The organism is Chryseobacterium hilariae (assembly GCF_051400735.1).
Taxonomy (GTDB): Bacteria; Bacteroidota; Bacteroidia; order Flavobacteriales; family Weeksellaceae; genus Chryseobacterium.
In genome coordinates this window covers 114,914-224,828 of record NZ_JBLFFJ010000001.1, presented here as the reverse complement: position 1 = coordinate 224,828, position 109,915 = coordinate 114,914, and the positions used below count along the sequence as shown (strand labels likewise).

Annotated in this window: 94 protein-coding genes and 3 tRNA genes (1 of these 97 only partly in view); 34 read left to right on the top strand and 63 right to left on the bottom strand. The window is 37.0% G+C overall.

Going from position 1 to position 109,915, the window contains the following annotated elements; genetic code table 11:
* Nucleotides 1–3 precede the first annotated feature (3 nt).
* Together ACMGDK_RS01045 and ACMGDK_RS01040 are read right to left on the bottom strand one after the other, a co-directional pair.
* A tRNA-Met gene (locus ACMGDK_RS01045) sits at nucleotides 4–76 on the bottom strand.
* Nucleotides 77–115: 39 nt separating this feature from the next.
* Nucleotides 116–188: transfer RNA gene (locus ACMGDK_RS01040), tRNA-Met, on the bottom strand.
* A 102-nt stretch (nucleotides 189–290) separates the two neighbouring features.
* On the opposite strand from ACMGDK_RS01040, the gene ACMGDK_RS01035 reads away from it, so the two are divergent.
* From ACMGDK_RS01035 to ACMGDK_RS01015, 5 genes are read left to right on the top strand one after another with little or no spacing between them, the layout of a single operon-like run.
* Complete coding sequence (locus tag ACMGDK_RS01035) at nucleotides 291–902, top strand: L-threonylcarbamoyladenylate synthase (RefSeq protein WP_436806214.1); 612 nt, start codon at nucleotides 291–293, stop codon at nucleotides 900–902.
* Nucleotides 903–931: 29 nt separating this feature from the next.
* Nucleotides 932–1,633 (top strand): CPBP family intramembrane glutamic endopeptidase, encoded by a 702-nt coding sequence (locus tag ACMGDK_RS01030; protein WP_436806213.1) that lies wholly within the window; start codon nucleotides 932–934, stop codon nucleotides 1,631–1,633.
* A 5-nt stretch (nucleotides 1,634–1,638) separates the two neighbouring features.
* Nucleotides 1,639–2,397 (top strand): peroxide stress protein YaaA, encoded by a 759-nt coding sequence (gene yaaA / locus ACMGDK_RS01025; RefSeq protein ID WP_436806212.1) that lies wholly within the window; start codon nucleotides 1,639–1,641, stop codon nucleotides 2,395–2,397.
* The gene (gene prmC, locus ACMGDK_RS01020) at nucleotides 2,397–3,248 is read left to right on the top strand and encodes a peptide chain release factor N(5)-glutamine methyltransferase (protein WP_436806211.1); all 852 of its coding nucleotides are present in this window, start codon (nucleotides 2,397–2,399) and stop codon (nucleotides 3,246–3,248) included. Before yaaA ends, prmC begins: the two co-directional genes overlap by 1 nt.
* 9 nt (nucleotides 3,249–3,257) lie before the next feature.
* Nucleotides 3,258–3,620, top strand: a complete 363-nt coding sequence (locus tag ACMGDK_RS01015; RefSeq protein WP_436806210.1) for a DUF4180 domain-containing protein — start codon at nucleotides 3,258–3,260, stop codon at nucleotides 3,618–3,620.
* Nucleotides 3,621–3,678: 58 nt separating this feature from the next.
* Here ACMGDK_RS01015 and ACMGDK_RS01010 read toward each other — a convergent pair whose 3' ends face one another.
* From ACMGDK_RS01010 to ACMGDK_RS00980, 7 genes are all read right to left on the bottom strand, one after another.
* Nucleotides 3,679–4,653 (bottom strand): NAD-dependent epimerase/dehydratase family protein, encoded by a 975-nt coding sequence (locus ACMGDK_RS01010; protein WP_436806209.1) that lies wholly within the window; start codon nucleotides 4,651–4,653, stop codon nucleotides 3,679–3,681.
* Nucleotides 4,650–5,435, bottom strand: coding sequence for an SDR family NAD(P)-dependent oxidoreductase (locus ACMGDK_RS01005; protein ID WP_436806208.1), 786 nt, complete (start codon nucleotides 5,433–5,435; stop codon nucleotides 4,650–4,652). Before ACMGDK_RS01005 ends, ACMGDK_RS01010 begins: the two co-directional genes overlap by 4 nt.
* A 142-nt stretch (nucleotides 5,436–5,577) precedes the next feature.
* On the bottom strand, nucleotides 5,578–6,687 hold the full coding sequence (locus ACMGDK_RS01000; protein ID WP_436806207.1) for a helix-turn-helix domain-containing protein: 1,110 nt from the start codon (nucleotides 6,685–6,687) through the stop codon (nucleotides 5,578–5,580).
* A 33-nt stretch (nucleotides 6,688–6,720) separates the two neighbouring features.
* A complete protein-coding gene (locus ACMGDK_RS00995; RefSeq protein ID WP_436806206.1) occupies nucleotides 6,721–7,374 on the bottom strand; it encodes a rhomboid family intramembrane serine protease in 654 nt (217 codons plus the stop codon).
* 11 nt (nucleotides 7,375–7,385) lie between these two features.
* A complete protein-coding gene (locus tag ACMGDK_RS00990) occupies nucleotides 7,386–9,974 on the bottom strand; it encodes a DNA gyrase/topoisomerase IV subunit A (RefSeq protein WP_436806205.1) in 2,589 nt (862 codons plus the stop codon).
* Nucleotides 9,975–9,980: 6 nt separating this feature from the next.
* A complete protein-coding gene (locus ACMGDK_RS00985; protein ID WP_436806204.1) occupies nucleotides 9,981–10,397 on the bottom strand; it encodes a hypothetical protein in 417 nt (138 codons plus the stop codon).
* A gap of 81 nt (nucleotides 10,398–10,478) precedes the next feature.
* The gene (locus tag ACMGDK_RS00980; protein ID WP_436806203.1) at nucleotides 10,479–12,368 is read right to left on the bottom strand and encodes a DNA topoisomerase IV subunit B; all 1,890 of its coding nucleotides are present in this window, start codon (nucleotides 12,366–12,368) and stop codon (nucleotides 10,479–10,481) included.
* Nucleotides 12,369–12,585: 217 nt separating this feature from the next.
* On the opposite strand from ACMGDK_RS00980, the gene ACMGDK_RS00975 reads away from it, so the two are divergent.
* Nucleotides 12,586–15,444 carry a sensor histidine kinase gene (locus ACMGDK_RS00975; protein WP_436806202.1) on the top strand — a complete coding sequence of 953 codons (2,859 nt, stop codon included), beginning with the start codon at nucleotides 12,586–12,588 and terminating at the stop codon, nucleotides 15,442–15,444.
* Entirely contained in the window at nucleotides 15,413–16,144 is a 732-nt protein-coding gene (locus ACMGDK_RS00970) for a LytR/AlgR family response regulator transcription factor (RefSeq protein WP_436806201.1), read from the top strand. The genes ACMGDK_RS00975 and ACMGDK_RS00970 overlap by 32 nt, the downstream gene beginning before the upstream one ends.
* A 29-nt stretch (nucleotides 16,145–16,173) precedes the next feature.
* Here ACMGDK_RS00970 and ACMGDK_RS00965 read toward each other — a convergent pair whose 3' ends face one another.
* Nucleotides 16,174–16,665, bottom strand: a complete 492-nt coding sequence (locus ACMGDK_RS00965) for a DUF2867 domain-containing protein (protein ID WP_436807242.1) — start codon at nucleotides 16,663–16,665, stop codon at nucleotides 16,174–16,176.
* Between the two features lie 293 nt (nucleotides 16,666–16,958).
* Between ACMGDK_RS00965 and ACMGDK_RS00960 the strand changes: the two genes are divergently transcribed.
* Both ACMGDK_RS00960 and ACMGDK_RS00955 read left to right on the top strand, forming a co-directional pair.
* The gene (locus ACMGDK_RS00960) at nucleotides 16,959–18,200 is read left to right on the top strand and encodes a T9SS type A sorting domain-containing protein (protein WP_436806200.1); all 1,242 of its coding nucleotides are present in this window, start codon (nucleotides 16,959–16,961) and stop codon (nucleotides 18,198–18,200) included.
* 119 nt (nucleotides 18,201–18,319) lie between these two features.
* On the top strand, nucleotides 18,320–19,468 hold the full coding sequence (locus ACMGDK_RS00955; RefSeq protein ID WP_436806199.1) for a methionine aminotransferase: 1,149 nt from the start codon (nucleotides 18,320–18,322) through the stop codon (nucleotides 19,466–19,468).
* Between the two features lie 4 nt (nucleotides 19,469–19,472).
* On the opposite strand, the gene cls is transcribed toward ACMGDK_RS00955, so the two are convergent.
* The 3 genes from cls to ACMGDK_RS00940 all read right to left on the bottom strand — a co-directional run bounded on the left by cls (nucleotide 19,473) and on the right by ACMGDK_RS00940 (nucleotide 22,944).
* A complete protein-coding gene (gene cls, locus ACMGDK_RS00950; protein WP_436806198.1) occupies nucleotides 19,473–20,939 on the bottom strand; it encodes a cardiolipin synthase in 1,467 nt (488 codons plus the stop codon).
* A 209-nt stretch (nucleotides 20,940–21,148) separates the two neighbouring features.
* The gene (locus ACMGDK_RS00945) at nucleotides 21,149–21,913 is read right to left on the bottom strand and encodes an SDR family NAD(P)-dependent oxidoreductase (protein ID WP_436806197.1); all 765 of its coding nucleotides are present in this window, start codon (nucleotides 21,911–21,913) and stop codon (nucleotides 21,149–21,151) included.
* 92 nt (nucleotides 21,914–22,005) lie between these two features.
* Nucleotides 22,006–22,944 (bottom strand): helix-turn-helix domain-containing protein, encoded by a 939-nt coding sequence (locus ACMGDK_RS00940; RefSeq protein WP_436806196.1) that lies wholly within the window; start codon nucleotides 22,942–22,944, stop codon nucleotides 22,006–22,008.
* Nucleotides 22,945–23,089: 145 nt separating this feature from the next.
* Here ACMGDK_RS00940 and ACMGDK_RS00935 point away from each other — a divergent pair, with 145 nt between their 5' ends.
* Nucleotides 23,090–23,251, top strand: a complete 162-nt coding sequence (locus tag ACMGDK_RS00935; RefSeq protein ID WP_436806195.1) for a bacteriocin — start codon at nucleotides 23,090–23,092, stop codon at nucleotides 23,249–23,251.
* 124 nt (nucleotides 23,252–23,375) lie between these two features.
* On the opposite strand, the gene ychF is transcribed toward ACMGDK_RS00935, so the two are convergent.
* The 8 genes from ychF to ACMGDK_RS00895 form a co-directional block, all read right to left on the bottom strand.
* Nucleotides 23,376–24,467, bottom strand: coding sequence for a redox-regulated ATPase YchF (ychF, locus tag ACMGDK_RS00930; protein ID WP_111958334.1), 1,092 nt, complete (start codon nucleotides 24,465–24,467; stop codon nucleotides 23,376–23,378).
* Between the two features lie 189 nt (nucleotides 24,468–24,656).
* Entirely contained in the window at nucleotides 24,657–25,208 is a 552-nt protein-coding gene (locus ACMGDK_RS00925) for a ferritin (protein WP_436806194.1), read from the bottom strand.
* A gap of 312 nt (nucleotides 25,209–25,520) precedes the next feature.
* Nucleotides 25,521–27,131, bottom strand: coding sequence for a glycoside hydrolase family 10-like protein (locus ACMGDK_RS00920; RefSeq protein ID WP_436806193.1), 1,611 nt, complete (start codon nucleotides 27,129–27,131; stop codon nucleotides 25,521–25,523).
* Between the two features lie 78 nt (nucleotides 27,132–27,209).
* Complete coding sequence (gene purU, locus ACMGDK_RS00915; RefSeq protein ID WP_436806192.1) at nucleotides 27,210–28,043, bottom strand: formyltetrahydrofolate deformylase; 834 nt, start codon at nucleotides 28,041–28,043, stop codon at nucleotides 27,210–27,212.
* A 65-nt stretch (nucleotides 28,044–28,108) separates the two neighbouring features.
* Nucleotides 28,109–29,914, bottom strand: coding sequence for a translational GTPase TypA (gene typA, locus ACMGDK_RS00910; RefSeq protein ID WP_436806191.1), 1,806 nt, complete (start codon nucleotides 29,912–29,914; stop codon nucleotides 28,109–28,111).
* Nucleotides 29,915–30,099: 185 nt separating this feature from the next.
* Entirely contained in the window at nucleotides 30,100–30,363 is a 264-nt protein-coding gene (locus tag ACMGDK_RS00905; protein WP_436806190.1) for a DUF1294 domain-containing protein, read from the bottom strand.
* Nucleotides 30,364–30,624: 261 nt separating this feature from the next.
* On the bottom strand, nucleotides 30,625–30,708 hold the full coding sequence (locus tag ACMGDK_RS00900; RefSeq protein WP_436807241.1) for a GIY-YIG nuclease family protein: 84 nt from the start codon (nucleotides 30,706–30,708) through the stop codon (nucleotides 30,625–30,627).
* Nucleotides 30,709–30,840: 132 nt separating this feature from the next.
* Complete coding sequence (locus ACMGDK_RS00895; protein ID WP_436806189.1) at nucleotides 30,841–31,518, bottom strand: YceI family protein; 678 nt, start codon at nucleotides 31,516–31,518, stop codon at nucleotides 30,841–30,843.
* A 210-nt stretch (nucleotides 31,519–31,728) separates the two neighbouring features.
* On the opposite strand from ACMGDK_RS00895, the gene ACMGDK_RS00890 reads away from it, so the two are divergent.
* Entirely contained in the window at nucleotides 31,729–33,852 is a 2,124-nt protein-coding gene (locus tag ACMGDK_RS00890; RefSeq protein ID WP_436806188.1) for a Tex family protein, read from the top strand.
* Nucleotides 33,853–33,899: 47 nt separating this feature from the next.
* Complete coding sequence (locus ACMGDK_RS00885; RefSeq protein WP_436806187.1) at nucleotides 33,900–34,556, top strand: HAD family hydrolase; 657 nt, start codon at nucleotides 33,900–33,902, stop codon at nucleotides 34,554–34,556.
* Between the two features lie 291 nt (nucleotides 34,557–34,847).
* Here the strand turns inward: ACMGDK_RS00885 and ACMGDK_RS00880 are convergent, their stop codons facing one another.
* From ACMGDK_RS00880 to ACMGDK_RS00845, 8 genes are all read right to left on the bottom strand, one after another.
* Nucleotides 34,848–36,419 carry a M20/M25/M40 family metallo-hydrolase gene (locus tag ACMGDK_RS00880; protein ID WP_436806186.1) on the bottom strand — a complete coding sequence of 524 codons (1,572 nt, stop codon included), beginning with the start codon at nucleotides 36,417–36,419 and terminating at the stop codon, nucleotides 34,848–34,850.
* A gap of 175 nt (nucleotides 36,420–36,594) precedes the next feature.
* Nucleotides 36,595–36,771, bottom strand: coding sequence for a BF3379 family histone-like protein (locus tag ACMGDK_RS00875; RefSeq protein ID WP_040994607.1), 177 nt, complete (start codon nucleotides 36,769–36,771; stop codon nucleotides 36,595–36,597).
* Between the two features lie 252 nt (nucleotides 36,772–37,023).
* Complete coding sequence (locus ACMGDK_RS00870) at nucleotides 37,024–38,373, bottom strand: DUF3526 domain-containing protein (RefSeq protein ID WP_436806185.1); 1,350 nt, start codon at nucleotides 38,371–38,373, stop codon at nucleotides 37,024–37,026.
* A gap of 2 nt (nucleotides 38,374–38,375) precedes the next feature.
* Nucleotides 38,376–39,824, bottom strand: a complete 1,449-nt coding sequence (locus tag ACMGDK_RS00865) for a DUF3526 domain-containing protein (protein ID WP_436806184.1) — start codon at nucleotides 39,822–39,824, stop codon at nucleotides 38,376–38,378.
* 11 nt (nucleotides 39,825–39,835) lie between these two features.
* Nucleotides 39,836–42,310 (bottom strand): TonB-dependent siderophore receptor, encoded by a 2,475-nt coding sequence (locus tag ACMGDK_RS00860; protein WP_436806183.1) that lies wholly within the window; start codon nucleotides 42,308–42,310, stop codon nucleotides 39,836–39,838.
* Between the two features lie 9 nt (nucleotides 42,311–42,319).
* On the bottom strand, nucleotides 42,320–43,021 hold the full coding sequence (locus ACMGDK_RS00855; protein WP_436806182.1) for an ABC transporter ATP-binding protein: 702 nt from the start codon (nucleotides 43,019–43,021) through the stop codon (nucleotides 42,320–42,322).
* Nucleotides 43,022–43,092: 71 nt separating this feature from the next.
* A complete protein-coding gene (locus ACMGDK_RS00850; RefSeq protein ID WP_436806181.1) occupies nucleotides 43,093–43,422 on the bottom strand; it encodes a hypothetical protein in 330 nt (109 codons plus the stop codon).
* Nucleotides 43,423–43,679: 257 nt separating this feature from the next.
* Entirely contained in the window at nucleotides 43,680–45,101 is a 1,422-nt protein-coding gene (locus ACMGDK_RS00845) for an aminotransferase-like domain-containing protein (RefSeq protein WP_436806180.1), read from the bottom strand.
* Nucleotides 45,102–45,216: 115 nt separating this feature from the next.
* On the opposite strand from ACMGDK_RS00845, the gene ACMGDK_RS00840 reads away from it, so the two are divergent.
* The 3 genes from ACMGDK_RS00840 to ACMGDK_RS00830 all read left to right on the top strand — a co-directional run bounded on the left by ACMGDK_RS00840 (nucleotide 45,217) and on the right by ACMGDK_RS00830 (nucleotide 48,059).
* Nucleotides 45,217–45,732, top strand: coding sequence for a hypothetical protein (locus tag ACMGDK_RS00840; protein ID WP_436806179.1), 516 nt, complete (start codon nucleotides 45,217–45,219; stop codon nucleotides 45,730–45,732).
* 113 nt (nucleotides 45,733–45,845) lie between these two features.
* A complete protein-coding gene (locus ACMGDK_RS00835) occupies nucleotides 45,846–46,760 on the top strand; it encodes a helix-turn-helix domain-containing protein (protein ID WP_436806178.1) in 915 nt (304 codons plus the stop codon).
* Nucleotides 46,761–46,853: 93 nt separating this feature from the next.
* Nucleotides 46,854–48,059 (top strand): MFS transporter, encoded by a 1,206-nt coding sequence (locus tag ACMGDK_RS00830; protein ID WP_436807240.1) that lies wholly within the window; start codon nucleotides 46,854–46,856, stop codon nucleotides 48,057–48,059.
* Nucleotides 48,060–48,112: 53 nt separating this feature from the next.
* On the opposite strand, the gene ACMGDK_RS00825 is transcribed toward ACMGDK_RS00830, so the two are convergent.
* The 18 genes from ACMGDK_RS00825 to ACMGDK_RS00740 form a co-directional block, all read right to left on the bottom strand.
* Nucleotides 48,113–48,619, bottom strand: a complete 507-nt coding sequence (locus ACMGDK_RS00825) for a RidA family protein (protein ID WP_436806177.1) — start codon at nucleotides 48,617–48,619, stop codon at nucleotides 48,113–48,115.
* A 218-nt stretch (nucleotides 48,620–48,837) separates the two neighbouring features.
* Nucleotides 48,838–49,467 carry a TetR/AcrR family transcriptional regulator gene (locus ACMGDK_RS00820; RefSeq protein ID WP_436806176.1) on the bottom strand — a complete coding sequence of 210 codons (630 nt, stop codon included), beginning with the start codon at nucleotides 49,465–49,467 and terminating at the stop codon, nucleotides 48,838–48,840.
* 673 nt (nucleotides 49,468–50,140) lie between these two features.
* Nucleotides 50,141–51,307: an aminotransferase class I/II-fold pyridoxal phosphate-dependent enzyme gene (locus ACMGDK_RS00815; protein ID WP_436806175.1), complete on the bottom strand. Its 1,167-nt coding sequence runs from the start codon at nucleotides 51,305–51,307 to the stop codon at nucleotides 50,141–50,143.
* 21 nt (nucleotides 51,308–51,328) lie between these two features.
* Nucleotides 51,329–51,931 carry an acetyltransferase gene (locus tag ACMGDK_RS00810; RefSeq protein WP_436806174.1) on the bottom strand — a complete coding sequence of 201 codons (603 nt, stop codon included), beginning with the start codon at nucleotides 51,929–51,931 and terminating at the stop codon, nucleotides 51,329–51,331.
* 23 nt (nucleotides 51,932–51,954) lie between these two features.
* Nucleotides 51,955–52,560 (bottom strand): sugar transferase, encoded by a 606-nt coding sequence (locus ACMGDK_RS00805; RefSeq protein ID WP_436806173.1) that lies wholly within the window; start codon nucleotides 52,558–52,560, stop codon nucleotides 51,955–51,957.
* Nucleotides 52,553–53,722 carry a glycosyltransferase family 4 protein gene (locus ACMGDK_RS00800; protein WP_436806172.1) on the bottom strand — a complete coding sequence of 390 codons (1,170 nt, stop codon included), beginning with the start codon at nucleotides 53,720–53,722 and terminating at the stop codon, nucleotides 52,553–52,555. Before ACMGDK_RS00800 ends, ACMGDK_RS00805 begins: the two co-directional genes overlap by 8 nt.
* 1 nt (nucleotide 53,723) lies before the next feature.
* Nucleotides 53,724–55,049, bottom strand: a complete 1,326-nt coding sequence (locus tag ACMGDK_RS00795) for a polysaccharide pyruvyl transferase family protein (protein WP_436806171.1) — start codon at nucleotides 55,047–55,049, stop codon at nucleotides 53,724–53,726.
* Nucleotide 55,050: 1 nt separating this feature from the next.
* On the bottom strand, nucleotides 55,051–55,962 hold the full coding sequence (locus ACMGDK_RS00790; protein WP_436806170.1) for a glycosyltransferase family 2 protein: 912 nt from the start codon (nucleotides 55,960–55,962) through the stop codon (nucleotides 55,051–55,053).
* The gene (locus ACMGDK_RS00785; RefSeq protein ID WP_436806169.1) at nucleotides 55,959–57,125 is read right to left on the bottom strand and encodes a glycosyltransferase family 4 protein; all 1,167 of its coding nucleotides are present in this window, start codon (nucleotides 57,123–57,125) and stop codon (nucleotides 55,959–55,961) included. Before ACMGDK_RS00785 ends, ACMGDK_RS00790 begins: the two co-directional genes overlap by 4 nt.
* Nucleotides 57,126–57,473: 348 nt before the next feature.
* Nucleotides 57,474–58,571: a hypothetical protein gene (locus ACMGDK_RS00780; RefSeq protein WP_436806168.1), complete on the bottom strand. Its 1,098-nt coding sequence runs from the start codon at nucleotides 58,569–58,571 to the stop codon at nucleotides 57,474–57,476.
* A complete protein-coding gene (locus ACMGDK_RS00775) occupies nucleotides 58,559–59,986 on the bottom strand; it encodes an O-antigen polymerase (RefSeq protein ID WP_436806167.1) in 1,428 nt (475 codons plus the stop codon). Before ACMGDK_RS00775 ends, ACMGDK_RS00780 begins: the two co-directional genes overlap by 13 nt.
* Before the next feature lie 12 nt (nucleotides 59,987–59,998).
* Nucleotides 59,999–61,444, bottom strand: coding sequence for a lipopolysaccharide biosynthesis protein (locus tag ACMGDK_RS00770; protein WP_436806166.1), 1,446 nt, complete (start codon nucleotides 61,442–61,444; stop codon nucleotides 59,999–60,001).
* A gap of 58 nt (nucleotides 61,445–61,502) precedes the next feature.
* Nucleotides 61,503–62,795, bottom strand: a complete 1,293-nt coding sequence (locus tag ACMGDK_RS00765) for a nucleotide sugar dehydrogenase (protein WP_436806165.1) — start codon at nucleotides 62,793–62,795, stop codon at nucleotides 61,503–61,505.
* A 21-nt stretch (nucleotides 62,796–62,816) separates the two neighbouring features.
* Nucleotides 62,817–63,785, bottom strand: coding sequence for an SDR family oxidoreductase (locus ACMGDK_RS00760; RefSeq protein WP_436806164.1), 969 nt, complete (start codon nucleotides 63,783–63,785; stop codon nucleotides 62,817–62,819).
* 2 nt (nucleotides 63,786–63,787) lie between these two features.
* A complete protein-coding gene (locus ACMGDK_RS00755) occupies nucleotides 63,788–66,124 on the bottom strand; it encodes a GumC family protein (protein ID WP_436806163.1) in 2,337 nt (778 codons plus the stop codon).
* 3 nt (nucleotides 66,125–66,127) lie between these two features.
* Complete coding sequence (locus ACMGDK_RS00750; RefSeq protein WP_436806162.1) at nucleotides 66,128–66,835, bottom strand: polysaccharide biosynthesis/export family protein; 708 nt, start codon at nucleotides 66,833–66,835, stop codon at nucleotides 66,128–66,130.
* Between the two features lie 319 nt (nucleotides 66,836–67,154).
* Nucleotides 67,155–69,074 carry a polysaccharide biosynthesis protein gene (locus ACMGDK_RS00745; protein WP_436806161.1) on the bottom strand — a complete coding sequence of 640 codons (1,920 nt, stop codon included), beginning with the start codon at nucleotides 69,072–69,074 and terminating at the stop codon, nucleotides 67,155–67,157.
* 351 nt (nucleotides 69,075–69,425) lie between these two features.
* On the bottom strand, nucleotides 69,426–69,875 hold the full coding sequence (locus tag ACMGDK_RS00740; RefSeq protein ID WP_436806160.1) for an Hsp20/alpha crystallin family protein: 450 nt from the start codon (nucleotides 69,873–69,875) through the stop codon (nucleotides 69,426–69,428).
* A 331-nt stretch (nucleotides 69,876–70,206) separates the two neighbouring features.
* On the opposite strand from ACMGDK_RS00740, the gene ACMGDK_RS00735 reads away from it, so the two are divergent.
* Nucleotides 70,207–70,494 carry a hypothetical protein gene (locus tag ACMGDK_RS00735; protein WP_436806159.1) on the top strand — a complete coding sequence of 96 codons (288 nt, stop codon included), beginning with the start codon at nucleotides 70,207–70,209 and terminating at the stop codon, nucleotides 70,492–70,494.
* A gap of 359 nt (nucleotides 70,495–70,853) precedes the next feature.
* Nucleotides 70,854–70,925 (top strand) — tRNA-Arg (locus tag ACMGDK_RS00730).
* Nucleotides 70,926–71,129: 204 nt separating this feature from the next.
* On the opposite strand, the gene ACMGDK_RS00725 is transcribed toward ACMGDK_RS00730, so the two are convergent.
* The gene (locus tag ACMGDK_RS00725; protein ID WP_436806158.1) at nucleotides 71,130–71,972 is read right to left on the bottom strand and encodes a helix-turn-helix domain-containing protein; all 843 of its coding nucleotides are present in this window, start codon (nucleotides 71,970–71,972) and stop codon (nucleotides 71,130–71,132) included.
* Nucleotides 71,973–72,132: 160 nt separating this feature from the next.
* Between ACMGDK_RS00725 and moaA the strand changes: the two genes are divergently transcribed.
* Genes moaA through ACMGDK_RS00700 form a run of 5 tightly spaced genes read left to right on the top strand, consistent with a single transcriptional unit; the run spans nucleotide 72,133 to nucleotide 76,483 of the window.
* The gene (gene moaA / locus ACMGDK_RS00720; RefSeq protein ID WP_436806157.1) at nucleotides 72,133–73,119 is read left to right on the top strand and encodes a GTP 3',8-cyclase MoaA; all 987 of its coding nucleotides are present in this window, start codon (nucleotides 72,133–72,135) and stop codon (nucleotides 73,117–73,119) included.
* 8 nt (nucleotides 73,120–73,127) lie between these two features.
* A complete protein-coding gene (locus tag ACMGDK_RS00715) occupies nucleotides 73,128–74,321 on the top strand; it encodes a molybdopterin molybdotransferase MoeA (RefSeq protein WP_436806156.1) in 1,194 nt (397 codons plus the stop codon).
* An 8-nt stretch (nucleotides 74,322–74,329) separates the two neighbouring features.
* Nucleotides 74,330–74,806 (top strand): cyclic pyranopterin monophosphate synthase MoaC, encoded by a 477-nt coding sequence (gene moaC / locus ACMGDK_RS00710; RefSeq protein ID WP_436806155.1) that lies wholly within the window; start codon nucleotides 74,330–74,332, stop codon nucleotides 74,804–74,806.
* Nucleotides 74,787–75,389 carry an NTP transferase domain-containing protein gene (locus tag ACMGDK_RS00705; protein ID WP_436806154.1) on the top strand — a complete coding sequence of 201 codons (603 nt, stop codon included), beginning with the start codon at nucleotides 74,787–74,789 and terminating at the stop codon, nucleotides 75,387–75,389. Before moaC ends, ACMGDK_RS00705 begins: the two co-directional genes overlap by 20 nt.
* Before the next feature lie 23 nt (nucleotides 75,390–75,412).
* Nucleotides 75,413–76,483 (top strand): ThiF family adenylyltransferase, encoded by a 1,071-nt coding sequence (locus ACMGDK_RS00700; RefSeq protein ID WP_436806153.1) that lies wholly within the window; start codon nucleotides 75,413–75,415, stop codon nucleotides 76,481–76,483.
* A gap of 22 nt (nucleotides 76,484–76,505) precedes the next feature.
* Here the strand turns inward: ACMGDK_RS00700 and ACMGDK_RS00695 are convergent, their stop codons facing one another.
* The 7 genes from ACMGDK_RS00695 to ACMGDK_RS00665 are packed head-to-tail and all read right to left on the bottom strand — an operon-like array spanning nucleotide 76,506 to nucleotide 82,567.
* Nucleotides 76,506–77,423 carry a bestrophin family protein gene (locus ACMGDK_RS00695; RefSeq protein WP_436806152.1) on the bottom strand — a complete coding sequence of 306 codons (918 nt, stop codon included), beginning with the start codon at nucleotides 77,421–77,423 and terminating at the stop codon, nucleotides 76,506–76,508.
* 32 nt (nucleotides 77,424–77,455) lie between these two features.
* On the bottom strand, nucleotides 77,456–79,840 hold the full coding sequence (locus tag ACMGDK_RS00690) for an FdhF/YdeP family oxidoreductase (RefSeq protein ID WP_436806151.1): 2,385 nt from the start codon (nucleotides 79,838–79,840) through the stop codon (nucleotides 77,456–77,458).
* A gap of 28 nt (nucleotides 79,841–79,868) precedes the next feature.
* Nucleotides 79,869–80,219 carry a DUF7009 family protein gene (locus ACMGDK_RS00685; RefSeq protein ID WP_436806150.1) on the bottom strand — a complete coding sequence of 117 codons (351 nt, stop codon included), beginning with the start codon at nucleotides 80,217–80,219 and terminating at the stop codon, nucleotides 79,869–79,871.
* Nucleotides 80,216–81,091, bottom strand: coding sequence for a formate dehydrogenase accessory sulfurtransferase FdhD (gene fdhD, locus ACMGDK_RS00680; RefSeq protein WP_436806149.1), 876 nt, complete (start codon nucleotides 81,089–81,091; stop codon nucleotides 80,216–80,218). The genes ACMGDK_RS00685 and fdhD overlap by 4 nt, the downstream gene beginning before the upstream one ends.
* A gap of 45 nt (nucleotides 81,092–81,136) precedes the next feature.
* Nucleotides 81,137–81,553 (bottom strand): molybdenum cofactor biosynthesis protein MoaE, encoded by a 417-nt coding sequence (locus ACMGDK_RS00675; protein ID WP_436806148.1) that lies wholly within the window; start codon nucleotides 81,551–81,553, stop codon nucleotides 81,137–81,139.
* A 5-nt stretch (nucleotides 81,554–81,558) separates the two neighbouring features.
* A complete protein-coding gene (locus tag ACMGDK_RS00670; RefSeq protein WP_436806147.1) occupies nucleotides 81,559–81,801 on the bottom strand; it encodes a MoaD/ThiS family protein in 243 nt (80 codons plus the stop codon).
* Nucleotides 81,802–81,817: 16 nt separating this feature from the next.
* Complete coding sequence (locus tag ACMGDK_RS00665; protein ID WP_436806146.1) at nucleotides 81,818–82,567, bottom strand: sulfite exporter TauE/SafE family protein; 750 nt, start codon at nucleotides 82,565–82,567, stop codon at nucleotides 81,818–81,820.
* A 184-nt stretch (nucleotides 82,568–82,751) separates the two neighbouring features.
* Here ACMGDK_RS00665 and ACMGDK_RS00660 point away from each other — a divergent pair, with 184 nt between their 5' ends.
* On the top strand, nucleotides 82,752–83,702 hold the full coding sequence (locus tag ACMGDK_RS00660; RefSeq protein ID WP_436806145.1) for a Dyp-type peroxidase: 951 nt from the start codon (nucleotides 82,752–82,754) through the stop codon (nucleotides 83,700–83,702).
* A gap of 384 nt (nucleotides 83,703–84,086) precedes the next feature.
* On the opposite strand, the gene ACMGDK_RS00655 is transcribed toward ACMGDK_RS00660, so the two are convergent.
* Complete coding sequence (locus tag ACMGDK_RS00655; protein WP_436806144.1) at nucleotides 84,087–84,653, bottom strand: TetR/AcrR family transcriptional regulator; 567 nt, start codon at nucleotides 84,651–84,653, stop codon at nucleotides 84,087–84,089.
* Nucleotides 84,654–84,758: 105 nt separating this feature from the next.
* Between ACMGDK_RS00655 and ACMGDK_RS00650 the strand changes: the two genes are divergently transcribed.
* From ACMGDK_RS00650 to ACMGDK_RS00635, 4 genes are all read left to right on the top strand, one after another.
* Nucleotides 84,759–84,932 (top strand): NAD(P)-binding domain-containing protein, encoded by a 174-nt coding sequence (locus ACMGDK_RS00650; RefSeq protein WP_436806143.1) that lies wholly within the window; start codon nucleotides 84,759–84,761, stop codon nucleotides 84,930–84,932.
* A 28-nt stretch (nucleotides 84,933–84,960) separates the two neighbouring features.
* On the top strand, nucleotides 84,961–85,401 hold the full coding sequence (locus ACMGDK_RS00645; protein ID WP_436806142.1) for a nuclear transport factor 2 family protein: 441 nt from the start codon (nucleotides 84,961–84,963) through the stop codon (nucleotides 85,399–85,401).
* Between the two features lie 425 nt (nucleotides 85,402–85,826).
* Nucleotides 85,827–86,714 (top strand): helix-turn-helix domain-containing protein, encoded by an 888-nt coding sequence (locus ACMGDK_RS00640; RefSeq protein WP_436806141.1) that lies wholly within the window; start codon nucleotides 85,827–85,829, stop codon nucleotides 86,712–86,714.
* A gap of 94 nt (nucleotides 86,715–86,808) precedes the next feature.
* Entirely contained in the window at nucleotides 86,809–87,735 is a 927-nt protein-coding gene (locus ACMGDK_RS00635) for an alpha/beta hydrolase (RefSeq protein WP_436806140.1), read from the top strand.
* Between the two features lie 486 nt (nucleotides 87,736–88,221).
* On the opposite strand, the gene ACMGDK_RS00630 is transcribed toward ACMGDK_RS00635, so the two are convergent.
* Together ACMGDK_RS00630 and ACMGDK_RS00625 are read right to left on the bottom strand one after the other, a co-directional pair.
* On the bottom strand, nucleotides 88,222–89,991 hold the full coding sequence (locus ACMGDK_RS00630) for a TonB-dependent receptor (RefSeq protein WP_436806139.1): 1,770 nt from the start codon (nucleotides 89,989–89,991) through the stop codon (nucleotides 88,222–88,224).
* An 80-nt stretch (nucleotides 89,992–90,071) separates the two neighbouring features.
* Nucleotides 90,072–93,035 (bottom strand): tetratricopeptide repeat protein, encoded by a 2,964-nt coding sequence (locus ACMGDK_RS00625; RefSeq protein ID WP_436806138.1) that lies wholly within the window; start codon nucleotides 93,033–93,035, stop codon nucleotides 90,072–90,074.
* Between the two features lie 236 nt (nucleotides 93,036–93,271).
* Here ACMGDK_RS00625 and ACMGDK_RS00620 point away from each other — a divergent pair, with 236 nt between their 5' ends.
* From ACMGDK_RS00620 to ACMGDK_RS00610, 3 genes are all read left to right on the top strand, one after another.
* Complete coding sequence (locus tag ACMGDK_RS00620; RefSeq protein ID WP_436806137.1) at nucleotides 93,272–95,512, top strand: CocE/NonD family hydrolase; 2,241 nt, start codon at nucleotides 93,272–93,274, stop codon at nucleotides 95,510–95,512.
* A gap of 112 nt (nucleotides 95,513–95,624) precedes the next feature.
* Nucleotides 95,625–97,301 carry an APC family permease gene (locus ACMGDK_RS00615; RefSeq protein WP_436806136.1) on the top strand — a complete coding sequence of 559 codons (1,677 nt, stop codon included), beginning with the start codon at nucleotides 95,625–95,627 and terminating at the stop codon, nucleotides 97,299–97,301.
* 127 nt (nucleotides 97,302–97,428) lie between these two features.
* Nucleotides 97,429–97,782: an Mpo1-like protein gene (locus tag ACMGDK_RS00610; protein ID WP_436806135.1), complete on the top strand. Its 354-nt coding sequence runs from the start codon at nucleotides 97,429–97,431 to the stop codon at nucleotides 97,780–97,782.
* A 101-nt stretch (nucleotides 97,783–97,883) separates the two neighbouring features.
* Here ACMGDK_RS00610 and ACMGDK_RS00605 read toward each other — a convergent pair whose 3' ends face one another.
* Nucleotides 97,884–98,339: a lipocalin-like domain-containing protein gene (locus tag ACMGDK_RS00605; RefSeq protein ID WP_436806134.1), complete on the bottom strand. Its 456-nt coding sequence runs from the start codon at nucleotides 98,337–98,339 to the stop codon at nucleotides 97,884–97,886.
* A 142-nt stretch (nucleotides 98,340–98,481) separates the two neighbouring features.
* Nucleotides 98,482–100,503, bottom strand: coding sequence for a hypothetical protein (locus ACMGDK_RS00600; RefSeq protein ID WP_436806133.1), 2,022 nt, complete (start codon nucleotides 100,501–100,503; stop codon nucleotides 98,482–98,484).
* 139 nt (nucleotides 100,504–100,642) lie between these two features.
* On the opposite strand from ACMGDK_RS00600, the gene ACMGDK_RS00595 reads away from it, so the two are divergent.
* On the top strand, nucleotides 100,643–100,990 hold the full coding sequence (locus ACMGDK_RS00595) for a DUF4377 domain-containing protein (protein ID WP_436806132.1): 348 nt from the start codon (nucleotides 100,643–100,645) through the stop codon (nucleotides 100,988–100,990).
* A 58-nt stretch (nucleotides 100,991–101,048) separates the two neighbouring features.
* On the opposite strand, the gene ACMGDK_RS00590 is transcribed toward ACMGDK_RS00595, so the two are convergent.
* A complete protein-coding gene (locus tag ACMGDK_RS00590; protein ID WP_436807239.1) occupies nucleotides 101,049–102,404 on the bottom strand; it encodes a deoxyguanosinetriphosphate triphosphohydrolase in 1,356 nt (451 codons plus the stop codon).
* 70 nt (nucleotides 102,405–102,474) lie between these two features.
* Between ACMGDK_RS00590 and ACMGDK_RS00585 the strand changes: the two genes are divergently transcribed.
* On the top strand, nucleotides 102,475–103,209 hold the full coding sequence (locus tag ACMGDK_RS00585) for a DNA-formamidopyrimidine glycosylase family protein (protein WP_436806131.1): 735 nt from the start codon (nucleotides 102,475–102,477) through the stop codon (nucleotides 103,207–103,209).
* 137 nt (nucleotides 103,210–103,346) lie between these two features.
* Here the strand turns inward: ACMGDK_RS00585 and ACMGDK_RS00580 are convergent, their stop codons facing one another.
* Nucleotides 103,347–103,682, bottom strand: a complete 336-nt coding sequence (locus tag ACMGDK_RS00580; RefSeq protein WP_436806130.1) for a DMT family transporter — start codon at nucleotides 103,680–103,682, stop codon at nucleotides 103,347–103,349.
* Between the two features lie 1,152 nt (nucleotides 103,683–104,834).
* On the opposite strand from ACMGDK_RS00580, the gene ACMGDK_RS00575 reads away from it, so the two are divergent.
* Both ACMGDK_RS00575 and ACMGDK_RS00570 read left to right on the top strand, forming a co-directional pair.
* Nucleotides 104,835–105,554: an AAA family ATPase gene (locus ACMGDK_RS00575; RefSeq protein ID WP_436806129.1), complete on the top strand. Its 720-nt coding sequence runs from the start codon at nucleotides 104,835–104,837 to the stop codon at nucleotides 105,552–105,554.
* Complete coding sequence (locus ACMGDK_RS00570) at nucleotides 105,551–106,288, top strand: YggS family pyridoxal phosphate-dependent enzyme (protein ID WP_436806128.1); 738 nt, start codon at nucleotides 105,551–105,553, stop codon at nucleotides 106,286–106,288. The genes ACMGDK_RS00575 and ACMGDK_RS00570 overlap by 4 nt, the downstream gene beginning before the upstream one ends.
* 846 nt (nucleotides 106,289–107,134) lie before the next feature.
* Here ACMGDK_RS00570 and gcvP read toward each other — a convergent pair.
* On the bottom strand, nucleotides 107,135–109,915 hold the 3' portion of the coding sequence (gcvP, locus tag ACMGDK_RS00565) for an aminomethyl-transferring glycine dehydrogenase (RefSeq protein ID WP_436806127.1). Its footprint extends 78 nt past the window's final position; 2,781 of the gene's 2,859 nt are visible here — the last part of the coding sequence; the start codon falls outside the window, past its right edge — the gene reads right to left on this strand; the stop codon is at nucleotides 107,135–107,137.

Below are 109,915 nucleotides of genomic sequence, written 5' to 3'. Positions count from 1 at the left end.
TAGTAGCGGGAACCGGACTCGAACCGATGACCTTCGGGTTATGAGCCCGACGAGCTACCTACTGCTCCATCCCGCGGTGTATCTTTAGAGTGCTTACCGAAAGCACTTAACTTAGTAGCGGGAACCGGACTCGAACCGATGACCTTCGGGTTATGAGCCCGACGAGCTACCTACTGCTCCATCCCGCGATATTGTGAGTGCAAAGATACGGCTATTTTTTGAAAATCCTAATTTTTCTTTTAAATAAAGGACTTTTATGAAAACTATTTTATTATTTGTATCTTTGTTTTATGGCAAAAATATTGAAAATTTACCCTGAAAACCCTCAGGAAAATCTTGTGAATGAGGTTATTAAAACCTTGCAAAACGGCGGACTGATTATCTATCCGTCTGACACGATCTATGCCCTGGGATGTAATATTTTTGACATAAAAGCCATGGAAAAGCTGGCCCAGCTTAAGAAAGTCAAGCTGGAAAAGTCTAAGTTCTCCATTATCTGTAATGATCTGAGCCATCTTTCAGATTTTACAAGACCTATTGACACTTCAGTCTTCAGATTTCTGAAAAGCCATCTTCCCGGACCGTTCACCTTTATCCTGGATGCCAACAAGAGCCTTCCTTTGGCCTATAAAAATCATAAAACCATTGGTATCCGTGTTCCCGATCATCCGATTCCGCAGCTTATTGTTGAAAAATTAGGCCATCCGATTGCGTCAACCTCTATAAAAGATGACGACGAAATCATAGAATATTCTACAGATCCGGAACTGATCGCTGAAAAGTATGATCATCTGGTGGATATTGTGATCGATTCCGGATATGGTGATAATGTAGCCTCCACTATTGTGGATCTTACCTCAGGAGAACCCGAGATTATCCGTCAGGGAAAAGGAATTATTTAATCAGAAGAAGTCAACTGATCATTTGGATTATGAGTTTGTATGGTAAATATGCACTGGGAATTCTTTTTACCTTTGTGCTTCTTGCCGCAGTAATGCTTTATGCATTGCCGCTTATTTACTTAATTACAGGTACAAAAGGAATTACATCCGTTAATTTTTTTTATACAAGGATTGTTCTTTGGATGGTTCTTTTTTTTGTTTTTCTTTATAATTTTTTTGTAGAAAAAAATCCTTTCCTGTTACAGAAAGAAAAGAAGTATACTGTGTCATTCTATACAAGGTCAGTAATCCGTTTATATTTTACCTGTCTTATAGGAACTTTCATTATTGGTATAATTATCCAGCTTTTGACTCAGGAAGGCATGAGCAGTAAAATGGTTCAGATTTCTTCTGCTTTTAAAAATAATTATCTGCTGATGATCTTTATATGCCTTACTGCCGGAGTGGTAGAAGAACTTCTTATGAGAGGATACATTCAGCCAAGAATTGAAAGAATATACAATAATCAATATTGTGGTATTTTCATTTCCGCCCTATTATTTGGAATTCTGCACAGCACTTATGGAACAATTGGACAGGTAGTCGTACCTTTCTTTATCGGAACCGTTTTTGCTATGTTTTATAAACAATATTCGAACATTAAAATTTTAATCATCTGTCACTTTATGTACGACTTTGTGTCTGTGATGATCATGAATTTAATTGATACTAAACATTTATCTGCACTCTAAACATTATGAAAATTATAACTTCTCCAGCGAAACTGATGAACGTTGAGAATTCAACTGACTTATTAAGATCAACCACGCCAAAATTCATCGAAGAAGCTGCATTCATCCAGTCTTATTTGAAGCACAAATCTCCTAAATATCTTTCAGAATTAATGGAAATATCACCTAAGCTGGCCGACGAGAACTGGGAAAGAAACCAGAAATGGAAAGCTAAGCCAACGGCAAAAGAATCTGCTCCTGCCCTATTTGCTTTTACAGGGGAGGTTTACAGAGGACTGGATGCAAAAACTCTGGATAAAAATGCTGTTGATTATTTACAGAAAAATCACAGGATGCTTTCCGGATTGTATGGTCTGCTGAAACCTTCTGATAAAGTAATGCTTTACAGGCTGGAAATGGGACGTCATTTTGAATTCGATCAATACAAAAACTTATATGAATTCTGGAGAGAAAAGGTTACTGAACAGCTAAATTCCGAGATGAAAAAGGGTGAAATTCTTCTCCATCTGGCCAGCAATGAATACGGGAAAGTGATTGACAGGAAAAAATTAAACCATAAAGTTATTGATTTTGATTTCTATGAATTAAAAGACGGAAAACTGAAAACCATCGTTGTCTATACCAAACATGCAAGAGGCCTTATGGTAAGATTCTGTGCGGAGACCAACGCCAAGAGCCTGAATGACGTAAAAGCATTCAACTATGAAGGCTACTTGATCGATGAGGAAAAATCTACAGATACTAAACTGGTTTTCACGAGATAATGACAATATCAGCATTCAAAAAATATTTTAAAGCCGAGCTTTCTGAACTTTATAATGATTCGGAAAGTGCTTTTTTATGCAGTGTTTTTATACAGAAAATTACAGGCTTTGATTCGTTTCATCAGAGAAGACTAACGGATCAGGAACTTCTCATTAATGATGAAAAGCAGCTTATCCAGGCTGTTTCAGATTTAAAAACGGGAAGACCATACCAACAAATCCTTGGGGAAACAGAATTTTACGGAATGGTGTTTTACGTGGATGAACATGTCCTTATTCCGCGTCCTGAAACGGAGGAGCTGCTTGAGATGGCAATTCATGCCATTCAAAGTTCAGAATTAAATGTTCAGGGTTTAAAAATTCTAGATATCGGAACAGGAAGCGGTATAATTCCATTGGTTTTAAAAAAACATTTTCCAGGGGCGGAAATTTCATCCATTGATTTTTCTGAAAAAGCTTTGGAAATGGCCAAGCGAAACGCAAATCACCATCAACTGGAAATCAATTTTATTCATGCGGATTATCTCAACTTTGAATTAACGGAAAGCTATGACATTATTATTTCCAATCCTCCTTATATTGGGATTGAAGAGGAAAACGACATCTCTGATTCTGTCAAGGAATTTGAGCCCAAAATGGCACTCTTCTCCCCTGTTCAGGATGCTTTGATCTTCTACAGGAAAATTGCGGAAGATGCTCAACAACATCTTAAAGGCAATGGTTTTTTATTTTTGGAAATCAATCAGAAACTTGGTCCTGAAACCCTTGAATTGTATACCGGATATTTTTCTGAAGCCCAACTGATCAAAGATTTATCTGGAAATGACCGCTTTATTGCTGGAAAAAAATAAAATTGAATCATGGAAATTATCGCACACTCTGTCAATGAAATTAAAATAGCCGAAATTGTTTCCGCTGACATCATTATCCGGTCTGCTCAGGACGGACTGGATCTTCTTGGAGATATTTATTATCAGGGCTTCGATAAAGTGATTATTTACGAGAAGAACCTCACCCCTGAATTCTTTGATCTGAAAACCAAAATAGCCGGAGATATCCTGCAGAAGTTCTCTAATTACCGAATGGGCCTGGCCATCGTAGGGGATTTTGAAAAGTATCAAAGCAAAAGCATCAGGGATTTCATTTTCGAAAGCAATAAAACAAAACACATCAACTTCTCTGAAACGCTGGAAGACGCTTTGGAAAGACTTGGCGACAGATAAATGATTTCAGAACATAAAACTCTTATAGACAAACAGGCTTTTATACCTTCTGCTCATTTTAAATTTTATTGTTCTTGTTTTCAAAAAAGCAGATCGCATCTTCAACCGCCTTATCAACAGGTTGATACCGGATCCCCAATTCCTCTGAGGATTTCCGGTTGGAGTAATAATTATAGATTCTTAAAGCTTTCATATTAGGAGAACTCAGGCTGGTCTTTATCTTCAGTTTTCTCAGTATGTTTCCTATTATTCCGAGTACGATCAGCCCTGAGTTTGGAATGGGAATCATAACGGGAGCCTGTTCTGTTATGGCATTCACCTTTGTGAAAAACTCTTTGTAGGTGAGATTTTCGTTGGCCAGCAGATATTTTTCGCCGTTTTTCCCTTTTTCAACGGCTTTTATAATTCCTTCGGCCACGTCTTCGGCATGCACGAAGTTTTTTCCGCCTTTTGGAAAGAAAACAAGCTTCTTATTCCAGGTCCAAAAGATAATTTTCCCCGAACTTGGCTTACGGTCGTAGGCCCCGATCATGAAGGTAGGGTTTACAATAACTACTTTTGTTTCCTTTCTCTGCTGCAAAAGGTAATTCTCCGTTTCCAGTTTGCTTTTGGCATAATAGGAACGGGTAAAAGGATACAGCTGAGGAGCTTCTTCATTTCCCCAGGGAGCAGAATTTCCATAGCCTAAAGTATTGGCCGTACTTACGAACAGGAATTTTTCTACTCCCACTGATACAGTTTGAACAAACAGATGAACTACAGCATCATAATTCGTCTTTTTATAATCTTCATAACGCAACAGGTCCCGACTGGTTTCCGCCGCAATATGAATAACAGTACCCACATCCTGCAGATGCTCTGAAATATCCGAAAACAGGTCTCCCTCTATGAGTCTGAGATTTTCATTTTCTTCGCCCATCCAGCTGCTTTTCTTGCGCACCAGAGCAGTAACAGAATAATCATATTGTAATAATTTAATAATGGTATTGGTACCCAAAAGCCCTGTGGCTCCGGTCACAAAAACTTTTTTCATACTTCAATTTCTTTTTTTATGGCGCTGGTCATCAGAGGCAGTTTGATCCATATCGGCAGGATTTTCATAACCAGCCAGCTAATGGGATTCACCATAATAACGGAATCTTTTTTGAAAAGTTGCCTGATGCAGTAAGCTGCTACCTTATTCGGATCCAGGAGGGTAAGCTTTCCTAAAATACCCTGCTTTTCAATTCTTTTGCAGACATCAACATTGGTTTTCATCGCACCCGGATTCACAACGCTTACAAAAACATTAGTATCTTTCAGTTCTTCATGGAGCCCTCTGGAAAAAGAATGGATAAAAGTTTTGGAAGCCGGATACACTGTTTTGAAACCAATGGGTGAAAAAGCAGCCATGCTGGATACATTCAGAATATAGGCTTTGGGCTGTCTTAGCAGATTGGGCAGCAGCTGATGAGTGATGAGTGAAGTGGCGGCTACATTTACCTGTAAAATAGTATTGATATAAGATGGCGAAGCATCTACAAATTTCTTCGTGCCTCCAAGCCCTGCATTATTGATCAGGATATGAATATCGAAAGACCGGTTCAGCCATTCGGTAAGTTTCATAACATTTTCATTCACAGAAAGGTCTACTTCATAATAATGGGCTTTGATCCGATAGGTTTCTTCGAGTCGTTGAGTCAGTTCTTTTAAATGCTGGCCCGGAAGGCTTACCAGAACAACATTGATATTCTTACTGGCCAGATTTTCTGCAAATGCTTTTCCCAAACCCTGACTTGCTCCTGTTACTACAGCATATGATTCTTTGGTATCCATAAAACAATTTTATGATACAAAGCTATCCTGAAAAGGATCTTTAAATGTTCAGGGTTATCTGAGTGAACCTATTTTTAAATTAAAAACAAATCGATATAACATATTGAAATATAATGCATTAATTAAATTCGAACGTTAAAATTTATAAACCCGAACCATTTTTATACTCGGAAGGCGTCTGGTCGGTCAGTTTTTTAAAGGTAGTATTGAAAGAAGTTTTGGAATTGAATCCGGATTCGTAGGCGATTCCTAAAATTGACAGTTTGCTGTGAGAATCTTTAAGAAGTTTTTTAGCATATTCTATTCTGTATTCATTCACATACTGGAAAAAATTCTTTTTAAATCCGGTATTGATCACATATGACAGATGATGGGTAGAAATAGACAAGAGTTCAGAAAGACGGATCAGATTGAGTTCGCTGTCAAGATAAGGCTTTTGCTTCTCCATAATTTCTGCCAGCTGGCTTTTGATCTTCATCAGTTCTTCATCGGAGATCAGCTTTTTCTTAACTTCTTCCGTTGCTGGATCTTCATCAATAGAGATTAGTTCTTCGCGCTGCTTTTCTTCCAAGGGATAAATCTCTTTCTGCTTTAAAGAATAATATCCAACAAAATAAATAACCAGCAGAAAAGCTCCGTTGATAAAAAAATTCAGCGCAGTGGAGTCATAGGATAAGTTATAAACTACGTAAACGATATTGATAATGAAAATAATGACAGTAATATATTCCAGCCAGTTCAGGTTGATTCCTTCTGTATTTGCAGAAAACTGCTGGATCCTTTTTTTGTGCTTCCGTATGGTAAAGTATGAAAGACCTGTATAAAATAAGGCCTGGAAAAGGATTAACCCGATAAAAATAAAATTAAAAACAGTATTATCCTCAAATCCACCCAAACGCTGTAACAGGATATTGATCCAAAAAACAAAAGGAAGGATCAGATATTTCAGGTCTGAAATCTTAAATTTAAATGAAGGATTGGTGTAAAATAACACACTGAAATAAAATATGATTGGTGTCAGAAACTGGATTATCTGCACAGAAATGATGGAATGAACCTCTACCGGAGCCTCGTTCACCAGGGTAAGGACCTCATCCAGCCAGAAACTTGACCATAAAAAAAGAAAGATTCCAAACCAGAAGTTGGCCTTTCTGTTCACCCGCAGCGGATTGGAGAGTTTCAGTAAAGAAAGCAAGACCAGTGAACCATAGATTAATACAACGATGAAGCGGTTTAATTCTGATGTGTTCATTGGTCTTGATATTTTGATTAAAGATAAATCTTTTTATCCTATTCTTTTCCTGACGAAAATTTCGTAGCCCAGATAGATCAGCGGAATTGACATGATGCCCAGGTACAGCGCATTATGTATGGCGGCATCCGGAGCTATAGCCACTGCATAAACCAATCCGAAAAAGGCTCCTCCAAGGTGTGCAGCGTGGCCGATATTATCATGCTGCCTCGGATTCATCATCATATATACAGAATATCCGAAGTACAGCAGTCCGAAAATATATCCCTTAACCGGAATCGGAATAAAGAAAATATAAATTCCCATATCAGGGATCATGGCTATGGACGCAAATAATATTCCTGAAACCCCTCCACTTGCTCCTACTGCGGAATACCACGGCTGTTTCTGGTAAATGTAAAGCGAGAGAAAATTCCCAAGCAATATGGAACCCAGATATACAATCGTAAAACCGAGATTTCCGAAAGTCTGAATGACAATGGGACCAAAGAAATACAGCGTCATCATATTAAACACCAGGTGCATGATATCAGCATGCAGAAACCCTGATGAAAGCAGACGGATGTATTCTTTTCTACCCAGAATAGCTCCTACACTAAACTTATATTTCTCAGTGATACCTGGATTGTTGAAGGCAACAAAACTGATAATGGCTGTAATTATAATAAATAAGATGAGAATATTCATAATTTTAATTCTTAATTTTCTGGTTCACCGTTTTCAAACAGATCCCCGATGACAGTCCGGTCATCATCTACAATACCATCACCTGTTTCCGGTTCTTCGTAAACTTCCGGTTCTTCTTCCACAGGTTCAGGAATGCTGATATTGATTGTTTTTACTTTAAATTTTGTGAACTGGTTTCCAATTGCCTTTATTCCTTTTACGGCAATGAACTCGTCGATCTGTATGGTTTCCGGGTCACGGTCTTTGCCTTTATCTTTAGCAAAAATAATCTCTGCTGAGGCACCGTCTGCTACGATCACATTTTCAATAAACGATTTCGGGTGTTCAGAAGGCATAAAGGTCTGTATATTGGCTGTATTTTCCAGCAGGAATCTCTTGATAAAATACATTTCCTTCTCTCCGTCGTAGTAAATGCAGGTTACCGGCTGTTGCGGCTTCCATTTTTCCAGCACCAGATATTCATCATCGAAACGGTTCCCCAAGTCGAAAGAAACTAACTTCACTTCGCCATTGGTATTGATCGTCAGAATTTTGTCGTCTCCTTTAAAACTTCCCAAAAGAGTTCCTCTTGCATCAGCATTCAGCCTTCTTACCGTATCATCAAACCAGATTTTTCTGGGAGCCAGCGTAGAAACGCCTTCCTCTTTCATATCGACCTTTTTCACGGAATATTTGGTTACCAGATTTCCTTTGGAATCTCTTCCTTTGATGGCAAGTTCAGAGAAATCTATCTCCATTTTATTTTTTCTGATCCTCGGATTCGGTTTTAAAAGAACGGTTACTGTTTCCGCTTCCCCGTTAGGATTGGCCGAAAAATACAGTGTTTCCGAACCTTTTTTATCAGAAGCCAACGGATAATCCGTATTTCTTGTTACCGCGGTTACAGAAAAACGTTTCATATAGTATGGACCGTCTCTTCCCTCGCGGTAGATCATGTTGTAAACTGTTCTTTTATCATTCTTCTTCCATATGGCAACATGCAGGATATCTTTTCCGACGAATGTTTTGGCATCCACCTTTACGACCTTCATGGTTCCGTCTTTCCTGAATATGATGATATCATCAATATCCGAGCAGTCAAACAGATACTGGTCTTTTTTCAGTGAGGTACCGATAAATCCTTCTTCAAAATTGGCATAGAATTTTTCATTGGCCACTGCTACTTTTGTGGCATCAATAGTATCAAAGATTCTAAGCTCTGTTTTTCTCTGCTTGTCTTTTCCGTATTTTTTCTGGATATTTAAATAATACTCGATAGCATAAGCAATCAGGTTGGCAAGGTGATGTTTTACCTGTTCTATTTTACCCTCAAGAGCAGCTATATTTTCTTTAAATTTATCTAAATCGAATCTTGAAATCCTTTTGATCCTGATCTCAGTCAGTTTTAAAATATCCTCTTCTGTTACCGCTCTTAAAAGGTGTTTGGTATGAGGCTTCAATCCTTTGTCAATGGTTTCAATGACATCTTCCCAGGTCTTTACCTCTTCAATATCATGATAGATCCTGTTCTCGATAAAGATCCTTTCCAGTGAAGAAAAATGCCAGTTTTCCTGAAGCTCGTGAAGTTCAATTTCAAGTTCCTTCTTAAGCAATGAAACTGTATGTTCCGTATTCATTTTCAGGATATCGGAAACATTCATGAACATTGGTTTATCGCCTACGATCACGCATGCATTCGGAGAGATCGTTACCTGGCAGTCTGTAAATGCATAGAGCGCATCTATAGTTTTGTCCGGTGATACATCGTTGTGAAGATGAACAAGGATTTCTACGGTATCAGAAGTATTGTCTTCAATCTTTTTGATCTTGATCTTTCCTTTTTCATTCGCCTTTAGAATAGAATCAATCAGATCGCCTGTATTTTTTGAGAAAGGAAGTTCGGAAATTACCAGTGTATGCTTATCGGTCTGTGTAATTCTGGCTCTGGCTCTTACCTTTCCGCCTCTGTGCCCGTCATTGTATTCGGACACATCAAGGTAGCCAGCCGTCATAAAATCAGGAAACAGTTCAAATTTCTTTCCTTTTAAATGGGCAACCGATGCATTGATCAATTCATTGAAATTATGCGGAAGAATTTTTGTAGAAAGCCCGACACCAATTCCTTCAACTCCCTGTGCAAGCAGCAGCGGGAATTTTACAGGAAGATCAATAGGCTCATTATTTCTGCCGTCATAGGATTTTGCCCATTCCGTAGTTTTAGGATTAAAGACCACTTCCAGTGCGAAAGGTGTCAGCCTTGCCTCAATATATCTTGCCGCTGCCGCTGAGTCTCCGGTATAGATATTTCCCCAGTTTCCCTGGGTATCTATTAGGAGTTCTTTCTGGCCGATCTGTACCATGGCATCCGTAATGGAAGCATCCCCATGAGGGTGGTATTTCATGGTATTTCCTACAATATTGGCTACTTTATTATACCGGCCGTCCTCCAGTTCCCGCATAGAGTGCATGATTCGTCTCTGAACAGGCTTAAGCCCATCATAGACGGAAGGAATCGCTCTATCCAGAATTACATAGGAAGCATAGTCCAGAAACCAGTCTTTATAAAGTCCTGAGACTTTTTTCAAGCTCTCACCTTCGTGCGAGTTTTCTTCTGTCGTCATCTGTTTTTAATCGTTTTTCTCTTTATTAGTTTTTACTACTTTATTCAGAGAGAGTTTTAAATCGTTTACTTCTTTTCCGCTCAAATAAGATATTTCATATTTGAGGATGGTAGAACCACTGTTCTTACTTGAGATGGTAATGTATAGTCTTTTGACAAAAAAGACACTGACGATCTCGTAATTTATCAGTTTATATTTTGGAAATTCATCATGAAGAGGTTTATCCAAAAAAGGAATGATATTTCTGTTCTTAAAGTTCAGGGCTTCTCCATCACTGTCATATTCAAATATTTGTCTGCCGTTCAGGTGAAAAATCACCATCAGTATGATTGGAACAATAAGAAGAATATAACTTTCTTTTCCTACCGCATGAAACCTGTACTCATTCAACAAAAAGGCTGCAATTCCAAATATGACCATCATTATCAGTAATGTATGTACAAAATTGTAAACCGAAGCTTTGTTGCGGTTGCTGAGTCTCATTTGTGATATTGTGTTTATTGGTTAAATTTTAGTTTCTGCTTCATCCAGGATTTCTTTTTTATCAATATCCGGATCTTCCACTACAAGATTCTCCAGGATAAACACCTGCCTGTCCGGTGTATTTTTACCCATATAGAATTCAAGCAGCTGATCTATTGTCTGGTCTTTGCCTATCACTACAGGCTCCAGGCGGATATCTTTTCCGATAAAATGTTTGAACTCATCAGGTGAAATCTCCCCAAGCCCTTTGAATCGGGTAATTTCAGGGTTTTTCCCAAGCTCGTTCAACGCTTTTATTCTTTCCATTTCGGTATAGCAATATCTTGTCTCTTTTTTATTCCTCACCCTGAACAATGGGGTCTGAAGAATATAAAGATGTCCATTTTTAATCAGATCAGGGAAAAACTGAAGGAAAAATGTGATCATCAGAAGACGGATATGCATACCATCCACATCGGCATCGGTAGATATGATTACCTGATTGTATCTCAGATCTTCTAGACTTTCTTCAATATTCAAAGCAGCCTGAAGAAGGTTGAATTCTTCGTTCTCGTATACTACTTTTTTAGTCAGCCCGTAGCAGTTCAAAGGTTTCCCTTTCAGTGAAAATACGGCCTGTGTTTCTACGTCTCTTGATTTGGTGATAGATCCGGATGCAGAATCTCCCTCAGTAATGAAGATCTGGGTCTCTCCTTTTCTTTCATTCTTCTGGTCGTTGTAATGCTGTCTGCAGTCACGGAGCTTCTTATTGTGAAGGGATACTTTCTTAGCTCTTTCTCTTGCCAGTTTCTGGATTCCTGAAAGTTCCTTTCTTTCTCTTTCGGAGATAAGGATTTTTCTTTGGATCGCTTCGGCAATTTCAGGGTTCTTATGCAGGAAATTATCGAGTTTGCTTTTCAGAAAATCAATAATAAAAGTCCTTACGGTAGGGCCATTCGGTCCCATGTCATTGGATCCCAGTTTGGTTTTGGTCTGGGATTCGAATACAGGTTCTTCTACGTTGATAGAAATGGCTGCAATGATAGATTTTCTGATATCTGAAGCATCAAAGTTTTTATTGAAAAACTCACGGATTGTCTTTACATAAGCTTCACGGAAGGCATTAAGGTGCGTTCCTCCCTGCGTGGTATTCTGTCCGTTCACGAAAGAAAAATAGGTTTCTGTCTGCGATTTGTCAGAATGCGTGATGGCCAGCTCTATATCGGTATCTTTCAGGTGAATGATGGAGTACAGAATTTCGTTTTCCATTTCCTCTTCCAAAAGATCTTTAAGTCCGTTTTCAGAATAATAGGTCTCACCATTGAAAATTATTTTCAGGCCTGGATTCAGGTACGCATAGTTGCGCAGCATTTTTTCTATATATTCTTTCCTGTATTTGAAATGAAGGAAGATCTCTCCGTCAGGAACGAAGGAAATTTCTGTTCCGTTTCTGTCCGAAGTATCTTTTTCTTCATGGTTTTCTGTGATCAGTCCTCTGGAAAATTCCGCCATCTTCATTTTTCCTTCACGGAAAGACCTTACGCGGAAATACTCTGAAAGGGCATTAACAGCTTTGGTACCAACCCCATTCAATCCTACAGATTTTTTGAAGGCTTTGCTGTCGTACTTTCCTCCAGTATTCATTTTGGACACGGCATCTACAACCTTTCCCAGTGGAATTCCACGGCCAAAGTCACGGATGCTGACCTTACCGTCGTCCACTTTTATTTCAATTCTTTTTCCTGCTTTCATTCTGAACTCATCAATAGAGTTGTCCAGAATTTCTTTAAGCAGAATGTAAATACCGTCGTCCGCAGAGGAGCCGTCTCCGAGCTTCCCGATGTACATTCCGGGGCGCAGACGGATGTGTTCCTGCCAGTCGAGGGTTCTGATATTATCTTCGGAGTAGATTGGATTTATTTCTTGTGACATATATGATTTCAGCAAACATACAAAAGTACGAAATTGTACAAAATTATCCGAATTTTTTCGATTCGTTTTTTTTCAATATTTAACCTTAAAGATTGTATTATTATTAATCAAATTATATATTTACCACATTATTCAATATCCAGTGAAAAAAATTATACTTTTTCATCTATTCTCTTTTATATTGTTGTCGTCATTATTTTTTGCCCAGATCCCCGGAATGGTTAATTATAATGAAGAAGACGGTTTGAACAATTCGTATACCTACTCACTCAGCCAGGATAAGACCGGATTTGTATGGATAGGAAGTGATAACGGATTGTTCCGGTTTGACGGAAAGGAATTTAAACATTTCAACAATAAGCAGGGCTTAAAAAACATCGAAGCCCTGTCATGTATCCCTTTATCCAACGGAGAAATTTTTATTGCTCCTTTTCTGAATGATTTTGCGTACCTGAAAAACGGTAAGATTATCAATTCGGATTCTAACAGTGAATTACAAAAAATGCAGTTCACGGTTAATCCCGGCTATTATGTTGACAATGAATCTCTTTACCTGTTTTCCGCTTATAATCCGGACAATATTTACATGTATCACCATGAAAAGGTGAGCAGAATTCCTTTGGCAATCAAGAGCAGCCAGACAGATCCTTATTATGCTTTCGGCCTGAACATCGCTGATCAGATATTGTATCTGTTCCGTCAGGAAAAGAAGGAAAATATTCAGGCTTATAATATCATCACAAAAAAGAAAACAGCCTGCAATATTTCTATTAAGAAAAACACGGTCATATTAAGGAAAGGTGACATTTTTGTTTTCAGAAACAAAAGAACGATAGAAGTTTACAAACTTTACAACAAATTTTATTTCAAAAAACTTAAAAGCTATACCGCAAAGGAAAATATTCACCGGCTTGTTATAGACAATAATTACCGGCTCTGGCTATGTCCTGAAGAAGGCGGAGCTCTTTATTTTAAACAACCTTTATCTAATGACAGCAGGCTTTCCGATCCCGTGAGAATGATGGAAAACTATATTCTCAATGATATTTTAGTGGATAAAGACAACAATACCTGGTTTTCTACGCGGAATAATGGCATTTTTTTCATTGCTGACCAGTTTTTTAAAAATTATGTTCACTTTCCGATCAAAAATAATTCATCAAACATAAAGGCCATTGCCAAAAACAGCCATGGTATTTTTCTGGGGTATAATGAAGCTAAAAGCGGCATCTACCACAATGGGCAGGTAACAGACCTTGTTTTTGAAAAAAATATCAAAATAGAGCACAAAGCTATCTTTTCTGATGGAAACACAGTAATATTCGGGCTTACAAGGAGTCTTTTTCAGTATGATATCATGACGAGGGAAAAAAAATTTTTAAAGGATTATCTTTTAAAGAATATTGTGCCCTATACCCCGGGATCTATTATATTATGTACATCAGACGGGCTTATTGCTTATAATTATAAAACAGGCAGCTATACTGAGATCCTCAGCAAAGAAAGAATGTATACTGCTCTTCCCTATGCCAGGGATAGCTTGTTTGTTGGGAACTTTAAGGATCTTTATAAAGTGAATACTGTTTCTAAAAAGAAAAAACTGTTTCTGAAGGGATACTATTTTACAGACCTCAAGAAATTAGGTGATAATCTATACATCGGGGCTACCAACGTGAACGGGATTATTCTTTTTGATAACTTTAAGATCCTCAGGAAAATTTCGGAAAAAGCTGGATTGGTGATAGGGCAGATCAAAAAAATTGAAATAGAAAACAAAAATGTATTCTGGGCAAGTACTAATTATGGGCTCAGCAGGATTGAGCTTAAAGGATCTGATATCAGGATCAATAATTTCACACAGACAGATGGTCTGCCGTCGAATGCGGTGTCCGGATGTATTATTTCCGGTGATACCATCTATGCAGGAACCTCAAAAGGGTTGGGGATTCTTTCTATTAAAAATCTGATGAGCCAGAAGAAATTCATCAGCAAAAAAGTAATTATCAATTCAGTTGTCATTGGCGGCAGGGAAATTTTCGACATCAGCCAGCCGCTAACAGGCCAGACTCCTGACAATGACATTACCTTTAATGTAAGTTTTCCGGATTTTATTTCCCAGGGAAAGATAAGTTACCGGTATAAGATCGAAGGACTCAGCAATGATTGGCAAACAGGCACTTCCCAGAAAATCATTTTCTCTTCTCTTCCTCCGGGCAGTTATACATTTAAGATTTTCGGGATCGGCTATAATGGAAACCAGTCTTATAGCTCTACGAATCTTCAATTTGAAATCCTACCGAAATTCTGGCAAACCTTGTGGTTCAGGCTGATGATTATCAGCCTTGGTGCTGCCGCATTGTTTATTCTGATCAACTTTTATTTTCAGAAGAAGAGAAATAAGAAGCTGGAAACGTTGTACTATGAAAAAAAAATTGCCGAACTGGAACTGCAGGCCATTAAAGCACAAATTAATCCCCATTTCATTTATAACTGCCTCAATTCTATCCAGTTTCTTCTGTATAAAAAAGATTATAAAGAAACAGAGAATTATCTTGAAATATTTGCTCAAATGATCAGAAAGACTCTGCATTACTCCGAGAAAACATTTATGTCTATCAAGGATGAAGCAGATTATCTTTCATTATATCTGAATATGGAAAAACTCAGGTTAAAGCATCTGTTCGACTATAAAATTACTTTATCTGAAAACATCAACGAAAACTGGATGCTTCCTTCCCTGCTGATACAGCCTTTTGTGGAAAATGCCATCAAACATGGAATTGCAGGTTTAAAGGACAGAAAAGGAAATATACAGGTATCTTTTGACCACAATGGAACATCCATTTGTGTTATCATAGAAGATAATGGCACAGGCATTGGCAGCAAAAGGCAGACAAGCCCGGATTCTTTCGGGGTAAAATTATCTCAGAAAAGAATTGAAACATTCAGGCAGCTTTTTGAGACTCATATCATACTTGAAATCCATGATCTTTCCGAAAAAGAGCAAAGACCGGGAACCCAAATTAAACTTTATATAAAACCTTATGAAAACCAAAATACAGGCATGCATCATTGATGATGAACAGGATGGAAGAGATTATATTGCTCTTCTGCTGGAAAATGAATTTCCTGAGATACAGGTGGCATTTCAGGCATCAAGCGTGGAGGAAGCTTATATTTATCTTACTAAAAATTCCCCAGATATTCTTTTTCTGGATGTACAGCTGAAAGACGGTACTGCCTTTGACCTGCTTTCAAAGTTCAGAGAAATAGACTCCCGGATTATTTTCATTACGGCATTTGAAAATTTTGCCATCCAGGCTATTAAAAACAGTGCAGCAGATTATTTGCTCAAGCCTATCAAGAAAATGGATTTTATCATTGCTGTCAATAAAGTGCTGGAATCGATTAAAAAAAGTAAAATCCAGCCGGGCATTTCTTCCAGCGAGAACAAGATCAGCCTTCCTACCCTTCAGGGTTTCAAATTAACCAACATCAATGATATCATCCGCTGTGAGGCAGATTCCAGCTACACCACTTTTTATCTTGCGGATAAAACAAAGATCATTGTTTCTAAAACATTGCATGAATTTGAAGAACATCTTACAAAATATAATTTTTTCAGGATTCATCATAAGCATCTGATCAATCTTTTTCACCTTAAAGAATACATCAAAGGGAAAGGCGGACAGGTAGTAATGGCGGACCATTCTGTCCTGGATGTTTCTGTGCGTAAAAAGAATGATTTCTTAAACAAGATTGAAAATTTAGAATAAACTGTAGCCGAAATCATGTTTTCGTTTTGTTATCTGCCTTCCAGTTTTGCTATCATTTTTTTCAGCATTACCGGAACAATCAATTGGTGAAAAGGACGCACAGAAATGAAATACAGCATTCCCAGCCGGTTATGAGATTTCACAGTAGTTGAAATTGTTAAAAAACTATTTTCAGTGCCGTACTGTGTATTATCATAAAAAAGAGAAACCCTGAAATCAAGATGCTTATCATTCTCACCAATAATAATTTCGCAATCTGTCTTATCGAATATTTTGAAAATTCCTATCTGGTCTCCCACTTCAAGTTTAAAATCATCCGATGATAATGACTTACTTTTATCTGTTCCGGTTTTCAGTCCGAACATTTTCACGATACTGTTTCTAAAAGCAAACATTTTCTTTCCCCACTGAGGAGTGCTTGTGAAAAAAGTTTTGCCTATTTCCTCGGTGCTGATATTTCGTTTTCCTCCCAATTCTCCTTTAGAACTGTCTGTATAATCAAAAAATTTTCTTCTTTGAATTAAAGATCATTCCGGTATTGCAGTTTTTATAATTTTCAGGTATTAGAGTGGTTTTGGGTTCCATTCTAACAAATGTAACGGGCTTGCTGCAGAAAAGTCCTGAGCAACCTCAGCTTTCCTTTTTTTAATTACAATTAATAGCAGCAGGGCTTCACTTATTAGGAAAATGTATTCACTTATTAATTCACATTAAAGAGATTTTAAAAACTATTCTAATTTTAACCTATACACAAAATAAATATTAATTCTTAAAGTTTTTGTTGGTTTTTGATGTATAAAATCAATATAATATTATGGTAAGAATGTATTTTTTAACTATTTATCTTCTTTTAGGATGCCTTATGGTGAATGCCCAGGCACCATGTTCAGATTTTAATGACCCCAATAACCCTCCCGGACTTTGGACTCCTGCTCCTTATCCTAACGGAAACGTAGGCGTTTCTGCCGGTACCCCGAATACGCTGGATGGTTCCCAGTATATTATTCTTGATGATAAATCAGGCGGATCATGGTATATCAATCCTTCCGATTTTAAAAATTTAGGACAAAGATTTTTAGGCCAATGTCTTTATTTTGATTTCTATCTTGAAAAAGATGGCGGCTATGGTGCTCCTATTCACCCTACAATCTACATCATGTCCGGCAATCAGTACATTAGTTTTGTGGCCAATGTCACCGTAACTCCGGGAAGCGGATGGGTTCGTGTGCGTGCACCGATCGCTAATAGTACAGGAACTACCCTTCCAAGCAATTCGGATGGAACCTGGACGCTGGGCTCCGCAGCAACAACTGCTGATTTTAATAACATTATGAACAATTCCACGGCTGTTATGATATCTCCGGATTATACCTCAAACCCAAGCGAAAGAGTATGGTATGATAATATCTGTGTGAAATCATGTGACGGATGTACTGCAGATTTCAAACTTGACACTTCATTCAGTACCGTAACCAATGCGGCTACCGCTAACTTAACCCTGCTGAATCCTGTTCTGGTTTCTACACCTAACAATCCGGGAAGCACCTATACCGTGGCATGGGGCGACGGAACTTCTTCACCTTACATTACATCTACTCTAAGCCATACGTATACGGCTCCCGGAACGTATACGATCTGTGTGACTGAAAAGAAAGATAAAATGATCATATGTACAAGATGTTTTACATTCTGTTACTCAAAAAGAGACACTGTACCAACAAAAGAAGGCGGTGCAATCGCATTGAAATCTCCACTTTCCGATCTCGAGAGCATTGCTAAAACAGAACTTCAGGCAGCGGAACAAAGAGGAATTACCATGGTTCCTAATCCCGCTAAAAGCCATGTGGACCTACAGACCAACTTTTCTAAAAGAGAACTGGTGTCGGTAAGATTGATGGATCTTTCAGGAAAAGTTGTGCTTGAAAAATCTGAAATCCTCAACAGCGGGCCTCAGACCCTTACCCTGAATACTGAGAAGCTGGTGCAGGGTGCCTACATTGTTGAAGTTAAATCTGAACATACTACGAGTTCCCAGAAACTGCTGATTTCAAAATAAGCCCTCACGGAATGATACAACTTTAAAGGCTGTCCTTGCAAGGGCAGTCTTTTTTATGAAATTTCTGCTTCTGATTACAAAAAATGAATTAAATTCGAAGTAAGTAAAAAAGTCCTTTAATGATACAACTTCCATTATCCAAGCTTTCAAATGTAGGAACCACCATTTTCAGCCAAATGACACAGCTCGCCAATGAAAATGAGGCCATCAATCTTTCCCAGGGGTTTCCTGATTTCATGCCGGATGCTGAACTGCTGGATCATGTCAGTCATTTTATCCAAAAAGGATTCAACCAGTATGCTCCTTTGGGAGGAATGATGCCGCTCAAAGAAGAGATTGCCAGAAAAATAGAGAACAGCCACCAGGCAGTTTATCACCCAGATACCGAGATCACAGTTACTGCAGGAGGAACCCAGGCCATTTTTACAGCCATCGCCACTTTTGTTAAGAAAGAGGATGAAGTCATCATCTTTGAGCCTGCCTACGACTGTTATGAGCCTACAGTAGAACTTTTTGGAGGAGTTGTAAAGCGTTTTGAAATGAAAGCTCCGGATTATGAAATCGACTGGAATACCGTAAAGGATCTGGTGAGCGACAAAACTAAAATGATCATCCTCAATAATCCCAATAATCCTTCTGGGAAAATTTTAAAGGAAAATGATCTGCAGGAACTGATCAAAATTGTAAAAAACACTTCAATCCTTATCCTGAGTGATGAAGTATATGAAAATATTGTTTTTGACGGAAAGCAGCATCTCAGCATCTGCCAATATCCCGAGCTTAAAGAGAGAAGTCTTCTTGTTGCTTCGTTTGGAAAGCTTTTCCATGTCACAGGCTGGAAAACCGGTTATTGTGCTGCTCCTAAAAACCTTACTGATGAATTCAGAAAAGTCCATCAGTTCAATGTTTTCTGTGTCAATACACCTATCCAGCTTGCCCTTGCTGAATACATGAAAAATGATGAACATTACCTTAACCTGAACAGCTTTTTTCAGGAAAAGAGGGATTTTCTAAGAAAAGGTCTTGCAGGCACATCCTTCGGGCTTCTTGATTGTGAAGGAACCTATTTTCAAGGTCTCACGTATGATAAGATATCTGATAAAAATGATTTTGATTTCGCTTCGGAGCTAACGATCAATCATAAAGTGGCCAGTGTTCCTTTCTCTTCATTCTATAAAAACAAAAGAAATGATCACGTGATCCGCCTATGTTTTGCGAAAAAACAGGAAACACTGGAAAAAGCCATCGAAAACCTTTCCAGGCTCTAAGGCTTTATATAAGCGGGGAAAGCAATCTGGCCAGATGCTCAAAGAAGACTTTGTGCTTTGGTCTTTTCCGCCATGAATCAAGAAAAATTTCCTCGCTGTCATTCATATCTTCATGAAACAGGTTCTGAAGTTTTTCGTTGATTTCTTTATTAAAAACCAGTGCATTGACTTCAAAATTCAGTTCCTGGCTTCTTACGTCCATATTAGCTGTTCCCACACATGAAAAATGATCATCTATGATCATCGTTTTAGCATGGATAAACCCTTTTTTATAGAAGAAGATTCTTACATTATTTACCAGAAGCTCTTCGTAGTAAGAATATGCTGCCCCATTCACCACCATGGAATCACCGGATTTAGGAACCATAAGCCTTACATCTACCCCTGAAAGAGCAGCCTGCTTAATGGCATTCAGCACTGTTTCCACCGGAATAAAATAAGGAGTAACAATATAGATTCTTTTTTTGGCAGAAAGTACCGCCGATGTTGTACTCAGCATAATGGCTGGCTTGGTATCAGGACCGCTGGCAGCTGTCTGAATAAGTGAGTTCCCTTCCTCCTTATTCTTATGGTTAAAATAAAGCTGAGAGATTTCAGGAACCTTCTCCGTTGCAAAGATCCAGTTGCTGAAAAATAAAAACTGAAAGTAGAAAGACGCCCCTCCTTTGATATAAAGATGAACATCTCTCCAATACTGCTGGGGGTTAGGATTAATGTATTTATCAGAAACATTGATTCCTCCCGTAAAGACCTCTGCCCCATCCACAATGATGATCTTTCTGTGATCTCTGTAATTGACCCTATTGGCCAGCAACCTGAACGTAATTTTATTAACAGGTGATATTTCCACCCCACCATCTTTCAGTCTTTTCAAAAGATCGCGTCCTATTTTCCCGCTTCCCATATCATCATAGAGAAAACGGACGATCACACCTTCTCCGGACTTTCTGATCAGCAGGTCGGCAAGCCTGTTCCCTATCCCGTCATTATCATAAATATAGTATTCCATGTGAATATGATGGACTGCTTTTTCAATCACTTTAAAAACTTTTTCAAATTTACCTTCTCCATTGATCAGTATTTCTGCATGGTTTCCTTGCGACAGCGCAGAATGTCCGGCATTGTAAAGAAAATTGACTGTAGTTAAAAATTGTTCAATTTCATTTTTATGCGTTTCCAATGTTTTATGATGGGTTTCCCGGATATAGGTACTTACAGCTTGATAGATCTGTTCATTACGCTCAATTTTGAAAGTGTAGAATTTATTTTTACGGTAATTAACGCCAAATACAAAGTAGATAATAATTCCTAAAACCGGAAGGAAGATGATCAGCATAAGATACGCCAGAGTCTTACTTGTATTCTTGGTATCCATAATAATTTTACCCGCCAGAAAAATAATCCCGCCAAGATAAAGAATTTCAAGTCCTACAAGGATATAAGGAAACTGGTCAAAAAACTCTTTTATCATAGAAATGAAGTTTATGGATACTAAAGATAGGTAAATTTACCGGTTTAAAATCTGCTAAATTCACAACTGTTCTAGGTATTTAACCAATAAACAAAACCAGTTCTCAATATGAACTGGTTTTGTTTGGCTTAATTTAAAGATTCTTCATTACTCTACAGTCGCAATAACAAATGAAGGAATACATTTTCATTCATCTTTTCGCTCTTTTGCTATAAGAACATTCCTCCGGAAGCTTCTATTCTCTGGCCGTTGATCCAGCCTGCATCTTCAGTACACAGGAATGCCACTACCCCTCCGATATCATCCGGAAGTCCGGCTCTTCCCAGTGCTGTAATATTTGAAATCATTGAATTTACATTCTGATCGTCTCTTGTTCTTCCGCCTCCAAAATCTGTTTCAATAGCTCCCGGCGCTATAACGTTCGCCTTGATTTTACGGGATCCCAGTTCTTTTGCCATATATTTTGTCAGCATTTCTACACCGGCCTTCATAGAACCGTAAACAGAAGATCCCGGCAGGGCAAATCTTGCAAGTCCTGATGAAATATTAATAATTCCGCCACCATCATTAATGAAAGGAAGCATTTTCTGTGTCAGAAAGAAAACTCCTTTAAAATGAACATTTACGATGTCGTCAAGCTGTTCTTCCGTAGTTTCCATGATGGGAGCATATAAAGCTGTTCCTGCATTGTTGATCAGGAAATCGATATTTGGACTGCCTGTTTCAGTTTTCAGATGATCTGTAATGTTTTTCACAAATGCATCGAAGCTTTTGACATCCCTGGTATCCAACTGGTAAGCAGCAGCATTTTGGCCCAGTGCTTTTATTTCGCTGACTACAGCATCGGCTTCTTCACTGCTGTTTTTGTAAGTAATAATGACGTCTAATCCTTTTTGAGCAATCTTAAGAGCTGCATTTTTTCCAAGTCCGCGGCTTCCACCAGTGACTAATGCAATTTTTGTTTTTGTATTCATCGTTTTATATTATTTATTTTAATAATACAAAGTTGGAAAATTCTGCAGAAAAAGTGTTTGCCTGAATCAATCTGAAATTTGCAAAATTCAAATCATGCACGGAACTGCATCGGGGTAAATGAAGTCTTTCTTTTGAAAAAGTTAGAAAAATGGGCGATTTCTTCAAAACCCAGAGCATAAGAAATCTCAGAAACGTTCCATTTGGTTTGTCTTAAAAGAATTTTAGCTTCCTGGATCATACGGTCGGCAATAAATTCGGTGGTTGTTTTTCCAGTGCTTTCTTTTAATTTTTTATTTAAATAATTCACATGAACTGCTAATCTGTCAGCGTAATCTTTTGCCGTTTTCAGCTGTAATCTCTGATCTGAAGATTCTATCGGAAACTGCCTTTCCAAAAGTTCTATAAATAATGACACTACCCGTAATGAGGCATCATTTGAGGCAGAAAGCTTTGCAGCAGGCTGCAGCTTTTGTCCGTAATGGATCAGCTCCAGCACATAATTCCTGATCAGGTCATATTTGAAAATATAATCGGAATCTATTTCCTGTTTTATTTTTGTGAACAGAATTTCTATTTCGTCTGCCAGATCATCATCAATCTCGAACAGCGGAATATTTCCCGGCTGAAAAATCGGCAGGTCCTCCAATGAAAACCGGGATTGTGCCTTGATGAAGAAATCTTCTGTAAAAACACAGAAACTTCCCGACTGGTTAGGGTCTTCCGGCACCCAATGGTAGGGAACTTTAGGAGTAGCAAATAATAAAGCATTCTTTTTGATAGCTATGATTTTGTCTGCATATTCTGCCCTATTCTGTCCCCTGATCAGGCTTATTTTGTAATATTTTCTCCTGTTATAAGGCATTTCCGAAGTAGTTCGCGCTCTTTCGATAGTCTGCCTGATATCGAATACATTGAAATGTCCTATATCTTTATGAAGCCCTTTCGGAAAAATACTTTCAAGATCTTTTCCCAGTTTGGCGGCCATCTCTTTATAGAAGTCTTCAAGGGATGAATGAGCGATCTTTTCCATAACTGAACTTGTTTGTAAAATTCAAATATACAAAGTTAAAAGAATTTGAAAATGAAAAATATTTTACTTTTTTCTTCATGAAGTGATATACATTTAGATATTTTTCTTACCTTAGTTTTCAAACTAACTCACTAAAAATCAAAACATGAAAAATCAAGATTTACCAAAAGGGAAAAAACTGAACAAAAAACAATTAAGAAGTATCACCGGAGGATTAATGGACTGTATTGATCCTATGACCGGAGGCTGCAAAAAAATATCAATAGGCTGTGCACAGCTGCAATGTAGACCCGGAATAGAGCCTTAATAAGAATTAAAGCCGTTCATTAGTTGAACGGCTTTTTTTTAGTCCTTTATTAAATTTTACTAGAAAAAACGCTCCAGAGATGATCCCCGAAGCGTTTTCTATTATAACTAACTTTAATATATTCTTATACGTTGAATCTAAAGTGCATGATGTCGCCATCCTGAACGATATATTCTTTTCCTTCAACAGAAAGTTTTCCAGCTTCTTTAATTTTTACTTCGGAACCATAAGTGATATAATCATTATACTTGATTACTTCTGCACGGATGAAACCTTTTTCGAAGTCTGTGTGGATCACTCCGGCAGCCTGTGGAGCTGTCCATCCCTGTCCTATTGTCCATGCTCTTACTTCTTTTACACCAGCGGTAAAATAAGTCTGAAGCTTTAATAAGTCGTAAGCTTTTCTGATCAGACGGTTTACTCCAGGCTCTTCAAGTCCTAGTTCTTCAAGGAAAATCTCTCTTTCTTCGAATGTTTCCAGCTCATTGATATCTGCCTCGATCTGTGCTGCCAAAACAACAGTTTCTGCTCCTTCATTTTTAGCCATTGCATCGATCTTTTCTATCCATTCGTTTCCGTTTTTGATAGAGTTTTCATCTACGTTGCACACATATAGTACAGGCTTTTTGGTTAAAAGCTGAATGTCGTCTATGATAGGCTGTGTTAAATCATTTACCGGAAATTCTCTTGCGTTTTTCCCATCCTCAATGAATTTTTCAAGGTTCTGAAGAGTTTCATACACCAGGATATCATCTTTCTTTCCGGATTTGATGAACTTTTTAGCTTTTTCAACAGCTTTTCCTACTGTTTCAAGGTCTTTAAGCTGTAATTCGATATCGATAATTTCCTTATCTCTCATCGGGTCTACAGAGCCTTCAACGTGGATAATGTTACCGTTATCGAAGCATCTCAAAACATGGATAATTGCTTCACACTCGCGAATGTTGGCAAGGAACTGATTTCCTAGTCCTTCTCCTTTGCTGGCTCCTTTTACAAGACCTGCAATGTCAACAATTTCAACTACAGCTGGCAATACTCTTTCTGGATTAACTATTTTTTCGAGTTCAAAGAGTCTCTGATCCGGTACAGATACCGTACCCAGGTTCGGTTCTATCGTACAGAAAGGATAGTTTGCAGATTGAGCTTTAGCGTTGCTTAAGCAGTTAAAGAGGGTTGATTTACCTACATTCGGAAGGCCTACAATTCCACATTTCATATTGTAAAATTCAAAGTTTAATATTCAATGATGCTATTTAAGTCCGGGCTGGAATTCTGATGTTTAAATTCATACTCCGAACCACTGAACTTTCAGCCTGCAAAGATAGTGAATTTAAAGGGAGTTTCATAATAAAAAAATCTGCCGGGGTTTAGGCAGATTTTCAATAATTTTTTTCATCAATTGGTTTTATGGATTGTCACCTGTGGCATCCTGAGCCAGAGGAACATCATTCGGTGCTTCCTGCAATGTTTTATCTAAAGTAAATAAAGACTCATCTGTAGCACGGTCCCCGCCTGCAATTTTCAATTTATCAATCAGGTTGGAAGCCAGTGTTTCTTCTTCTATCTGCTCCTGTACGAACCACTGCATAAAATTCCATGTAGCCCAGTCTTTTTCTTCTAACGCCAGATCTACAATTCTGTAAATTGCTGTAGTATTGTCAACTTCATGTTTGAAGACACCGTCAAAACAATCTGTTAAAGATTCCGGATCGGCAGGAGGAGCCGGTATGGCATCTACTTTTGGTTTTCCACCTCTGTTCAGCACATATTCCATAAACTTGATAGAATGATTTCTTTCTTCTTGTGCATGCCTGTAAAGGAAATTGGCAATTCCCTGATATCCTTTATCATCTGCCCAAATCCCATACGATAGAAAAACGTGTGATGCGTGAATTTCTTTGTTCATCTGGTCACTCAGTGCTTTTTCAATAGTCGGGGAAAGTCTGTTGGTATTCATAATGCTATATTTTTGTGATTAGTTAATACTAATGCAAAAATAGTTCCGCCACTGTTTTATTTTCCTTCTGAAGAACTTCAATATACTTTTAAGTCACTGATATAAAGATGACTAAATATTTAATTTATAGCTATTCTAAAATAAATTGACTTCCTGTTTTTGAATCGGTTTTGTCTGAATATTAAAAAAACCAGCCCTCATTGAACTGGTTCTATTGTTTTCTTTAAAAATAATGATTTTTATTGCTTTTTTGAAGGTCTGTATAAATTTACTGAAAGATTAAAATCTTATAATAACTTTAACCTCCTTAAGTTATTTTATCTTTTTAGCCATATAATCACTTTCATTTCCGAGTCTGTCTACTGCTTTTATTGCAACTGCATTTAATCTTTTACCATCTTTAAATTTAGGAATATCTTTTGAAAGGGTATCCAATGTAAGGATTTCCGTTTCCCAAACTCCGTTGTACTGGCTGAAAAGCACCCATTGGAAGACATTTCCTATATTCTTTATACTCCAATTTGTTTGTACAAAACTTCCGTTATCAGCTATAAATAAAGTGGGAGCCTGTAATGGAACTGCTTTTATCCATGGTGTTTTCGGAACTAATGCTTTTTCGCTGTAAGGTCCGTTTTTCAGAGTAGGAAGCATGCCTGCATTTTTTGTTAATCCGGCAATGCTCCAATGAATTTCTCCGGCATTATTCTTCAGGACCTGTCTTGAAATTTCAATCTGATTTTTAATTTCCGAAGGGCGGTCTGATACTTTGATCTCAACGGTATTAAGGCCCGGCCAAAGATGGCGGTTCATTGTGTTTTCGGATTTCCACCAGTTCAGTAATGCTTCAAACCCCTGACCTTTGGCATCAATCGGCCAGTAAAGCTGTGGGGAGAAATAATCTACCCATCCTTTATTCAGCCATAATTTTGCATCAGCATATAGTTCGTCGTACTGAGAAGAACCCACAATTCCTGCAGGATATCCGGGCTTCCAGATTCCGAACGGACTGATCCCAAATCTCACATAATCTTTTTCTGCATGGATCTCTTTGTAAATTCTCTCTACAAATTTATTGACATTATCCCTTCTCCAGTCTGCTCTGGATAATGTTCCGCCGCTTCTCTGGTATTCATTCCAGGTTGTATTGTCCGGAAAGTCCGCTCCCCTGTTATAGGTGGCGTAAGGATAGAAATAATCATCAAAATGGATGGCATCGATGTCATATCTTTTCACAATATCTTTTACCACATTGGAAACATGCCCCTGCGTTTTAGGATTGGCAGGATCGAACCAGTACATGCCGTTTTTTAATCTTACCACAATATCAGAAAGCTTGCTCGCCATAGACAGGCTGTTTACAGCACCTCCGTTCGAATGATGGGCACGGTAAGGATTTAACCACACATGCAGCTCCAAGCCTCTTTTATGTGCTTCTTCAATCCAAAACTGAAGGGGATCATAATTGGGATAAGGAGCCATTCCCGTTTCTCCGGTCAGAAAGTATGACCAAGGTTCTATACTGCTTGTATATAGCGCATCGGCAGAAGGCCTGATCTGGAAGATCGCTGCATTGAAGTTGTTATTTTTCAGCATATCAAGCATGCTTATGGCTTCTGCTTTCTGCTGATCAACCGTTAAGTTATTTCTTGAGGGCCAGTTGATATTGGCTACACTGGCGATCCAGGCTCCACGAAATTCTCTTTTAACCTCCGGAAGAACGGTTCTGAAGTTCTCATCGGCTGAAGGAACTGCTGTTACAGGTTTTCCTGGGGTAACCGGATCTTTTGGTTTTATGGTATTGTTGTTAGGCTTTGCTGTATTTTTTGTCGGTGTTTGTTTTACTGTATTATTCTGGACAGAGCACGAACTAAATGATGCAAAAATTCCCAATAAAAGTACAGTCTTTAATTTATTCATTCTCATAGTCTGCAAAACTACATTAAATTATTTTTTTTGATTTTTAAATTTACTATAATAAATTACATTTTCAATTGAGAATTATCATTCAAAAATAATCGTCTTATTTCCATCAATAAAAACTTTGTCTTCAAAAACCAGTTTCAAAGCATTTGCCAAGACATTTTTTTCAACATCTCTTCCCAGGTTTGCAAGATCTTTTGCTGTTTTGGAATGACTCACTCTGATAATATCCTGATAGATTATTGGACCTTCGTCCAGATCATTGGTCACAAAATGTGCTGTTGCCCCAACAATCTTTACACCTCTTTCAAAGGCCTGTTTGTAAGGATTTGCACCAATAAATGCCGGTAAGAACGAGTGGTGTATATTGATTATCTTTCCTTTAAAATCTGCAACAAAATTGGGTGAAAGAATTCTCATGAACTTGGCTAAAATCAAATAATCGAATTCATAATTTTTAAGGGTTTGCTTGATTTGAATTTCATGTTCTTCTCTAGTGATATTTTCTGTAGAAATATAATGAAACGGAATATCAAATTTCTCTGTCAAATCTTTTAGGTTTTCATAATTCCCGATGACCGCCAGAATATTAAAATTAAGATCCTTAAAATGGTTTCTGATCAGCAGATCTGACAAACAATGATGTTCCTTTGTCACAAGAATAACAACATCCTTAGGCTTATTCTTACTTAGGTAGATGTCGCAGTTTCCCAATTGATCTTGGATTTGGGCCATCACTTTTTGCGGATCAGCAATTCCTGAAACCTCTGTTCTCATAAAGAACAATGACTTTTCGCTGTCTACAAATTCGTCATTTTTTATAATATTAAGCTTGTTTTCCAACAATACATCCGAGATTCTATATACCAACCCTTTTTGGTCTTTGCAGGCAATTTTAAAAGTAAAGTTCATCATTTGGTTTTGTTAAATTTAAAAATAAAAAAGTCCTCATTATTGAGGACTTTAAAAATTTATATGGATTATGCTTTCGCTGATCTGTCCATTCTTTTTCTTTCTTCTTCAGAAAGGATTTTTTTTCTCATTCTGATGAAGTTTGGAGTTACCTCAATTGCTTCGTCACCCTGGATATATTCCATACATTCTTCCAGTGAGAATAAGATTTTCGGTGCAACACCAGTATCTTTATCTTTTCCGGAAGCTCTCATGTTGTTCAGCTGTTTTGCTTCTACGATGTTTACAACCAAATCTCCAGGCTTGTTTTGTTCACCAATAATCATACCTGCATAAATTTCCTCACCCGGATCCACGAAGAACTTACCTCTGTCCTGTAATTTAGCGATAGAATATTCTGTAGCAGGACCTTGAGTTTTACTGATCAATACTCCATTGTTTCTTCCAGGAATAGATCCTTTGAAAGGCTTATATTCTGTGAAACGGTGTGCCATAATAGCTTCACCGGCAGTAGCAGTCAACATCTGAGAACGCAATCCGATCAAACCTCTTGAAGGAATTTCGAATTCCATATGCTGCATCTCTCCTTTAGTTTCCATAATATGAAGGTCTCCTTTTCTCTGAGTAGCCAAGTCGATTACTCTTGAAGCAAATTCTTCAGGAACGTCAACTACTAAAGATTCGTAAGGCTCACATTTTTCACCGTCAATTTCTCTCAGGATAACCTGTGGCTGACCAATTGTCATTTCGTAACCTTCTCTTCTCATTGTTTCAATTAAAACTGACAAGTGAAGAATACCTCTACCGAAAACAAGGAATGTATTGGCATCATCAGTCTGCTGAACTCTTAATGCTAAGTTTTTCTCTAATTCTTTCGTTAATCTCTCTTTCAGGTGATTAGAAGTAACAAATTTACCGTCTTTACCGAAGAAAGGTGAATTGTTGATAGAGAACGTCATGTTCAATGTAGGCTCATCAATGGCAGTTCTTGGCAATGGTTCCGGATTTTCAAGATCTACGAATGAATCACCAATCTGGAAAGCATCAAAACCTACAACAGCACAGATATCTCCTGCTTTTACTTCTGAAACTTTTTTCTTCCCTAACCCTTCAAAAACGTATAATTCTTTTACTTTTCCTTTCAGAACTTTACCGTCTGCCTGGGCAAGACCGATCCACTGCGATTCTTTAATTTCTCCTCTGATCACTTTTCCGATTGCAATTCTTCCCAAGAAAGAAGAAAAGTCTAAAGAAACGATCTGCATCTGTAAAGTTCCTTCAGATACTTTAGGTTCCGGAACATACTGTAAAATACCATCCAATAATGGTAAAATATCCTCAGTCTGTTCTAATGAAGTGTTGAACCAACCTTGTTTTGAAGATCCGTAGAACGTTGGGAAATCCAATTGCTCTTCAGTAGCTTCAAGGTTGAAGAACAAATCAAATACCTGATCGTGAACTTCGTCCGGACGGCAGTTTGGCTTATCTACTTTGTTGATAACAACTAATGGTCTAAGTCCTAATTCCAATGCTTTCTGAAGTACGAATCTTGTCTGAGGCATTGGTCCTTCAAAGGCATCAACCAATAGGATTACCCCATCTGCCATTTTTAGAACTCTTTCTACCTCACCACCGAAATCGGCGTGACCAGGAGTATCAATTACATTAATTTTAGTGTCTTTATAGGTAACAGAAATATTTTTGGATAAGATCGTAATACCTCTTTCTCTTTCAAGGTCATTGTTATCCATTATTAATTCTCCACTTTCCTGATTTTCTCTGAAAATGTTTGTAGCATGAATAATCTTGTCAACCAAAGTCGTCTTCCCGTGGTCAACGTGTGCGATAATCGCAATATTTCTAATGTTTTGCATGAATGATTTTTACGGGTGCAAAAATAGTGATTTCTAATGAATAATGAGCAAGAATATAAATTAATTAACAAATTCATAATGAGCAAGTTCACCATCAGGTCCCGTTAAAGCTTTAAAATTGAAGATTTTATAAATCTATTTGAATTGAAGTTTAAGAATCTACCATTGGGTTTTAATGATTAGGCCTACCAATATTTTTGTAAAAAATAAATACAAAAGACCTGAATTAAAATCATTGCTCCAAATTTCAGCAAAAATGATCTCTTTGAAATTTTATGCCTGAAAATCAGCATTCCTACAATTGCCCCTATAGTCCCTCCTATAAAGGTTGCCCCTAAAAGTGTACTCTCCGGAATTCTTCTTTTATGTTTAATTGAAAGTCTTTTATCCCAGCCGAAAATAATGAAAGTGAAAAAATTTATTATCAACAGAATGTATATCGTAATCATAGGGCAAAAGTAGTGAATTGAACGTTGGCTTCGAGTGTCTCAGCCATCTTATCTCTCAACCATTTAACTCTTCGGAAAGCAAATCCCTATATGCTACAGCTAATTGAGGAAGCAGCTCGGGGCATCTATTAATCAGTGCTTCTTTTTTCTTCCGACTCCATCCCTGTACTTGTTTCTCCCTGTAAAAAGCAAAATCAATACGCTCATATTCTTCATAATATATAAGCTAACAGGAAGTCTATTTTTCGTATGATTCGAACCTTAGCCTAATTGATTCTGAAGAATTCTACGTTCAAGATTATTTGTACTTCCGGTATAATAACTGCCGTCTGCACATAATAAAATGTACTCTCTCTTTCATATTTGTGTTTTCATAAATATAAAAAAGTTTTATCAATCCTCTAAATTTAATGCCTTAGCTCCATAAAAAAAGCTGCCCTCCTAAGAAAGCAGCTCTGAGTATTTGTATCTAACAAATTATTTTTTAGCTTTTACATCAACAGCAATTTCGATGTCTTTGCTGATCATCCACTCTGCTGGATCTGCTTCTGAAGTACCGAATTTGATTCCCCAATCTGCTCTGTTTACTGTAAATTTAGCCTGAACAGAAGCTGAACCTTCAGTAACATCCACTTTAGCAGGGAAAGTTACGTTCATTGTTTTTCCAGATAAAGTAAGGTTTCCGCTTACTGTTTTGTTTGCTCCTGCAACAGCATCTTTAGGTGCATCTTTCAGATCTGTAACACTTGTAATTTTAAAATCTGAAGTAGGGTTCTTTGCTGTATCGAAGAAATCAGGGTTTTTTAAGTGAGCTTCAAGATCTCCAGGTTTTTTATCTTTTTCTGTTACTGAAGCCGGATCTACTTTAATAGAATTCATATCGATCACAAAGTTTCCAGCAGTCAGTTGACCTCCTTCAACGCTTAAATCTCCTGATTTTACGTTAAGTGTCCCCCAACGAGGAGCCATACCTCCTTTGTGGAAAGCTTTCCAGTTTACCACAGAAGTAGCAACATCAACAGCTAAAACTTCACCTTTGCTCTCTGCTACTTTCTGCTCTGTTGCAGTTGATGCAGTATCTGCTGTTTTTTCTTTTGTACACGATGCTGCAAGTAATCCTATTCCTACTAACGCAATTACACTAAGTTTTTTCATATTGTTTATTTGTTTAAAAAATTGTTTAAAACTCTAAATTTAAGAATTTCAAAAATAGAAAACCATATTAATTATCAACTTAACATACATCAAGAAATGAAAGTTTCTGTTTTTTATGAGCTATTTTAAAAATGAAATGGCTAAAAAAGGACGATCCAAAATATTCCACTCTATACTAAAATTGCCTATTTTAGCTGTTTAAAATTTAGAATGAACGTTACAAGCTATATAAAACAGACACTCAATATATCCGAAAAGAGCATCAACAATACCCTTCAATTATTAGCAGAAGACTGCACTATTCCGTTTATTTCCCGCTATAGAAAGGACAAAACGGGAAACCTGGACGAAGTTCAGATCGAACAGATCTCAAAGATCAGCAAGCAGTTTGAAGAAATTGTAAAGCGAAAGGACAGCATTTTAAAATCAATTGAAGAACAAAATGCCCTGACAGCCGAACTGAAACAGAGAATTGAGGAAAGTTTCGATATTCTGGAGCTGGAAGATTTGTATTTACCTTTCAAAAAGCGCAGAAAAACAAAAGCAGATACTGCCAAGGAGAAAGGACTGGAACCTTTAGCCAAAATTATTATGAGTCAGAAAAGCAACGACCTGCAGTTTCTTGCCTCAAAATACCTGAACACTGAAGTTTCATCGGAAGAGGAAGCGCTTCAGGGCGCAAGGGATATCATGGCGGAATGGATCAATGAAAATATGTATGTCCGAAAAAACCTTCGCCGCCTGTTCCAGCGTAAGGCTGTAATCACTTCTAAAGCGGTCAAGGCTAAAAAAGAGGAAGAAGATGCACAAAAATTCTCACAGTATTTCGAATGGGAAGAGAATCTCAGCAGAACACCTTCTCACAGGCTTTTGGCAATGCTCAGAGCCGAATCTGAAGGTTTTGTGAAACTGAATATAGGAATTGATAAAGAAGAGGCCATTGATTTTATCGAAAAAGCCATCATCAAATCCAATAATGAAAGTTCGGATCAGATTGTCCTTGCCATTAAAGACAGCTATAAACGACTTTTAGAACCTGCGATTTCCAATGAAGCTTTGCAGGAAGCTAAAGAAAAGGCAGATAAAAAAGCTATTGAAATATTTTCTGAAAACCTGAGCCAGCTTCTTCTTGCCCCGCCTTTGGGCGAAAAAAGGATTTTAGCCATTGATCCGGGATACAAAAGCGGCTGTAAAGTAGTATGCATTGATGAAAAAGGTGATCTTCTCCATAATGAAACCCTCTACCCTCACGCTCCACAGAACGAAAGCGGAATGGCCATGAAAAAGATCCGTTCCATGGTGAATGCTTACAATATTGAAGCAATCTCCATCGGAAACGGGACGGCAAGCCGTGAAACTGAGTTTTTCATTAAGAAAATTGCTTTTGATAAGCCGATGCAGGTTTTTGTGGTTTCGGAAGCAGGAGCATCGGTATATTCCGCAAGTAAAATTGCAAGGGATGAGTTTCCTTCTTATGATGTAACGGTGCGTGGAGCAGTTTCCATCGGGAGAAGACTGGCCGACCCGCTCGCGGAACTGGTGAAAATTGATGCCAAATCCATCGGTGTGGGACAATACCAGCATGATGTAGACCAAACCCAATTGAAAAACGAACTTGATTCAACAGTTATGAAGTGTGTGAATTCCGTAGGAATCAATCTGAATACGGCAAGCAAATCACTTTTAAGCTATGTTTCGGGAATCGGAGAAAAGATGGCGGAAAACATTGTTAATTACCGAACAGAGAACGGTGCTTTTGAGGACAGAAAACAGCTTAAAAAGGTTCCGAGACTTGGTGAAAAAGCTTACCAGCAGGCTGCAGCTTTTGTAAGAATTTCCAATGCTAAAAATCCGCTTGATAATTCTGCCGTACATCCTGAAGCTTACGGAATTGTAGAAAAAATGGCCAAAGACCTTGGCATTAAAACCAATGAGCTGATTGCCAGCAAAGAAAAAACAGCTTTGGTAAAGCCTGAAAACTATATTACAGAAGAAATAGGAATTTTAGGAATCAAAGATATTTTAAAAGAGCTTGAAAAACCGGGATTAGATCCCCGAAAAGCAGCTAAAGTATTTGAATTTGATCCTCATGTAAAAAGTATCAGAGATTTAAAAGCCGGAATGATTCTTCCCGGAATTGTCAATAATATTACAGCTTTCGGGTGTTTTGTGGATATGGGAATCAAGGAAAGCGGACTTGTCCATATTTCCCAATTAAAAGATGGCTTTGTATCTGATGTGAATGAGGTGGTGAAACTTCATCAGCATGTCCGCGTAAGAGTGACAGAAGTAGATGAAGCGAGAAAAAGAGTGCAACTGAGCATGATTTTATAACGCATTAAAGATCGTTAAAATACCAACATATAAAAATAACAATACAATTGAGCTATAAGAATTTAATTTTCGACCTGGACGGAACACTTTGGGATCCAAGAGCCACAATCATCAAAGTATGGAATGAGGTCCTGATGAGAGATGATCTGATAAAAAAAGAAATGAAACCTGAAGATATGAACCAATACCTGGGTTTACTGGCAGACGATATTTTAAAAGATATCATTCCGGGAATTTCTGATCAAAAGGTTAAGGAAGTGCTTTCTGAGGTGGTACAGCGTGAAAGTAAAGTACTGCGCCTTCATGGCGGTATTTTGTATGAAGGAGTTTCAGAAACCCTGCACCATTTAGCAGGAAATCATCAGCTTTTCATAGTCAGTAACTGTCAGGACGGATATATTGAAGCATTTTTAGACTATTATCAGTTTAATGATCTGTTTACAGATATTGAGTGTTATGGCCGGACTCAAAAACCGAAATCGGAGAATATCCGGCTGATTATGGAAAGGAATGATTTAAGCCCTGAAAACTCTGTTTATATTGGTGATACGCAGACGGATTATAATTCTGCAAAAGCCAATGGCTTGCCTTTTATTTTCTGTGAGTATGGCTTTGGTGAATTGAGCACAAAAGATTATAAACCTTCTGTTTCGAAAATATCGGATTTGGAATCCTGGGTTTCATCTACTGTTTCTAAACTTTAAAATATTATTTAACCTGAATTCGGGATAAGGATTAAATTAAACGCAAAGATAGACAGAGCCGTTTCACTTATTGATAAATAATACAGGGAAATATATTGGTTTTACTTGCTGAATGGAATGCCCTTGTTTTCCTTATTAATAATTAATATGTCAAAAAATCTACCTTGTTTGCCTTTGCGATAAAAAACAAAGGCTGCACACTAATCTGCACAGCCTTTATTCTTGTAAGATTAATAAAACTAAATAATCTATATCCCGGGTTATAAATCTAATATCTGAAGTCTACCATCTCTACTTATAGTCCTTAGAATTCCTCTTCGGCTCTTTAGTTTCCGGCCAATTCATCGTTTCTCCTTTTTCATCCTTAGGTAATACTCTCCTTTCTCTGCTCGTAAATTCAGGATCTTCTGAGGCCATATAAGCCAAAGCAGCCGTTAAAACCACATTATTTTTAACCTCATCAAAAACGATCTTGTCATAGGTGTCTTTTGTGGTATGCCATGTATAACCGAAATATCCCCAGTTCAGAGAGCTTAAGGAAAATCCAGGCACTCCGGCTGCTACGAACGAAGCATGGTCAGAACCTCCGCCTCCGGGCATTCCCGGAAAATCTGTTTTAATGTGGTCTCTCACCGTTTTCGGAACTCCGGTTAACCATTTTCCGATATAGCTGTAAGAATTCACAAATCCCTGTCCGCTGATATTGATCACGCGCCCTGTCCCGTTATCCTGATTGAATACCGCCTGTGTTCCTTTCATAATCTGCGGATTATCTGCTACAAATCCTCTTGAACCATTCAGCCCCTGCTCTTCACTTCCCCAAAGTCCAACAACGATAGTCCTTTTATTGTTTGGGTAATATTTTTTCAGTATTCTCATGGCTTCAAGCATGGTAAGGGTACCCGTTCCGTTATCTGTGGCTCCCTGTGCTCCATCCCAGGAATCAAGGTGAGCAGAAAGAATCACATATTCCTCAGGCTTTTCTTTTCCTTTAATGATACCGATTGTATTAAAATTTTTTGCATCAGGAAGGATTTTGGACTGTGCTTCTACCCTGATCTTAGGTTTTGCTCCTTTTTCTGCCATTCTGTAAAGCATCCCGTAATCTTCTACATCAATATCTATCATTGGAATCTTTGACGTTTTCGCTCCGAAAATCCTGTTCGCTCCCATAATACCTGTCCAATTGGAAATAGCAATTCCTGCTGCTCCCGCTTTTTCCAAAGCTTCCGGAAGCGTATTGTTATCATAACCAATATTTTTTATATAATCGCGAAATTCTTTTCCGGCTTGCTCTTTTTCTGCTTTCAGTTTTTCATACAGTTCCGGGGTGGCAAATTCTTTAATCTGCTCGTCTGAACGGCCGATCTTCTGATATTGTGCCATAAGCACTATTTTCCCTTTTGCAGAAGGAAGCCATGCATCAAACTCAGTTTTGGAAGAAACTTTTGGAAGCACTATAACTTCGGCTTCTACTGCTTTTTTCGTTGCCGGACTCCACGCAAGCTGTGTTGCAGCCAATGATTTCACACGGGGATACACCATATCTACATGCGTAATTCCACGCTGCCATCCTTTCCATGTACCGAACTGCTGAAGGCTGGATTCTATTCCCCAGGAACTGAGTTTAGCGGCAGACCATTCATTAGCTGCCAGCATTTCAGGAGTTCCCACAAGACGCGGTCCGATACCGTCCAACAGCTCATACGCCATATTTTCCAGCTGGGAATTGTTATTGATTTCATCTACAAAGCTTTTCACAATAGGATCAAGCTTTTCTTTCGGATCTACCTTCACCTGAGCCCACGAGAACTGGGCGGCCAGCATAAGTACAGGCACAGCAAAAAATTTATTTATCTTCATAACATATATTGAATGTTTAAAGATAACAGAATTTGCTTGAATAAAGAAAAAAATACAGAAATTAAAGGGCTATTTGCTGATTTAGCAATTTGGCAATTTTGATCAAAACAGAATAATTTGACCAGTGAAATCAAGGCATAAAAAAACCGGCTCAGTGAGCCGGTTTGGGAACGAATTATTTTTTAGCTTCTTCTACAGAAACTTTTCTGAATTCTTTGAACAGTTTGCTAAGTTCTAAAGCTGATTTACGAGCTCTTGTACCTGCAGCTTTGTTTCCTTTTTCTGCTTGTTGGTTAGCCTCAGTTGCAAACGCTTCGAATTCAGCGTTGATTTTTTCAATTAGTTCTTTCATTATTTTTAAAATTTAGGGTGCAAATATAGGTTTTATGGTAATTCCAGCCTAACTCCGACTAAAAAATTTTAGGCCAAAATGCATTTTTTTTCTTCTTTTCCTCCACCAGGCTTTCTTTTTTTGTGGTTATAATAAAAATTCAGTGTTTTTATTGGGTCTATCGGGCTTGTAAAAGGATTATTAGAGTATTATATTGTCTTTTCATCCGAACATTTATTCTTATTCCAAAATTCTATCATAAAAAAGATAATCTTACAAAACCGTTTGTTTCTTAAAATTGACAGTTCCCAGATAATAAAACAGCAGACTAAACAGCAATAGCGGCCCCAGCATGGCTAACCAGTTGATTTTGCTCTGTTCATTATAATATTCCAGTTGAAATTGCTTCCAGTTAATACTTCCCGTCGGTTCGTTAGCAAAGATTTTAGGATAAAACAAAAGCCTTTTCCCTTCATGAAAATGTTCTGCAGCCTGTGTAAATCTCAACTGATCAGCCAATCCGGATCCTGTAAGATCACTCAACTGAAACTGCACGTGAAGCCCGGGCACAAAATAAGAAAGGATACGGCTCATTTCTTCTCTTTTCCAAAGTTTTGCTTTCAACTGATCAGACTGACTTTTAGACTCATCATCTCCCATCTGTTGCATCGCATAATACCAAAGCCAGTTAAAGCTTTCTTTAGGATAACCATACGATCTGAACTGCGGATAATGTCTGTAAAACTTCTCTATAGTTGGCTTCTGATCAGTATCCCATTTTTCGTGATAAGCTTCTCTCTGCTCAATTGCCGTATCCAATGCTTCCGGTAAAGGATATTTGCTTAAAATAAAATTATTGAGCATTGCGGGAAGAATAATAGTGAGCACAATCCAGAAACATAAAAGTCCGGCAGCACCTGCCCGGGAACTTTTATTCCAGGAAACCACCCAGAAACTTAAAGCAAACCAAACAATAATATAAAAGAGTGAGACCAAAACAAAAGCTGCCAATGCTCCATTAATTCTCAAATCCAGAATGGGAATTGACAGAATAATCAGAAACAGTAAAACTCCGGTAATCACTGCAAAACGGACCACGAATTTTTTAAACAAAATTCTGAAAGGCGCCTGAGCCTGTACGGAAAGCAGAATCCATGTACTTTGCTCTTTTTCTTCGGACAGAAGATTGTAACAATAGGAAATAATGACCAACGGGAAGAGGAAAATAATCACAAACCCCAGATCCAGACTGCCCAGAAGCAGACTTACAGGATTCTGAAGATCCGTATCATATTTCTGTCCTTCCAGATTTCTGATCGTTAGGCTCTGTATGGAAGGGTTTACGTCCCTCTGCCCTATTGACAGTGCATTCAGGTTGTCTGTTTTATTAACCAATCCAAATTTCAGATAATATAATAAGAGTCCGAGGTCATTTTCTATGTAGCCCGTATATCTTTCAATATGTTCTTTCTGATAAATAGCCGTATGTTCAATATTGGCTTTCTGCTTCTCAATAAACTGCCTGCCCACAAAAATACTGACCAGTCCTGATAACAGCAGGAACAGCATTCCCAGATAGGCAGACTGGGAACGGATGAAGTTCTTAAATAATAAAAGGTACATGATTAATTTATTTTTATTGTTTTAGACATAAAATGAAGGACGAAAAGAAGACCTAATGCCCACACAAGAAGGGAAAGCACAGAAGCCAACTCATTTTGAAACAGGGCTCTCTGCCCTATAAAACTGTATTGGAAATCAGGAAGCTCTTTCCAGTGATCCTTGCTGATTGTATAAGGCTTATCATTATCCTGCTGCTTTTTATTGCTGATATTTTCCATCTGCAGTTTGTTCATCAGCTGCGCCAGTTGATACCTGTACACTTCCACCTGCTCCTGATAACTGATATAGGAATTAAAATCTGAGCCGGTAAGTGCTGTCGACAGGTCTTTAACCGCCTGAAAAGGATTTACAAAAGCCAGAGAACGGTTAATGCTGTTCTGCTCCTCATAAATATCAAGCTGTTTTTGCCAATGTCTGTTGTAGATTCCGGAGCTGATTTTTTCTCCTTCGGCCATGATATAACCGCTGTAATTAAAAGGCAGCTCTTCCACGGTTTTCACCTGATAGGCCTGCAGAAGGGAATCTTTTATTCGTTTGTAATAGATGTCATTCGGATTGTGGCTGTCTCCGGTTTTCACCAGCTCGTTTTCCACTTTGGTATCAAAATCTATTTTTGATGGCGCCGGATGCAGATACGCACCGAACGCCTGGGCTGTTCTTGGAATAATAACGATAAACAGCAGCCACAAACCGATCAGCTTGACTAAAGAAGATCTTGAAGTCCTGCTTACTGCAGATACCATCACGCAAACACTGCAGACAATAAAAAAGTAGATCAGGTAAGCTCCGGCGATCCAGAACAGACGCAGAAGTTCATCAACCGTGCTTTTAAAGCCAGTCAGAGAAAACCACATGGCCACTGTCAGGATCATCACCGGAACAAAAACCAGCCCAACCAAGCAAAGCAACCCCAGTATTTTTCCGGCCACCAGCTCTTTCCATCGTACACCCTGACTGATCAGTACTTTCAAAGTATTATTCTCACGTTCTGCCGAAATACAGCTGAATCCCAGGAAAAATATAAATAATGGAATCAGGGTCTGCAGGATCATTGCCGTACTTACTTCTCCGAACCTCAACATTCCTGACGAAAATCCGGCCTCTGAGAAATTAACAGTATTCTGCTTATGGGCTTCCAGAAATACTGAATTTCCCATATATCGTTCCAAACCGTAATCAAAAAAACTTAAAGGATATCGTGCCCTGAAGATCAGATAACCGTAATGAGCCATTCTGTGCGGATGTTTATCCGGCTTCCCTTCCCATTGATGCCGTACATCCACCTGATGTTTTACCCTAGTGTCTTCCTGCATTTTATAGTCCTGCCAGCCTGTATAGGCAGCAAACACAAACAGAAGGCTGAGGATCAGCAGAAGAAAAATGACCGCCTTATTCTGTAATGACTGTTTCCAAAGCTGTATTGAAATCAGACGGATAATATGTATTCTCATAATCTTAAAATTTAAAATTTATAAACTGCCGTGAGCACTGCATTTCTTGGGGCTCCGGGAAACAGACGAAGGTAGTTCTGCGCACCCAGCCAGTAGGTTGTGTTAAAAAGGTTATTGACATTGAGAGAAATTCTTACGGGTCCCTGTTTTGGGGTGTAATAAACAGCGGCATCAAAGATTGTGTACTCAGGGACTAGGAATGAACGGTTATACATCGGAACTTTATTGCCGCTGTACTGAATACCTAATCCTATTGCAATATCTTTCAGAAAAGAAGTTTCTCCAAAACTGTATTTCTGCCAGATATTGGCACTGTGAAACGGGGTGTTCTGTTTTCTGGCGCCTATCAGCGCAGGATTGATATCGTCAATAATTTTTGCATCATTGTATCCGTAAGAAGCAAACACCTGCCATGCCCGCGATATATTTCCGATAACATCCATCTCAAAACCACGGCTGCGTTCCTGCCCTCTGGTTATCAGACGGTCCGGCTCGGCGGGATCATTAGCGTTCAAAAGGATATTCCTCTGGCGAATCTCATAAACGGCAACATCAATATGAATTTTTTTATTAAAGAAATCGGCTTTCATTCCAACCTCTTTGGACTGGCTTCTCAAAGGTTCAAAAGCTCTGCCTTCAGGAATAACTACAGGAGCCAGCGAAGCTGTATTTGATTGTGGCTGGAATCCTTCGATATAGGAAGCATAGACATTGATACGATCATTCACATTATAAGTAAGCCCGATTCTTGGAATCAGCTTGCTGTCTTTGACAACAATTTCATTATTTTCTTTATAACGAGTAATATCCTGAAACCATTCCTGTCTGAGGCTTAGGAATAAATTAAACCGGTTCCATTTTATCTGATCCTGAATGTAAATTCCATTAGACCTTATCAGAGCCGGTGGCAACGCAGTTTTTGAAAATACATACTCATCAGTATTTTTTATACTGTAGACAGGATTGGCTAGATTGAAATGCTCTACATTCGGTTTAGGCATGGTAATTCCATTGACCGTCACCATCTGGTAATCACCTGCGTTCTGTGGATTATAGGAAGAAGCTGTTTTCCCGTTGGTCAGAAGATATCCTCTTGCCGTGTTCTGTGCTCCGCCCTTGTACTTATGCGTGCTGATAAAATCGTAGCCTGTCAGAATTTTGTGTTCAATGGGACCTGTTTTAAGATTAAACACCAGATAAGCATTGAGATTATCCGTATTCCAGAACTGGTTTCTCTGGACCATCTGCATTCCGGCCAACGTTGGAATAGGCTTGTTGTTCACATCTACAGCAAAAGCATTGGTTGTTCTGTGTTCCTGAAGATCTTCCTTCCAGGTTTGCTTCATATATGATGCATTGATGCTGATCTTATCGGTAATCCTGTGCGTAAAATTGGACATAATGATTAGTTCCTTTGATTTAAAATAATCATTAATAGCTCCAAGATTAAAGCTTATCGGAGTGCTCCGCAGATCTGTCATCCCGTCTACCGCTCCGAAAATGGGCTGTCCTCTGTCTATCTTACCGTTCAAGTCGCTGTAGATCATTTCTACATTGATTGCGGTCCTGTCATTCGGGATATAGGAAATTGAAGGAGACACCAGAACACTCTTCTGTGACTGAATATCCCTGAAACTCTGGGCTTGCGAATAGCCTGCATTAAATCTGTATAAAAGTGTTTTCTCCTTGTTCAACGGTCCTGTAAAATCCAGGGAACTTCTTATGGTGCTAAAGCTTCCTACGCTCATGGTCACTTCCCGGCTTGGGGTTTTCAATGGTTTTTTAGTCACCAAAACAATGCTTCCTCCCGGATCCACACTGGAAAGAACGGCACTGGCCGGACCTTTTATCACTTCTATCTTTTCAAGACTGGTGGTAATAGGCTGCATAAAATAATACTGCCTGGTCCGCATTCCGTTGATGATTGTTCCTTCTTCGTTCTGCGCAATTCCGCGGATGCTGAATTGGTTATAATAACTCACAGGAGTTACGCTGCTGGCCATTTTGACAGCATCACCCAGTTGAAAAGCCTGCCGGTCGTTGATCAGCTCCTTGCTCACTGTGGAAATTGAAAAAGGAATATCCTTGTTCTGAACCCCGATTTTAGTGGCCGAGAAAGAATAATCACTTTGATATTTTTTTGATGCCCTGCCTAAAATCTCCACTTCCTGAATCGCTCCAACCTTATACAGATGAATGACCAGTTTTTTGGTTAAAAACGCACTGTCCGCTTCGATCTGTTCGGTATAAGTATCATAAGATTCGGCATTGACACTGATGTCATAGGTTCCTTTTCTGACATCCGGTATGCTGAAATTTCCGTCATTGGATGTCGTTTCATATCTGTTTTCGTTGTTTTTAATAATGATTCTGGCATTTTTAAGCCTGTGATGATTTTCGCCGATCACTTCCCCCGACAATGTTTCCTGCGCACAGACCTTCACACTGGCGGCTGCCAGTGCTGCTGTGATATACAAATATTTCATTACCGGTTTTTAAATAGTTTCTAAGTAAATTTTCTGTAGCTCATCGGCAGTCACAGATTTAGCATCAAGGGTATGAACCAGTCTTCCTTCTTTCATAATGCCGATCCGCGTTCCCACATTCACTGCATTGAAAATATCATGGGTAGCCATGATGATGGTTTTCCCTTTTCCAGCAAGGTATTTACAGATCCTGGTGAATTCTGCAGTAGCTTTCGGATCAAGTCCTGAAGTGGGTTCGTCCATTAAAATGAGGTCTGCACTTTTTGCAACGGCGATGGCAATGGCTACTTTCTGGCGCATTCCTTTGGAATAGGCAGCCAGCTTTTTGTTATGAGCTTCCTTCTGAAGACTTGTGTTCTCCAGCAATATTTCCAGCTCTTCTCTGGAATACCTGAAACCTGCCATCTGACTAAAGAAATCTAGGTTTTCAATCCCTGTAAGATTAGGATACAGCTGTACAACTTCCGGAATATAGGCCGTGAACTTTTTGGTGGTTTCCCCATTGATTTCTACCGGAACACCTTTAATAAGAGCCTTACCGGAGCTTGCTTTTAAGAAACCTAAGAATATATTGATCGTTGTGGTTTTGCCGGCTCCGTTTTGTCCGAGCAGACAGAAAATTTCTCCTTTTTGTACGGATATATTGAGTCCGCTTAGCGCAGTGACATTATTGTACTGCTTACTAAGCTCAATAGCTTGTAATATTGACATGAAAATGTATTATGTAATTAAATAATTAAAAAAAGTTCAGCCCGCAAAAGAAGGCATGGGATATTTAAAAATTATAATACAGCCGGCGGGCCTCTGTCCGAAAGGGAAAAAAGCGTGTAAGAAAATAGAAATTCGGGAGAAGAAAAGATCTTTCCCGTGATTTTTGATACAGAAAAAACAGCCGTGTAAATCTTTCCAATCCCACCTTCACCCAGCAGTTTATGGTGGCAGATGGGACACTTGGTATCACATGACGAAAAGGCCTTTTTGAAAATCTTTACATTCTCTCCTTTGGGCTGCTGAAAAGTATTTCCTGCATTCTGGCTGTGAAGAAAGTGATGGTGAAGATATTCCGCCGGAGAAACAGCAAAGGCATAAACGGCAATAAAAATTGCCGTCAAAAAGTTTTTAAAGTGCCTTGTGACTCTCAATGAATAGATTTGCTGATTGAAATTGAATGCTGCGAAATTAAAAAATATTTAATTAATATAGGGTTTTACTGAGATTAATTTCAAAAATTTTCCGGAAATGAGGTTGATTTTATCATTTTTAAGATTGTTAAATATACGCCCCTTATATAAATATATATTTGATGGTCTGCTTTTACACCATTACTCATCCTCAAATGTGTTTATCAATTCTCTTCCTGATTTCTTTCTCACCTCAACTCCTTTGCTCTTCTTCCTGCATTTTCCAGCAGGGCAAGACTTTCCGGCGTGACCCGGTCTGCAAAAACGATCCGGAAATGATGACTGTATTCATCTGTTAATGAAAATGTATTTCCAGGCGTGAACAGAATTTTATTTTTGTCACAATAATCAAAAAATCTCTTCATATCAGTTTGTTCCGGGAGCTTCCCCCAAATGCTGTAACCTCCTTCAGGACTGTGAAAATAGGAATCTTCGGGAAAGCAGTGTCGTAAAGCTCCCAGCAACTCAACGGCCTGTTTGTTCAGTTGTTTCCGGAATGACCGAAGGTGTCTTTCATAACTGGTTCCCTGAAGAAGCTTCAGCATCAGTTCCTGATAAATAGGGGCAACTGATCTTCCCAGGACAAACCTCGCTCTTTCCGAGCGGGCATAAAAACGTCCGGTATGCAGCCAGCCCAAACGGATACCCGGCGCCAGCGTTTTTGAAAATGAAGAATACGTCATCACCAGTCCTGAATCATCAAAGCTTTTGATGCAGCGTGGCCTTTTACCACCAAAGTAAAGATCACCGTAGATATCATTTTCAATAATCGGAACCTGATAGAGAGATGCGACAGACAAGAGTTCTCTTTTAGCATCATCATTCATTATGATACCTGTCGGGTTGTGAAAATTGGGTGTTAGCACCACGGCTTTTATATCATTCGAAGTACAGACTTTTCTGAAATATTCTGTATCAAAACCGTTTTCGTAATGTACAGGGATTTCGATTATTTTAAGGCCAAGGTTCGCCATAACCTCCAAAACGGAGAAAACACAGGGACTTTCAACAGCTACAATATCTCCGGGATCAGTTACCGCTCTTAATGCTATTGTCAATGCCTGCAGTGCACCATCCGTAATGATAAGTTCATCAGGATTCATTGAACATCCGTGAGCCGTCATGTGTTTGGAAATCTGTTTTCTCAGTTCATATAATCCATTTAACGGATAATAACGTAATAATGCAGCTCCTTTTTCGCGGATCACTTCCTGCATCGTTCTGAGGATGAGTTTTTGTGGGATCAGAAGATCTCCCGGTGCTGCCATATTGAAAGAACTGGATTCGGAAGGCTTGTTTCTGGCAGAAGTCAGCATCACATTTTTTGCGAATACAGCATCTCTCACAACAGGAATCAGCCCTGTTCTTGCTTTCGAAATACGGCCTTCTGCAACGGAGGTTACAAAATATCCTGAGCGTGGACTGCTTTCTATCAGCCCTTTCATCATCAGATATTCAAAACCGCTTTGAACGGAGCTTGTACTCAGCTGATATCTGTTTTTGATCTCGCGTACGGAAGGCAGACGTTCTCCTTTCAGCAAAATCTTACTTCTGATCTGTTCTTCAATAACCGATGTAAAAATTTCATATTTATAGGATCGCATCATCATTTCGCCAAACTGTACCGTACAAATTTATAAAATAAATCACTGTACCGATTAAATTAATGAAAACTGTATCCTTTTCGAATCCCAATAATCTTCTAATTTTGAATAAAAAAGATTCATGAATATAATTTCAAAATTTACGGTGGGTTCTGAGGAGGGAATTTCTGATCTTATAACCATTATTGATTCTTCAGTTTATGCTATGCACAGGGAATTGATTCCTGAGGAGGACATCAAAAAATATATTGAAACTGATATTGATCCCAGAAAAATGATCAATGACCTTAATGACCTTTCCAACCAGCTTATTATAGCGTATGCGGATGATCAGCCAGCCGGTTACAGTATTCTGAAAAGCGGTTCCGGACATCCTGCCCTGCCTGTAGAGAAAAAAGCTATAGAAATCAGCTTTGTGATCCTTTCGGAATTCGATTCTCCGGAAACGAGGGAATCGCTTTGGAAAAAATGCAGATCTGCAGCCAGCTTTACAGATATTATCTGGATTAATATGATGGTTCATGATCCGCTTTTAGAATTTTTAAAGGAAACAGGTTTTACCAATGTTGCTGATGCTGTAGCCGGACCTTTTAAACTTCCTTCTCAAATACTAAAATTCGAAATGATTAAAGGTTAGATTCTCACACAAGAAAAAACCTTAATGGTTCAATTTTTTTGTCATCTTTATAAAATCTCTTTTTTTGTATTAACAACGGATTACGTATCTTTGATTTTTATAATTTCTTTATCATGAGTGATCAGCTTGAAACTATTGAAGATTATTACAGACGCATCCGGAACAATCAGATAAAAATGTTTGATTCTGATGATTTTGAAACAGGAAAGTCGCATTTCAATGTTTCTCTGCGGAAGTACTGTAGTTTTAAAAGTCCATACAACCGCCGTGATTATTATAAGATAAGCTTTATTATTGGAAAGGGCACATTCCAATATGGATCACATGAGCTGTATATTGACCGCCCTGCCCTCTTTTTTCCTTCGCCTAACATCCCGTATTCATGGGAGTGTGACGGAGATCTTCAGGAAGGCTATTTTTGCCTGTTCAATCAGGAGTTTTTTAGTGGAAATACTGAATTCAACCTGTTTAAGAAGACCTCATTGTTTAAAGAATGGAGCAAGCCTATTGTTTTTTTAACGGATGAACAGACTCAGCTGGCTACTCTTTATTTTGAGCAGATGTATAAGCTGAATAACTCAGCATATCCGTTCCGGTGCAGCAGTATTAAAAGCCATCTGGCTTCTGTGATGCACCTCGCTTTAGAGAACCGTGTAGATGATATTAATCCCAATGAACTTCCGGCTAATATCCGTTTATACCGTCTATTTGATGAGCTGCTCAATAAGCAGTTCCCTTTGGACTCTCCTGCTTATCCGCTCACTCTGAAAACTGCCTCTGACTTTGCAGATCAGCTTAATGTGCATGTCAATCATCTGAATTCATCGGTAAAATCAGTCACTCAGCTTACCACGACTCAAATTATTAAAGAAAGGGTATTTGAGGAATCTAAAAATCTTTTGAAATATACTAACTGGGATATTGCTGAAATAGGATATACTTTGGGATTTGACCAACCTTCCCATTTCAATAATTTCTTTAAAAAACATGCCGAGGTTTCGCCCTTAAAATTTAAAAATGCATTTTAAATCTTTGATTTTTGCAATTTTTACTTTGTCTTTTAAAATTGTATTTCTGTATTTCCGGCTTATTTTTGCCTAGTAAAATAACGAACGAATATGTTGTTGAAAGAAGCATCTGAAAAAAGAATCAGATTAATCACCATTATGGCTTTTGTGTCGATTCCGCTTTCGGGATTTGTCACTGATATTTATTTACCATCATTCCCATCGATGGCAAAGGAGATGCAGGTCTCTGAAAAGGACATCCAGATCACTTTAACGTCTTACTTACTTAGCTATGGGATATCGCAGCTTTTTGTCGGGGGAATCCTGGACAGTATCGGGCGATACCGTCCTAAACTGATCGCACTGTTCTTACTTATCATCAGCAGTATTCTGATTACAATGACCGACAGTATTCTGCTGATCTGCCTGCTTCGTATTCTTCAGGGAGCTGCAGTTTCCGTACTGGTTGTTGCTACCCGGGCTATTTTTGTGGATCTTTATGATTCTGAAAAAGTAAAACACTATCTGAGCTATTTCACGATCGTCTGGTCGTGCGGGCCTATTTTAGCACCTTTTTTGGGCGGATATCTTGAAAAACTCTTTAACTGGCACGCCAATTTCCATTTTCTGGCTTTGTATGCGGGAGCCCTGTTTGTATTCGAATGGTCTTTCAGTGGTGAAAGCTTACCGGAGAGAAAGAAACTTAATCTTTCTGAAAACATCAGTCTATACAAAATGATGCTGAAAAACAGAATCTTTATGCTCGGAATTTTTATTTTAGGACTAAGCTACTCTATTGTGATGCTTTTCAATATTACAGGTCCTTTTATCATTGAAAATACGTTTCATTTTACCCCTGTAGTTATTGGATACTGTACCCTGATCTTAGGATTTTCATGGATGATTGGCGGTTTTATAGGAAAACGAAGACTGAAGCTTGATTTTAAAGAGAGGATTTTACAGCCTATCATTTTACAGCTAATCCTGATTACCGGACTTATTGCAACGAGCTTCTATGCGGAAAGTCTTTTCATTATGGTACCTTTTGCGTTTTTTATTCATATCTGTTCCGGGATTTTGTTTACGTCATTTTTTACAACGAGTATGCTTTATTTCCCTAAGAATGCCGGAACAGCAGGCGGACTGATGGGTGGACTGGTCTATGTGATCACATCTATTACAAGTTTTATTATTTCGGTCAGTGGAACCGTCACGGAACAGGATGGTCTTGCCTGGCGTTATCTGGCGATTGCCATTATACTTTTAGGAATTATTCTGGTTATGCACCAGGCCGTTAAAAAAGAAGAAGCAGAGAATTGATCTCTGCTTCTTCTTTTCAATAAAACCTTATCAAATGACTCATCCTCAGGATCTTACTTTTTAATAAAAGCAATGGCATCTACTTCTATCAGCATATCATCTAGTGCCAGCCTGGGAACCGGAATTAAAGTACTTGCCGGAAATTCGTTATTTTTCCATACTTTATGCATTTCCTCTGTCCATATCTTAAGTTTCTCCTGATCATGATCAACAATTAAAATCGTAATTTTAAGAACATCATTAACTCCTAACCGGTAATCAGCAAGTGCGGTTTCCAAATTTTTCAGGGAAAACCTAACCTGAGTTCTGAAATCTTTGGAAAGATGGTGCTCTAAGCCTTCCCCTCCACTTTGTCCGGATACAAACACATATTTTCCTTCAGCTTCATTTGTTGTAGCGTGAGAAAAAGCAAAAGGAGTCGGATCAAAAAGGCCTTTTGGATTTTTGTGGACAATAGTGGTTACATTGGTTGTTTTTTTTGATTTATGGTGATTTGTATTTTGTGAAAAAGCCAAAAATCCCATACAAAGGGTGGATAAATTAAATACTATACTTCTCATGATATCTATTATTTTATTCTGAAATATGAAGCAAATATAGATTTCAATATTTTCAGAAAAATAAACATATGTTGAAGTTTTTAGCTTTTATAGACGGTATATTTACCAGTTTTTTTTAGGAATAACGGTAATACATGATCTGGCATATATATTGGGTACGCTTCATAAATAAGAAGAGCAGTTTAAAGTAAAAAGCACAAATGCAATTTAACTAAATATTACAGATTCTCATAAGTCTGATCTATTAAAAAAGATACCGCTTTTTTGATTTTATCGCGGCCGTCATCAGTATTAAGATCTATACCGCAAAACACACTGCCATTTACGGAAGCATACATATTCAAGTAATAAAGGCCTGAAACTAAAATGGCCGCTATTGCACGGAAATCCTGCGAGCGTTCTCCGAAATGAGGATCAATAACTAACTTAAAAAGAGTTCCCCCGTTTTCTTCCTGCATATTAGTCAGCTTTGTCAGGGATTTGCGAGACTCAGACAAGCGCCACAATAAAAGTTTCTGCAGCTCCTTGTTGCTCTGCACGTAATCAAATTGCTGCAGTAACATTGCTTCAGTAAATGCTTTCCCTCCGTCTTTTGGATCGGGCATCATGGTTTCGGTGGTTACGTTGCTCCAGTAATCCTGGGACCGGATATATTCATCCATCAGGCCATCCATTCCGCCAAAATAGGTATAGATCATTTTTTTATCTACTCCGGCTGTGGCTGCGATATCGTTTATCTTCAATGCCGCATATCCTTTCGTTTTCAATATCTTTCCAACAGCATCCAAAAATTTCTTTTTACTGCGTTCCTTGTTCCGGACATTTCCTGCAGCTGATTTTCTTTCCATAGCTAAACATTCGATTATACAAGTTTAAGGAAATTTTAATTATTTTAGACACTGAATAGTGTCTTGTTTTGTATATTTGCGGAAACTAAACCATTCAATATATATTTAAACAGTATTTAGGTTGGAAAAACTAAAACAATTCAGGTCGTATCATTGTGTATTTTGGGCAAAAAGGATTTCAGATATAGAAAAAAGCGAGCTGATGATAAACACAGATTTCATCTTACATTCTCATTCCGGAAGGCTGTACAAATGCTGATTTTATACATTAACCGATCAGAATTCCAAATTTTGGACAGGTCAATCAATAAAAACTTCCCGGCAGCCAACTGCAGATAAAGTTAATTGAATGATCTTACCGTAAAAATGGAATCAGTTTATTTCCTCAGTTTAAGGAGGCTTTAGAAATAATGACAAGGTGAGATGATGAAGAATGATTATTGGATTACAACTGATGATGTAAAATTCGTTGTTCCTGTAACAAAAGATGATTTCGAATCTAACAGCTAAGGTAAAAACACTAAATGTAAAAGAGACTGCCTCACTTTTGAGACAGTCTCATTTTAATTATCTTAAGTCTGCTGGTGTGGTCAATTTATTAGGAAGTATACTTTTATATAAATGATTTGGTATTAATTTATTTATCCTACCACTACCACGGCACAAGCCAAAACTATCTCACCACTGAATATTCTTTCTTATTTGAAAGGACATCCAGCATTACTTTTGCAATTCTGGCTCTTTCAACCTCTGAAAGATTAGATCCTGAAGGCAGGCATAAGCTATTACCAAACAGGGTCTCTGCTACTTTTCCACCATAATACGGTGCGTCTTTAAATATAGGCTGCAGATGCATTGGTTTCCAGATAGGACGGGATTCAATGTCTTCTTTCAGAAATGCCAGACGCAAATCTTCATGGCTTTTTGATGATTTAGTCTTGGTATCATCAATTGTAATAACGGATAACCAGTGATTGCTGTAAAAATCTGAATCAGGTTCTGAAAATATTTTTACTCCTTCTATATTTTTACAAAGTTCTGAATAAAAACTGTGCATTTTTCTACGTCCCTCTACCCTCTCATTCAACACTTCCATTTGCCCTCTTCCGATTCCTGCGCTGATATTACTCATTCTGTAATTGTATCCAATTTGGGAATGCTGATAATGCGGGGCATTGTCTCTAGCCTGTGTAGAGAGAAATACAGCTTTATCTTTATCTTCCTGGGAATGGCATACCAATGCGCCACCTCCGGAAGTCGTAATAATTTTGTTCCCATTGAATGACAAGATACCAAAACGGCCAAAAGTTCCACAGGCTTTTCCTTTATATTTGGAGCCTAATGATTCAGCAGCATCCTCAATTAAAGGAATATCATACTCTGCAGCAATTGATAAAATTTCATCCATTTTTGCAGGCATTCCGTAAAGGTTAACGACAATAATAGCTTTGGGCTTTTTGCCTTTTGAAATTCTGTCTTCTATCGCCTCCTTTAAAGCCACCGGACACATGTTCCAGGTATCTTTTTCGGAATCTATAAAAACGGGTACGGCTCCCAGATAGACAATAGGATTAGCAGAGGCAGAAAATGTCATCGACTGACAGATAACCTCGTCTCCATGAGTGACATCGCACTCAATTAATGCTAAATGTAAAGCGGCAGTTCCTGCAGAAAGTGCAGCTACTTTTACATCTTCATTTAAGAATATTTCCAAATCTTGTTCAAAACCATCAACATTCGGTCCTAAAGGGGCTACCCAATTTGCGTCGAATGCTTCTTTAATGTATTTTAATTCATTTCCTCCCAAATGGGGAGATGACAACCACACTTTTGATTTCATATTTTACTATTCTAAATTTTACTAAATATTTAAACTTCTACTTTTTATTACTTTACCCGGATTTCCTACTACTGTAGCACCATCCGGTACATCGCTAATAATGACAGCTCCTGCACCAATGGTACACCACTTGCCAATTTCTATTCCCTGTATCACACTGGCCCCAATTCCAATATGAGTTCCTTCCCCTACGTATACGTTTCCGGCCAGCGCCACATTGGGAGATACGTGGACAAAATCTTCGATTATACAATCGTGATCAATAGAAGCATTGGTATTAATAATACAGTGCTTCCCTATCTTTACTGCTGCATTTATAGTAACACCGGGCATAACGATAGTTCCTTCTTCTATTTTTAATCTCTTAGATAGTATCGCCTTGGGATGAAGGAGGGTAACATAATTGAAATGCTCACCCCGATTAACTACTCTTTTCCGCAACCTGTTATTACCTATAGAAATAAGTACTTCTATATCATAGGGCGGAGCTTCGTGAATAACAGTATAATTCAACACTCTCTCCTTCGACGGATTTTCGTCGATATAGGCTTCAATATTATAACCGCATTCTTCGGCGATTTCAGCCACTACTTTGCCATGACCACTTGCTCCGTATAAATACATATTCTGTCTACATTTAATTTAAATTAATTATTTCCTGTAAAAGCTTCTACCGTAGCCTGATCAGCCTGGTTTATGCCTTCCTTTTTTATTACTTTTTTTAAAGTAAGGAACATTACTTTGCAATCTGTTGCAAATGATACATTCTCTATGTACCAAATATCTAATTCAAATTTCATCGTCCAGGAAATGGCATTTCTCCCATTCACCTGCGCCCAGCCTGTAATGCCAGGGCGTATATTGTGTCTTCGTCTTTGAGATTCATTATATAAAGTCAGGTATTGTGGCAACAGAGGTCTTGGACCTATAAGCGCCATGTCTCCTTTCAATACATTAATCAGCTGCGGAAGCTCATCCAGGGAAGTCTGACGTATAAAACTTCCAACACGTGTTAAGCGTTCCGAATCAGGCAAATAATTACCCTTTGCGTCTTTTTTATCATTCATTGTCTTAAACTTGATGATATTGAATATCTTCTCGTTTAATCCCGGTCGTGCCTGCAAAAAGAATGGTTTACCCTGATTTGCGAAATACAGAAGGACCATAACCACAATGAAAACAGGTGATAACAAGATTAGTCCTATTAGCGCAATCAGAAAATCTATAATCCTTTTAAAAAAAAATTTATACACGGTAATCTTTTTCTTTAATTAGTTTTTTGTATTCACTCAATAAAGCTTCCCAAATGACAGACTGCTCGTAACGAGATTCTATCATCGGCCGGGCATTCATCTTTAATTTCTGATAATAATCAGTGTCCGATTTCATTCTTTCCATTGCCTCACCAAGCTTCTCACTGTTTTTCACCGGAACAATTACTCCATTCTGGTCTTCTATAATAATTTCGTTGCATCCGTTGATATCAGACACTATACTCGGCAATTCCATCGCTCCCGCCTGTATCACTACATTTGGAAATCCTTCCCGATAGCTTGGAAAGACCAATGCATCAGAAATAGCAAAATAAGGACGGACATCTTTCTGAAAGCCTACAGATATGATATCCGGATTATTTTCAATTTCTTTTAATGTATCCGGATGCAGAGGATCCAGTTCCTGTTCCAGAGTACCAACCAGTAATAATTTGCAGTGGCGCTGTGGATTTTCTTTTTTGTTTATATGAGAAAAGGCTTTAACCAATTCATTAATTCCCTTATCTCCTACCAAACGTCCTACGAATACAAAAACAAAATGTGCATCTTCTATACTCAGTTCTTTTTTTAAAAGCGTTTTCTGTGCTTCGGTAATCTGGTTGGGCGAAAAATGTTTCAGATCGATACCGTTCACATTGCCATTTCCTATAACTTTTAAAGATTTTGAGGTGATTTTGTAATCAATTAAATCTTTTCTCACTCCTTCACCTTCCGGATAAATATGGGTGGCTGCCGAACATAATAGCTTATCCATACTGATGAGAAGTTTCTGCATCATCCCTTTTCTGGTCGGGAAAATAAGCCCGGTAAAGGTGTGGATACGGATCGGCACTCCTGCCATTTTCCCTGACAGCATGGTTAAAAGCCCGGCCTTGGGTGTTATGGAATGTACAATGACCGGTTTTTCTTTTTTTAAAATTTTATATAATTTATAGAGAGAGGTAAGGTCTTTTAAAGGACTTATTCCTCTTTCCATATTTACTTCAATCGTTTTTATACCTTCTCTCTGTTTTACTTCGTCAAGAAGCTGGCCTTCTGAAGATATACCTATAATATCATAAAATTCACTTAAGAACTTCAATTGCCCTTTTAATAAAACATTCAAAGACAATGGTATTGTTGATGTCCGAATTATTTTCATATTAGTATAAGGATTGAATATCTTTTATTAATCTGTTCCTGCTGTCTGTCACCAGACTCATGGATTGTTCCAGCTGTGATTTTATATCATCATATTCTGAAATAGCTTTATCAAATTTGTTAATCAGCCAATCCGACTCTACATCCTGAATCTGAACCACATAATCATCCAAATTAAAATCTCCCATTATGCCCAGAGCTTTGTTACCTCCATATCCGATAGCAATGGAAGGAACCAGAGATGTCAATGAAAATATAATGGAATGAAAACGTGTGCCTATGAAAAAGTAAAAATTAGAATAAACCGCTTTCAATATATCACATGATAAATTTTCGTTGATCCAGATGATATTAGGATCCTTAATCTTTTCCAACAAATCTTTTATGGCATTACGATCGTCTTCGTGGGAATTCGGCCCTAATGACTGATTACATAAAGCGACCTTATACCCTTTACTCAACAGATGCTTTGTAAGATCTGCAACTGAGTCGATGTATTTTTTGTACAGTTCTTCCGGGTTTGATAAGCCGGGAAAGCGCCAGGGACGGATCGTCACTCCTACAATTTTATCTTCTGGTGTTAAGTTATATTTCTGTAATATCTTCAGGGCTTCTTCCTGGCTTCCTTTTTCTAAGAAGAACCCAAGATCCATTTCTACCTGAATATTTTTTTCCAATAACTGGCCTAAGCTTTTTGAAGAAACATTCTCACGTGCATACACCAAATCCAGTTGATTGAATACTGTACGTACCTGCTGCTTAACCGTTAATCCTATAAACGGGCCATATGAGTTGGGTAAAAAGACAACTTTCTTCCCCAACGCTTTAGCTAACCTAACATAGAATAAGAAATACCACATTAAGTAAGGTGCCGTTTTTTCACCGTAAGCATGAATAAAGCCTCCTCCTTTTACAAAAATGGTTTTTGCCTCATGAAACTGCTTAACGGTTTGATAGGTTTTATGATCAAAGGATTTCTTTACTTTCTCGAGGTCATTGCATATTTTAATTAAATGCCTTGTGTTTTTAAAGTCCAGCCCAGCATTTCTAATCTGCTTTAAAAGTTCAAATTTTGATTCTTTAATATGCTCTCCTGATTTATGCTGCCCTCGTCGGGGGTGTTTTAAAATATTATCTAATAATTTAAAGCCATGTTCTTCGGACTGTTTACACAACAATGCTCTTTCTTCGTCATTTTCACCGGCATCCAGTATATATACTTCGTCATACAGCCCTGTATCTTTGGCCAGCCTCCAGCTTTCCCAAACCAACGCCTGATCTCCCTTATTTAAATCTGTTACTCCTGGTACTATTATAGCATTATTCATTCTATATCAATTTTCCTTGTTTAATCCTGTGTGTGTTTTGCTTTACCTTACGGTTTATGTATATATTCAGTGCTATTCCAAAGGGAATTGCGATGAGGGTATATAGCTTATTGGGAGAGCCTTTAAAAAAATTCCATTTTTTAGCAAAAAGGCACGAAGATATATAGTGTACTGAGTTCTTTAGCACTATTTTTTTGTTTATCCCATACTTCATTTTCATTTTCCTGTATTCAATAAATGAGTTGGGACTGTCTTTATATCTCTTGTACAGTCCGTTGGATAATCCATCTTGCTGGTATTCTATGATACAGTAGATCTCGTTTGAGAGGAGAAATTTATAGTCCTGATCTATCAGTGTAAATATCCAGCTTACCTCATGAAAAATTTCATTTTCAAAATAAGGGTATGGCAGATACTTTTTATATATTTCCGTATCAAAAATATATTTCTTGTCCCCTTTGATTTTATAGTGATCTACTAATTCAGAATAGGTAGATTCCTTTATATCTGGTAAATGTTCTCCTGCTACGGAACCGTCTTCATAGGCATCCAGACCAATAATTCCTGCGGAATTGCTTTTTCTATTGGCTTTCCAGAATTTTAATATTTTTTCAATGCCGTTATCAGGAAGATAATCATCAGAGTCTATACAGGTAAATAACTCAGTATCTATATAGTTCAGAGCTAATATCTGGGCTGCCAGCTTCCCTTTATTCTTCTGATAATAATACTGTATTTCGATTCTGCCTTCTTCTATCCATTTTTCAACCTGTGCGGAAGTATTGTCGCTGGAACCATCGTCTACAATAATCCACTTAAAATCCAAACTGCTTTGGTTGCACAAAGAATCATAAAGCCTGATCAGCGTTTTTTCTCTATTAAAGGTTGGCGTAAAAACAGTAATTGATTTCATGATTTACCCAATTTTTTAAAGATTTTATCAAATTCTTCCACCTGGTTTCTTTTACCATAATTATTGACGATCAATGATTTCCCATTGTTGGCAATAAACTGGTAAAGCTCTTTGTCATTATAAAGTTTACAGATATATTCATAATAGTCATCTACATTATTGTGAGTGGCAATATATCCAGTAAAATTGTGAAGGATATAATCTGTAACTCCTCCTACCGGATTGGCAATAACAGGTATTTCAAATGCCAAAGCTTCCATGATTACACGAGGTAATCCCTCTGTATCGGAAGGGTGTATTAAAATATCGCTGTTTTTGAAAATGCTGTAGGGATCTTTTTGATTGAGCAAGATCTCTACATGATCATCAAGCTTATATTGATTGATCTCACGACGGATTTTGTTTAAAAAAATCTCTGAAACAGGGCTATCATAAACAGCTCCCATTAAGATTAATTTAAAATTAATGTTATTATCTTTTAATCTCCTGGCTAAAGAAATTGATAAATCCTGCCCTTTTGCCGGTAAAAAACCACCACAATGTAAAATCACCATGGGATCAGTATCCTTCCTTTCTGTTTTTTCTTTTCTGTACTGATCCACTTTTGCTAAATCAATAGCATTCGGCACTACAAAAATTTTTTCTAAAGGGGCCAACCCTCCTGTATAAATAGCCTGTCTTGTGGATTGGGAAACTCCGATAAAATAATCGGAATTGTACTTAAACATCAGCTTTTTAAGAAAACCTATAGAGTTGTAAGCAAACCAGCCCCGTGCAAAATAAGCTATCTTATAGTCTTTCCCTTTCTTTAAAATGGAATTGGTTTTAATGTTATTGACAATAATTACATCCGGCTTAAAAGTATTTTGAAATTTTTTGAATTCTTTTTTCAGCCTGATCCAGTCTAATAAAAATAAAGTGATATTTATACTTATTTTAAAGGGATTTCTAGTACTGAAAATCGCAATAGGGCTATCATTTTTCTTTAAAATCTTTATCGGGATTTTATTGGCTTTTACATCTTCAGTAAATTCATTGCAACTACCCCAGAAATCTACGATCACCGAATTATGCCCCTCTTCATTTAGTCGTTTTGCCAATTCAATCGTACTCTTACGGGCACCACCATGAATTTGAACGGCTTCAAGGAAAATTATGTTCATTTTTATATCACTTTCATTATATGATTAGATAAAATTCGGTTATTAGTTTTTAGCTGAGTTTTAACTTGAACAAAACAACTACAATATTTCAGTGCTATAAAGCCTAAAATATTGTCATTATTCTCAATAATAAAAATGATTTTTTTTCAGATCTGTGTGTTCAGATATCAAATAGTGTTGTAGTAAATTTTATCTTTAAAATAATATAATTATGTGAACTATTTGTTACAATAATTGAATTATTGATGAATTTTTCACTACATAATACAAATATACAAAAAAATAATATGTCACGAATCTTTGAATCAAAGTTTATATTTTATTAACTTTTAAATAGAAAAATTCCGTTTATTTTACATCGCTACTTTTATTATTATTATAATCAGATAAAAATTGATTTAAATTAGTTGTAGACATTCTTGAAGTAGTTGATTTATTAAACTTCATATCCTCTAACGTTAAGCTTACATTGCTTTTTTTACCTTCATAGTTTCTGATAAACACCTTATTTGGTGAGGTATAATTGGAATTACTTATTACAATTTTACCTTTAATCGGTTGTGCATAATTTAGTTTATTTCTAGTAATGCTAAGACCTAAAGCAATTCCTGAACTAATATCAGAATGATTATTTATTTTAATTGAAATAGGCTTACTACTGCCATTTAAATTACCTGTTGAAATAACAATTCCATGCACCGCATTATTTTTAGTGATAATATTGTCCAATATCACATTTGTTATTTCATTATTACCTGAGTTCGGTTCAATATCAATACCACTTTGCGGATTATGGCCACTTGTATTGCTTATCGTAGTATTTTTTATGGAGATATTAATTCCTGATATGATAGAAATTCCATTTCTTCTGTTATCATTTATAATTCCTCCACTTACAGATATATCTTTTGGAGCAGTAGTTTCTTGGCCAATATAAATGCCATCACCCCAAAATTTTGAAATCATAGGTTTAAACAAGTGAATATTACTGCTTGATTTTATTGATACCCCATTCCCCCATTCACCTTCTTTTGACCGATGGGTATATTTATCTCCCTCTATATTTAAAAAAAAGATATTAACATTAGTAACGTTATTTATACTAATTGCTTTATAAGCTGGTTTACTACTGCTCTTCAGAATAATTTTTGAATTCGGCTGAAACAAAATATTTTGGTTCGAGCGTAAATTAATTCCTTTATCAGAAATCAGTACCGGAAAATTTGGAAATATCAGCTTTGTATTCTCGTCAAGAGCTTTCTGAATCAAATCCGTATAATCCGTTCCTCCTTTTCTATCCAGATTTTTGGGTAGTGAACTTTCAATATTAAATGCGTCTTTAAAGTATTGATCTTTAATACTCGCATATTCCTTAGTATTTGTATTTTGACTGAAACAGAAAAAAAATTGAAATACCGTAAAAAATATTATAGTTAGTTTATCCATTTTTTAATTATTTTTCTATTTGACGCTAATGTTAAAACATAAAAAAACAACACATAGGTAAGTTTAGTTAAGGGAACTACAATGTTACTTCTAGCAATATAAATACTAAACGAAAAGAATAATAGATATATAGCTACTAATAAAAAATTGGTACTATTATATCCCAATACATAAACCTCTATTTTTTTTGTGAGATAACCAAAAATGATAAAAATGACAATTACACCTAAAATACCAAAGTCCAGATAAACATCTGCAACTGCACTGGTTCCCACTCCCCATTTTGCATTGGATCCTAAAGACAGATATGTTAAGAATACTGATGACGAAAAAAAGTTAGTATCTATACCGAGCCTTGCGTTTAGGAAACTGTTTAACCCTGGTATAATAACTGAAAAATTCTGAAACATAAATAGACCATAAAAATGATCATATCTTGTTGGCACTTTATTAACAGCTGTACTAATTGTTAAAACAGAAGTTGCCAATTCTTTAGTCATTGGAAAGACTGAATCCGGATAATAGGTATTCTCAATTTTAGAATTAATTGCTGAATCCAGAGTTACCCCTGTTCTCCTTATCATTCCAAGAATTGTCATTAGCATAGATCCGATTATAATAACTGAAATAAGTTTAGATGAAGATATACTTACATTATTTAAATATATATATCCAAAAATTAAAGCTAATGACAAATAAATAATCGGGCCTCGGTCACCACTAAATAAGATTAGCATCAGATATAAAACAAAAAATATTAAGCTGTATCCGTATTGCTTTAAATAATTGTAAAAATTAGATTTTTTACCATTATTTATAATCATTATCAATATTATTGCTATAAAAGAAGTTTCAAATAATAACATTGAATATCCTAGCAAAAAGGAGGTCTTTCGGCCTGAACCGTAAGTATTAGCATCTAAAAAAGAAGAATTAATCTGCGACAGAAAGAAGAAGAAAGAAAGAACATTTATTACTTTCAAAGTTCGGATATTGATCATCTTTCTTAAAGGCTTTTCCTGTTGTATAATTACTTTTTTAGCTTCAAATAGGCTGGTTCCGAATAAATAACTATTCAATGCAATAGAGGCACATAAAAGTGTTTTTAAAATGATTCCCGAACGTATGAATAAATAATGATTGCTGGGCTCTAAATATCCTAATGCCAGATCAACAAAGGGCTGAAAACATACAATTAAAAATCCTATTAAAAATAAAACAGTAAATTTTACTTTATTATTTTTTAAATTGACATTTTTGTCCCTATCTATAAAAGCAAAACTGAATAAAGAAACTATATTCAAAATAATAATCAACCATAAAAAATCTTTATCGTAATAATCAGGATATCTCTTGGTAATAGAAAGATAAACCTCAAATAATAGTATTAGAAAAATAATTATTTTCTTTAACATCAATAAAAATTATTAATTAAACTTAATTTTTGATTTTATTTTCAAAATTATTTCTTTATCTATTAAAAAAAGTAACCCTAAAATTGAATAAATAATTATAATAATAACAGAACCCAAGATAAAATTAGTCATATCATTAAGACTAAAAATCATAATAAACTTTCGAGCTATCAACCCTGAAAATACTGCTATACAAATTATTGGTAGAATATCTTTTGCCTGACTTTTAAATTTATACGATGTGATTTTATTTACATATATCATATTTATAACACATCCTAATAAATTGGCAATTACTATAGAGAACAAGAATATATTTAAATCAAAGCTAACAGCGCCTAGAATAATTACAATTCCTACTATTTTTTTGATCACTTCTGATTGTAAAATAGCAGAGCCATTCCCTGTAGATTTCAATATATTCCGGCTCACCGTATCAATAATCAGCCCTACAGAGCTTAAACATAATATATTTAACATTTCAGCTGATTTACTCCATTGCTTACCTAATACGATAAAAACAACTTCATCTGAAAATTCGAATAAAATAATGAATAAGGGAAAAGAAATCAATAATATCAATTTCATTAATAAAGATGATTTCTTTTCAAATTCCGCTTGATCAGATATTTTACTTAACAATGGAAATACTATACTATCACCTAATGCTCTAAAAATGTTAATTGGGAAATCAACTAATTTTTTTGCCTGATAATAAAATCCTGTAATTAATAAGGAATAAACTTTTGCAATTAATGAGGAAACTCCTTCATTAAATACAACTATCAACAAAGACGAAGCAAAAATTTTGCTTCCAAAACCATACAACTCACTAAATGATTTTTTGTTAAACTTTATTTTTGGCTTGTATTTTACTACATTAAAAATAAGAATACAAAAAAATAAGTTGTAACATAACTGTTGTGAAATTAAAGCCCAGACTCCAAAACCGTAGTATGCTAAACTTATAGAAATAATTATAGAAATAAATAAAGCAACAATACTAATGATCGTTTGTTTTTTAAATTTCAGATCCCTTATCAAATGAACCTTTTGTGTCAGCGAAAAACCACTGATGATAATATTGAGTCCGACAATTCTTGTTAAACTTATAAGCTGTTCATTTTTATAAAAATCCGCAATAAAAGGCGCACAAATAAAGAGAATGATATAAAGAATACAGCTACAGGCCAAATTAAAAGTAAATATCGTGTTGTAATCTTCACTCGTTACATCTTTTTTCTTAACCAATGCCCCTCCCAAACCTGACTCCACAATCATCTGTGAAAAAGAAATAAAAATAGACAGGATTCCAATTAAACCAAAATCTGATGGTGTCAGCAGTCTAGCCAAAACTATAGTTGAAATAAAATACACTCCACTATATCCAAACTTCTCTAAAGAAACCCAAAACAAGCTTGTAAATGTTTGTGATTTTAAAATCCTGTTTACCATCATAATAATTTAACTGCATTAAACATAACGTACAAAAGATTACTGAATACGAATTGTATACTTATAATCTTGAATCACATTCTTCCAGGATTCCTTTTACATCATAAATAATCCCTTCTTCTTTCAGGTAATGATTCAGGTTTAAATCCATAAATTCCTTGTGTGCAACGGTAAGGATGATTGCATCAAACCTTTCATCCGGAATCTCGTTAATCACATCCAGGTCGTACTCATGTTTTACTTCTTCAGGCTTAGCCCACGGATCAAAAGTCGTGACATGCAAAGCATAGTCTTCAAGTCCGCGGATCACATCTACCGCTTTGGTATTACGCACATCCGGACAGTTTTCTTTAAAGGTAATTCCTAAGTTTAAGACTCTGGCACCATTGATTGTGATCTTCTTTTTAATCATCGTTTTCACAAGCTGGGAAGCTACATACTGCCCCATAGAATCGTTAAGACGGCGCCCGGCCAGGATAATTTCAGGATGATAACCGTTTTCCTGAGCTTTCTGAGCCAGATAATACGGATCTACTCCGATACAGTGCCCTCCTACCAAACCAGGTTTGAAAGGTAAAAAGTTCCATTTGGTTCCGGCAGCTTCCAATACGGCATGGGTATCAATTTCCAGAAGATTGAAAATTTTTGCCAACTCATTCACAAAGGCAATGTTAATATCTCTCTGTGAGTTTTCAATAACTTTGGCAGCTTCCGCAATCTTGATAGTCGGAGCCAAATGAGTACCGGCAATAATTACAGATTTATATAAAGTATCTACTACTTTTCCAATTTCAGGTGTAGAACCAGAAGTCACTTTCAGGATTTTCTCTACAGTATGTTCCTTATCTCCAGGATTAATACGCTCAGGAGAATATCCCGCAAAGAAGTCCTGATTGAACTTCAATCCTGAAACTCTTTCCAGTACAGGAATACATTCTTCTTCAGTAGCACCTGGATATACCGTAGATTCATAAATTACAATATCTCCTTTTGACAATACCTTCCCCACAGTTTCCGATGATTTATATAAAGGGGTCAGATCGGGACGGTTGTGCTTATCAACCGGAGTTGGAACCGTAATAATATAGATGTTTGCATCCTGGATATCCTTGATATCAGCAGAGCAGTACAATCCTTTTTCATTGGTTTGATGAAAAGGGTTTTCCTGTTTTAATATCGCTTTCAATACTTCATTTTCCACTTCTAAAGTATTGTCTACACCAGTATTTAATTCCTCAATCCTTTTCTGATTGATATCAAAACCTACAACCGGATACTGGGTTGCAAATAATCGTGCTAAAGGCAGACCTACGTATCCTAATCCGATAACGGCAATTTTATATTGTTTTTCCACAAAGACTCGATTTAAACTTGTTTATTTTAAATTTTCCCAATACCAGCTGATAGCTTCTTTCAATCCTTTTTCTATCGTATGGGTAGGCTTATATCCTAATAATTTTCCTGCTTTTTCAACGGATGCCAGTGAGTGCGGTATATCGCCAACACGGTTCGGGCCATAAATGACATTAACATCAGCAATTTTCTCATCGAATTCGCTTAAATATTTTTTAAGGTATCCAATCAAATCGTTCAGTGTTGTACGGTCACCTACTGCTGTATTATAAACCGTATTCACCGCTTCAGGATTCTCAGTAAGCATCGCGAGCTCATTCATCTGAATGACATTATCGATATAAGTAAAATCACGTGAATAGTCTCCTGTACCATTAATTGTAGGGGATTCGTGATTAATTAACTGCTTTACAAATAAAGGGATCACTGCTGCGTAAGCTCCGTTCGGATCCTGTCTTCGTCCAAATACATTGAAATATCTCAAACCAATACATTCTATTCCGTAAGTTTTCCCAAACACATCAGCATAGAGCTCATTGACATATTTGGTAATGGCATATGGCGATAACGGTTTCCCGATCACATCCTCCACTTTAGGCAATGACGCAGAGTCACCATAGGTAGATGATGAAGCAGCATATACAAAACGTTTTACTTTCGCATCACGTGCAGCAATCAGCATATTTAAAAATCCTGAAACATTCACATCGTTACTTGTGATAGGATCTTTAATTGATCTCGGAACAGAACCCAAGGCAGCCTGATGTAATACGTAATCTACATTTTCAACTGCTTTCCGGCAAACTTCCAAATCACGGATATCTCCTTCAATCAACTTATAATTTGGATTTTCAAGGAAAGGCTCGATGTTATGACGGTGTCCTGTTGCAAAATTATCTAAGCAAACAACATAATAACCCTTATTTAAAAAATATTCCGTTAAGTTGGAACCTATAAAACCCGCTCCTCCTGTTATTAAAATTTTATTCATTTTTATGATTTAAAAATTTTCTTCCACCAGCTATTTTTATCCTTGGTCTGGGTGTAACCATAGCCGTAGCTGTAGTTATATCCATAGCCTCCTGCCCGCCTTGACACATCATTAACAACAAATGATACGTTCGTAAGCTTAGAGTCTCTTACCAGATCATTGGCAAAATTTATCAATATATTTTTTGATACTCCGGACCTTACTACATACAATGTCGCATCAGCGGTATCTGCAATACTCAGTGTATCCGAAACCAGCATAAGCGGTGCTGAGTCTATAATAATGTAAGCATACTGAGAAGACATCTGCTCAATAAGCTTCTGATACCTTCCATTAGAAAGTAGCTCCTGAGGATTGGGAGGAATTGAACCCGCATAAATGACATCACATGAAGGATTGGTAGTTGATGTATGGATAAGATCCTCTACATTTACCGAATCATCATATAAATATTCTGTAAGACCTTTTCTTTTTACAGGTTCACTGTCATATCTTTGGATCTGAGGATTACGTATATCCGAACCAATTAGAAGTGCTCTTCCGTTTTTATTGGCTATGGTAAGGGCAAGATTAACGGACACAAGGGTTTTTCCTTCACCTTTTACCGAAGAGGTTACCATAATCACTTTAGCAGAATCTTTTGTAGGCAAAACAAATTTAAGATTGGAAACAAGAACCCTGAATGCTTCAGCCAACTCCGAAAAGTCGTTTTTCTGCACCAAATGGTTTTCATTATCTTTAAGTGACGGAATATCTACCAGTACACCCAGTCCGGAACGTTCCTTAATATCGTCTCTGTTATAGATTTTGTCGTCCAGCAGAAACAGTAAATAGAAAACTGCAAAAGGAATTAACACCCCAAGGAAAAAAGCTCCCAGAAGAATAATATCTTTTTTAGGTGACACCGGAATATCCATTGTAAATGCAGGATTTACAATTTTGGCTTTCGGTACTTCTACTGACAGATTAATTGCATTTTCTTCTCTTTTCTGCAAGAGAAACAAGAAGAGCTGTTCTTTAAGATTTTGCTGACGCTCTATTCCTCTGTAAACTTTAGATTGTCCCGGAACTTTTTCTATGACACTATTACTGGTTGAAATTTGGTTTTGAAGTTGGGCAATACCTGTCTGTACCGTTTGCTTCTGCTCACTGATGTTGTCACGAATGATGTTCTTTAGAGAAGCAATTTCCCTGTTCATCTCTATGACGGCAGGGTTTTCATTGGTTGCCTGCTTAAGGGTTTTGTTCCTACTTATAATAAGTGAGTTATATTGGGAGATAGACTGTTCCAACGAAGGACTCAGCCCCAGATTGGAAGGCATAAGCTGGTTGTTGCTTTTTGAAGCTTCTGCTGAAAGGGAGTTCAGAAGATCAAGCTGGGCCTGCTGCTGAAGAAGAACTTTAGTATTCTCGCTTGTATTTTGCAGAGCAAGTTCTGCCTGGGCCTGCAAATCGACAATGCGGTTACGGTTTTGAAAGTCTTCTTTCTGATTTTCTACTCCGGATAGATCTTTGGTAATGACCTCGAGCCTTTTATCAATAAACTCCTGAGTATTCTGAGCCTGTAAGTTTTTATCTTTCTGCCCATCTATATTGTATTGTTTTGTAACTTCATTAAGAATAGCTTCTGATTTTTCGGGAAGAGAGCCTATTAGACTAATTTCCATTAGCATAGCCTTTTCATCAGGTAAATTTACATCTACCGTTTTCTCAAGTTTTTTTACTTTCTCGATGGGGCTTGAAAAAATTATTTTGTAATTAGATTTAAAAGCAATGGCAGTATTTCTTTGCAATACCACTGTCCCAAAATCCAGTTGCAAAGGAATATTAAATCTTCCTGTGATATTCTTCTGTTTTTCACTCTGAAGTGTAAACTGATCACCCTTTACATCTGTTATGGTGTATTGGTAGGATATGAATTTTTTATTATTGTAAGCTAATATCTTTGCCGTTATAGGAGCATTGAGAAATAATTGTGAATCTTTAATTTCTCCTGTAGTAAAATACTCTACATTAAGATTAAGGTTTTTTACCACCTGCATGAGTATAGGCCGTGAGTTTACTACTGCAGCCTCACTTTTCAGCTCATCGGCATTCCCCAAACCTATACCAAGATTATCCAGATCAGACAAAGCTGAAGATAAATCATTTTGCTTTTTATCAAATTTAAGAGTAGTTTTTGATTGATATTTGGGCACACTGTATCTAAGGTAAATATAAGCACCCGTCACAAAGACAAAAATAGAGGCAATAAACCATGGCCACTTATACAGGTATTTAGAAATATTTTTCCTTATGTTTAATTTCTCTTCGTTTTCCTGAAGTTCTATCTGCTGCATATTTTATCGTGTTAAAGCAATAATAAGTGTCCCTGCCGTTAGCAATGCCCCAATAATCTGGAATGTAAGAGCCCTGTTCGGATTTGTGTTTGCCTGAACCTGCTTGTTTTTATCCGGCTGTACATATAATATGTCGTTTTGTTTCATATAATAGTACGGTGAGCTTACAATATCAGATCTGGAAAGATCGATATTAACCACCTGGTCCACCCCGTCATCACCTGTACGGATAAGCTTTACATTCGTACGGTCTCCAAAGTCCGTCATGTCACCTGCAAGACCAAGTGCCTGGAACACATTAATTTTCTGGGAAACACTTTCTTTCTGGCCCGGATCTTTCACTTCACCCAAAATACTTACATTGAAATTTTTTAAAGTAATGGACACCATTGGATCTGTAAGATATCTCTTCAAACGGGACTCCAGATCCTGTTTTAGCTGTACCTGAGTCATTCCCTTAGCGTAAACATTTCCCAATACCGGAAAAGAAATATAACCTTCTTCGTTCACTAAATATTCACTTGGCTGTACATATTGATTGATTCCAGTAGTGGTCTCGCTTCCTACCTTATTGGTTGTATTGAGGTTGAAAGGCTTCACAGCAATTTCATCAAGTGCAGAAACAAGGATCAGAAGAACATCCCCTTCCTGAATATGCAAACCCTGAAACTTTGCTTTAGTAACTTCCTCCTCCATATTATGGCTTGACATATACACCATATTCTGTTTAGGCTTACATGATAGCAGAGTAACCGATAACAGTATTATATATGTAATAATAGTTTTCTTCATATGTTATTTAAGTCTATTCGAATTAATACTCAATTTATTAAAGATATTTACAACAAAAGTCAGAATTAAGTATATTTTTCACATTAAATACAAATTCACTTATATGTGAAGTGAGTTTAAATAAAAATATCTTATTTTAAAGTCAATTCATTTTGTAGCAATTTTCATTCCGATTAGAATTAAAAAAGTAAAAATATTTATTTATTTTTCACTTATCAATATCATAATTATAACTATGTTACTGATAGACTTCACGTTCCGGTGTCTTATCTAAAATTTCAAATTCTGAATTATTACTTATAAATTCCGGAACAATTACCTTTAGAATTTTAACGACCTGTAAACTCTCTTTTTTTATCGCCGACCGCATGATCTGCTTACATAAAAGTTCTATATCCTCAAACTCCATCAATGGATCTCTTGATATCATTATTTTTTCATGATGGGTAGGAATAGTAGTAGAATTATCTGTTAAAAGCTCCTCATATAGCTTTTCGCCAGGTCTCAAGCCAATAAAATCAATTTTAATATCAACATCCGGTGTGTATCCTGATAATTTTATCATTCTTTTGGCCAGATCCAGAATTTTGATCGGCTTGCCCATATCAAAAACATAAATTTCACCTCCATTTCCCATTGTACCGGCCTGAAGCACCAGTTCGCAGGCTTCAGGAATAGTCATAAAATAACGGATGATATCCGGATGGGTAATGGTAACCGGACCTCCTTTTTCAATTTGTTTTCTGAAATGGGGGATTACAGAACCGTTGGACCCTAATACATTCCCAAAACGAGTGGTAATAAATTTCGTAGTATTATCCGGAGAGTTTTGTAATGACTGCACGAAAAGCTCGGCAGCTCTCTTAGAGGCGCCCATTACATTGGTAGGATTCACAGCCTTATCGGTAGATACCATCACAAAACGGCTAACGTTATATTGTTTGGATAATAAAGCTAAGTTCCTGGTACCTCCGATATTTACAAAAACAGCTTCATGAGGGTTATCTTCTATCAAAGGAACATGCTTGTAAGCCGCAGCATGATATACTATTGAAAATCGGTAATCCTCAAATAATTTTTCAAGTCTGTAGTGGTTCGAAATATCTGCCAGTACAAATTTGAAATTTTGGCCCGGGAACCTTTCCAGCAACTCAAGTTTCAGCTCATGCAAAGGTGATTCAGCTTGATCCACGACCACAATAAGTGATGAATCCAGCTGAGCAACCTGCCTCACAATTTCGCTCCCAATAGACCCGGCGCCTCCGGTCACCAGAATACTTTTATTAAAATGACGACTTCTTACCTGTTTACTTTCTATTTTTATCGGACTGCGGTCCAGCAAATCTTCAATCTGAAGGGGACTGATACCACCTACAATACCGTCTTCTTTTACTTTATTGAGGCATGGTGCTTTCAATATTTTCAATCCTTTATCCAATGCAAGGGTCATCCATTCTTCCATTTCCGTCTTATCCATCGTTCCTCTGATTAAAACCGCATCAAATTGATTTGTCAGATGATCACTTTTAAGAAGTTCCTTTTTATTATAAATTTTATGACCAAGCAATATTGCTTTTTTGGAATCTGATCTGGCACTAAAAAAGCCGGCCAGCTGATAAGTATGTCCCGGATTATGAATGATAGCATTTGCCAATGAGACGGATTCGCCCCCCACTCCTACAACAGCAATTCTTATTTTGGATAAAGCACCCCTATACCTATGGTCCATAACCAAACTAAAAAGCTGACTGGTAAGCATTCTGAAAAAGAACATCAGGAGAGTGGAAATGAAAAAGAATAAAAAAAGAGCCGGATATAAATAAAGCGGTTTGCCCAATATCATATATGAAATGAAATTGAGTCCCAGCAACACTATAAAAGTACCACCTGAAGACCACAGGATTTTAAAAAAATCAAAAAAAGTAGAGTATCTTATAATTCCTGCATACGTTTTGAAGAGGAGCATAAAAAGAATATTAACAGCAATAATTGTTAAAATTTTCTCATTGAGATATTCAACAAAAGAAATTTTTACGTGCAGTTTTTTTAATAACAGGTAGATCGTTAGGACAGAAAAAGAAACGATTGAAATATCAATAAAAAAAACTAACCACCTAGGTACATACCTTAACTCTTTAATTTTAAAAACATTCCCCATACTACAGATAAACCTAAAAATATTATATTTTTTTATTTAATTCAACATTTGGTGGTTTTTAATTTTGAACAAATATAATTAATTATTGATATATTATTTAGCCTAATATATTAATTTAACATATTATATAATTAAATTATCTCCTATTAACCATATAAAATTTACAGCAATCATATCTTATTGCAACACAGTATTTTTCAAATTTCAAACAAAAATGTTAAAATATCATAATGTTAAAAAACGGAATTTCCAAATGGTTTATTTTAATATGGATGACATATTATTATCAAAGCATAAAAAAAAGAAGACCTGCTTCAGGCCTTCTTCTTACTTCATGACAATTGGAATTATCTAGGATATTTCGATCAATCGTGGTGGTTTCTGCTTAGCATCCTCCTTTTTCGGAATGGTCAGTAAAAGCAGTCCATTCTCATATTTTGCATTGATATTATCCTGATCAACAACATCTTTTGGAAGCTCCAGACTTCTTTGGAAAGATTGATAGCTGAACTCCTTACGAGTATAACTGTCCTCCTCCCTTTCACTGCTATCCTGCTTAGAAGATGAGATAGTCAAAAGGTTTCCATCAAGTTTTACTTCGAAATCTTTTTTATCCATGCCCGGTGCAGCAATCTGTACCTCATAAGCATCTTCATTTTCTCTGATATTAACCGAGGGAACCGTTGTACTGGTTGATGAATAATTGTTGTTTCCCCAGTTAAAAAGTTCACGATTAAAAAAATCATCGAAAAGACCTGGAAGAGCTAAATAGCCATTCGGGTTTCTTTTAATAAGACTCATAATAATCCTTTTAAATTAAGTTAAACAATCATTTTATACACAAATCAGCTGGCCAGCTTGTATGCAAAAAACAACAAAAAAAATACCATGCTGGAAAATGTGATCTTTTTTCAGAAAAGCTGACAAAATTTCACTTTGTAACTCAAAAATTCCTGTTTTTATTTGAGCTGAATGATTGATTATCCATTACTATTCTATCTGTTCTTCCTACAAACAACCATTATGATAATCTCTCCTAATGTATTATGATCTTGCTCATAGAAGTATTGAGTGCAAATATCTAATTTTGAATAAGCATTCAATAGAACACTAACTCATCATTAAATAATTTATGAAAAATTTATTCTTATCAATCGCAGCCATTAGCTTCATATTTTTAGCTTGTAAACAAAAAGACACAGAAAAAAATACAACTTCTGTTGATTCAGCCAACACACAAAGTGCTTATCATGATACGGCTGCCACATCGCCTCGGAACTCCGAAGACAGTACGACAGGTCGAGACAGTATAAACACAAAGACTCATATAGGTGGTAGAAAAACAAGCAATAACAATACAGGTAACGCCACCGGTACTATCAATGCAGCAGTATCGGATAGTGCACATCCCGGCAGATAAATTGATAGCTTTTATCGGATCTCCAGCGGCACGATCTAATAGCTTTGTAAATCCATCTAAGGCTAGCTATTATTTTATACTTAATGTATTCGGCCTATCTGTTGCAGCAAAACATTTCTTATCAAGTTTCATATTTTATAATTATTAAAAGCGACAAACCGTCCAATTTTAAATAACTGAACCTTAATTATTTGTCTTTAACTCAATTGATGACCTGTTGTGAAAAGATAATTTTATCTTGCAATGATTTTGGAATTAAACTTTTACAGGCTTTATAAATTGTAAAAAAATCAGTATTTTCGCAGTCGGAAATCACAAGTGATAAGTCTTTTTTGAGTTTATTCACTGCTGATGAACATGGCTGCATAGTTTAATGGATAGAACTTCGGATTTCGGCTCCGACAGTGAGGGTTCGAATCCTTCTGCGGTCACTAAAAGAGACAACTATTTGATAGTTGTCTCTTTTACAATAAGAATCTGTGACCCAAACTTTTACCATTGAGATATGTAGAATTCAATTTTTGAAGCTAAAATTGACAAAATCTATATCTGCCCATCAGCTTTACTATCGGCTACCATTGTTTATATATATTTTATGTCAACAAGACATCTCCTTATTTCTATGTTTATTAAATTTAACTTTTTCTCATAGTCATTCTGTAACTCTTGGGAGTCCAGCCTGTTTGTTTTCTGAAAAAATATGAAAAATGAGAGAAATTATTAAACCCAAGCTCAAAGGCTATTTCTTTAATTGATTTATTTGAACTGTGCAATAATTTCTTTGCTTCCAATAATATTCTTTGTCTTATAAATTCTAATGGGGATATTTTATATTGCTTTCTGCACAGAACTCCGAGGTAATTGGGAGTAATGCATAATTCTTCAGCATAAAAAGCGACACCTTTTTGCGTTTTGTAGTAGGTTTCAACAAGTTCGTGGAAACGGAAAGCAGGATTATTGTGATCACTCAATGCAGATCTTCCATGTATCTGCTCTATCCAAAGATTAATCATCAGCGCCAAAAGTCTTACCCTTGCATTAATAAGTTCCGGAAATACAACTTCCGAATGTATTTCTTTACGAATCGCATCAAACTCCATACTGAATTTTTCATAAGCTTCTTCGTTTGACTGGATCATTTCGTATGTACTGTGAGGCGAAAAAGTATGTTTTAATGTCGGAGAAAATGTTTCAAGAATAGAATCATTAATGATCAACCTTCTGCCACTCGCATGCAAGGGCAGATTCCATATATATTTCCTTTTAGGGAGATGGACAAATAATTGTTTGGAATTTAAAGCATAAGTATCAATATCCGTAATACAATTACCATCAATACATTCATCTAAAATAATGATTGTGAAAGAATTGTCAGGAAAACGGTTAAGCTCGGAAGAACTTATTTCGCCCTGATAAATAACATCGATATCTTTTTCAGTTTGACTTTCCAATATTTTTAAATTACCCTGTTCCTTCATTTTATATTTTAATGTCGGATAAAGTTACTTAAATTCGATATGAATAAAGATCAATATCCGAAATTGTGAAATAAATATGGTCTATTATCTGCAAATATAGAATTCCGACTTTCGAAGTGAAACATTCAGTATATTTGTAATAAGACTCATCTCATTTAAAATGTTGACAGATAAATTTGGAAGGAATATCAATTATTTAAGACTTGCTATTGTAGACCGGTGTAATCTCCGCTGTACCTACTGTATGCCGGAAAACGGTCTTGCCTGGATTCAGCAAAAGGAATTAATGACTGATGAAGAAATGCTCAGAATCTGCTCGGTATTTACAGAAATGGGAGTACATAAAATCAGGATAACAGGAGGTGAGCCTTTTGTCAGAAAAAACAGTATTGAACTCATCCAAAATATATCGCAATTAGATGGACTCACTGACCTCAGTATAACAACCAACGGGCTTCTTACTGAACAGTATATTCCGCAACTTAAAAAATACGGAATAAAATCCGTCAACCTAAGCCTCGATACACTCGATAAGGATCATTTTTTCCGCATTACCAGGAGAAATAGTTTTGATAAGGTAATGAAAACCTTAGACAGTTTATTACAACATCATATAAAGGTAAAAATCAATACAGTAGTGATGGAAGGAGAAAATATTGAAGATATTATTCCCTTGATAATGCTTACAAAAGACCTTCCTGTTGATGTACGTTTTATTGAAGAAATGCCTTTTAATGGCGGTACACACGCTATTTCTTTAAAATGGAATTTTGTTCAGATTTTAACTCACATCAAATCTCGTTTTCCCGAAATTCAAAAGATAGAAGATCCCCAAAATTCTACATCATACAATTACAACATTCCAGGTTTCAACGGAAATATTGGAATTATTGCGGCATATACACGTTCATTTTGCGGAACGTGCAACCGTCTTCGTTTAACACCCAACGGAATTTTGAAAACCTGTCTGTATGAAGGAATCGGCGTAAACCTGAAAGATGAAATCCGTATGGGAAAAACAGATGAAGAGCTCAAGAATATAATCATCAATAGCCTACAGAACAAACCAAAAGACGGATGGGAAGCTCAAAAATCGAGTCTGCCCGCATCACAAATCCATCAGTCGATGGCAACAATAGGAGGATAATTATGGAAATGATTAGCGTACAACAGGCAGAAGAATTCCTATTTTTCCAAATCAAAAACTTCGGAACAGAAGAGGTTTTCTATGAAAATGCATTAGGAAGAATTTTAGCTGAAAACATTGTGGCAGATTGTGATTTACCTCCTTTTGACAGGTCTACGGTAGATGGAATTGCGATAAATTTTAATTCGTATGAAAAAGGAACTCGCTCCTTTACAATCAAAGCCGTACAGGCAGCCGGAGAAATTCCTTTTTCCATACATGACGAAGATCAATGTATCGAAATTATGACGGGAGCCGCTTTGGATAATTCAGTAAATACGGTTATTCGTTACGAAGACCTGATAATCGAAAACGGAATTGCAACTCTCAATATCGTTATTAAAAAACAGCAAAATATTCATTGGAAAGGAAAAGATAAAAAAGCCGCGGAAATATTGGTAAAAGCCAATCAGGTTATTACTCCCTCTATTCTCGGAATTGCTGCATCGGTTGGAAAAACAATTTTAACAGTGAAAAAACTTCCCAAAGTTGTTATTATTTCCACCGGAGACGAGATGATATCCGCCGAAGACGTTCCTACTCCATTTCAGCTGAGACGTTCCAACGGAATTACCATAAAATCCGTTTTGGAAAAATATAAAATCCATGCAGATTGGCTGCATTGGAATGATGATTTACAATTAATAAAAAATGGGCTTTCCCGATGTATTGATGAATATGATATTTTGCTGATGAGCGGCGGGGTTTCTATGGGGAAATTTGATTATCTGCCAAAAGCCTGCGAAGAGCTGGGAGTAGAAAAGCTTTTTCACAAAATAAAGCAAAGACCGGGAAAACCATTCTGGTTCGGAAAAAGTCAAAATAAAAAATTGATTTTTGCATTTCCGGGAAATCCGGTTTCCGTATTTATGTGCCTGCACCGGTATTTTATTCCCTGGCTGGAAAGATCTCTGGAGATCCCGGAAACAGCACAATATGCTGTTTTGCAAAATGATATAGATTTTCCATCTCCACTTCAGTATTTTGCGCAGGTAAAACTCAGTGTGAATCAAGCGGGACAATTAATCGCCGAATCAGTAAATACCAATGGTTCCGGAGATTTTTCCCACCTTGCAGAGACTAATGCATTCATAGAACTTCCCCTGGAAAAAACTGAGTTTAAGAAAGGCGAAGTGTATAGAATCTGGAAATATAATTTTTAATTTTACTCATGACAAACTTTTCACATCTTAATAAAAAAGAACAGCCGGGAATGGTAAACGTTGGCAGTAAAAAGATCACGCACCGAAAAGCAATTGCCAAAGCTGTTGTGATACTCCCTGAAAATATTCTGGAAGCACTTCAAAAAGATGACTTCAAGACTAAAAAAGGCTCTGTTTTCCAGACCGCAATTATTGCAGGAATAATGGCAGCAAAAAAAACCGGTGATTTGATTCCTCTTTGCCATCCGATCGGTATGGATAACTGTGAAATAGATATTGAAATCAATTCTCAAAACGAAATTGAGATCTATTGTACTGCCGAGATTGAAGCTAAAACAGGCATCGAAATGGAAGCTTTGACTGGGGCATCTGTTGCCGCACTTACCATTTATGATATGTGCAAAGCAATGAGTCATGACATTGTGATAAAAGAAATAAAACTCATCGAAAAATCAGGAGGTAAAAATGATTTCAAAAGAGACTGATTTCCCAAAATTAAACGGACTTGTGCTTGCCGGAGGAAAAAGCCTGCGAATGGGAAATCCTAAAGACAAAATCAATTGGTATGGGAAAGAACAACGGTATTATGCAGCTGATCTTTTAGCTCCGTTTTGTGATGAGGTTTTTATTTCCTGCAGACAAGACCAGCTGGAAAATTTTGACACAGATTACAGTGCCCTTACCGATACTTTTTTAAATATGGGACCTTTCGGCGGGATACTTTCCGCGTTACGTTTTCAAAGAGATAAAGCCTGGTTGGTCGTTGCCTGCGACTTACCTTTATTAGATAAAAAATCTTTAGAATTTTTAATTGAAAACAGAAATACCGAAAAAGTAGCAACCACTTACGAAAGCCCGTTTGATGGACTTCCAGAACCATTGATTACAATCTGGGAACTTAAAAGCTATCCGTTGCTCCTGAATTTTTTAGGATCAGGAAATACTTGTCCCAGAAAAGTTCTCATCAACAGTGATACATTAATCCTGAAACCAGATAACCCAGATGCTTTGATGAATGTGAACACACCTGAAGATATGGCAAGGGCAAAAGAAATTTTAAGAAAATAGATTTAACCGAAGATAAAAAACATATGAGTGACTCGCTTGAACGTTATCATTGCCAGATTGCTTTACCTGGATTTGGTATCTCTTCCCAGGAACTACTGAAAAATGCTAAAATTCTGATAGTAGGTATGGGCGGATTGGGCTGTCCTTCGGCACAATATCTTGCTTCTTCAGGTATAGGGACAATTGGCCTTGCGGATGATGATACAGTCTCCGAAAGCAATCTGCACCGTCAGATTTTATATGCTCCGGAAGATATTGGAAAATCAAAAGTTGACATTGCCACTAAAAAATTAAAGCAACAAAATCCATCGGTAAAAATCATTCCGTTCAATTTTCGGGTAACTTCTGAAAATGTGATGAATTTGATTTCGGACTTTGATTTAATCATTGAAGGAACTGATAATTTCGAAACAAAGTGTTTATTGAACGACGCTTGTGTATTATCTGGAAAACCTTTGGTTTACGGAGCAATTTATCAATATGAAGGGCAAGTCAGTATTTGGAATGTTATACAGAAAGACGGTATTTACTCCCCCAATTACCGTGATGTTTTTCCTAATGCGGAAGAATCACAGGTTCCGAACTGCAGAGAAGGCGGCGTGCTTCCCACGCTGGCAGGAATTGTGGGATGTATGCAGGCTAATGAAGCTATAAAATATTTTACAAATCCCGAAGATTCATTGGCAGGAAAACTCTGGATGATGAATGTTCTGAACGGCAGAACCCAAATTATTAAGTTAAGAAAAACTTCTGTGCAAATTACAGCTTTACCTCAGGCTGTTGAGACCATTACGTTTGAGGAGCTGATGCAGGAGAAAGATCATTTTGAAATCATAGATGTCCGTACATCGCAAGAACATGAACAGTTTAATATAGGAGGAATCAATCTTCCCGTAGAAGAATTACAGAATCATTCAGATTATATTTCGGGTTGTTCAAAACCTATTTTGGTTTATTGTCAATCCGGGAAGCGAAGTGCAGCAGCAGCAAGAAAAATAAAAAAAAGCTTTTCTGAAAAGGAAGTATTTTCTTTGAAAGACGGTATCCAAAAAAATATAATAAATAATAATTCTTATAAAATCATTCAGAAGTAATAATCATCTTCTTTTTTAAGCATCAATCAATAATGTTCTGAGTTATTGTTTGAGAAACAGCAATCTGTTCTCCGACCATCTCATGAATGGTTTCATCAATCATAATACACATACTGTTCAAAGCTAAATCATTCGCATCCGTTCCAAAAGGCTCCTCAATTTCATCTGCAATCGCTTCAAATGCAACAAATGTATAAGCTACAAATACGACAATAAGAGGCGTAAACCATCCCAACGAATCTACAAGACCGAAAGGCAGCAAAAAACAATAAATATACACCGTTCGATGCAACAGAACACGGTAACTGTAAGGAATCGGGGTAGAAACTATTCTTTCACAACCTCCTAAAATATCAGAAAGTTTATCAAAATTCTCATCAAAACGAGCCTGTTGGATAGAATCTAAGCAACCTTGATCTTTTGCTTTCTGAACCCATTCTGCAAGCAACCGCATAATAACTGCCGGCTTATATTTTGATTCTGCAACAATTTTTAGCTGGTCTTCATTAAGCCTTGATTTTAAATCTTTATAAGCATCTGTTCCTCTAAGTTGATGTTTCAGCGCAAAAATAAAGGAACCAAGTAAGTTAACAAAGCTATGGACAGAAATTGTATCGTTCTTTATATTGCCCAGAGTCATTGCCTGCCGGGTCAATGCGCGTGCAGTATTCAACAAGGCACCCCATAATTTTCTTCCTTCCCAGAACCTGTCATAACTGGCGTTGTTTCTAAACCCGAGGAATAAAGCCAGTACAAAACCAAACAGCGTAAGCGGCGCAGGATTTAAGGGAACTTTAAATGAGAGAATTATTCCATGAAAATAAGTCACCAATAAAGAAAGAATTAAAAGCAATCCCAAACGAGGAAGCAAGGCAGGCAAAACAGAACCATGCCACACAAAAAGCATTCTGAACCAGTGTTCTTTTTTTCTTATGATCATTACTAAATGATAATTTACTTAAGTAATATATTTTATGGTTGTTCCAGACTTGTTCCGGCTGCAGCAATTACATGATCTTCAATTCTATGCTTTCGGATTTTTATACGTACATATTTTGAAGCAGGCATATTAGCTCCATTAACCACATTATTGATGGATACCAAAACATTGGTTTCCGGAAAATAGGTCATTGTACTTTTCTGTGGAATAGGATATTTTACAACAATGAAAAGAGGTGCGATTCGTTCAATTCCGTCATCATAATTGAAAAGATCTACATGTTCGCCTTCTTTCAAGCCGGCTTTCACAATATCTTTTTCGTTCATCATCACTACCCTTCTTTCATTGAAAATCCCACGATAACGGTCATTCAGACCATAAACAACCGTATTGAACTGATCGTGTGTCCTGGTTGTTCCCATTAGGTATTCGTCATCAGCAAGAGAATTGTCCGGTACGGCTGTAATATTGAAAGCGGCTTTTCCCGGGTAGAATTCACTGTTTAAGATACCATCTCTTGGTCCGTTCGGAAGATAAAAACCGCCTTTCTGAACAACCCTTTCGTTATAGTTTTCAAATCCGGGAATACATTGTTCAATATCATTACGAACGGCATCATAGCTGTTGATAAATTTGTCCCAATCTACAACAGAGCGTTCACCCAAAACCGCTTTAGCCATTCTGCAGGCGACGTGTGTTTCATTGATCAGATTTTTAGAAATCGGCTCCAGAACCCCTCTTGACCATTCCACAACACCCATTGAGTTTTCCGTACTTACGTGCTGAAGTTCTCCATTGATCATATCTTTTTCACTTCTGGAAATTACCGGTAAAATAAGGGCTTCTTTCCCGTGGATAAGATGATTTCTATTCAATTTTATAGAAACAATTACAGACATTTCCAGCTTTCGCATTGCTTCTGCAGTAAAGGTTGTATCCGGTGCTGCAGAAAGGAAATTACCTCCCATGCAGAACATAAATTTCACCTTTTCTTCGTGCATCGCTTTCAGGGCATTCACAACATCATAACCGCCTTCTCTCGGAACTTTAAAGCCATAATATTCCTGTAATCTGTCCAATTGTTCAGTCGTAGGATGGTGGTTAATAAGCAGCGTTCTGTTTCCCTGTACATTACTGTGACCTCGAACAGGACAAACTCCTCCACCCTGAATTCCAATGCTTCCTTTCATCAACAGGAGATTCACGATATTATAAATCATTTCCACACCATTGTGCTGTTGTGTGATTCCCATCCCCCAACAAATGATAATACGTTTTTTTGAGGCAATCATTTGTGCGGCTTCCCTTAGATTTTCAACCGGAATTCCACATTCTTCCGATAGAAAATCAAGGTCATATAATTTTAATTCTTCAATCAATTCATTGAAGCCTGCAGTTTTATTAACGATAAAATTGTGGTCAAGAACTTTCCCCGAATTTTTAGCCTCTTCTTCCAATACCAGAATTTGAAGTACCTTTAAAAGTGCCATATCTCCATTGATCTTTACGGGAAGATACAAATCTGACAATTCATAAGGTTTATCAAGCAAAGCACGGACTTCCTGAGGATTTCTGAAACCTTTTAATCCGGCTTCAGGAAGCGGATTGATTGCCATAATTTTAGCTCCATTCTTCTTTCCTTTCGTCAATGCGGAAAGCATTCTTGGTGAATTGGTTCCCGGATTCTGACCGATGATAATAATGAGATCCGTATCGTAAAAATCTTCCAGCTTTACGGTTCCTTTTCCGATACCGATACTTCTTGAAAGCGCATAGCCGGAAGTTTCGTGGCACATATTGGAACAATCCGGAAAATTATTGGTCCCGAATTCACGGGCAAACAACTGATACACCCAGGTTGCTTCATTACTGGTTCTTCCTGAAGTATAAAATATGGCTTCGTTAGGCGAATCCAGAGCGTTTAATTTTTCGGAAATTTTTGTAAAGGCGTTATCCCAACTTATCGGCTGATAATGTGTTCCTCCTTTCGGTAAATACATTGGCTCAACGATTCTTCCTAACTGGCTGATTTCAAAATCCGTTAGTTTTGCTAAATCGTAAACCGAATTTTCTCTGAAAAATTCTGCACCAATTTTTTTTGATGTAGCTTCTTCCGCTAAGGCTTTTGCACCGTTTTCACAGTATTCTCCCAATCTGGAACGCTCGTCATCCGGATCGGGCCATGCACAGCTTGGACAATCGAAACCATCAAACTGATTCATACTGAAAAGGGCCCTTCCTCCACGAAGAACCGATGCATTGAGTACCAACTGGTCCAATGAATGGATAACAGCAGGAACACCAGCCGCCCAGGCTTTTGGCGGTTTCAGTTTCAAATCCAGCAATTTATATGGAGGTTCTGCAGAGGGTAATCTGCTGCCCTCTTTTATTTTATTGAATGAATTTTTGTTTTCCATGATTTCTAAATTTTTAAAAAACGAAAAATTAGCATTTTAAATTAGGGTTGGGATAATTGTCACTTTGATCTTCCAAAGTATTATCAATGCATACAAAGTCTTTTTCTATTAAGAGTTTAACATTTCCGGCCTGGTCTTCAAAACCGACTCTGTCTGTGGAAGTCCATTCAGCTATCATTGTTACAGGCATTTTAAGAACAATTCTGTTTTCGATGAAAGCCGCTGAAAGCTCTTTGTCCTCCGTTCTTTCAATAGAATAAATAAACGGACGGTCTACAAATTCTGTAAAGCTTGAAATAATTCCGTCTTCTCCTAATTTTGCAACTTCGGATTGGGTTAGGCGGAATCTTATTGAGTTATCTTTAATTCTTATTTTCATAATAAATTTTCAATTTTAAAATGGCTGCCGGAATGGTAAATATTAAACCTGCTATCCCTGAGAAAGCCTAATAAAGTGATATCAAATTCTTTTGCCAGGTCTACTGCAAGGCTGGACGGCGCTCCTATTGCTGCAACAATCGTAATTCCTGCCATTGCTGCTTTCTGAATGAGCTCGAAACTGGCTCTTCCGCTTAAAACCAAAATTTTATCGTTAAGAGGAAGCAAATCTGAAGATAATGCATATCCTATAATTTTATCTAATGCGTTATGCCTTCCTACATCTTCACGTAAAGCAAGAAGATTGCCTTCCGAATCAAAGATACCGGAAGCGTGTATACCGCCCGTAGCACTGAAATTATTCTGAAAAGACTGTAATTTTTCGGATAATTGGTACAGAGTTTCAAGAGAAAGAGTTGTATTTTCTTTTTTATGGTTGCGAAATGAGCTTACCGTTCTTATAGATTCTATGGAACCTTTTCCACATACACCGCAACTTGAAGTTGTATAAAAGTTGCGGTCGGCTTTCATAAGCTCGGGAACAAAACCTTCTGTAAGCTCAACAATGACAATATTTTCACTGTTTTTGGAACATTCTCCTTCCGGAAAATATGTGCTTTTAATCTGTTGGCGGCTGGAAATAATTCCTTCCGTAAATAAAAAACCAATTGCCAGTTCTGCATCATTTCCCGGAGTCCGCATCGTTACAGATATATTTTTGGACTCTTTTTTATCTTCTGCATCATAAGAAACCCTGATTTCCAAAGGTTCTTCTACAGAAACATCATCCGTATAAGGAAAACTGGTGTTGTCCTTAACTTTGACGATTTCTATCTGTTTTACTGACTTATTTGATAGCAGATGGGCTTTCATAATTTACTAACTGGTTAATAAAGGTACAAAATTTTGTTTCTCAAATTACGGGTGTGCGGAAACCCATTCTTCTCCATCCTCAAAAATTTCTTTTTTCCAGATGGGAACGCTTTTTTTAATATTTTCGATCATATAGCTGCACGCATCAAAAACAGCATTTCTATGCCCATCGCTCACCACTATTATCACGGCTGCATCGCCGGGGAATAATATTCCGGTGCGGTGATGAACGACAATATTCTTCACTGAAAATAACGAAATGGCTTTATCTGCTATTTTTTGTATTTCCTTAACTGCCATAGATTCGTAACACTCGTATTCCAAACGAATGACAGATTTACCTTTGGTGTGATTTCGTACTGTTCCTACAAATGATGCAATTCCTCCACATGCAGGATCGGAAGCAATGGTAAAACAATCTGTAAGATCCAGTATATTCTCTGTTATTTTAATATCAATCATATCTGTTATCCACCGCTTACCGGAGGGATTATTGCTATTTCGTTAGAGATTGTTACTACCTGATCGTCCTCCGCATATTCATCGTCAACGGCAATAAAATAAGATTTTAATTTTTTCAGTTCCGGAAAGTCTTTTTCCAGAAGTTCCTTGAGTACTTTGACGCTTGCTCCGTCGTTTATTTCTATTTCTTTTTCTGAAGTCCCGAAAATTTCCTTCGTTATTCCGAATGCTAATATTTTGAGTATCATTTTTACATTTAGCTTATTACCAATATTTTATTAAAATGTTTATCCCGGCCATCAAAACCAGGAGAGCTGTCATTCTTTTGATGACCAAAGGATTCCATTTCAGGGATATCCTGGAACCTATCTGTCCGCCAATGAATACGGCAAAACACAAACTGAGAATTCTGAAATAATCCATGTCTGCAGATAATTTGGATAATTGTCCGAAAATCCCTGATACTGAATTTACCAGTATAAAAACACTTGATGTTGCTGCAATTTTTCGAGGTGTATCCCATTTCATCAGATTTAATAAAGGAGAAAGAAAAATCCCGCCGCCAATTCCCACCAATCCGGACAAGAAGCCTATTCCACCACCTAGGAATCCGTTTTTAAATGGAGAGGCTTCTACATTTCCTGAAATATCTTCTACATTTTTTGTTTCTGTCTTTATCCAAAGTAACAATGCTGCAACAATTAAAGTAACACCTAATATCAGGAAAAAAGTTTCCTGGCTTATTTTTAAAACAGCTCCCAGGTACGCCATAGGTACACTTACAATCGTAAGCGGAAGTATTTTCTTCCAGTCAGTCTGCTTATTTTTGATGTAAATAAATACACCTCCTATTACCACAATCACGTTACAGATAAGCGCTGTTAACCGTATTTCCTGATAAGGAAGACTATACATTGCCAGAACTGCAAGGTAACTAGACCCTCCACCAAATCCCACAGAAGAATAAATGAAAGCGATGATTAAAAAAAACAAAAAGATTTCCCAATGCCCCATATACCTGTGGAATTAAATTTCTTACAATAATACTCATTTTTAGGGCGTCATACGAAGGTATAATAAAAAGTTTCTACCGTAATTTGTGAGAAAAATATTCTGGATTGTTTATTTTATAAAACCACCCTCACTATCCCAACAGCATTTATTAAATTTGATAAATAAAATCTATACACCCATCTCAATGAATAATACTTTTTCTACTGATCATAATGCTCAGAATGTTACAGATTATCCGAATAATAACACCTATTTTTTAGTTTGGAATTTTAAGGACACCGTTGATCCTGATAAGATCAAATCGGTTTTCCAAAGAGTTTGTGCTTTAGTAATTAATCTGAATAATTCGGCACTTGACCGTTTTCCTGATTCCAAAGCCAGCTGTGTAATGGGTCTTGGGTATGAAGCCTGGTACCAACTTGAATTGCCTCAACCGCTGCCTAAAGAATTTAAGAAATTCCAGGAAATAAAAGGCAGTAAACATATGGCAGTAAGTACAAAAGGAGATTTGCATTTTCACATCCGGGCCGATGAAAAGAGTTTTGCTTATGATATGGCTTCTATAATTTCCGGATATATGAAGGAAATAGCAGATTGTGTAGTTGAGGTACAAGGTTTCCGTTATTGGGATAGCAGATCTATTTTAGGCTTTGTTGACGGTACTGAAAACCCGCATGGCAAAGACCGGGATCATTTTGCGATCGTTGGTGATTCTGATTTACAATATGAAGGAGGAAGCTATCTTTTTGTACAGAAATATATCCACAACCTTAATGCCTGGAGATCGCTTTCTGTGGAAGAACAGGAAAAAGTAATAGGCAGATCCAAAGACCTTGATATTGAAATGGATGATGATGTAAAACCCCAAAATTCACATATTGCATTGGCTAATATTGGTGATGATTTTAAGGTTGTGCGTGATAACATGCCTTTCGGAAACGTAGCAACTAATGAAATGGGAACTTATTTTATCTGCTATGCAAGTACATTCAGCACGGTTGAAAAAATGCTGACCAATATGTTCATCGGTAACCCGCCGGGAAATTATGACCGAATTCTCGATTTCAGTACTGCACAAACAGGAACATTATTTTTTGTTCCAAGTTTAGATATGCTTGATGAATTTTCAGGATAAATTTATAAAAACAATAAATTGTAATAAATATTTTAACAAACCATATTTGCCTCTTTAAAGACATGTATTAATATAAGTTTAACAATCAAAATATACTTAGTAAATTATAAATCAACAAAATACCGTAAAATCTAATTAAGATCAGTAACCAAAGAGTTCGATGATAATCATGTCAAGCTCACTTTATGACACCATTAGAATAATTTAGGCCAAATGGTGTCATTCTCTTTTTTAGGTGATTTGTAGGCTAAATCTCTTTGCTATTGATACTACCTGACAGTATTCTATTTTTTTTCAAAAATATTTAAACAACTAATAACCAGCAACATACCAAAAACTTATTCCTATGGAACAAAAAGTTCGAAAAGACAAGCCCATGCAAAATTATCTCTCCACTACGGAAATTAATTTTACCATCATCTCAATTACTCCTTCTTTGGTCAGAGGAATAACATTGCTTACAATAGTATAACCTTCTACAAATGGAATAAGAAAACTTACAATTTCATTAGGCCTTTTACAGAAGATGGAGACTAAATTTATCAACCATAAGCAGTAAGTTTTGTAATAAGTTTCTACAGCATCCTGCAGTTCTTTATTTCTTGCTGCCAAAGTCCATATTTCCTGAAACATTAAAGTTTGATGGCTGGATCTTCCATCTATCAATAACATATTCAATATTTTTTCCAGAAAAACATCTTTATCCGGTGTGCTGTCAACTGTTAAAAGTTTAATAGCATATGAAAGTTCTTTCTTGCAACTTTCAAAGTAAAATTCTACAGTGGCGATCAAAAGCAGGTTTTTATCTCTATAATAATATTGAAGATTGCTTAAAGACAAATTAGCATTTTTCGCTACTTTCCTCATGGAGAGATTTTCTGCTCCTTCTTTGATAAGTATAGCTATCGTTGTTGATAAAATCTTGTTTAATCGCTCCTCCTTTTTGTCCATCTGGTAAATTTAAAAATAAAATATTAAAATAGTATTTATTTAGGTCGAATGACCTATATTTGTATTAGGTCAATTGACCTAATACAAATATTTAAAATATTTTTTATGGAATCACAGGAAAAACAAATCTTAATTATTGGTGGTTATGGCCAGATGGGAAGCAACATAGCACGCCTGATCAGAAAAGCTGACAGTACCATTGAGCTCATCCTTGCAGATAGAAACCCTCAGAATGGTGAGCTGCTGGCAAAGGAATTAACTAATGCTGAAATCGCTTAATCTAAGATTATTCAATTCAGCTTTTAATATGAAAAAATTATTAATAATTATCTCACTTTTGCTTTTAGCATTCAACGTTGATGCACAAGCAAAAAATAATCATCTAAAACAACAGAAAAATATGAACAACACAACAATCCTGCACAAAGCCAATGAATATGTATCAAAAGGTGATTATGAAAGTTTTTTAGCGTACTGCACCTCTGAAACCAAGTGGTTATTTGTAGGCGAACGTATCCTTAATGGAAAAGAAGAAGTTCGGGCTTATATGAAAGAATTTTATATTGAGCCACCGGTATTTGATGTGGAATTAGCTATCGAAGATGGCGATTTCGTTACGGTAACGGGTAATATCAGCTTAAAAAATAAGACCGGAAAATATGAACACTTTAATTACTGTGATATTTGGCGATTCGAAAATGGAAAAATTGCGGAGCTGAAAGCATTTGTAATAGAAAAGAAACCTTGATGGTTGATTTTATTGAAAGTTACATCTATGGTCAGCTAAAAGGTTTTTCGAGTTATTTATCTGTAAGTCAATTTGTAATAATTCAATATTTTTTAAGAAAAATTTAGCACTTGGATAGATACCACATGATATGGCTATTGCAAATACAATGAGAAATGATTCTGAGCAAATACTGAGAAAATCACAAACAATGAAAGCTGATCTTATAGCACTAATCAGTGAGAAGGGAGGTGAAGTGGATAATACTTCTACAATTTTAGGGACTCAACAATAAAAATTGCATACCATATCACATAAAATAGAGTTGGCTAATTGCCAGCTCTATTTTATTCAAAAATTGTAACTTTTTATGAACTAATTAAAAAGTAAAAATCAAAAACATTCCAGTAAAAACTTAAAGTCTGTGACTCCCTTAATTTTTAACTTTGCAATTTACTACTGATAAAGCATTGAAGAAAAAATACAACATAAAAGAGTTTCTTGAATATACCAATATAAGTGGCTTTAAGAACAATCATATCCATTTGGTGGAATACCACAAGCAAAAGGATATGAGAAGACAATCAGCTCCTATTGAGCTTGACTTCTATTTTCTGGCAATTAAGCTGAACTTCGATAAAGATAAAAACTTTGGTCAGACGATATTCGACCAAGCAGATGCCTTCGTCTATCTCGACCAGCCTGGCGATTTTCTTCAATGGGATATAGAGCACCAGATTTCGGGGTATCATATTTTGATTGATGCAGGGTTGTTCCGAAAAATTACCAAAGAATACAGCTTTACATACTATAATAATCACGAGGCACTCTTTATAACCAAAGAGGAAGAAAAAACAATTACTGACCTTTTCCAAAAGGCATTAAAGGAATTTGACGGTAATGAAAACTTTTCAAAGGATATTGTTATTTCCTATGCTTCGCTTATTCTGTCCTATATCCAAAAATTTTACAGCAGGCAATTTGATACAAGGGAGGAACTGTACAATACTACCGTCGCCGATTTTTACAAAAACCTCGAAGCGTATTATGACGATGAACAGAATGCCCTGAAAATGCCTTCGGTTTCCTATTTTTCGGATATGGCTAATTTGTCTTCCAATTATTTTGGCGACCTCATCAAGCACTATACAGGTCGCTCACCACAAGAACATATCCATCAGCTGCTCATACAGATAGCAAAGAACAAATTAAGAACAACCTCTTTAACCATCAGTGAGATTGCTTTTAGCTTAGGGTTTGAATATCCATCCTATTTCGCAACATTTTTTAAAAAAGAAACAGGTATTCCCCCAAGTGTTTTCCGAAATCAGTAAATAGTTAAAGCCTTACCGTAATTACTTTAAGGGATGAGCCTTCAAGTCAAAATATCTTTGTAATGTTCAAATAACTTATTAAAGATAAATGACAATGAAAGCAGTAAAATTTAAAAACAGAAATTGGGACGTAGCAGGTATCTTACAGTTCCCGAAAGACTTTGATGAAATTAAAAAATATCCGGCGATTGTATGTGCGCATCCTATCAGCAGTTGTAAAGAACAGACAGCTGGGAATATTTATGGTAAAGCCTTAGCGGAAGCCGGTTTTATTACTTTGGCTTTTGATGCTTCCAATCAGGGAGAAAGCGGTGGCGAAGTAAGGTTTTTGGAAGACCCTGCAACCCGTGTTGAGGACTTCCGTTGTGCAGCAGATTTTCTGACCACATTGGATTATGTAGATGAGGAAAAAATAGGTGTTTTGGGCGTTTGCGGCGGCGGTGGCTATGCTGCTAATGCTGCAATGACCGAAAGACGCTTTAAAGCCATAGTAACCGTTGTGGGTGCAAATTACGGACGCTTGCTTCGTGAGGGGGATTTTACTTTTGATGCAGCTATAAAAACTTTAGAGGGTATTGCCAAACAACGTACCGCACAGGCAAGGGGTGCTGAACCTGCCACTACGGTTTACAGACCAAACTCACAGGAAGATAGAAAAGCCGCAGGAATGAACGATATCGACATCATTGAAGCTGTAGATTACTATCAGACACCAAGGGGACAACATCCGAACTCGCCTAATCATTTACGTGTGGATAGTTTGGACAAGGCTATGGCTTTTGATGCGTTCCATTTAGCAGATTTATTGCTTACCCAACCCCTTCACATAGTTATTGGTGATAAAGTCGGGGCTTTTGGTTCATACAGGGATGGTTTTGAACTGTTTGATAAAGCGGCATCGAAACAAAAGAGCATTCAGGTTGTTCAGGGAGTAAGCCATTATGATTTATATGATGGAGAAGAAGCTACCGGAAAAGCACTGGAACAGATAGTACCTTTTTTCAATCAATATCTTTCATAAAAGATGTTTGTTTGAAAGTAATAAATGCCAAATGTTTGCGCAAACATTTGGCATTTTTATTCCCCTTGGATTGCTAAAATATTGTTCAGCGATTTCTGCTGTTTCCCACACTAAAATATCAAAATCTCTACCCCTTTACAATACATTTTGGAGATAGACTATATATCAGAACCGTATCTTTTAGTTCCCTCTGCTTTGTAGGATTTTAAGGCTGTTTGGGTTTAGGTTGATTAACCTTTTGTTGAAATGAACTGTCTTTCAATTGGTTCAATCGCCTTAAATCTTCCAGTAACGAGTTCAAGTTATCTATCAATGGGTTCACTTTGATAAAAAAGAATTTATATATTCTTGATAATTAAATATTGCATTTTTCTCTTTTTGCTTAAAAAAATAGTCGCAGATAAAAAATAAAGCATTACAGCTATAAAAACAAAAACCTTACATTTGGAATGTAAGGTTTTTATTGTATTGAATATTTCTTTAGGCTTAGAAAGTTATCTTCACTCCTCCCAGTATCTGTGCACCTAAGACTTTATAGCCTTTGTAGGTCTGGTAATTAGAATTAAGAAGGTTGTTTCCGATGGCAAAAACACTGAAGTTTTTATGGAACTTATATTCTGCAGAAAGGTTTAGATCTGCATAGCCTCCTACTTTATCATTTCTGTTTTCTGTAGACTGGTAAACCAGATCCGGATTTGCTACTCCTTCAAGAGCAAAAGAATTGGTTGTTCTGTCGCTGGCAAAAATTCCTTTGAATCCTAACAGTAACTTTTTATCAAGCATGGTATATTTTGCTCCGATGCTGGCATTAACTAAAGGAACGTTGTAAATATCCTCGTAATTCTTCAGATCGTACTTGGTAAATCTTATTTCTCCGTCTAAAATCAGGTTTTCAAGCGGGAAATACTGTACACTTCCCTTGATATCACTTACATTTCCGTCATCATAAACTGCAGAGAACGTATTGGCAAAATTATAAGCAGAACGGTTCAAAGTATAAACGTTGTCGAAAAGGTTGTTTCCCTGGAAGAACATAATGTCTTTCATCTTTCCGTAACCGGCAGAGAAGTCATATTTGAATGTTTCATCGATGTCTCCTCTCAATCCTACATAAAAATGGTATTTCGTTTCTGTTGGCTTTAAAAACTGGTCAGAAACAATGAATGGATTTGCCTGTAAAAGATCTCCAAAAGTATTAAGCTTCAAACCTCCGTCTACCCCGCCATAAAATTTGAATTCTTTAGCGGCAGCCACCTGAAGCTCGGCCTGTGGAAACCAGTACGTTTTATTATTTTTGACTTCACCACCAAGTACATCATTTGAGTTCTTAGCATTTAAGAAAGAAAATGTAGATCCCAACATTAAATAAGAATCCCCTTTTCTGAAGGTCACTTTAGGGTCTAAAGTCGTATTAAAGAAATTGGATGAATTTTTGTCAACGATGGCAAATTCCGTTTTCACAGCCTCCAATCCTACTCCTAAGTCCGCATTTAAATTGATTCCTGATTTTCCGATCTCAACAGCATGCTTGGAAAGATTCGCCAAAATGGAAACCTGGTTCTCCTGTGCATCAAAATGATCTTTCAGGAAAGATGATTTTACCCTTACATCATTTAGAATTTCGTTGGAATAAAAATCGTAATATCCGTTCAATTTAAACTGACTCACTCTCTGCTTCAAATCAACATCTGCAGCCGGTTCCAAAGCATAGATCCCATAATATCTGTTATTATCCAGTCCATACTGAGCATTCAGATTGAATTTTCCTTTTTCACCGTATGAATTCAGGTAAGCTCCGATCGCTGTAGAACTTTGTTTAGAATCCCAGGCATATTCTTTTTTCAAACCTAAGGTAGAAAGGAAATGAAAATCTGCCCCTACTTCCAGCTTATTATCAAGCGTCTTGGAAATATTGGCATCTGCAAGGATTTTCCCGAAATTACCCATTCCGAACTGTACATAATTATTCTGAGCCGTTCCTTCGAATTTCGGAGTCACATCCTGTCCCTGAATGGTAGAAGTCTTAAAATCCGAAACCGCAGGTACATCTGTGATGGTATATCTTACAGGGTTCTGGGATTTCTCTTCCGGCGGATAATTCTTAATTGTTTCCACGGAGGTTTTCTTTTTCTCGATCTTCTTCACCTCCGGTTCCCGCTTCTTATTAAGAATCAGTTTCTCCTCCTTGATCTGGGAAAACGCAAACTGCGAAAACCCTAAAAATAATATGGATAATAATTGAATTTTTCTGTTCATTATTTTTTGTATTTAAGTATTTGAGTAAAACGTATTAATGATTTTACACGAATACATTGTACATGAATACAATAGTACATTTACTTTTTAATCTGCTTTTTAACCTCTTTTGCTTCTGCTACGATCTCCGGGAAATCTTTATAGTTTTCGATGATCTGATCGCATGTGTAGCTCGCCTGGTAATTATCTTTCAGCCCAACGTAGTTCTTAGCCATCAGTACCAAAGCTTTTGCTCCCCAATAGTCTTCGGATGCATAATTATTGGCCAGCCTAAAGATGGTCTCGTTGGAAGATTTGAATGCCTTTCCTTTATTCTGATAGTAAGCTTTTGCATACAATGCTTCAGCCGCCACCGAGGTGCTGGATGATTTTTCAAGAGTATTATAAGCTGCCTGCGCGTCCTTATCCTTCCCTGAATTCATTAAGCTTCTTGCTTTGATCACTTTCGCGGTTTCAATAACTGCGGCAGAGTTTTTCGTATTTGCAATCACTGCATCCGCCAGTTTTTCAGCCTGAGCAAAATCTTTCTCATCCGCGTACATTTTCATAAGCTCTACATTCGCATAGTTCTTAATGCTGATATCTGAAGAGTTTTTGAGATTCTCAAGGTATTTTTTGGCTTCTGCCGTATTCCCCTGAGCGATAGAAATCTGTGCAAGACGGGTCTGTGCATCATCCTGGTAATCATTCTGAACCGATGCCACTTCCTGAAGAACAAGAAGAGCTTTAGTAGCGTTATTGGTTTGATAGTAGCTTTCTCCCAGCTCGTATTTAGCCTGGTAAAGACCTTCCCCGGTAGGATTCTGCGTTAAATATTTTTCGTAGTAAGAAATAGCGTTTTTGTAGTCTTTCTTTGTGAAATACTGTTTTCCGGTAGACAAATTAATTTCGTCGATCTCAGAAGCATCTACATTCACACCAATACTTTTCGCAAAATTTTCATATCCGGAAACGTCCCCGTTTTTCGTGAAAACAGGTTTTGCTGCCTGAACGATCTTCTCGGCATACGCTGTATTTTTGTACTGCTCTCCTAAAGATTTAAGCTCAGAAAGCGCTTTATCGCTTTGGTTCTGGTCAATATAGTTCTGCGCTCTGTAAATAGATGCATTGGCAATAAGATCTTTGTCCGAAGATGTTTTGATTACTTTAGCAAAAGCATCATTGGAGTTTGCAAAATCATCCTGGGCAGCGTAAGCTGTTCCCATTTCATACTGAGCATCGTCGTAATATTCAGAAGACGGATATTTAGATAAAAGATTCTTTAGATTGGTAATTTTTGCCTGCGTATCTCCTTTAAACCCTAAAGCCATCGCTTTCTGATATAAAGTATAATCGGTGGCATCTTCATTTTTATCGTAAATGGCAATCGCCTCGTTCAGGTCATTATTCGCGTAATGAATATCTGCCAGACGAAGTTCCGCGTCATTTTTAAATTCAGGCTTCGGATTACTCAGATATTGCTTGAAATAAGTCTGCGCCTGATCGAATTTTTTAGCTTTGAAATAAGCATAGCCTAAATCATATGGAAGCTGCTGTTTTTCAGGGAAATTTTCGGTCAGGAGCTTCTCATAACGGGTAATGGCAGACGGATAATTCCCTTTCTGGTAATACACCTGTCCTAACCAATATAATGCTCTGTTATAAAATTCTTTATTAATATTGAACCCTAAGCTTCTCAGGAAATATTTTTCAGCTTCGTCATAATTTCCTTTGTTGAATTCTTCCGTTCCCAATAAATAGGAAACTTCCTGATCCACTTTATTAATTTCCGGAGTAGAATCCTGAAGCCTGTCGATCGCATTCAGGGTTTCTTTATAGTTTCCGGAATATAAATAGGATTTCACAAGAAGCGATCTCATTTCCGGAGCATTCGCATCATTCTGATTATTGCTGATATAGCTTTGGATCACCGCAGAAGGGCTTTCAAACGGATTTCCGATATCGTAGCTCAGTTTTGCATACTGTTCGTGTGCTAATTTCTTGACCTTGGCATCATAATCCATCTGGTAAGAAGAACGGAATGCCGAAAGGGCTTCCTGCTTTTTATCTACTGCCAGGTAGGCATTTCCTAACTGATAATAAGCATTCTGCGCCAACGCCGAATTGCTGTTGACAAGCTGATTGTAATAAGAAACTGCTTCATCATATTTTTTAAGCTGTGCGGCTACAAAACCCATTTCATAAAGATCATTTTCAGAAGGATTCTGCTGTACACTCAAATAATCTTTAAGGTGCGGATATGCCGAAGTATAGTCATTTTTCATAAAGTAACTCTCTCCAATGATCTTATGAACCTCCGCTTTATAAGCTTCGGAGATGTCTTCGTTCAGGAGAGCAGTTCCTTCGGTAATGGCCTGGTCATAATTCTTATCATTATAATACATCTGTACATAATAAGGACGTACCAGTTTAGAAAACTTAGGCTGGTCTTTTACCGAATCAAAATACTGGAATGCTTTATCACTTTGTCTGTCTGAATAGTATAAGTGCCCCAGCATATAAGCAATGTCTCCTTTCTGGGATTCATCTGCTGTTTTATAGGCTTCCTCCAGAGCATCTGTAGCTCCTTTGGTATCACCCATCATGAATTTGGCATAGCCCAATTTCAGAATATACTGTGTATTCTCTTCTTTTGAAAGCTGGTACTGATTCACTTTTTTCAGGGTTTCTAAAGCTTTTTCAAAGTCTTTTTTAGCCAGATAATAATCGGCCAGCGGTAGATTAGCCTGAGCAAAATACGCAGAATTTGGATATTCTTTCATGAAGGCCGTTAACCCTTCCTCCGCATGGTTTTTCTGCAGAATCACCCCGATCACGTTATCAAAAAACTGCGCTGCTTCCTTTTTCGATTTGGACAAATTCTGATTATAGAAATACTGTCTTGCATATTCGAACTGGGAAGCGTTGTATATTTTGGTCTGATAAAGATTTTCTGCGAGGCTGAATCTGTAATTTTCTTTCTGTGTAAAGTACTGTGACTGTTGCGCTTCGGAAGTTCCGAAATAAAGCACGGCAGCTGAGAGAAGGATTTTTTTTGAATTCATTCTTTTTCTGAATAAAAAGATTAGTCTATATAAGTTAACGAAAATATTAAAAACTTATTGTTTAAGCAAGTTTTAAAAGGTTTAATAATCTAAAATATCCATTGAATACATTTCACTATTTGATGATAAAAAATGATTACTTTAGTATCATAAAAGTTAAATACATATCAATATAGAATTATCATAAATATTTTGATTTAATCCTCATTCTACAGCAGCTAAAAACATACCATATTATGAAAATTAAGATACTTTTAGCATTAATATTTGTCAATCTGATGCACGCTCAGAAGTTTTACTTCCCCAAAACGGCAGTTACAGACTCCGTGGTTCTGGAAAAACAAATGCCCCAGCTGGCATCAAAACTGATCACGCAGGCTCCACTGCTTAAGCTTAAAAAAACCAATAAACTTGCCTATTTGGATAACCTGCTACGCCTGCAGATAGTCGCCAAAAACTATAAAACATCTATCACAACATTAGCAGATTACCGTAAGGAATTTGCGGATCATAATATGGCAGGAAATAAATTCATTGCCTACGAATTTTACAGTCTGGCCAAACTGATTGAGGCGGAGAAAAAAATAAGTTTTCCTAATGCGCTTCAACAAGCTTTCAATAAAAAGTATGAAAGCCTTTCTGATCAACTGATCACTAAAGTGGGTATTGCTGTTGATGGAGATGTTCCCGCTTCCAGAAAGTTATTAAAAGAAACACTGAACAAACAGAAAGATAAGGACAGTATAGATTATGCCTCGGCCCTGGCATTATGTAAAAGTTACCTAAACTACAAAACTTTTTCCAGTACTAAGCCTCAGGTTGTACAATTAGTGAAGCTAAAAGACCAGGAGAAATTCATTACCGAAACAAAGGATCTGAGAACTAAAAACGGGAATACCCTGACGATCACTATTGTCAGAAAAAAGGAAAACAAAGCTCCACTTCCAGTTATTCTAACCAATAATATCTATGCCGGACCTTTTGATTCATATTTTGGGAAAAGAGCTGCCGTTTACAATTATGTAGGAGCTGTTGTGAATACCCGTGGCAAAAGAAACAGCAATGATGAAAACAATCCTTTTGAGCATGAATCACAGGACATTTACGAAGTGATCGATTGGGTAAGCAAACAGCCCTGGAGCAATGGTAAAGTTGGAATGATTGGCGGAAGTTATTTAGGTTTCAGCCAGTGGGCAGCCGTAAAAAAAATGCACCCGGCGTTAAAAACAATTGTTCCCCAGGTCGCTGTAGGAGTTGGAATAGATTATCCGGCACAAAACAATATATTCATGAGCTATATGCTGCAGTGGATCAACTATGTGACGAACAATAAGCTTACTGATGAAGCAGATTTCAGTAATTTCACAAAATGGGATTCTATTAATACGGCATGGTACAAAAGCGGAAGATCATTCAGAGCTCTGGATACCATCAGCGGTAAGCCTAACAAGATATTCCAAAGATGGCTGGATCACCCGGGCTACGACCACTACTGGCAAAAAATGGTTCCTTATAAAGAGGATTTTGCGAATATCAATATTCCTATCTTAACGACTACAGGATATTATGATGATGATCAGATTGGGGCAATGTCCTATTTTAAAGCTCATCATCAATATAATAAGAATGCCAATCATTACCTGGTAATGGGTCCATATGATCATGGCGGCGCACAAAGTTTTGGATTTACCTTCGTGAACGGCAGACCAATAGATCCTGCAGCCAGAATAAGCATTGATGACTTAGCTTTTTCCTGGTTTGATTATATTCTGAAAAACGGCAAAAAACCGGATCTTTTAAAAGACAGAATCAATTTCCAGGTGATGAATACCAATACATGGAAACATGTTCCTACTCTTGAAAAAATGCATACTTCAACGCTTAAATTTTATCTTCAGAATCGTAAGGACGGTTCATCCGTTTTTACTCCACCCGCGGAGAAAAACTTCATTCAACAGACGATTGATTTTAAAAACCGGGATAAAAAAGATACTTACCACTCCGTAAGCAAAACAGACAGCATAAAAATTACGAATTCGGTATATTTTGAAAGTGAGATCTTAGATAAAGACCTTATCATCAGCGGAAACCCGGCCGGATTCTTCAATGTTTCCATTAACAAAAAGGACTTTGATACGGATACATATTTGTACCAGATACAACCGGATGGCAAATCATTTCTGCTATCAACACATATTGTAAGAGCGAGCTATGCAAAAGACAATGCGGTACGCCAGCTACTTAAACCTGGCAAAATAGAACAGATTCCTATAAAAAATTCAATATTCATCAGCAAAAAAATAGAAAAAGGAAGCAGACTTGTTCTGCTGGTTGGCGTCAACAAAAGCCCAAGCTGGCAAATCAATTACGGAACAGGAAAAGATGTAAGCGATGAAACAATCAAGGATTCCGGTGAGCCGCTTGAAATAAAATGGTACAACGACAGCTATGTAGAAATACCTATTTATCAAGAATAAAGGTCTTTAGCGCTTATAATCTCAGCCTTTTTAACGAAATATTATGATTACAGCCAGCACCAAAATAAAAAATCATTACATTTGCTTTTTTTCAAACTCAAATACATATTGAATGAATCAACTTTTTAGAAGGAAAAACTATTCAGAAACAGATACTTCTACCAGCCTTTTAAGGGTTTTAGGTGTTTGGGATATTGTTTTTTTTGGTATTGCGGCTATTATTGGAGCAGGAAGTTTCAGCAGTTTAGGTGAAGCGGTTTTCAGAGGCGGCCCCGGAGTGATTCTACTGTATTTGATTTGTGGTTTTGCCTGCGGTTTTACCGCATTATGCTACGCTGAATTTGCCAGCAGAATTCCCACAGCAGGCTCTGCCTATACGTACGCTTATGCCAGTTTTGGAGAACTGATCGCATGGGTAATCGGATGGGCATTAATTATGGAATATTCTTTCGGGAATATTTATGTGGCTTTTTCCTGGTCCGACTATTTTACCAGCTTCCTGGAACGTCTGGGCATGCATATTCCTGATTATCTTACCTGCAGCTATACGGAAGCAAGAAAAGCTTTTCAGAACGGTTCCGAGAATAAAGAGCTTTTAAATGCATGGAAGTCTGCCCCATTGATTGGCAGTTTAAAGTTCATCGTTGACGTTCCTGCATTAGTGATCAACGGTCTCATTACGTGGCTTTGTTATATAGGCGTTAAAGAAAGTAAAAACTTCAATAATTCTTTAGTTATTTTAAAATTAGCAGTTATTGTTTTAGTGATCCTGGTAGGCTTTGCTTATATCAATACGGATAACTGGACGCCTGTAAATCCGGAAACGCAGGTCGCTTCCTTCATGCCAAACGGCTTTGCGGGAGTAATGAGTGCAGTTTCAGGGGTTTTCTTTGCTTACATAGGCTTTGATGCATTGAGTGTACTTTCCGAGGAAACTAAAGACCCTCAGAAGACCCTTCCGAAAGGAATGATCGTCTCTCTTGTGCTTTGTACGGTAATTTATATTGCTCTAACATTGGTTTTAACAGGAATGGTTGATTACAGGAAGTTTGACGGTATAGGAGATCCGCTTTCATTCATATTTGAAAAATCGAATGCTAATGTGGCCTGGATGGAACTTGTGGTTTCTTTCGTAGCTATTGTTGCCATTACTACTGTATTATTGGTGTTCCAGATGGGACAGCCGAGAATCTGGTATGCAATGAGCCGTGACGGGCTGATGCCTGAAAAATTCAAGACTGTACATCCGAAATACAAAACGCCTTCATTTGCAACTATTATTACAGGTATTGCAGTAGGAGTTCCTATTCTATTTACAGATAAAACATTCATCCTCGATTTCACAAGCATCGGAACGATTTTCGCTTTCGTACTGGTGTGTGCCGGAGTTTTAATGCTTCCTGCAAAAGAGAAAATCAAGGGCAGATTTCACCTTCCTTATATTAACGGTAAATTTATATTCCCGGTTATTTTTATTGGTGGATTAGTTGGTTTTTATATCTGGCAGCCGTCATTCTTCACCAATTTAATGGATTGGAGTGATCCTAAAGAGGGTGAATTCAGAGCTTCTATTTTTGTTTTCATTCTGATCAATCTGGTTCTGTGTATTTTTACCTTTATTAAGAATTTCTCTTTAATTCCTTTAATTGGTTTAAGTTCTTGTTTATACCTTCTTACAGGAATGAGCCATGAAAACTGGTTCTGGTTCGGACTTTGGTTTGCCCTGGGTCTGGTAATCTATTTCTGCTACGGCTACAAAAACAGTAAGCTTAGAAAAGAAGAAGCATAAAAATAATCAACATAAATAAATCATAATAAAAGGCAAATTCGCAGATCAGCAAATTTGCCTTTTATTTTTTCATCAAATCGGCAGAATTATTGCATAGATTTCAAAAGAAACTATAACTAATATTGCCATGTCAGAAAGAATAAAAACCTACGGAGAATTTTACCAGTTCTATCTTACCGAACACAGTAAAGCGGGAACAAGGATCTTTCATTTTATCGGAACTCTTTTGATATTTGTTGTAATCTGGTATGTTATCAGCTCAGGCAAAGAAAGGTTCCTGTGGTATATTCCAATCTTTGGCTACGGCTTTGCCTGGTTCAGTCATGCACTCATAGAGAAAAACAAACCTGCTACTTTCAAGTATCCGCTCTGGTCATTGATCTCTGATTTCAGGTTGTTTTTTGAGCTGTTGACCGGTAAACAGAAGTTCAGGGGAACAGCTCCCGTGCCAAAGGAAACAGAGGATTCTGAAAACTTGTAAGGGCTTTAATCACCAATGTCTTTTGACACCTGAGTTTTAGGTTTAATACTTCGGATTATAAGTACACTTGGCTATTAAAAGTCAGAGATTTCAAAGATCAATTAATACTGTTTTTCCAGGATATTATAATGAACAGTATTTATTATTTTCTCTGCTAAGGCATCTCCATCCACTTTGGTATATTCCGGTCTGTATGTTGAGAACATAACGGTTTTGTCTTTATTAAATGTAACGGTTACTTCTTCAAGAATCTGGCCTTCAACATAGAATTGAAGCCTGTTATCCACGATCTTCCAGAACGAAAGCCTGGGCTCAGAAGGCATACAGTTTCCCGAGCTACCTTCCACATAATTATAGATGGCAAAACCGTCATCCCTTATGGAATAGTTTCTCATTAAACGGCAATCGTTAAAATCCTTGATTACTTTTTTCTTATTTTCATAAAATCCGGATTCTTTCAGTTTCCAGAATCCAGTGATATCTTCTTTCTTTAATTGTTGGGCATTGAGAAAGGAACTGACTGCCAAAAACAGTATTCCTGTGTATATTTTATTCATTATAATGAGATAATTGTAGTTGATTTTAGTTGATAGAATTTGGTGGAATTTTTAGATTCGGCGGCCGGAGGCCTCCGAATCTAAAAAAATAAACCTTAAACATAAACTTTAATACTTGAAACACAAAATTCTATATATCAACCTATTTAAACTTTTTTCTAAAGTTATACTTGATCATATTCATCAGACCGGATTCAATAATATCTATCCCCAATCCAAAATTACTGTCTGCTATTGTATGATGATCTTCACGGAATTTTTCAAACTGTTCCTGCGGAATTTCAAGATTCACCACAGGATTGTATTCAATAAAAACCGTGGCACCATTTTTAGTAATTTTCTTGCGGCTTTTGTACTCAAAATAGGGATTGCCTATCGTGCTTTCCTGAACGGTATATTTTTCCTGGGTATCAATCTTTTGATCGGTATTCAGGCTGATCTCATACTTTTCACTGTCAAAATTATGCCAGAAAGGAAGATCTTTATGTAAAAAATCTCTTGCACTTGCTTTAATGACATTCCGGTCAAAATACATTAAGAACCTGTTTTTCTGCGGATCTACATAATAAGGGTTTTCAACTGTAGCCGTGTAATGAATCTTGAATTCATTCAGTTTTTTATCATCGCTTATAATATCAATGGCTGCATCTTTAAAAATATTTCTGATATCCGTTCCGTTCCTGTCATTAGAATAATTAAGCCCGTAGAACAGAAAACTGTTCCAGCTGTCTATGATTTCCCTTTTGTTGGTAGTCTTGAAATACCTTCTCATCGCATTGGCGCGGTTTCCTTTATACGTTGTGGTCAACTTCAGCTGTCCTGTTGTATTTTGGGCATTAAGCTCAACTTTTTCATCAATACAGTAATAAGGAAATTTATATGAGCTTCTTTCCTGTAATACCTGATCAGGCTTCACTTCCAAATAATGCATGAAATAAATAAATCCACGGTTTTCTATCAACCCGAACTCATCACGGACTGTAGCATCCACAAAATATTCCTGACCTTTATAATTAATCTTTACCACCACATGATTAAAGCTAAGCAGCGAAGGCAGATAATATTTAATATAATAGTCGGTATGAAAATTCACGAGAACCACCGAAGAATCAACTCCGATATAATTTAAAATAACCTTCAGTAAAACACATTTTGCCTTGCAGTCGCCCTGCTTATTTTCATACGTAGCAGAAGGTTCCTGCGGCTTGTGCCCATTCATTTCATCCGCATTGAAAATGTAGTAAACATGATTCTGAACGTATTCTATAGCAAACTGCAGCTTTTCATCCAAACTGGTTATCGCATCCAGCTTTTCAGCAAGGTGAGGAGCAAAATCCTTTAAGGAATAGGTACTGAACATTTCTTCATAAATCGGAGCAATATAATTAGACAGATCTTTCCAGCTGTTTTCAGTTGCAAAATCTATAAACGGAAAAATTTCACGGCTTGCATCCGCCAAATTGGTGTAATTTTCCTCTTCTATGATAAATCTCTCCCCTTTTTTCAGATGATGAATCTCAGGTTCCAAGACATTCCCCTGTTCATCCCTGAAAAATGTTTTTTTATAAGCAATATTCTGTTCCCGGTCATTAATAAAAGTAAACTTAAAGCTTCCGTAGGCCCAATAATTATCCGGGCTTACCCATACATATTTTGAAAATTCCTTCCTCAAGAAATCACGCTCTGTAAATTCTTTAACCCGCGAATCTTCCAGGATCAATACATCATAAAGCCTCAAATCCTTAATTGTAATATTGATCTTTTTGTTACTGCTTAAAATTCCGCCGCTGCTTTGGTTCTCGCTGTCCAGTACTTTTATTTTGGTATCCGGAATCTTATCGATCAGCACACCGTCTCTCAAAACACTGATCCTGTGAATACTGTAGACTTCATTTTCTTCCACAATAACCTCTGAAACAGAAGCCCGCTCCAGGTTTACCGGCTCATTTAGAGTATAGGCCATGCAAACATATTCGCTGTTCTCCGTATTGCTTGTATAATATTTTTTATCAAGAAAATAACAGTAATCTCTACCTTCATCAATCTGCTTTCTGGAAAATTCAGAGTCTTTGATTTTATCAATCAGCTCATGATCTTCTATATTTCCAGCCCATGCTTCAGGTTTCTGAATTTTGTAATTATCAATTTGAATTGGATTATTCATAGTATATTCTGGTAATTGTGTTCTTTGGTTAAATTTTTAGAGGTGCTCAAATTAAATAATTAAAAAATAAAAAACAATAGAAGAAGTACGTCAAAAACTTCGGCACAGTAATTGGACCCAAGATGTAAAATAAAGTTTTATGAAAATTATCGCAACCATTCTAAAAGGCGCTGTTCCTGCAGTAGCACTATTCGCAATGACACAATGTACCACTACGGCTAATACTGCCGGAGCAGATGAAAAAACATTCATTGTAGGACCTGAAACTGCAGACTGTACAGGAGTAGCACCAATGAAATGCCTGCAGGTAAAAGAAAAAGCGTCAGAAAGCTGGACGAATTTCTATACAAATATTGAAGGATTTACTTATGAGCCGGGATATGAATATATTTTGAGAGTAAAAACCGAAAAAATTGCCAATCCTCCAGCTGACGGATCTTCTATAAAATACACCCTGATCAAAGAGGTTTCCAAAACCAAGAAATAATACACAAAACTCCCGGAAATTCCGGGAGTTTTTATTTTAATGTTTGTTGTTGCTCAGATTAAACCGTCATTCCTATATCAATTCCTTTAATTTTTCTGTAAAGATCGGTGGCAAAGTTATCCGTCATTCCTGAAACAAAATCTATCACACCCAGCACTTTCTGATAATCCGTTCCTTCTTCGTAAACGAATTGTCTCGGAAGCAGTTTCAATGCTTTTATATCGTAAGATTTCCTTTCATCCTCAGGTTTCAGAATAGAAGGGATAAAATGATCCAGAAGCTCATACATTACATTGTAGCCGGCATTCTCAATTTCCACCACGGCTTTATGATTGTAGATCTTTTCAATGGAGAACGATTCGATATCCTGAAGGGCACGGTTCTCAGATTTATAAATATCAAGGAGCCCGTTATCCAGATTTCCCTGAAGAATATTCTCGAAATTATGCTTATAAATCTCAAGGGATTTATTGATGAGAGCATTAATCGCTTTTGCTCTCAGGTAAGAGATCTTTTCATTCTCATTGGAAATAGAAGCCAATTTGTTTTTAACTCTTTCCGTATCATTGCTTTCAGACTTTATGAGTTCAAAAAACAGGTTCTCACAATCTGCAGTGGATACAATTCCTAACCGGTGAGCATCTTCCATGTCAATAATATTGTAACAGATATCGTCTGCTGCTTCTACAAGCCATACGAAAGGATGTCTTTTGAATATATACGGTTCTTCGTTTTCTAAGATTAAATTCGTTGCCTTTGCTATTTCAAGGAAAATATCTTTCTCATTCTGGAAAAACCCGAATTTCTTTCTGTGGATGACTCCTTTTTTTCTGGCAACAGCCTCACAAGGATATTTTGCAATGCTCGCCAAAGTGGAAAAAGTAAGCTGGATTCCTCCGTCATCTTTTCCCTGCTGACGTTGGGCCAGAACTCTTATGGCATTGGCATTTCCTTCAAAATTGACAAGATCTGCCCATTCTTTTTCATTAAACTTCAGCTTCAGGTCTTTTTCGTTTCTTTCAAAATAACTTGCAATCGCATCTTCCCCTGAATGTCCGAAAGCCGGATTTCCTACATCATGACACAGACAAGCTGCTGCAATTACGTTTCCTAAATTATGAAGATAGAAATTTTTAGAATCTTCCGTAAGGTCATTTTTATAGCTCTCAAAAATAAATTCCCCGATAATGCTTCCCAAACTTCTGCCTACTGACGAAACTTCCAGCGAGTGTGTCAGCCTGTTGTGCACAAAAACACTTCCGGGAAGAGGAAAAACCTGGGTCTTATTCTGCAGCCTTCTGAAAGCAGAAGAGAAGATAATTCTGTCGAAATCTCTCTGAAAATCAGTTCTTGAAGCTTTGGTATGCGGGTTATTTCCTGTACGCTGATTCGTGAAAATCTGGTTTAAATTCATCATTTTTCAAAATTACTCCAAATTTTATTTTTACGGAATAGTATTTGAACTTTTATTGAAAAGCAAAGCCATGCCTGAAGGACCATCTATTATTTTAATGAAAGAAAGCCTGTTGCCGTTTACCGGAAATCAAGTAACGGAAGCTTCAGGCAATGCCAAATTCGAGAAGCAACCGCTGATTGGCCAAACTCTTCGTGAGATCCGGACGTTCGGAAAACAAACGTATCTTGTTCTAGATAATGCTGCCATTCGAATTCATTTGCTGATGTTCGGATCTTACAGTATTGATGAACAGACAAAACCTGACAAAAGTTTACGCTTGTCTTTATTTTTTAAAACCGGAAGTATATATTTTTACACCTGCTCTATCAAATATGTAGAACTGGAATTCTTATCCTCGATAGACTGGGAAGCCGACATTATGAGTGATATCTGGAACCCTGAAAAAGCAGAAAAGAAACTGAAATCCAAACCGGAAATGATGGTCTGTGATGCTCTGATGGATCAGGATATTTTTTCAGGTGTGGGAAATATTATCAAAAACGAGGTTCTGTTCAGAATTGGCGTTCAGCCGGAAAGTAAAATAAGGAATCTGCCTGCAAAAAAACTGAAGGAACTTATCAATGAAGCCCGAAATTACAGCTTTGAATTCCTGGAATGGAAACGTGAGTTTGTTTTAAAGAAACACTGGCTTGTTCATACCAAAACAACGTGTCCGAAATGCGGACAGAAACTCATAAAAAAACAGACAGGATTAGGAAAAAGAAGAAGTTTTTATTGCGAAAAGGATCAGAAACTCTATTAACCCTTATATTTCAAAATCTATTTTCATCAATTTTTTCATGGAAACAGGCGGAGCATGTTATATTTTGAACTTTAAAGAATATCTTAATGGTTTAAATTTTTAAATCTTTTTAAATACTTAAATCTTAAATCAAAATATCAATGCGTTCCCATTTTTGAAAACACATTAATGATGATCACTCCTACAACGATTAATGCAATTCCGATAATAGCAGGCAGATCCGGAACCTGTTTAAAAGCAACAATGCCAATGAGTGTTATAAAAACAATCCCTACTCCGGACCATATCGCATAGGTTATCCCGACAGGAATCTGCCGTAATGTAAGGCTCAGAAAATAAAATGCGGCAGCATATCCTATAACGGTAACTACAGAAGGCCAAAGTTTTGAAAACTCTTCAGATTTTTTCAGAAAAGTTGTGGCTATGATCTCAAATATGATCGCTAATGCAAGAAATATGTAACTGCGTCCCATGAAGGCTTATTTTCTACAAAAGTAACGAAAAGCTCTTTCTTTACGCTGAAAACTGACCAATAAAATCGACATTATTGTTCCAGCTTATCAATATTATCTAACTTCTTATATTCTCATTTGATTCATATCCTTTGTTAGTGATATGAAGAAAAAATACTTTAAGAAAATGCTTCTCTTAATATCCCTTAGAGGTGAATATCCATCAGGGTATTTATTATTAACAATTTACAGAAAGAAAATTATCATCGTAAAAAATGTCTGACAACAATTGTTTCAAACTGTCAGTATTTCTAATACATGTGACAAAATTTACAAAATTCTGTCATAAAATTAGTCAGAATTTAAATATTCCGGGATAAAAATCGCTTCCGAATAATAAGTTTTCTTAACATAATAATTCTTCCGCTACTCTAAATCTGACATTCAATGGAAGTGCTAAAAATGAATATTATGCATTGCATTTTTAATTTTTTGTTTTATCAAGTCCAATATAGAAGTATTGAAACAGTTGTCAACTTTTCAATTTTTTACAGATAAAACAATAAACATATTAATAATTTCATAAAAACATATTAAATTTATGTAAATAATTAATCAATAAAAATGAACAATTAAACACATAACACACTGATATACATCATAATTATTTGCTTTGGCACGTGATTTGAAAACTGTAATATTGCAATTAGAAAATTGATAAAATAAAGTCAAATAATTAAATAAAACAAAAAAATGGTAACTTACATCGGTATCGCAACATGTGTAGTAGTATTCGCTTCTTACTTTATGACAGTAAAAAGAGAGCAAAGAAACTAAGTTCTATTTAAGGTAAGCCTATAGAACATCTATATTAATTGTATTGTTTATGTTTTTTAATCTGAATACTCAGATTCTGCTCTTTTACTCAACGGAGTAAAAGGGCCTGAAAAACATACCCCTTAACTGAACTTCATAGCAAATTTTATATATCCCAATAGTCAAGCCGAACAAACAGTTCGGCTTTTCTTGGTACATATCCAGCAAAAGGTCTAAAGTCCGTTTCTATCGAATTCTATCCTTTCCTCTTGTTGACTACCATATTAACTCTGCAATCTCCACTCATCATTTAATAAAGCTTTATCTTTGTACTGATAAGAATTATTTAGTTTTAGCATGAATCTGTACAATCTCATCATTCAGGACAAAGAGGAAGTGAGCCTCAATGACGTATATCTAGGTAACAACAACAGAGCCCAGCTGGTACAGCTCATTAAAGAACATACTTATGTAAAAGAGCTGCAGGAATATGGTCTTCCGGTAAATAATAAGATCCTCCTGCAAGGGAATTCCGGATGTGGAAAAACCATGACTGCCAAGGCCGTTGCCAATGCTTTGGGTAAAAACATCCTGATTTTAAACCTGAGCAATATCGTTTCGTCCCGAATCGGTGAAACTTCCCAAAATATTAAAATGATCTTTGACAAAGCGGCAAGGGAAAGGTCTGTTCTTTTCCTGGACGAACTGGACCAGATTGGGAAAGCAAGAGGGAGCGACGATAAGGACGTGGGTGAAATGAGAAGACTGGTGAACACGTTGATCCAGCTGATCGATTATTATCCTGAAAATGCTCTTTTGATCTGTGCCACAAATCATGCGGAAATTATTGATACTGCCTTACTGAGACGCTTCCAGCTGAAAATCAGTTATGAAATGCCGTCTGCTGAATTCCTCGATACTTTTTATGATGATCTCCTGTCAAAGTTCCCGGAAGGCCTGAAAAATATAGACCGTACATACAATATTTCTTTTGCTGAGGCAAAAGATCATGCTTTGACATCGGTAAAATCAGCTTTAATTAAAAAACTGGAAGCCAGAGAAATTACACAGCCATGAAAGAAGACATCCTCCACAATCTTGGGATCATCAATGACAAAATAAAAAAAGCCTGTGAAAAAGCAGGCAGAAATCCTGATGAAGTCAAATTACTGCTGGCAACAAAAACGGTCTCTGCTGAGCGTATTAAAACAGCTTTACAAAACGGGCAGGCTTTAATTGCAGAGAATAAGGTTCAGGAGCTGAAAGAGAAGTATGATGAGCTGAAAGACACTCCTCATGAAAATCATTTTATCGGGCATCTTCAGACCAATAAGATTAAGGATATTTTAAAATATGAGGTAGTCTGTGTACAATCTATGGATCGTCTGGATCTTGCAGAAAAGCTCCATCAAAGGCTTGTGTCGGAAGGAAAAACAATAGAGATACTCATCCAGGTGAATACTTCTAATGAGGAAAGTAAATTTGGTGTACATCCCTATAAGGCTGTCGAGCTGACCCGAAAAGTTTCTGAATTCAGTACATTAAAAATTAAGGGACTAATGACCATTGGTCTTTTCAGCGCCGAAACAGAGAAAGTAAGAAGCTGCTTTAAAATCCTGAAAGGCCTACAGCAGGAAATCATCAGCCAGAATATTCCCAACGTAGAAATGAAGGAACTTTCCATGGGAATGAGCGGTGATCTGGAAACGGCAATTGAAGAAGGCGCTACGATTGTGAGAGTGGGAACGGCTGTGTTTGGAGCGAGGATGTATCCGGATTCTTATTATTGGGACGAGGGAAGAAATTTTTAAGTTTTAAACTGCAAGAATTCCGGGCAAGCCACAAAATACTATGTTACAAATACTAATCTTTTCATTTATAAGAATTTAGATCAGTTTTATTTATAGATTTGCGACACACAAATACTCTATGATGAAACAAGATAATTTAATTTCTTTCCGAAATTCTTTTGGAATACTCTTCTGTCTTTTAACAGCTGCATTTATACTTACTGATTGTTCCGGGATGGCTCCACGCAACGAAAACGAAATGATAAAAACTACTTTTGTAGTGACCTGTATAACGATCGCGAGCATTTTCTCTATTTTTTATATTTCAAAAAAAATTAAGGGAAAGGATTAAAAAAAACTCCGCTCCACAATCTTCGATTTTGTGACACCAAAAAATAGAAAACCGTAAAGTTCATATTTTTACGGTTTTTTTATTAAGCACATGTGATAAGAAGCAAACTTGAAAGAAGGATAGAGTTTATAAAAATATTTCAGAAACCTGTTCCTATTAAAATTTTAAAAAAATTTCTATTTATCACATACAGAATTATTATCCAAATAAGCTAATTGGTATCTTTTTTGATCATAAAATATTAAAAACCAAACAAATACACCTATATGATTAAAAAATTATTCTTGGGCTGTCTATTCATGACAGTATTCTTGTCTTCATGTGAAAAGTATGATAATACATCACAGACAAAGGAAAGTGAAATATCAATTAAAACAGTTTCAATGGTAACTTTTGGCACCATGGCTGTAGCACTTCTTGTAGCCTACAGCTCCCGAAGAAGGTAGCAGATAAATAATAAAAAAGCACCCGTTTGAAGATCAAACGGGTGCTTTTATTTTTACTATAATAATTAATTACATATAAGCTTCAATCGGCTCACAAGTACAAACTAAGTTTCTGTCTCCATAAGCTTCATCCACTCTTGAAACAGAAGCAAAGAATTTGTGGTCTCTTACCCATTCAAGCGGATAAGCTGCCTTTTCTCTGCTGTATGGTTTATCCCAAGAATCTGAGATAACCAATTGTTCCGTGTGAGGAGCATTTTTAAGCACGTTATTTGCCTGATCTGCTTCTCCGTTGGCAATCTCATCAATCTCTTTTTTAATTGAAATTAATGCCTCTGCAAAACGGTCGATTTCAGATTTGCTTTCAGATTCTGTAGGCTCTATCATCAGTGTTCCTGCTACAGGGAAAGAAACGGTAGGTGCATGGAATCCATAATCCATTAGTCTCTTCGCCACATCAGCCACTTCAATTCCTAAAGATTTGAACTGACGGAAATCTACGATACATTCGTGAGCCACTCTTCCATTCTCGTTTGAATATAAGATCGGGAAATGCTCTGCTAATATCTCTTTCAGATAATTCGCATTCATGATTGCATGGCCTGTTGCTTTTTTCAGTCCATCCGTTCCTAACATCTTAATGTAAGAATAAGAAATGTTAAGAATAAGACCTGAACCGTAAGGTGCTGCAGAAATACCTTCGATAGCTTCCTTAGAACCGACTCTGATATTCGCATTGGAAGGAAGGAAAGGAACCAGGTGCTTAGCCACACAGATCGGGCCAACTCCAGGACCTCCGCCACCGTGAGGAATTGCGAAAGTTTTGTGTAAGTTCAGGTGACAGACATCTGCTCCAATGTTTCCAGGACTTGTGAATCCTACCTGAGCGTTCATATTAGCACCATCCATATATACCTGACCACCGTGTTCGTGGATCAGGCTTGTAATTTCTTTAATATTGTCATCAAAGAATCCGTAAGTAGACGGATAAGTGATCATTACACAAGATAAGTTCTCAGAATGCTGTTCTGTTTTAGCTTTTAAATCTTCAAAATCAATTTGTCCGCTTTCAAGATTTTTAACGACAACAATTTTCATTCCTGCCATTGCTGCAGAAGCTGGGTTGGTTCCGTGTGCAGACTGAGGGATCAATACTACATTTCTGTGGCCTTCACCTCTTGAAATGTGATACTCTCTGATCACCATTAACCCTGCATACTCTCCCTGAGCTCCAGAGTTTGGCTGTAATGAAGTTCCTGCGAAACCAGTAATTTCAGCAAGATCTTTTTCAAGTTCTTTGATCATTTCCTGGTAACCTCCGGCCTGATCTACCGGTACAAACGGGTGAACACTTCCCCAATCTGCCCAGGAAAGCGGAAGCATTTGGGTAGCTGCATTCAGTTTCATGGTACAAGATCCAAGAGAAATCATTGAGTGTGTTAATGAAAGGTCTTTTCTTTCAAGACGCTTGATGTAACGCATCAATTCTGTTTCCGTATGGTATTTGTTGAATACCTGCTCTGTAAGAATTTCGTCTTTTCTCAACAATTCTTCAGGAATGCTGTATCCTTCTTTGATTTCTAATTTGAAAGTCTGCTTGTCCTTAAACTGAGCGAAAGAAGCCATCAGATAATTTAATTTCTCCAATGTCGTACTTTCGTTGATCGCAATACTTACCACACCTTCTGTAAAATAGTTCAGATTAAGTCTGTGATCAAGCATCATTCTCATTAATCTTCCTTTTTCATCCTCGCTCATTGTGATTTTCACAGTATCGAAGATTGGCTCTTCAACAGTCTGATATCCTAATGCTTTAAGACCGTTTTTCAAAGCATTTGCTTTAAAGTGAATCTGATCAGCAATATAGTTTAATCCTTTCGGACCATGATAAACCGCGTACATTCCTGCCATTACCGCAAGAAGTACCTGTGCTGTACAGATATTGGATGTTGCTCTTTCTCTTTTGATATGCTGCTCTCTTGTCTGAAGCGCCATTCTTAATGCACGTTTTCCATACATATCCTGAGAAACTCCAATGATTCTTCCCGGAATGTCTCTTTTGTAATCTTCTCTGCAAGAGAAAAATGCTGCGTGAGGTCCTCCGTAACCCAATGGAATACCAAATCTCTGTGAAGTTCCAACAGCACAGTCAGCACCCATAGAAGCCGGTGATTTTAATTTAACCAAAGCCATCGGATCACAGGCTACAACCACCTGCAGGTCTAATTTTTTATAGTTTACAATATCCTCTGTGTAATCTAAAACGATCCCGTTCTTACCCGGATATTGCAATAAGACACCATAATAAGTTTCGTCTAGCTGATGAGTTGTGTGATCACCTTCTACAATTTCGATGGCTAAACCTTCAGCTTTCGTTTTTAAAACAGAAACTGTCTGAGGTAAAACAAGATCGGAAACGAAGAATTTGTTGGCATTCGCTTTCTTTTGATCCTTCGTTCTGTTGTTAAAGAACATGTGCATAGCCTCTGCAGCAGCTGTAGATTCATCTAAAAGAGAAGCATTGGCCAGTTCAAAGCCTGTAAGGTCGCACACTACCGTCTGGAAATTCAGAAGAGCTTCCAGTCTTCCTTGTGCAATTTCAGCCTGATAAGGAGTATACGCAGTATACCAGCTGGGATTTTCGAAGATGTTTCTCTGAATAGCTGAAGGCAATAGGGTATTGTGGTATCCAAAACCGATATAACTTGTATAATCAGTATTTTTCGACGCCAGCTCTTTGGAATGGTTCAGCATTTTGTATTCTGAAAGCGGCTCAGAGATCTCAAGATCTTTCTCTAAACGGATAGAAGAAGGAATGGTCTGAGAAATTAATTCTTCAATACTTGAAAC

Coding starts and splice junctions, on each gene's coding strand:
- ACMGDK_RS01035 (WP_436806214.1), top strand. CDS start 291: ATGGCAAAAATATTGAAAATTTACCCTGAAAACCCTCAGGAAAATCTT.
- ACMGDK_RS00590 (WP_436807239.1), bottom strand. CDS start 102,404: ATGAATTTAAACCAGATTTTCACGAATCAGCGTACAGGAAATAACCCG.
- ACMGDK_RS00975 (WP_436806202.1), top strand. CDS start 12,586: ATGGTTAATTATAATGAAGAAGACGGTTTGAACAATTCGTATACCTAC.
- ACMGDK_RS00620 (WP_436806137.1), top strand. CDS start 93,272: ATGAAAATTAAGATACTTTTAGCATTAATATTTGTCAATCTGATGCAC.
- ACMGDK_RS00715 (WP_436806156.1), top strand. CDS start 73,128: ATGATTAGCGTACAACAGGCAGAAGAATTCCTATTTTTCCAAATCAAA.
- yaaA (WP_436806212.1), top strand. CDS start 1,639: ATGAAAATTATAACTTCTCCAGCGAAACTGATGAACGTTGAGAATTCA.
- ACMGDK_RS00990 (WP_436806205.1), bottom strand. CDS start 9,974: ATGACGACAGAAGAAAACTCGCACGAAGGTGAGAGCTTGAAAAAAGTC.
- ACMGDK_RS01000 (WP_436806207.1), bottom strand. CDS start 6,687: ATGAACACATCAGAATTAAACCGCTTCATCGTTGTATTAATCTATGGT.
- ACMGDK_RS00865 (WP_436806184.1), bottom strand. CDS start 39,824: ATGAGAATACATATTATCCGTCTGATTTCAATACAGCTTTGGAAACAG.
- ACMGDK_RS00760 (WP_436806164.1), bottom strand. CDS start 63,785: ATGAATAAAATTTTAATAACAGGAGGAGCGGGTTTTATAGGTTCCAAC.
- ACMGDK_RS00970 (WP_436806201.1), top strand. CDS start 15,413: ATGAAAACCAAAATACAGGCATGCATCATTGATGATGAACAGGATGGA.
- ACMGDK_RS00890 (WP_436806188.1), top strand. CDS start 31,729: ATGAACGTTACAAGCTATATAAAACAGACACTCAATATATCCGAAAAG.
- ACMGDK_RS00690 (WP_436806151.1), bottom strand. CDS start 79,840: ATGGAAAACAAAAATTCATTCAATAAAATAAAAGAGGGCAGCAGATTA.
- ACMGDK_RS00750 (WP_436806162.1), bottom strand. CDS start 66,835: ATGTCAAGCCATAATATGGAGGAGGAAGTTACTAAAGCAAAGTTTCAG.
- ACMGDK_RS00695 (WP_436806152.1), bottom strand. CDS start 77,423: ATGATCATAAGAAAAAAAGAACACTGGTTCAGAATGCTTTTTGTGTGG.
- ACMGDK_RS01015 (WP_436806210.1), top strand. CDS start 3,258: ATGGAAATTATCGCACACTCTGTCAATGAAATTAAAATAGCCGAAATT.
- ACMGDK_RS00740 (WP_436806160.1), bottom strand. CDS start 69,875: ATGAGTCTTATTAAAAGAAACCCGAATGGCTATTTAGCTCTTCCAGGT.
- prmC (WP_436806211.1), top strand. CDS start 2,397: ATGACAATATCAGCATTCAAAAAATATTTTAAAGCCGAGCTTTCTGAA.
- ACMGDK_RS00655 (WP_436806144.1), bottom strand. CDS start 84,653: ATGGACAAAAAGGAGGAGCGATTAAACAAGATTTTATCAACAACGATA.
- ACMGDK_RS00615 (WP_436806136.1), top strand. CDS start 95,625: ATGAATCAACTTTTTAGAAGGAAAAACTATTCAGAAACAGATACTTCT.
- ACMGDK_RS00585 (WP_436806131.1), top strand. CDS start 102,475: ATGCCTGAAGGACCATCTATTATTTTAATGAAAGAAAGCCTGTTGCCG.
- ACMGDK_RS00650 (WP_436806143.1), top strand. CDS start 84,759: ATGGAATCACAGGAAAAACAAATCTTAATTATTGGTGGTTATGGCCAG.
- ACMGDK_RS00735 (WP_436806159.1), top strand. CDS start 70,207: ATGAAAAATTTATTCTTATCAATCGCAGCCATTAGCTTCATATTTTTA.
- ACMGDK_RS00815 (WP_436806175.1), bottom strand. CDS start 51,307: ATGAAATCAAAAGTGTGGTTGTCATCTCCCCATTTGGGAGGAAATGAA.
- ACMGDK_RS00700 (WP_436806153.1), top strand. CDS start 75,413: ATGAGTGACTCGCTTGAACGTTATCATTGCCAGATTGCTTTACCTGGA.
- ACMGDK_RS00580 (WP_436806130.1), bottom strand. CDS start 103,682: ATGGGACGCAGTTACATATTTCTTGCATTAGCGATCATATTTGAGATC.
- ACMGDK_RS00905 (WP_436806190.1), bottom strand. CDS start 30,363: ATGATTACGATATACATTCTGTTGATAATAAATTTTTTCACTTTCATT.
- ACMGDK_RS00960 (WP_436806200.1), top strand. CDS start 16,959: ATGGTAAGAATGTATTTTTTAACTATTTATCTTCTTTTAGGATGCCTT.
- ACMGDK_RS00980 (WP_436806203.1), bottom strand. CDS start 12,368: ATGTCACAAGAAATAAATCCAATCTACTCCGAAGATAATATCAGAACC.
- ACMGDK_RS00895 (WP_436806189.1), bottom strand. CDS start 31,518: ATGAAAAAACTTAGTGTAATTGCGTTAGTAGGAATAGGATTACTTGCA.
- ACMGDK_RS00645 (WP_436806142.1), top strand. CDS start 84,961: ATGAAAAAATTATTAATAATTATCTCACTTTTGCTTTTAGCATTCAAC.
- ACMGDK_RS01005 (WP_436806208.1), bottom strand. CDS start 5,435: ATGGATACCAAAGAATCATATGCTGTAGTAACAGGAGCAAGTCAGGGT.
- ACMGDK_RS00685 (WP_436806150.1), bottom strand. CDS start 80,219: ATGAAAATAAGAATTAAAGATAACTCAATAAGATTCCGCCTAACCCAA.
- ACMGDK_RS00600 (WP_436806133.1), bottom strand. CDS start 100,503: ATGAATAATCCAATTCAAATTGATAATTACAAAATTCAGAAACCTGAA.
- ACMGDK_RS00770 (WP_436806166.1), bottom strand. CDS start 61,444: ATGATGGTAAACAGGATTTTAAAATCACAAACATTTACAAGCTTGTTT.
- ACMGDK_RS00595 (WP_436806132.1), top strand. CDS start 100,643: ATGAAAATTATCGCAACCATTCTAAAAGGCGCTGTTCCTGCAGTAGCA.
- ACMGDK_RS00810 (WP_436806174.1), bottom strand. CDS start 51,931: ATGTATTTATACGGAGCAAGTGGTCATGGCAAAGTAGTGGCTGAAATC.
- ACMGDK_RS00675 (WP_436806148.1), bottom strand. CDS start 81,553: ATGATTGATATTAAAATAACAGAGAATATACTGGATCTTACAGATTGT.
- ACMGDK_RS00940 (WP_436806196.1), bottom strand. CDS start 22,944: ATGGAAAAGATCGCTCATTCATCCCTTGAAGACTTCTATAAAGAGATG.
- ACMGDK_RS00820 (WP_436806176.1), bottom strand. CDS start 49,467: ATGGAAAGAAAATCAGCTGCAGGAAATGTCCGGAACAAGGAACGCAGT.
- cls (WP_436806198.1), bottom strand. CDS start 20,939: ATGATAAAAGAGTTTTTTGACCAGTTTCCTTATATCCTTGTAGGACTT.
- ACMGDK_RS00855 (WP_436806182.1), bottom strand. CDS start 43,021: ATGTCAATATTACAAGCTATTGAGCTTAGTAAGCAGTACAATAATGTC.
- ACMGDK_RS00945 (WP_436806197.1), bottom strand. CDS start 21,913: ATGAATACAAAAACAAAAATTGCATTAGTCACTGGTGGAAGCCGCGGA.
- ACMGDK_RS00800 (WP_436806172.1), bottom strand. CDS start 53,722: ATGAAAATAATTCGGACATCAACAATACCATTGTCTTTGAATGTTTTA.
- ACMGDK_RS00745 (WP_436806161.1), bottom strand. CDS start 69,074: ATGGGGAATGTTTTTAAAATTAAAGAGTTAAGGTATGTACCTAGGTGG.
- ACMGDK_RS00605 (WP_436806134.1), bottom strand. CDS start 98,339: ATGAATAAAATATACACAGGAATACTGTTTTTGGCAGTCAGTTCCTTT.
- ACMGDK_RS00630 (WP_436806139.1), bottom strand. CDS start 89,991: ATGAACAGAAAAATTCAATTATTATCCATATTATTTTTAGGGTTTTCG.
- ACMGDK_RS00840 (WP_436806179.1), top strand. CDS start 45,217: ATGAATATAATTTCAAAATTTACGGTGGGTTCTGAGGAGGGAATTTCT.
- purU (WP_436806192.1), bottom strand. CDS start 28,043: ATGATGAACTTTACTTTTAAAATTGCCTGCAAAGACCAAAAAGGGTTG.
- ACMGDK_RS00880 (WP_436806186.1), bottom strand. CDS start 36,419: ATGAAGATAAATAAATTTTTTGCTGTGCCTGTACTTATGCTGGCCGCC.
- ACMGDK_RS00860 (WP_436806183.1), bottom strand. CDS start 42,310: ATGAAATATTTGTATATCACAGCAGCACTGGCAGCCGCCAGTGTGAAG.
- ACMGDK_RS01010 (WP_436806209.1), bottom strand. CDS start 4,653: ATGAAAAAAGTTTTTGTGACCGGAGCCACAGGGCTTTTGGGTACCAAT.
- ACMGDK_RS00610 (WP_436806135.1), top strand. CDS start 97,429: ATGTCAGAAAGAATAAAAACCTACGGAGAATTTTACCAGTTCTATCTT.
- ACMGDK_RS00570 (WP_436806128.1), top strand. CDS start 105,551: ATGAAAGAAGACATCCTCCACAATCTTGGGATCATCAATGACAAAATA.
- ACMGDK_RS00955 (WP_436806199.1), top strand. CDS start 18,320: ATGATACAACTTCCATTATCCAAGCTTTCAAATGTAGGAACCACCATT.
- ACMGDK_RS00725 (WP_436806158.1), bottom strand. CDS start 71,972: ATGAAGGAACAGGGTAATTTAAAAATATTGGAAAGTCAAACTGAAAAA.
- ACMGDK_RS00835 (WP_436806178.1), top strand. CDS start 45,846: ATGAGTGATCAGCTTGAAACTATTGAAGATTATTACAGACGCATCCGG.
- moaC (WP_436806155.1), top strand. CDS start 74,330: ATGACAAACTTTTCACATCTTAATAAAAAAGAACAGCCGGGAATGGTA.
- ACMGDK_RS00665 (WP_436806146.1), bottom strand. CDS start 82,567: ATGGGGCATTGGGAAATCTTTTTGTTTTTTTTAATCATCGCTTTCATT.
- ACMGDK_RS00785 (WP_436806169.1), bottom strand. CDS start 57,125: ATGAACATAATTTTCCTTGAAGCCGTTCAAATTCATGGTGGTGCCCGT.
- moaA (WP_436806157.1), top strand. CDS start 72,133: ATGTTGACAGATAAATTTGGAAGGAATATCAATTATTTAAGACTTGCT.
- ACMGDK_RS00755 (WP_436806163.1), bottom strand. CDS start 66,124: ATGCAGCAGATAGAACTTCAGGAAAACGAAGAGAAATTAAACATAAGG.
- fdhD (WP_436806149.1), bottom strand. CDS start 81,091: ATGAAAGCCCATCTGCTATCAAATAAGTCAGTAAAACAGATAGAAATC.
- typA (WP_436806191.1), bottom strand. CDS start 29,914: ATGCAAAACATTAGAAATATTGCGATTATCGCACACGTTGACCACGGG.
- ACMGDK_RS00790 (WP_436806170.1), bottom strand. CDS start 55,962: ATGAAATCAATTACTGTTTTTACGCCAACCTTTAATAGAGAAAAAACG.
- ACMGDK_RS00995 (WP_436806206.1), bottom strand. CDS start 7,374: ATGAATATTCTCATCTTATTTATTATAATTACAGCCATTATCAGTTTT.
- ACMGDK_RS00870 (WP_436806185.1), bottom strand. CDS start 38,373: ATGTACCTTTTATTATTTAAGAACTTCATCCGTTCCCAGTCTGCCTAT.
- ACMGDK_RS00875 (WP_040994607.1), bottom strand. CDS start 36,771: ATGAAAGAACTAATTGAAAAAATCAACGCTGAATTCGAAGCGTTTGCA.
- ACMGDK_RS00660 (WP_436806145.1), top strand. CDS start 82,752: ATGAATAATACTTTTTCTACTGATCATAATGCTCAGAATGTTACAGAT.
- ychF (WP_111958334.1), bottom strand. CDS start 24,467: ATGAAATGTGGAATTGTAGGCCTTCCGAATGTAGGTAAATCAACCCTC.
- ACMGDK_RS00625 (WP_436806138.1), bottom strand. CDS start 93,035: ATGAATTCAAAAAAAATCCTTCTCTCAGCTGCCGTGCTTTATTTCGGA.
- ACMGDK_RS00780 (WP_436806168.1), bottom strand. CDS start 58,571: ATGGATAAACTAACTATAATATTTTTTACGGTATTTCAATTTTTTTTC.
- ACMGDK_RS00670 (WP_436806147.1), bottom strand. CDS start 81,801: ATGATACTCAAAATATTAGCATTCGGAATAACGAAGGAAATTTTCGGG.
- ACMGDK_RS00935 (WP_436806195.1), top strand. CDS start 23,090: ATGAAAAATCAAGATTTACCAAAAGGGAAAAAACTGAACAAAAAACAA.
- ACMGDK_RS00795 (WP_436806171.1), bottom strand. CDS start 55,049: ATGAATAATGCTATAATAGTACCAGGAGTAACAGATTTAAATAAGGGA.
- ACMGDK_RS00925 (WP_436806194.1), bottom strand. CDS start 25,208: ATGAATACCAACAGACTTTCCCCGACTATTGAAAAAGCACTGAGTGAC.
- ACMGDK_RS00845 (WP_436806180.1), bottom strand. CDS start 45,101: ATGATGATGCGATCCTATAAATATGAAATTTTTACATCGGTTATTGAA.
- ACMGDK_RS01030 (WP_436806213.1), top strand. CDS start 932: ATGAGTTTGTATGGTAAATATGCACTGGGAATTCTTTTTACCTTTGTG.
- ACMGDK_RS00775 (WP_436806167.1), bottom strand. CDS start 59,986: ATGTTAAAGAAAATAATTATTTTTCTAATACTATTATTTGAGGTTTAT.
- ACMGDK_RS00825 (WP_436806177.1), bottom strand. CDS start 48,619: ATGAGAAGTATAGTATTTAATTTATCCACCCTTTGTATGGGATTTTTG.
- ACMGDK_RS00920 (WP_436806193.1), bottom strand. CDS start 27,131: ATGAGAATGAATAAATTAAAGACTGTACTTTTATTGGGAATTTTTGCA.
- ACMGDK_RS00985 (WP_436806204.1), bottom strand. CDS start 10,397: ATGATGGTCATATTTGGAATTGCAGCCTTTTTGTTGAATGAGTACAGG.
- ACMGDK_RS00635 (WP_436806140.1), top strand. CDS start 86,809: ATGAAAGCAGTAAAATTTAAAAACAGAAATTGGGACGTAGCAGGTATC.
- ACMGDK_RS00705 (WP_436806154.1), top strand. CDS start 74,787: ATGATTTCAAAAGAGACTGATTTCCCAAAATTAAACGGACTTGTGCTT.
- ACMGDK_RS00575 (WP_436806129.1), top strand. CDS start 104,835: ATGAATCTGTACAATCTCATCATTCAGGACAAAGAGGAAGTGAGCCTC.